The sequence below is a fragment of the Dactylosporangium siamense genome (assembly GCF_016862795.1).
GTDB lineage: Bacteria > Actinomycetota > Actinomycetes > Mycobacteriales > Micromonosporaceae > Dactylosporangium > Dactylosporangium siamense.
The window spans coordinates 54630-165124 of sequence record NZ_BONQ01000083.1; the positions used below are offsets into that span (position 1 = coordinate 54630).

General features: G+C 70.6%; 110 protein-coding genes, 2 tRNA genes, 1 other RNA gene and 1 pseudogene (1 of these 114 only partly in view). 49 read left to right on the top strand and 65 right to left on the bottom strand.

Annotated elements, in window-relative coordinates:
* Window positions 1-15 precede the first annotated feature (15 nt).
* The 5 genes from Dsi01nite_RS27115 to urtA all read right to left on the bottom strand — a co-directional run bounded on the left by Dsi01nite_RS27115 (window position 16) and on the right by urtA (window position 4905).
* Window positions 16-699 carry an ATP-binding cassette domain-containing protein gene (locus Dsi01nite_RS27115; protein WP_203849097.1) on the bottom strand — a complete coding sequence of 228 codons (684 nt, stop codon included), beginning with the start codon at window positions 697-699 and terminating at the stop codon, window positions 16-18.
* Window positions 692-1525, bottom strand: coding sequence for an urea ABC transporter ATP-binding protein UrtD (gene urtD, locus Dsi01nite_RS27120; RefSeq protein ID WP_203849098.1), 834 nt, complete (start codon window positions 1523-1525; stop codon window positions 692-694). The genes Dsi01nite_RS27115 and urtD overlap by 8 nt, the downstream gene beginning before the upstream one ends.
* Window positions 1522-2616: an urea ABC transporter permease subunit UrtC gene (gene urtC / locus Dsi01nite_RS27125; RefSeq protein ID WP_203849099.1), complete on the bottom strand. Its 1095-nt coding sequence runs from the start codon at window positions 2614-2616 to the stop codon at window positions 1522-1524. The genes urtD and urtC overlap by 4 nt, the downstream gene beginning before the upstream one ends.
* Window positions 2613-3497: an urea ABC transporter permease subunit UrtB gene (gene urtB, locus Dsi01nite_RS27130; protein ID WP_203849100.1), complete on the bottom strand. Its 885-nt coding sequence runs from the start codon at window positions 3495-3497 to the stop codon at window positions 2613-2615. The genes urtC and urtB overlap by 4 nt, the downstream gene beginning before the upstream one ends.
* Window positions 3498-3609: 112 nt before the next feature.
* Window positions 3610-4905, bottom strand: coding sequence for an urea ABC transporter substrate-binding protein (gene urtA, locus Dsi01nite_RS27135; RefSeq protein WP_203849101.1), 1296 nt, complete (start codon window positions 4903-4905; stop codon window positions 3610-3612).
* Window positions 4906-5750: 845 nt separating this feature from the next.
* Between urtA and Dsi01nite_RS27140 the strand changes: the two genes are divergently transcribed.
* Window positions 5751-6020 carry a hypothetical protein gene (locus Dsi01nite_RS27140; protein WP_203849102.1) on the top strand — a complete coding sequence of 90 codons (270 nt, stop codon included), beginning with the start codon at window positions 5751-5753 and terminating at the stop codon, window positions 6018-6020.
* Between the two features lie 89 nt (window positions 6021-6109).
* Here Dsi01nite_RS27140 and Dsi01nite_RS27145 read toward each other — a convergent pair whose 3' ends face one another.
* The 3 genes from Dsi01nite_RS27145 to Dsi01nite_RS27155 form a co-directional block, all read right to left on the bottom strand.
* Complete coding sequence (locus tag Dsi01nite_RS27145) at window positions 6110-7246, bottom strand: hypothetical protein (RefSeq protein WP_203849103.1); 1137 nt, start codon at window positions 7244-7246, stop codon at window positions 6110-6112.
* Window positions 7230-8099, bottom strand: a complete 870-nt coding sequence (locus Dsi01nite_RS27150) for a C39 family peptidase (RefSeq protein WP_203849104.1) — start codon at window positions 8097-8099, stop codon at window positions 7230-7232. The genes Dsi01nite_RS27145 and Dsi01nite_RS27150 overlap by 17 nt, the downstream gene beginning before the upstream one ends.
* Before the next feature lie 644 nt (window positions 8100-8743).
* On the bottom strand, window positions 8744-9067 hold the full coding sequence (locus Dsi01nite_RS27155; RefSeq protein ID WP_203849311.1) for a LuxR C-terminal-related transcriptional regulator: 324 nt from the start codon (window positions 9065-9067) through the stop codon (window positions 8744-8746).
* 253 nt (window positions 9068-9320) lie between these two features.
* Here Dsi01nite_RS27155 and Dsi01nite_RS27160 point away from each other — a divergent pair, with 253 nt between their 5' ends.
* Both Dsi01nite_RS27160 and Dsi01nite_RS27165 read left to right on the top strand, forming a co-directional pair.
* Window positions 9321-9956: a response regulator gene (locus Dsi01nite_RS27160; protein WP_203849105.1), complete on the top strand. Its 636-nt coding sequence runs from the start codon at window positions 9321-9323 to the stop codon at window positions 9954-9956.
* On the top strand, window positions 9953-10996 hold the full coding sequence (locus tag Dsi01nite_RS27165; RefSeq protein WP_239136201.1) for a sensor histidine kinase: 1044 nt from the start codon (window positions 9953-9955) through the stop codon (window positions 10994-10996). Before Dsi01nite_RS27160 ends, Dsi01nite_RS27165 begins: the two co-directional genes overlap by 4 nt.
* 4 nt (window positions 10997-11000) lie before the next feature.
* Here Dsi01nite_RS27165 and Dsi01nite_RS27170 read toward each other — a convergent pair whose 3' ends face one another.
* A complete protein-coding gene (locus Dsi01nite_RS27170) occupies window positions 11001-11435 on the bottom strand; it encodes a hypothetical protein (RefSeq protein WP_203849107.1) in 435 nt (144 codons plus the stop codon).
* A gap of 113 nt (window positions 11436-11548) precedes the next feature.
* Between Dsi01nite_RS27170 and Dsi01nite_RS27175 the strand changes: the two genes are divergently transcribed.
* The gene (locus tag Dsi01nite_RS27175) at window positions 11549-12424 is read left to right on the top strand and encodes an ATP-binding cassette domain-containing protein (protein ID WP_203849108.1); all 876 of its coding nucleotides are present in this window, start codon (window positions 11549-11551) and stop codon (window positions 12422-12424) included.
* Window positions 12425-12432: 8 nt separating this feature from the next.
* Complete coding sequence (locus Dsi01nite_RS27180) at window positions 12433-13905, top strand: ABC transporter permease (RefSeq protein ID WP_239136202.1); 1473 nt, start codon at window positions 12433-12435, stop codon at window positions 13903-13905.
* 29 nt (window positions 13906-13934) lie between these two features.
* Here the strand turns inward: Dsi01nite_RS27180 and Dsi01nite_RS27185 are convergent, their stop codons facing one another.
* A complete protein-coding gene (locus Dsi01nite_RS27185) occupies window positions 13935-14732 on the bottom strand; it encodes a DeoR/GlpR family DNA-binding transcription regulator (RefSeq protein ID WP_239136203.1) in 798 nt (265 codons plus the stop codon).
* Window positions 14733-14821: 89 nt separating this feature from the next.
* On the opposite strand from Dsi01nite_RS27185, the gene Dsi01nite_RS27190 reads away from it, so the two are divergent.
* From Dsi01nite_RS27190 to Dsi01nite_RS27210, 5 genes are all read left to right on the top strand, one after another.
* Window positions 14822-15697, top strand: a complete 876-nt coding sequence (locus tag Dsi01nite_RS27190; RefSeq protein ID WP_203849110.1) for an SIS domain-containing protein — start codon at window positions 14822-14824, stop codon at window positions 15695-15697.
* Between the two features lie 8 nt (window positions 15698-15705).
* On the top strand, window positions 15706-16557 hold the full coding sequence (locus Dsi01nite_RS27195; protein ID WP_239136204.1) for a 1-phosphofructokinase family hexose kinase: 852 nt from the start codon (window positions 15706-15708) through the stop codon (window positions 16555-16557).
* Window positions 16538-17371, top strand: coding sequence for a class II fructose-bisphosphate aldolase (locus Dsi01nite_RS27200; protein WP_203849112.1), 834 nt, complete (start codon window positions 16538-16540; stop codon window positions 17369-17371). The genes Dsi01nite_RS27195 and Dsi01nite_RS27200 overlap by 20 nt, the downstream gene beginning before the upstream one ends.
* A gap of 101 nt (window positions 17372-17472) precedes the next feature.
* Complete coding sequence (locus Dsi01nite_RS27205) at window positions 17473-18939, top strand: DUF1996 domain-containing protein (RefSeq protein WP_203849113.1); 1467 nt, start codon at window positions 17473-17475, stop codon at window positions 18937-18939.
* A 216-nt stretch (window positions 18940-19155) separates the two neighbouring features.
* Window positions 19156-19839 (top strand): hypothetical protein, encoded by a 684-nt coding sequence (locus Dsi01nite_RS27210; RefSeq protein ID WP_203849114.1) that lies wholly within the window; start codon window positions 19156-19158, stop codon window positions 19837-19839.
* Between the two features lie 27 nt (window positions 19840-19866).
* Here the strand turns inward: Dsi01nite_RS27210 and Dsi01nite_RS27215 are convergent, their stop codons facing one another.
* Together Dsi01nite_RS27215 and Dsi01nite_RS27220 are read right to left on the bottom strand one after the other, a co-directional pair.
* On the bottom strand, window positions 19867-20106 hold the full coding sequence (locus Dsi01nite_RS27215) for a hypothetical protein (RefSeq protein ID WP_203849115.1): 240 nt from the start codon (window positions 20104-20106) through the stop codon (window positions 19867-19869).
* Window positions 20107-20243: 137 nt separating this feature from the next.
* Window positions 20244-22178: a CHASE3 domain-containing protein gene (locus Dsi01nite_RS27220; RefSeq protein WP_203849116.1), complete on the bottom strand. Its 1935-nt coding sequence runs from the start codon at window positions 22176-22178 to the stop codon at window positions 20244-20246.
* A gap of 41 nt (window positions 22179-22219) precedes the next feature.
* Between Dsi01nite_RS27220 and Dsi01nite_RS27225 the strand changes: the two genes are divergently transcribed.
* Window positions 22220-22879, top strand: a complete 660-nt coding sequence (locus Dsi01nite_RS27225) for a response regulator transcription factor (protein ID WP_203849117.1) — start codon at window positions 22220-22222, stop codon at window positions 22877-22879.
* Here Dsi01nite_RS27225 and Dsi01nite_RS27230 read toward each other — a convergent pair.
* The 7 genes from Dsi01nite_RS27230 to Dsi01nite_RS27260 form a co-directional block, all read right to left on the bottom strand.
* Entirely contained in the window at window positions 22865-23230 is a 366-nt protein-coding gene (locus tag Dsi01nite_RS27230) for a response regulator (RefSeq protein ID WP_203849118.1), read from the bottom strand. The two genes, Dsi01nite_RS27225 and Dsi01nite_RS27230, sit on opposite strands and share 15 nt — an antisense overlap.
* Window positions 23231-23347: 117 nt before the next feature.
* A complete protein-coding gene (locus Dsi01nite_RS27235; RefSeq protein WP_203849119.1) occupies window positions 23348-24361 on the bottom strand; it encodes a hypothetical protein in 1014 nt (337 codons plus the stop codon).
* Window positions 24362-24426: 65 nt separating this feature from the next.
* Window positions 24427-26460 carry a sensor histidine kinase gene (locus Dsi01nite_RS27240; RefSeq protein WP_203849120.1) on the bottom strand — a complete coding sequence of 678 codons (2034 nt, stop codon included), beginning with the start codon at window positions 26458-26460 and terminating at the stop codon, window positions 24427-24429.
* Window positions 26457-26819: a response regulator transcription factor gene (locus tag Dsi01nite_RS27245; protein WP_203849121.1), complete on the bottom strand. Its 363-nt coding sequence runs from the start codon at window positions 26817-26819 to the stop codon at window positions 26457-26459. Before Dsi01nite_RS27245 ends, Dsi01nite_RS27240 begins: the two co-directional genes overlap by 4 nt.
* Window positions 26820-26874: 55 nt before the next feature.
* Window positions 26875-28224: a hypothetical protein gene (locus Dsi01nite_RS27250; protein ID WP_203849122.1), complete on the bottom strand. Its 1350-nt coding sequence runs from the start codon at window positions 28222-28224 to the stop codon at window positions 26875-26877.
* Window positions 28221-28442, bottom strand: a complete 222-nt coding sequence (locus Dsi01nite_RS27255) for a hypothetical protein (RefSeq protein ID WP_203849123.1) — start codon at window positions 28440-28442, stop codon at window positions 28221-28223. The genes Dsi01nite_RS27250 and Dsi01nite_RS27255 overlap by 4 nt, the downstream gene beginning before the upstream one ends.
* A 59-nt stretch (window positions 28443-28501) precedes the next feature.
* Window positions 28502-29662 carry an MFS transporter gene (locus Dsi01nite_RS27260; protein WP_203849124.1) on the bottom strand — a complete coding sequence of 387 codons (1161 nt, stop codon included), beginning with the start codon at window positions 29660-29662 and terminating at the stop codon, window positions 28502-28504.
* A gap of 75 nt (window positions 29663-29737) precedes the next feature.
* On the opposite strand from Dsi01nite_RS27260, the gene Dsi01nite_RS27265 reads away from it, so the two are divergent.
* Both Dsi01nite_RS27265 and Dsi01nite_RS27270 read left to right on the top strand, forming a co-directional pair.
* On the top strand, window positions 29738-30334 hold the full coding sequence (locus Dsi01nite_RS27265; RefSeq protein WP_203849125.1) for a DedA family protein: 597 nt from the start codon (window positions 29738-29740) through the stop codon (window positions 30332-30334).
* A 78-nt stretch (window positions 30335-30412) separates the two neighbouring features.
* The gene (locus Dsi01nite_RS27270; protein WP_373318843.1) at window positions 30413-31420 is read left to right on the top strand and encodes a coiled-coil domain-containing protein; all 1008 of its coding nucleotides are present in this window, start codon (window positions 30413-30415) and stop codon (window positions 31418-31420) included.
* On the opposite strand, the gene Dsi01nite_RS27275 is transcribed toward Dsi01nite_RS27270, so the two are convergent.
* Window positions 31417-32490, bottom strand: coding sequence for a branched-chain amino acid aminotransferase (locus tag Dsi01nite_RS27275; protein ID WP_203849126.1), 1074 nt, complete (start codon window positions 32488-32490; stop codon window positions 31417-31419). The two genes, Dsi01nite_RS27270 and Dsi01nite_RS27275, sit on opposite strands and share 4 nt — an antisense overlap.
* Window positions 32491-32553: 63 nt before the next feature.
* A complete protein-coding gene (locus Dsi01nite_RS27280) occupies window positions 32554-33399 on the bottom strand; it encodes a spermidine synthase (protein ID WP_203849127.1) in 846 nt (281 codons plus the stop codon).
* Between the two features lie 119 nt (window positions 33400-33518).
* On the opposite strand from Dsi01nite_RS27280, the gene Dsi01nite_RS27285 reads away from it, so the two are divergent.
* The 7 genes from Dsi01nite_RS27285 to Dsi01nite_RS27315 are packed head-to-tail and all read left to right on the top strand — an operon-like array spanning window position 33519 to window position 40908.
* A complete protein-coding gene (locus tag Dsi01nite_RS27285; RefSeq protein ID WP_203849128.1) occupies window positions 33519-34397 on the top strand; it encodes an FAD binding domain-containing protein in 879 nt (292 codons plus the stop codon).
* Window positions 34398-34399: 2 nt separating this feature from the next.
* On the top strand, window positions 34400-34885 hold the full coding sequence (locus Dsi01nite_RS27290; RefSeq protein WP_203849129.1) for a (2Fe-2S)-binding protein: 486 nt from the start codon (window positions 34400-34402) through the stop codon (window positions 34883-34885).
* Complete coding sequence (locus tag Dsi01nite_RS27295; protein WP_203849130.1) at window positions 34882-37257, top strand: aerobic carbon-monoxide dehydrogenase large subunit; 2376 nt, start codon at window positions 34882-34884, stop codon at window positions 37255-37257. Before Dsi01nite_RS27290 ends, Dsi01nite_RS27295 begins: the two co-directional genes overlap by 4 nt.
* Window positions 37257-38165 (top strand): XdhC family protein, encoded by a 909-nt coding sequence (locus Dsi01nite_RS27300; protein ID WP_203849131.1) that lies wholly within the window; start codon window positions 37257-37259, stop codon window positions 38163-38165. The genes Dsi01nite_RS27295 and Dsi01nite_RS27300 overlap by 1 nt, the downstream gene beginning before the upstream one ends.
* Window positions 38162-39028, top strand: a complete 867-nt coding sequence (locus Dsi01nite_RS27305; protein WP_203849132.1) for an AAA family ATPase — start codon at window positions 38162-38164, stop codon at window positions 39026-39028. The genes Dsi01nite_RS27300 and Dsi01nite_RS27305 overlap by 4 nt, the downstream gene beginning before the upstream one ends.
* Window positions 39015-40172 (top strand): vWA domain-containing protein, encoded by a 1158-nt coding sequence (locus Dsi01nite_RS27310; protein ID WP_203849133.1) that lies wholly within the window; start codon window positions 39015-39017, stop codon window positions 40170-40172. Before Dsi01nite_RS27305 ends, Dsi01nite_RS27310 begins: the two co-directional genes overlap by 14 nt.
* Window positions 40156-40908, top strand: coding sequence for an SRPBCC family protein (locus Dsi01nite_RS27315; RefSeq protein WP_203849134.1), 753 nt, complete (start codon window positions 40156-40158; stop codon window positions 40906-40908). Before Dsi01nite_RS27310 ends, Dsi01nite_RS27315 begins: the two co-directional genes overlap by 17 nt.
* A gap of 81 nt (window positions 40909-40989) precedes the next feature.
* Here Dsi01nite_RS27315 and Dsi01nite_RS27320 read toward each other — a convergent pair whose 3' ends face one another.
* Both Dsi01nite_RS27320 and Dsi01nite_RS27325 read right to left on the bottom strand, forming a co-directional pair.
* Complete coding sequence (locus Dsi01nite_RS27320) at window positions 40990-43497, bottom strand: glycoside hydrolase family 9 protein (RefSeq protein ID WP_203849314.1); 2508 nt, start codon at window positions 43495-43497, stop codon at window positions 40990-40992.
* A 137-nt stretch (window positions 43498-43634) separates the two neighbouring features.
* Window positions 43635-44084 carry a DUF6328 family protein gene (locus tag Dsi01nite_RS27325; RefSeq protein WP_203849135.1) on the bottom strand — a complete coding sequence of 150 codons (450 nt, stop codon included), beginning with the start codon at window positions 44082-44084 and terminating at the stop codon, window positions 43635-43637.
* A 105-nt stretch (window positions 44085-44189) separates the two neighbouring features.
* On the opposite strand from Dsi01nite_RS27325, the gene Dsi01nite_RS27330 reads away from it, so the two are divergent.
* A complete protein-coding gene (locus tag Dsi01nite_RS27330; protein WP_239136206.1) occupies window positions 44190-44513 on the top strand; it encodes a DUF6401 family natural product biosynthesis protein in 324 nt (107 codons plus the stop codon).
* Between the two features lie 4 nt (window positions 44514-44517).
* Here the strand turns inward: Dsi01nite_RS27330 and Dsi01nite_RS27335 are convergent, their stop codons facing one another.
* The 3 genes from Dsi01nite_RS27335 to Dsi01nite_RS57540 are packed head-to-tail and all read right to left on the bottom strand — an operon-like array spanning window position 44518 to window position 46939.
* A complete protein-coding gene (locus tag Dsi01nite_RS27335) occupies window positions 44518-45696 on the bottom strand; it encodes an esterase-like activity of phytase family protein (protein ID WP_203849137.1) in 1179 nt (392 codons plus the stop codon).
* 33 nt (window positions 45697-45729) lie between these two features.
* Window positions 45730-46248 carry a DUF3558 domain-containing protein gene (locus Dsi01nite_RS27340; protein WP_203849138.1) on the bottom strand — a complete coding sequence of 173 codons (519 nt, stop codon included), beginning with the start codon at window positions 46246-46248 and terminating at the stop codon, window positions 45730-45732.
* Window positions 46249-46267: 19 nt separating this feature from the next.
* Window positions 46268-46939 (bottom strand): CAP domain-containing protein, encoded by a 672-nt coding sequence (locus tag Dsi01nite_RS57540; RefSeq protein WP_239136207.1) that lies wholly within the window; start codon window positions 46937-46939, stop codon window positions 46268-46270.
* Window positions 46940-47172: 233 nt separating this feature from the next.
* Between Dsi01nite_RS57540 and Dsi01nite_RS27350 the strand changes: the two genes are divergently transcribed.
* Together Dsi01nite_RS27350 and Dsi01nite_RS27355 are read left to right on the top strand one after the other, a co-directional pair.
* Entirely contained in the window at window positions 47173-47373 is a 201-nt protein-coding gene (locus Dsi01nite_RS27350; protein ID WP_203849139.1) for a PspC domain-containing protein, read from the top strand.
* Window positions 47374-47438: 65 nt separating this feature from the next.
* A complete protein-coding gene (locus Dsi01nite_RS27355) occupies window positions 47439-47786 on the top strand; it encodes a DUF6401 family natural product biosynthesis protein (protein WP_203849140.1) in 348 nt (115 codons plus the stop codon).
* Between the two features lie 253 nt (window positions 47787-48039).
* On the opposite strand, the gene Dsi01nite_RS27360 is transcribed toward Dsi01nite_RS27355, so the two are convergent.
* From Dsi01nite_RS27360 to pdxH, 13 genes are all read right to left on the bottom strand, one after another.
* Complete coding sequence (locus Dsi01nite_RS27360) at window positions 48040-49617, bottom strand: MFS transporter (protein ID WP_203849141.1); 1578 nt, start codon at window positions 49615-49617, stop codon at window positions 48040-48042.
* A gap of 4 nt (window positions 49618-49621) precedes the next feature.
* Window positions 49622-50353: an LppX_LprAFG lipoprotein gene (locus Dsi01nite_RS27365; protein ID WP_203849142.1), complete on the bottom strand. Its 732-nt coding sequence runs from the start codon at window positions 50351-50353 to the stop codon at window positions 49622-49624.
* Window positions 50354-50416: 63 nt separating this feature from the next.
* Window positions 50417-51901, bottom strand: a complete 1485-nt coding sequence (locus tag Dsi01nite_RS27370) for a glycoside hydrolase family 3 protein (protein ID WP_203849143.1) — start codon at window positions 51899-51901, stop codon at window positions 50417-50419.
* 86 nt (window positions 51902-51987) lie between these two features.
* A complete protein-coding gene (locus Dsi01nite_RS27375) occupies window positions 51988-52452 on the bottom strand; it encodes a DUF4442 domain-containing protein (RefSeq protein WP_203849144.1) in 465 nt (154 codons plus the stop codon).
* Between the two features lie 30 nt (window positions 52453-52482).
* On the bottom strand, window positions 52483-53523 hold the full coding sequence (locus Dsi01nite_RS27380) for a hypothetical protein (protein ID WP_203849145.1): 1041 nt from the start codon (window positions 53521-53523) through the stop codon (window positions 52483-52485).
* Between the two features lie 57 nt (window positions 53524-53580).
* Complete coding sequence (locus Dsi01nite_RS27385) at window positions 53581-54900, bottom strand: ABC transporter ATP-binding protein (RefSeq protein WP_203849146.1); 1320 nt, start codon at window positions 54898-54900, stop codon at window positions 53581-53583.
* Between the two features lie 162 nt (window positions 54901-55062).
* On the bottom strand, window positions 55063-55938 hold the full coding sequence (locus Dsi01nite_RS27390; protein WP_203849147.1) for a DUF4230 domain-containing protein: 876 nt from the start codon (window positions 55936-55938) through the stop codon (window positions 55063-55065).
* Window positions 55939-56006: 68 nt separating this feature from the next.
* The gene (locus Dsi01nite_RS27395; RefSeq protein WP_203849148.1) at window positions 56007-57176 is read right to left on the bottom strand and encodes an acyl-CoA dehydrogenase family protein; all 1170 of its coding nucleotides are present in this window, start codon (window positions 57174-57176) and stop codon (window positions 56007-56009) included.
* 50 nt (window positions 57177-57226) lie between these two features.
* A complete protein-coding gene (locus Dsi01nite_RS27400; RefSeq protein ID WP_203849149.1) occupies window positions 57227-57517 on the bottom strand; it encodes a type II toxin-antitoxin system VapB family antitoxin in 291 nt (96 codons plus the stop codon).
* Between the two features lie 67 nt (window positions 57518-57584).
* A complete protein-coding gene (locus Dsi01nite_RS27405; RefSeq protein ID WP_203849150.1) occupies window positions 57585-58202 on the bottom strand; it encodes a nitroreductase family protein in 618 nt (205 codons plus the stop codon).
* A complete protein-coding gene (locus Dsi01nite_RS27410; RefSeq protein ID WP_203849151.1) occupies window positions 58189-59127 on the bottom strand; it encodes an aldose 1-epimerase family protein in 939 nt (312 codons plus the stop codon). The genes Dsi01nite_RS27405 and Dsi01nite_RS27410 overlap by 14 nt, the downstream gene beginning before the upstream one ends.
* Before the next feature lie 16 nt (window positions 59128-59143).
* Window positions 59144-60391, bottom strand: coding sequence for an MFS transporter (locus Dsi01nite_RS27415; protein ID WP_203849152.1), 1248 nt, complete (start codon window positions 60389-60391; stop codon window positions 59144-59146).
* A complete protein-coding gene (gene pdxH, locus Dsi01nite_RS27420) occupies window positions 60388-60984 on the bottom strand; it encodes a pyridoxamine 5'-phosphate oxidase (RefSeq protein WP_203849153.1) in 597 nt (198 codons plus the stop codon). Before pdxH ends, Dsi01nite_RS27415 begins: the two co-directional genes overlap by 4 nt.
* A 204-nt stretch (window positions 60985-61188) precedes the next feature.
* On the opposite strand from pdxH, the gene Dsi01nite_RS27425 reads away from it, so the two are divergent.
* From Dsi01nite_RS27425 to Dsi01nite_RS27440, 4 genes are all read left to right on the top strand, one after another.
* A complete protein-coding gene (locus Dsi01nite_RS27425; protein WP_203849154.1) occupies window positions 61189-62286 on the top strand; it encodes a citrate synthase 2 in 1098 nt (365 codons plus the stop codon).
* Between the two features lie 129 nt (window positions 62287-62415).
* Window positions 62416-63522, top strand: coding sequence for a phosphoserine transaminase (gene serC / locus Dsi01nite_RS27430; RefSeq protein WP_203849316.1), 1107 nt, complete (start codon window positions 62416-62418; stop codon window positions 63520-63522).
* Between the two features lie 169 nt (window positions 63523-63691).
* Complete coding sequence (gene sepH, locus Dsi01nite_RS27435) at window positions 63692-64798, top strand: septation protein SepH (RefSeq protein ID WP_203849155.1); 1107 nt, start codon at window positions 63692-63694, stop codon at window positions 64796-64798.
* 33 nt (window positions 64799-64831) lie between these two features.
* Window positions 64832-65818, top strand: coding sequence for an aldo/keto reductase (locus tag Dsi01nite_RS27440; protein WP_203849156.1), 987 nt, complete (start codon window positions 64832-64834; stop codon window positions 65816-65818).
* A 128-nt stretch (window positions 65819-65946) separates the two neighbouring features.
* On the opposite strand, the gene thpR is transcribed toward Dsi01nite_RS27440, so the two are convergent.
* The 5 genes from thpR to Dsi01nite_RS27465 form a co-directional block, all read right to left on the bottom strand.
* Window positions 65947-66501 (bottom strand): RNA 2',3'-cyclic phosphodiesterase, encoded by a 555-nt coding sequence (gene thpR / locus Dsi01nite_RS27445; RefSeq protein ID WP_203849157.1) that lies wholly within the window; start codon window positions 66499-66501, stop codon window positions 65947-65949.
* Complete coding sequence (locus Dsi01nite_RS27450; protein WP_203849158.1) at window positions 66498-67025, bottom strand: hypothetical protein; 528 nt, start codon at window positions 67023-67025, stop codon at window positions 66498-66500. The genes thpR and Dsi01nite_RS27450 overlap by 4 nt, the downstream gene beginning before the upstream one ends.
* 1333 nt (window positions 67026-68358) lie before the next feature.
* Window positions 68359-69135 (bottom strand): maleylpyruvate isomerase family mycothiol-dependent enzyme, encoded by a 777-nt coding sequence (locus Dsi01nite_RS27455; RefSeq protein ID WP_203849159.1) that lies wholly within the window; start codon window positions 69133-69135, stop codon window positions 68359-68361.
* Between the two features lie 34 nt (window positions 69136-69169).
* Entirely contained in the window at window positions 69170-70495 is a 1326-nt protein-coding gene (locus tag Dsi01nite_RS27460) for an MFS transporter (protein ID WP_203849160.1), read from the bottom strand.
* Window positions 70492-70935, bottom strand: a complete 444-nt coding sequence (locus Dsi01nite_RS27465; RefSeq protein ID WP_203849317.1) for a MarR family winged helix-turn-helix transcriptional regulator — start codon at window positions 70933-70935, stop codon at window positions 70492-70494. Before Dsi01nite_RS27465 ends, Dsi01nite_RS27460 begins: the two co-directional genes overlap by 4 nt.
* Window positions 70936-71041: 106 nt before the next feature.
* Between Dsi01nite_RS27465 and Dsi01nite_RS27470 the strand changes: the two genes are divergently transcribed.
* Together Dsi01nite_RS27470 and Dsi01nite_RS27475 are read left to right on the top strand one after the other, a co-directional pair.
* The gene (locus Dsi01nite_RS27470) at window positions 71042-71275 is read left to right on the top strand and encodes a DUF2530 domain-containing protein (RefSeq protein WP_203849318.1); all 234 of its coding nucleotides are present in this window, start codon (window positions 71042-71044) and stop codon (window positions 71273-71275) included.
* A gap of 10 nt (window positions 71276-71285) precedes the next feature.
* Window positions 71286-71678 (top strand): VOC family protein, encoded by a 393-nt coding sequence (locus Dsi01nite_RS27475; protein ID WP_203849161.1) that lies wholly within the window; start codon window positions 71286-71288, stop codon window positions 71676-71678.
* Here Dsi01nite_RS27475 and Dsi01nite_RS27480 read toward each other — a convergent pair.
* Window positions 71668-72360 (bottom strand): helix-turn-helix domain-containing protein, encoded by a 693-nt coding sequence (locus tag Dsi01nite_RS27480; protein ID WP_203849162.1) that lies wholly within the window; start codon window positions 72358-72360, stop codon window positions 71668-71670. The genes Dsi01nite_RS27475 and Dsi01nite_RS27480 overlap by 11 nt on opposite strands.
* On the bottom strand, window positions 72347-73180 hold the full coding sequence (locus Dsi01nite_RS27485; RefSeq protein ID WP_239136209.1) for a DUF3027 domain-containing protein: 834 nt from the start codon (window positions 73178-73180) through the stop codon (window positions 72347-72349). The genes Dsi01nite_RS27480 and Dsi01nite_RS27485 overlap by 14 nt, the downstream gene beginning before the upstream one ends.
* 82 nt (window positions 73181-73262) lie before the next feature.
* Here Dsi01nite_RS27485 and Dsi01nite_RS27490 point away from each other — a divergent pair.
* The 3 genes and pseudogenes from Dsi01nite_RS27490 to Dsi01nite_RS27500 form a co-directional block, all read left to right on the top strand.
* Window positions 73263-74846 (top strand): annotated as a pseudogene (locus Dsi01nite_RS27490) (MFS transporter); the annotation flags it as partial.
* 311 nt (window positions 74847-75157) lie between these two features.
* On the top strand, window positions 75158-75850 hold the full coding sequence (locus Dsi01nite_RS27495) for a futalosine hydrolase (RefSeq protein WP_203849165.1): 693 nt from the start codon (window positions 75158-75160) through the stop codon (window positions 75848-75850).
* A 458-nt stretch (window positions 75851-76308) separates the two neighbouring features.
* On the top strand, window positions 76309-77127 hold the full coding sequence (locus tag Dsi01nite_RS27500; RefSeq protein ID WP_203849166.1) for a 1,4-dihydroxy-6-naphtoate synthase: 819 nt from the start codon (window positions 76309-76311) through the stop codon (window positions 77125-77127).
* A 24-nt stretch (window positions 77128-77151) separates the two neighbouring features.
* Here the strand turns inward: Dsi01nite_RS27500 and Dsi01nite_RS58430 are convergent, their stop codons facing one another.
* Together Dsi01nite_RS58430 and Dsi01nite_RS27510 are read right to left on the bottom strand one after the other, a co-directional pair.
* Window positions 77152-77550, bottom strand: coding sequence for a cold-shock protein (locus Dsi01nite_RS58430; protein WP_203849167.1), 399 nt, complete (start codon window positions 77548-77550; stop codon window positions 77152-77154).
* Between the two features lie 51 nt (window positions 77551-77601).
* The gene (locus Dsi01nite_RS27510; RefSeq protein ID WP_203849168.1) at window positions 77602-78294 is read right to left on the bottom strand and encodes an HAD family hydrolase; all 693 of its coding nucleotides are present in this window, start codon (window positions 78292-78294) and stop codon (window positions 77602-77604) included.
* Between the two features lie 81 nt (window positions 78295-78375).
* On the opposite strand from Dsi01nite_RS27510, the gene Dsi01nite_RS27515 reads away from it, so the two are divergent.
* Together Dsi01nite_RS27515 and Dsi01nite_RS27520 are read left to right on the top strand one after the other, a co-directional pair.
* Complete coding sequence (locus Dsi01nite_RS27515; RefSeq protein WP_203849169.1) at window positions 78376-80016, top strand: glycosyl hydrolase family 18 protein; 1641 nt, start codon at window positions 78376-78378, stop codon at window positions 80014-80016.
* Between the two features lie 76 nt (window positions 80017-80092).
* A complete protein-coding gene (locus tag Dsi01nite_RS27520) occupies window positions 80093-82462 on the top strand; it encodes a helicase-associated domain-containing protein (protein ID WP_203849170.1) in 2370 nt (789 codons plus the stop codon).
* Between the two features lie 50 nt (window positions 82463-82512).
* Here the strand turns inward: Dsi01nite_RS27520 and Dsi01nite_RS27525 are convergent, their stop codons facing one another.
* The 3 genes from Dsi01nite_RS27525 to Dsi01nite_RS27535 form a co-directional block, all read right to left on the bottom strand.
* Window positions 82513-82677, bottom strand: a complete 165-nt coding sequence (locus tag Dsi01nite_RS27525) for a hypothetical protein (protein WP_203849171.1) — start codon at window positions 82675-82677, stop codon at window positions 82513-82515.
* Between the two features lie 668 nt (window positions 82678-83345).
* Window positions 83346-83582 carry a hypothetical protein gene (locus Dsi01nite_RS27530; RefSeq protein ID WP_203849172.1) on the bottom strand — a complete coding sequence of 79 codons (237 nt, stop codon included), beginning with the start codon at window positions 83580-83582 and terminating at the stop codon, window positions 83346-83348.
* 43 nt (window positions 83583-83625) lie between these two features.
* Window positions 83626-83820, bottom strand: a complete 195-nt coding sequence (locus tag Dsi01nite_RS27535; protein WP_203849173.1) for a hypothetical protein — start codon at window positions 83818-83820, stop codon at window positions 83626-83628.
* A 296-nt stretch (window positions 83821-84116) separates the two neighbouring features.
* On the opposite strand from Dsi01nite_RS27535, the gene Dsi01nite_RS27540 reads away from it, so the two are divergent.
* Window positions 84117-85760: a DNA repair helicase XPB gene (locus Dsi01nite_RS27540; protein WP_203849174.1), complete on the top strand. Its 1644-nt coding sequence runs from the start codon at window positions 84117-84119 to the stop codon at window positions 85758-85760.
* 749 nt (window positions 85761-86509) lie between these two features.
* Here Dsi01nite_RS27540 and Dsi01nite_RS27545 read toward each other — a convergent pair.
* A complete protein-coding gene (locus Dsi01nite_RS27545) occupies window positions 86510-87571 on the bottom strand; it encodes an aspartate-semialdehyde dehydrogenase (RefSeq protein WP_203849175.1) in 1062 nt (353 codons plus the stop codon).
* Between the two features lie 11 nt (window positions 87572-87582).
* Window positions 87583-88848: an aspartate kinase gene (locus tag Dsi01nite_RS27550; protein ID WP_203849176.1), complete on the bottom strand. Its 1266-nt coding sequence runs from the start codon at window positions 88846-88848 to the stop codon at window positions 87583-87585.
* 156 nt (window positions 88849-89004) lie between these two features.
* On the opposite strand from Dsi01nite_RS27550, the gene Dsi01nite_RS27555 reads away from it, so the two are divergent.
* The 4 genes from Dsi01nite_RS27555 to Dsi01nite_RS27570 all read left to right on the top strand — a co-directional run bounded on the left by Dsi01nite_RS27555 (window position 89005) and on the right by Dsi01nite_RS27570 (window position 93147).
* Window positions 89005-89772, top strand: coding sequence for a hypothetical protein (locus tag Dsi01nite_RS27555; protein WP_203849177.1), 768 nt, complete (start codon window positions 89005-89007; stop codon window positions 89770-89772).
* Window positions 89773-89930: 158 nt separating this feature from the next.
* Window positions 89931-91637 carry a 2-isopropylmalate synthase gene (gene leuA / locus Dsi01nite_RS27560; protein ID WP_203849178.1) on the top strand — a complete coding sequence of 569 codons (1707 nt, stop codon included), beginning with the start codon at window positions 89931-89933 and terminating at the stop codon, window positions 91635-91637.
* A 278-nt stretch (window positions 91638-91915) separates the two neighbouring features.
* Complete coding sequence (locus Dsi01nite_RS27565) at window positions 91916-92569, top strand: HNH endonuclease family protein (protein WP_373318850.1); 654 nt, start codon at window positions 91916-91918, stop codon at window positions 92567-92569.
* Window positions 92570-92607: 38 nt separating this feature from the next.
* Window positions 92608-93147: a hypothetical protein gene (locus Dsi01nite_RS27570; protein ID WP_373318845.1), complete on the top strand. Its 540-nt coding sequence runs from the start codon at window positions 92608-92610 to the stop codon at window positions 93145-93147.
* Window positions 93148-93179: 32 nt separating this feature from the next.
* Here Dsi01nite_RS27570 and recR read toward each other — a convergent pair whose 3' ends face one another.
* From recR to ffs, 4 genes are all read right to left on the bottom strand, one after another.
* The gene (recR, locus tag Dsi01nite_RS27575) at window positions 93180-93773 is read right to left on the bottom strand and encodes a recombination mediator RecR (RefSeq protein WP_203849181.1); all 594 of its coding nucleotides are present in this window, start codon (window positions 93771-93773) and stop codon (window positions 93180-93182) included.
* A gap of 9 nt (window positions 93774-93782) precedes the next feature.
* Window positions 93783-94103, bottom strand: a complete 321-nt coding sequence (locus Dsi01nite_RS27580; RefSeq protein ID WP_239136235.1) for a YbaB/EbfC family nucleoid-associated protein — start codon at window positions 94101-94103, stop codon at window positions 93783-93785.
* A gap of 762 nt (window positions 94104-94865) precedes the next feature.
* Window positions 94866-97883, bottom strand: coding sequence for a DNA polymerase III subunit gamma and tau (locus Dsi01nite_RS27585; RefSeq protein ID WP_203849183.1), 3018 nt, complete (start codon window positions 97881-97883; stop codon window positions 94866-94868).
* A gap of 107 nt (window positions 97884-97990) precedes the next feature.
* An RNA gene (ffs, locus tag Dsi01nite_RS27590) (signal recognition particle sRNA small type) lies at window positions 97991-98084 on the bottom strand.
* 54 nt (window positions 98085-98138) lie between these two features.
* On the opposite strand from ffs, the gene Dsi01nite_RS27595 reads away from it, so the two are divergent.
* A tRNA-Ser gene (locus Dsi01nite_RS27595) sits at window positions 98139-98226 on the top strand.
* Between the two features lie 57 nt (window positions 98227-98283).
* Here Dsi01nite_RS27595 and Dsi01nite_RS27600 read toward each other — a convergent pair.
* Window positions 98284-98778, bottom strand: a complete 495-nt coding sequence (locus Dsi01nite_RS27600; protein ID WP_203849184.1) for a hypothetical protein — start codon at window positions 98776-98778, stop codon at window positions 98284-98286.
* Between the two features lie 845 nt (window positions 98779-99623).
* Here Dsi01nite_RS27600 and Dsi01nite_RS27605 point away from each other — a divergent pair.
* On the top strand, window positions 99624-100580 hold the full coding sequence (locus tag Dsi01nite_RS27605) for a helix-turn-helix domain-containing protein (RefSeq protein ID WP_203849185.1): 957 nt from the start codon (window positions 99624-99626) through the stop codon (window positions 100578-100580).
* A gap of 19 nt (window positions 100581-100599) precedes the next feature.
* Window positions 100600-100800: a DUF397 domain-containing protein gene (locus Dsi01nite_RS27610; protein ID WP_203849186.1), complete on the top strand. Its 201-nt coding sequence runs from the start codon at window positions 100600-100602 to the stop codon at window positions 100798-100800.
* A gap of 52 nt (window positions 100801-100852) precedes the next feature.
* Here the strand turns inward: Dsi01nite_RS27610 and Dsi01nite_RS27615 are convergent, their stop codons facing one another.
* Window positions 100853-101056 (bottom strand): DUF397 domain-containing protein, encoded by a 204-nt coding sequence (locus Dsi01nite_RS27615; protein ID WP_239136211.1) that lies wholly within the window; start codon window positions 101054-101056, stop codon window positions 100853-100855.
* Between the two features lie 187 nt (window positions 101057-101243).
* The gene (locus tag Dsi01nite_RS27620) at window positions 101244-101723 is read right to left on the bottom strand and encodes a DUF6232 family protein (RefSeq protein WP_203849187.1); all 480 of its coding nucleotides are present in this window, start codon (window positions 101721-101723) and stop codon (window positions 101244-101246) included.
* Window positions 101724-102197: 474 nt separating this feature from the next.
* Here Dsi01nite_RS27620 and Dsi01nite_RS27625 point away from each other — a divergent pair, with 474 nt between their 5' ends.
* Entirely contained in the window at window positions 102198-103082 is an 885-nt protein-coding gene (locus tag Dsi01nite_RS27625; RefSeq protein WP_203849188.1) for a M23 family metallopeptidase, read from the top strand.
* Between the two features lie 173 nt (window positions 103083-103255).
* Here the strand turns inward: Dsi01nite_RS27625 and Dsi01nite_RS27630 are convergent, their stop codons facing one another.
* The gene (locus Dsi01nite_RS27630; protein WP_203849189.1) at window positions 103256-103951 is read right to left on the bottom strand and encodes a hypothetical protein; all 696 of its coding nucleotides are present in this window, start codon (window positions 103949-103951) and stop codon (window positions 103256-103258) included.
* Window positions 103952-104117: 166 nt separating this feature from the next.
* Window positions 104118-105086: an NAD(P)-dependent alcohol dehydrogenase gene (locus tag Dsi01nite_RS27635; protein ID WP_203849190.1), complete on the bottom strand. Its 969-nt coding sequence runs from the start codon at window positions 105084-105086 to the stop codon at window positions 104118-104120.
* Window positions 105087-105332: 246 nt separating this feature from the next.
* Here Dsi01nite_RS27635 and Dsi01nite_RS27640 point away from each other — a divergent pair, with 246 nt between their 5' ends.
* Window positions 105333-105950 (top strand): TetR/AcrR family transcriptional regulator, encoded by a 618-nt coding sequence (locus tag Dsi01nite_RS27640; protein ID WP_239136212.1) that lies wholly within the window; start codon window positions 105333-105335, stop codon window positions 105948-105950.
* 386 nt (window positions 105951-106336) lie between these two features.
* On the opposite strand, the gene Dsi01nite_RS59205 is transcribed toward Dsi01nite_RS27640, so the two are convergent.
* Window positions 106337-106702 carry a hypothetical protein gene (locus Dsi01nite_RS59205; protein ID WP_239136213.1) on the bottom strand — a complete coding sequence of 122 codons (366 nt, stop codon included), beginning with the start codon at window positions 106700-106702 and terminating at the stop codon, window positions 106337-106339.
* Window positions 106703-106774: 72 nt separating this feature from the next.
* Between Dsi01nite_RS59205 and Dsi01nite_RS27650 the strand changes: the two genes are divergently transcribed.
* The 4 genes from Dsi01nite_RS27650 to Dsi01nite_RS27665 all read left to right on the top strand — a co-directional run bounded on the left by Dsi01nite_RS27650 (window position 106775) and on the right by Dsi01nite_RS27665 (window position 108406).
* Window positions 106775-106972, top strand: a complete 198-nt coding sequence (locus Dsi01nite_RS27650) for a hypothetical protein (protein WP_203849192.1) — start codon at window positions 106775-106777, stop codon at window positions 106970-106972.
* Entirely contained in the window at window positions 106969-107283 is a 315-nt protein-coding gene (locus tag Dsi01nite_RS27655) for a hypothetical protein (protein ID WP_203849193.1), read from the top strand. Before Dsi01nite_RS27650 ends, Dsi01nite_RS27655 begins: the two co-directional genes overlap by 4 nt.
* Before the next feature lie 536 nt (window positions 107284-107819).
* On the top strand, window positions 107820-108110 hold the full coding sequence (locus tag Dsi01nite_RS27660; RefSeq protein WP_203849194.1) for a hypothetical protein: 291 nt from the start codon (window positions 107820-107822) through the stop codon (window positions 108108-108110).
* Window positions 108107-108406: a ribbon-helix-helix domain-containing protein gene (locus Dsi01nite_RS27665; RefSeq protein WP_203849195.1), complete on the top strand. Its 300-nt coding sequence runs from the start codon at window positions 108107-108109 to the stop codon at window positions 108404-108406. Before Dsi01nite_RS27660 ends, Dsi01nite_RS27665 begins: the two co-directional genes overlap by 4 nt.
* A gap of 110 nt (window positions 108407-108516) precedes the next feature.
* Here Dsi01nite_RS27665 and Dsi01nite_RS27670 read toward each other — a convergent pair.
* Window positions 108517-108603: transfer RNA gene (locus Dsi01nite_RS27670), tRNA-Ser, on the bottom strand.
* Window positions 108604-108670: 67 nt separating this feature from the next.
* Between Dsi01nite_RS27670 and deoD the strand changes: the two genes are divergently transcribed.
* Window positions 108671-109378 (top strand): purine-nucleoside phosphorylase, encoded by a 708-nt coding sequence (gene deoD / locus Dsi01nite_RS27675; protein WP_203849196.1) that lies wholly within the window; start codon window positions 108671-108673, stop codon window positions 109376-109378.
* A gap of 13 nt (window positions 109379-109391) precedes the next feature.
* On the opposite strand, the gene Dsi01nite_RS27680 is transcribed toward deoD, so the two are convergent.
* Window positions 109392-110495, bottom strand: the 3' portion of a protein-coding gene (locus tag Dsi01nite_RS27680) for an ABC transporter permease (RefSeq protein ID WP_203849197.1). Its footprint extends 60 nt past the window's final position; 1104 of the gene's 1164 nt are visible here — the last part of the coding sequence; the start codon falls outside the window, past its right edge; its stop codon occupies window positions 109392-109394.

A 110495-nucleotide genomic window follows, 5' to 3' on the forward strand; every position in this document is an offset into this window, starting at 1 on the left:
AACGGCAATGTCGGCTCAGATCGCCATGGCGGCTCGCACGGTGGAGACGGCTGCCGAGCCCCCCTCATCGGTCTGGGTGACGAAGCCCGAGGCGAGCACGACGTAACGCTCGGCGGCCTCGAGGGCGAAGCCGATGTGCTGCTCGACGAGCAGCACGTTGATGCCCTCACTGGCCAGCTGCACGATGGTGTGCTCGATCTCGGCGACGATCGTGGGCTGGATGCCCTCGGTCGGCTCGTCGAGGATGAGCAGCTTCGGCTCGGTGATCAGGGCGCGGGCGATCGCGAGCTGCTGGCGCTGCCCGCCCGAGAGCAGGCCGGCCTTGCGGGCTGCGAACTGCTCCAGTGCGGGGAAGCGGGCCAGCTGCGCGTCGATGAGGGCCTTGCCGCCCCGGCGCCCGTCGGCGACGAGCTGCAGATTCTCGAGCGTGGTGAGCTGGCCGAACGCCTGCTGGCCCTGCGGCACGTACGCCATGCCGCGAGCGACGCGTTTGTTGGGGGCCAGCGACGCGATGTCTTCGCCGTCGAAGAACACGCGGCCCTTCGTCGGCTTGATGAGCCCGATCGCGACCCGCAGCAGCGTCGTCTTGCCGGCGCCGTTGTGGCCGAGCACGGCCACGACCTTCCCGGCCGGCACCGTCACCCCGTGCAGCACCTGCGTGCGACCGTAGCCGGCCTCGATGTCGGTGAGCTCAAGCATGTGAGTCCTCCTCCTGCAAGTTTGCGAGCTCGGCGGCCGCCTCCTCGGGCACGGCCGCCATGGCGGCCGTGGTCGCGGCTCCCGCGGTGCCGAGGTAGACCTCCTGCACCTTCGGGTCGGCCTGGACCTCGGCCACCGTGCCCTGCGAGAGCACCTTGCCCTGGTGCAGCACCGTCACGCGGGTGGCATAGCGGCGCATGAAGTCCATGTCGTGCTCGACCACCAGCACGATGCGCTTCGCCGCGATGCGCTGCAGGAGCTCGCCGGTCGCGGTGCGCTCGTCGTGGCTCATCCCGGCGACGGGTTCGTCGAGCAGCAGCACCTGCGCGTCCTGCACGAGCAGCATCGCGATCTCCAGCCACTGCTTCTGGCCGTGCGACAGGATGCCGGCGGGCGTGGCGAGCTCGTCGACGAGTCCCGTCTCCTCGAGCGCCTGCATGATCGACGGGTCGACGCCGCGACGGGTCCGCAGCAGCGAGGTCCAGCGGCGGTGGCGTCCGGCGGCGATGTCGAGATTCTGCAGCACCGACAGCTCGTTGAAGACGCTCGCGGTCTGGAACGTACGGCCGACCCCGAGCCGGACGATCTTGTGTACCGGCCGGCCGAGCAGCTCCTGCTCGCCGAGTTTCGCCGACCCGGTGGCCGCCGACAGCCCCGTGATGGCGTCGATGCAGGTCGTCTTGCCGGCACCGTTCGGGCCGATGAGGAACCGGACCTCGCCGGGGTGCGCGTCGAAGGAGACCCCGCCGACCGCGACGAAGCCCGAGAACTCGACGTGGAGGTCGGTGACGACGAGCGAGTCGCCTGAGGAAGAGGGCGTGGTCACGACGTCACCCCCTCGAGCTGCCTGGTGGCGGCCGGCGCGGCGAGCGGTTCGCCCGGGCCCCGTCGCGCTGCCCTGAACCTGGCCGGCAACGACGACAGTCCCTTCGGCAGGAAGAGGATGACGACGATGAACAGCAGGCCGATGATGTACGTCCAGCCTTCGGGCCAGGTTGAGCCGAGGCTCGACTGCCCCCAGCCGACCGCGATCGCGCCGAGCGCGGGGCCGAAGAGCGAGGCGCGGCCGCCGAAGGCAACGCCGGCGATCATGAGGATCGAGGCGGCGGCACCGATCTCGGCCGGCGTGATGATGCCGACGATGGGCACGAACATCGCTCCGCCGATGCTTGCCATCAGCGCTGCGCCGACGAAGGCGACGAGCTTGACGTTGGCCGGGTCGTAGCCGAGGAAGCGCACGCGCTCCTCGGCGTCGCGGGTGGCGACGAGGAGCTCGCCGAAGCGGCTGCGGTAGAGCTGCCACACCACGAGCAGGCACGCGACGAGCAGCCCGGCGGTGATGAGGTACACCATGGTCCTGTTCGCCGGGTCGTTCAGCACGTAACCGAAGAAGTACTTGAAGTCGCTGAGCCCGGTGTCGCCGCCGGTCTCGCGGATCGTGGAGCTGACCAGGGTGGCGAGCGCGACGGCGAGCGCCTGCGTCAGGATCGCGAAGTACGCACCCTTCACCCGGCGCTTGAACAGCGCGTAGCCGAGGATGCCGGCCGCGACCACCGGGAGCACCACGATCGCCAGCAGGGTGAACGCCGTGCTGCGGAACGGCTCCCAGAACGCCGGGAGCGGCGCGAGCGGGTCATAGAGCACCATGAACCCCGGTACACCGTCACCGGCGGTCTCCAGCGTGAGGTGCATGGCCATCGAGTAGGCGCCGAGGGCGAAGAACACCCCCTGGCCCATGACGAGCATCCCGCCCCGGCCCCACGCCAGACCGATGCCGACGGCGGCGATCGCCCAGCAGCAGTACTTGCCGAGATTGCTGAGCCAGTGATCGGTGAGCACGGAGGGAGCGACCGCGAGGAGCAGGACGGCGAACACCCCGATGCCGCCGAGGGAGAGGTGTGGCTTCAGTTTGGTCATACCAGACTCCTGGTTCGCACCGTGAACAGGCCCTGCGGGCGGACCTGCAGGAAGACGATCACGAGGATGAAGGCAAGCACCTGCGCGAGGCTGCCGGTCGTCCAGTAGGCGAAGCACGAGAGGCCGACGCCCACCCCCAACGCGGCGATGATGGTGCCCTTGAGCTGGCCGATGCCGCCGGCGGCGACGACGAGGAAGGCCGGGATGATGTACTGCGCGCCCATCGTGGAGTTCGTGCCGCCGATGAGCGACGCGGCCACTCCGGCGACCCCGGCCAGCCCCGACCCGACGAAGAAGGTCAGGCGGTCGACGGTGCGGGTGGAGATCCCCGCGGTCTCGGCGAGGTCCCGGTTGTGCACGGTCGCCCGGATGCGGCGGCCGAACGAGGTGTACTTGAGCCAGGCCGCCAGCGCGGCGACGCAGACGGTCGCGAGCAGGATGGTGAACACCTGCCGCAGCGGCCAGTCGTAGCCGAGGACGGTCAACTGCCCGTCGAGCCAGCCCGGCTTCTCCACCGGCACGCCCTGGGACGGGAAGATCTGCAGCGCCGCCTGTTGCAGGATCAGGCTGACACCGACCGTGACGAGCAGGGTGTCGAGGGGCCTGCGGTACATCCACTGGATGATGCTGACCTCCAGCAGGAGGCCGAACAGTCCGGCGACGACGAACGCGACCGGCAGCGCGACCGGGATCGACAGGTCGCTGGAGTCGATGACCTGCTGGACGAGGTAGGCGGTGAAGGCGCCGATCATGAGGAACTCGCCGTGGGCCATGTTGATCACGCCCATCTGACCGAACGTGAGCGAGAGGCCGAGCGCGGCGAGCAGGAGCAGCGCACCCTGTGCGCTGCCGTTCAGCAGCGGTGGGATCAATGCGTCCACGTGCTCTCGCTCTCTGTGCGGGGGTGGGTGTGAGGGGGATTCGGATCCGGGTGCGCGGGGTTGCCTGCCGCAGGCGACACGCAACCCCGCGTCCGGGTGGGGGGTGGGACGATCAGCCCGCGGCCTTCACGAGCTGGTCGCGGACGTTCGCCGGGAACCAGTCGTAGCCCTTGAGGAACGGGTCGGGCTTGATGAACGCGTCGGAGGACCAGACGATGTCGAACTGCTTGCTGGCGTTGATCTGGCCGATGTGGCCCGGCTTGGAGATGTGGTGGTTCTCGCCGTCGAGCGTGACGGTGCCCTCCGGCGCGGCGAACGTGATGGCGTTCTTCTTCGCCGCGGCGTTCACCGCGGTGACGTCGAACGAGCCGGCCGCCTCGACGAGGGCCTTGTACAGGTACAGCGAGATGTAGGCGGCCTCCATCGGGTCGGAGGTGACGCCGCTGCTGTTGGGGTAGGCCTTCCAGCTGTCGATGAACTTCTGGTTGGTGTCGGTCTTGAGCGACTGGAAGTAGTTCCAGGACGCGTAGTGGCCGGTGACCTCGTGGCCCATGGCCGGCGCCTCCTCCTCGGCGATCGACACCGAGATGATCGGCGTCGTCGCCGCGGTGAGGCCGGCGTCGTAGTAGGCCTTGATGAAGCCGACGTTCGACGAGCCGTTGATGGTGTTGAAGATGAAGTCGGGCTTGGCGGCCTTGATCTTCGCTACCTGGGTGGTCCAGTCGTCCTTGTCGAGGGGTACGTACTCCTCACCGACGATCTTGATGCCGAGCTTGGCGGCGTAGAGCTTGATGATCGCGTTCGCGGTGCGCGGGAAGACGTAGTCGCTGCCGGCGAGGAACAGATTCTTCACCCCCTTGGAGGCGAGGAAGTCCATCGCCGGGATGATCTGCTGGTTGGTGGTCGCACCGGTGTAATAGATGTTCGGCGACGCCTCAAGGCCCTCGTACTGCACCGGGTAGAAGAAGAGGCCGTTGTTCTTCTCGACGACCGGCTTGACGGCCTTGCGGGAGGACGAGGTCCAGCCGCCGAAGATCGCGCCGACGCAGTCCTGGGTGAGCAGCTTCTCGGTCTTCTCCGCGAAGGTGGGCCAGTCGGTGGCGCCGTCCTCCTGGACGTACTTGATCTTCTTCTTGAGGATGCCGCCGCTGGCGTTGATCTCGTCGGCGGCCATGTGCAGCACGTTGGAGACGGTCTTCTCGGAGATCGCCATGCCACCGGTCAGGGAGTTGAGGAAGCCGAGCTTGATGGTGTCGCCGGAGGTGTCGACGCAGCTGCTCGCCGCAGCGGACCCGCCGGGCGTCTCGTCGCCGGCTTTGGCGCCACAGCCGGCGAGCACGAGGGCGACGGTCGTCCCGATGGCACCCGCGGCCACAAGCGTGCGCAGCCGCTTGCTGGTGGTGGACATATGTGAGAACTCCGTTCCTGGTAAAGGGGGCGTGACGCCTAGGTCGCGGCACGGCGGATCGTGCGGATACGCATGTCCAGGGCGAACCGCCGGCGTCCCGAGCGCCCCACCCCGTGTCGCCGGCCAGGTGCAGCCGACTGTGCAGGTGAGAGCAGGTTGACCGCGAGTCATTACTCTGACATTTCTTGACCGTTCCAACCCTGTAACCACGGACTCAACTGACGTCCAAAAGCCCTGCAAATACGCGGAAACTCGTGGAATGACGATGTCAAAGCACTGCCATGGCCGGCGATGGCATGGTCGCGATGGCACAGTTCTGACATCTCAGCGAGCAGCGTCGCGGTCGCGTCATCGGCGCTGGGCGCCGGCGTGGCAGGCCCTTGGGCAGCGCAGGCCGAGGCCGACGGCATCCGGTTGCGCCGCGACGGTCGCACTACTCGCCACTACCGCGCTGTGACAGTGAGTGGATATAGAACGGAGAGCGTCGATTTCTACGCTGGCTCCCTGCCGGAATCGCATCTGATCAATGTCAGGAGCCAGCATTGTCAAAGCGAGCCAGTACGTCGGGGCTGCCTCGAAGGAACCCTCTCCGGGCGCCGGGCGCGGTCGCATTCACCGCCGGCGCGGTGACTCCTGGTATGGGGAGCCCGGCCCGGGCATCCCAGAGTGGCTGGCGTTGGTGTGCGAAGTGCGAAGGCCTGTGGTTCAACGGGGATACGTCCATCAGCGACTGCCCAACCGGAGGCCAGCACGTCCACTCCGCCAGCGGGCACTACACGTTGAGGTTCTCTTACGAGGGCGGCGGCGGACAGGACAACTGGTGGTATTGCTGGATGTGCCTGGGGATGTGGTTCCACACGCCCGGCAGCACCCGCTTCGGGCGCTGCCCGGGCAACAACCACGGTGAGGGTTCCCACGACAAGGACTGGCGGAATTCCTACCGGCTTGAGACGACCACCAGCAACAACGGCCCGGGTGGCCAGAAGAACTGGCGTTGGTGCTCCCATTGCGAGAGCCTGTGGTTCAACGGACACGCGACCTGGGGCAAGTGCCCCGGCTCCGCAGCCGGGCACACCGCCGTGAACAGTGCCGACTACATCCTTCGCGTCAGCTGAAGCCCGCCCTGATGGACCGCGGTCGATCCGGGGAGCGGGGCAAGCGGGAGTGCTGAGCCGGACGCCACGTCACGCCCGGCTCCGCAATGTCAACACGCAGGCAGCTGCGGCAGTGCCGAGGTCTTCACCACCGTCCACTCCCGGACCGGGTGCCGGTCCTTCCCGGTCGGCGCGTAGCCGACGATCACCACGCCGTTGCGTGCGACGAGGGAACCGGCGGTCGGGGTGACCTGGGTGTAGGAGCGGGTGCGCAGGTCGCCGAGGAGCATGGCGTCGCCGTTGTCCCAGCCGACGTGGTCGCCGGTGATGCTCGGCCACTCGACCCGGGTCCCGGCCGGCGGGTGGGCGATGACGGTCACCGGCTCGGGTGCGCCCTTGCGCCAGACCCGCAGGCGGTTCTGGTTCGCGGCCCACACGACGGTCTGCTGGTCGCCGTTGAAGGTAGCGGGCCGCGCGACCGGGGTCCTCAGCTCCGCCGGCAGTGCCACGACCGCCCCGGTGGCCGGTGTGGCCGCGACGAGCGTCATCGCGTCGTAGCGCGGGTCCATCTCGTTCCAGGCGACCAGGTCACCGAAGCGGAACGGGGTGTTGGGGATGCCCTCCCTGATCACCTTGTCGGCGCCGGAGGCCAGGTCCGTCATGTGGAGCTGGGACGCGGACTCGCTGATCGAGATCGTCCAGAACGCGCGGCCGTCGAGCAGGACCGGGTTGGGCCAGGGGCCACCCTTGGTGGTGGACTGACCGATCCGGTGGGCCGGCGTCGCGCCGGAGGAGTCCCAGGCGTAGTAGCCGAAGGTGCTGTCGAGGGTGGGCTCGTCCTGCACGGAGAAGACCAGCCATCGCCCGTCGAAGGTGGCGTCGAAGACCTGGGCGTCCTCGTCGGCGAGCCGCATGACCGTGGTCCGCTCGCCGCCGCGGATGCGCTGCACCGACCGGGTGCCGGCGGCGAACGCGTCGACGAACAGCGTGCCGTCCTCCGCCGCCGTCACGATCTGCAGGGCCTCGCCCTTCTGGTGGGCGACCTTCCCGTCGGTCAGCGCCTGCTTCCAGGTGGCCGGCAGCTCGACCTTGCAGAAGTCGCCGTCCGTCGCGCCGACCGCGGTGGGGGTGTCCGACCGTCCGGATGCCGCAGGAGCGGCGGGCCGCCCCGGCGTGCACCCGGAGGCGCACGCCAGGACGACCGCACACAGCATCACCCGGAGCGGCCGGCTACCAGATGTAGCCACGTCCGCTCATGATGGACACGAGGTTGTCGGAGTTGAAGTCGTAGTTGTAGGCCTTGACGCTGGCGTACCACGACACCGACGTCGCACCGCTCACCGAGTCGATGTAGTTGGTGGTGGCGCCGTAGTTGGCATAACCGAAGACCGCGAACCAGTGGAAGATGTTGCTGTTCGGGTGCCCGGCCAGGTGCTTGCCGCCGACGACCTCGTAGGCGTCACCCGCGATCGGGTAGCCGTTGTCGATGTCGTGGGCGACGTTGCTCCGCCAGTTCGTCTTCTCGGTGGAGGTGGCCGAACCGTAGCCGTGAGGCACGTAGAACGACGTGTTCAGCTTGTAGTTGAGCGTGTCCCGCACCGGGTAGCCCGTCGGGGACGGCACGTTGGCGTTGATGCCCGACCACGCCGTCCCGTCCGCCTGGGTCGTCTTCATCATGCTCGCCGCCTGCGACTGCGAGAAGGAGACACCCTTCGCGTTGAGCATGGCGGACACCATCGCCGGACCGCACCAGTAGTTGGTCTGCTGCGGCTGCTGCACGATGCTCAGGTTGTTGGCGCCGATGGAGTTCATCGGGGACACGCTGCTGGCCTTCTGCGCGCCGGCGGCGGCGAGCTTGTCCTTCTGGTGCTTGGCCGCGGCAGCCTCCTTGATCTTCGCGGCCTTCTTGTCCGCCGCCGACAGTGGCGTGTGCGGGTCCGTGTCGTGTGCCGCCTTGTACGCCTCCTCCTGCGCGTCGGACATGGTCGTCGCGCCGTCCTGGGCGGCCGCCGGGCTGGCCAGGCCGGCCACGGCGAGGGTGATCGCGACGCCTACCGCCGCGATTCGTGAGCCACGGATTCGACCGAGGGCACGGTGCATCTCTTGCCTCCTACCCCGTCAGGGGATCGGGACCTTTTTCGGCGCCGGGCGCGATTCATCGCCGCCTGAACACGACGATGATGCCGCCCGGTTCCGGACCGGAATTCCCCCACCGACATCGCCACGACAATGACCGTGGCGCGTGTCGAACCAGGTGACTGTCGACGTTGCCGAAAGCCGCCTCACGGCCTGAGATACGATGTGCGCACCTCACGCCGATTCCGTGCATGGGAGTGGTCGAGGGAGTCGGTCAGCGGCGCTTCCGACGCCGCTGACCGCAGACATTAGCAAGCTGCGCGGCCCGGACAAGGCCCTCGAAATCCCGCCGCGGCCGGTGGCTGTGTGCATTCCGTGACGGCCGGGACAGCGCTCTCTCAACCCGATCGGGTCCGGCTCACCAGTCGTCCCAGGTCATCCGGTTCGCCGCCCGGCCGGCCCGTCCCGCCGTGCGGTTACCCAGCGGAGGATCGAGCCCGATGAACCTGGCGGGATCCCGCCAGGTTCCGGACCGTCGATGGCGATCGGCACAATGTCCCTGTTCACAGGCGTTTGCCGGCCTGATGCCGGGCGGCTTCGTGAGCCGGCGCGCGGCACCGCCACGAGCCGCGGCCGCGGCTTGCGGCGGTGCCGCGCCGGCGCCGAGGCTAGGGCAGTCGCACGGTCTGCGGATGCCCGTCGGCGACGATCTGATGGTGCACGGACACCAGCCCGGCGCTGACGCTGAGACACCCGAGCTGGAAGCGGCTGGTCGCGCCGAGCTCCTCCGAGTAGGCGCTGATCCGACGCTGCACCGTGCGGACCCCGAGGTGCAGTTGCCGGGCAACCGCCTCATCCGTGAGTCCGGCCGCCAAAAGGGACAACACTGACTGTGTGGTGCTGTCGAATCGTATTTCGGGCATACCGAAATCACCTGTACCCAATGCATTCCCCCGTGTGCTGTGACCTGATGCGCATGGCGGCGGCGCCATGGCCAAGGCAGTGATGGAGTCCAATCACCGCTCGGCACGAGGATTATTGCGGAAGAGATTCGCGGCAGCAAGAAGCGCCGTCCTCCGGCCGCCGACTGCTGACCAGCCGATACACCGGGTCGCCCGGCCGGTCAACAGCCGACCTCGTTTGGCCCCAGACGAACCGGGCGAGCAGATCGGGACGGCGCCACAGCGGCACCGCCTGTTACCGAGCCGGTGGCCCGGAAGCCCGGCTGGCCTAGGCTTCCACCTTGTGATCCGCGTGCTCATCGCCGACGACCAGCCGATGGTCCGGGCGGGGCTGCGGCAGATCCTCGGCGCCGAGCCCGATGTCGAGGTGGTCGCCGAGGCCGCCGACGGGGTCGAGGCGCTGCGGCTCGCCCGGGAGCTCGCCCCGGACGTCGCCCTGCTCGACATCCGCATGCCGCGCATGGACGGCCTCACCGTGACCCGGCACCTCGCCGGCGGGCCGACCAGGGTCGTCGTGGTCACCACGTTCGACCTGGACGAATACGTCTACCCGGCGCTGCGCGACGGCGCCTCCGGCTTCCTGCTCAAGCGGTCCGGGCCGGCACTGCTGGCCGAGGCGGTCCGGGCCGCGTACGCCGGCGACAGCCTGATCAGCCCGTCGATCACGGTGCGGCTGCTGAAGCACGTCACCGGTCCCCGCCCGGTCCGGCCCGCACCGGTCGAGGCGCTCACGGAACGGGAGCTGGAGGTGGCCGCGCACGTCGGCGCCGGGCGTACCAACGCGGAGATCGGCGCCGAACTGTTCATCTCGGCGGGCACGGTCAAGACGCACGTCGCCGCGATCCAGCGCAAGCTCGGCGTGCGCAACCGCGTCGGGATCGCCGTGTGGGCGTGGGACACGGGCACCGTGGCACCGTGAACCTCAAGCTGCTCCTGGTGGTGCTGCCGGTCGGGCTGCTGGGGCTGTGCGCGCTGCCGCTGACCGGGCCCGCCGGCATCATCCCCGGCGCGGCCGCGGTCGCCGCGGTGGCAGTCGCCGCACTGCAACGCGCGCCGTGGCCGGCGGCGCTGGTGGCCGGCGGTTCGTTGCTGGCCGACGCGCTCTACACCGGGCCGCCGCAGCCGCCGGCGCTGTGGGCGCCGGTCGAGTTCACCGCGCTGACCGTCCTGCTGGTGTCGCTCGCCCGCCGGGGACCGGCCCGCGCCACCGTCGCCGTCGGCCTCGCCGTCACCGCGCTGCCGCTGCGGATGTCCCTGCACGTGCCCGGCGACCGGGTCGAGGCGTCGGTGCTGCTCGCCGCGGCCGCGTTCACGGCGGCGGTCGGCGCGGCCGGCTCCGGGCTGTACCTGCGGCTCGGCGACCACCGGCGCCGGCTGGCCGAGGAGCAGGCCCGCCGGGCGCACCGCCTGGACCTGGCCCGCGACCTGCACGACCTGGTCGCCCACGAGGTCACCGGCATCGTGATCGCGGCGCAGGCGGCGGCGCTGCCCGACATCGAGGCGGCGGGCCTGCGGGCGCTGGACGCCATGGACCGGATGGTCAGCACCCTGCGCGGGCCGGTCTCGCAGCGCGTCCACGGCGTCGTGGACCTGCCGGACGTCGTGCGCCGCTTCTCAGCGACCGGCCCCGCCGCGGCGACACTCACGATGTCAGAGCTGCCCGGGTTGTCGGACGAGGCGTCGAAGGCCGCCTACCACGTGGTGATCGAGGCGCTGACCAACGTCCGCCGGCACGCCCCGGCCGCGACCACCGTGACGGTGACCGTGACATCGACAGGCCCGGGGGTCGAGCTGCGGATCGTGAACGACCGGAGCGCGGAACCGCGGCCGGAAAGGGACGGCGGCGGCACCGGCCTCGCCGGCCTCGACGAGCGGGTGAGGTCCCTCGGCGGTGACCTGACCGCCGGTCCGCTCGGCGACGGCTGGCAGGTGATCTGCCACCTGCCAGCCGCCGGCTGAGGTATCAGCCGAGGTTGACGATGATCACCAACGCGATGATCAGGAGAAACGGGACGCACAGCCCGATGATGGTGATCGGGCGGGCCAGCAGCCGGGGGCCCGGGTCCATCGGCTGGCGGGCGCCGCCGAACGGCGAGGGCTGCGGCGGGGCGAGCCTGGCGACCTTGCCCCGGTTGATGATGTTCCACAGCACGATGAACGGCGTGATCAGGAACGAGATGTAGCCGTACCAACCCTGGATGAGGGTCTTCGAGGTCATCTCGCGGAACGTGGCCATGCCGCAGTCCCGGCAGAACGGGCCGTCGACGTGGCGGAACTGCATCACGATGATCATGCCCCGGTGACCGCGGAACTTGGTCTTGGCGGTGGGGACGTTGTTGCAGAAGCGGCAGGGGGTGAGCTGGGCAGCCTGCTGTTGCTGCTGAGCCGATGTTGACATGGTGGTTCCTCCCGTGAAGGGCAACAGGCTACGACATCTCCGGCGGCCGCGGGAGCCCCGAAATCTGCCGTTCGGCAGATGTGCGCCGCGGCGGCAGTCGGGACGCTCGAACGATGCTGGAACTGATCGACATCACGAAGGTCTACAAGGGCCACAAGCGCGCCGTCGACGGGCTGACGCTGCGGCTCGGGCCGGGTCTCGTGGGACTGCTCGGGCCCAACGGGGCCGGGAAGTCCTCGCTGCTGCGCATCGCGGCGACGGTCACCCGGCCGACCGGTGGGCAGGTGCGCTTCGCCGGCGGCGACGCGGTGGCCAAACCGGGCCCGCTGCGCCGGGCGCTCGGGTACCTTCCGCAGGACTTCGGCGTGTACCCGCACCTCACCGGGCACGAGTTCCTCAGCTACCTGGCCGCCGTCCGCGGGCTGGCGGGACGCTCCGCCCGGGCGCGCGTCGGCGAGCTGCTCGAACTGGTCAACCTCACGCATGCCGCGAAGCGGCCGCTCGGCGGGTACTCCGGCGGCATGCTGCGGCGGGTCGGGATCGCGCAGGCGCTCCTCGCGGACCCGCGGATCATCGTCGTGGACGAGCCGACCGCGGGTCTCGACCCGGAGGAGCGGGTGCGGTTCCGCAACCTGCTGAGCGACCTGTCCGCGGACCGGTCGGTGCTGCTGTCGACGCACATCGTCTCCGACGTCGAGTCGGTCGCGACCCGCATCGTGGTCGTCACCGGCGGCCGGATCCGCTTCGACGGCGAACCCGTCGAGCTCCAGCGCGGCGTCGCCGGGCACGTCTGGGAGCTGACCGTGCCGCCGGCCGAGCTGACCGCCCTCCAGCGGCGCCTGCCGGTGACCCGCCTCGTCCGCACCGCCGAGCAGGTCCGGGTGCGGGTCCTGGCGGCGCACCGGCCGGCGCCGGACGCGACCCCGGTGCCGCCGGACCTGGAGGACGCGTACCTCGCCGTCGTGCACCGCACCCGGGTCACGACATGAAGGCCGGCGTGACGGCCTGGTGGGGGCTCGCCGTCGCGGACTTCCGTGAGCGGGTGCGCCGGCCCGCATACCTGGTGATGCTGATCTCGGCGGTCGGCCTGGGCTGGCTCGCGGTGCCGCCCACCGACGCACGCTGGGTGGTGCTCGACGCCGGCGGGCACCGTGGTCTCTACACCAGTGCGTACGTCGGCCTGGTGACCGCCCTGACCAGCGCGCTGTGGCTCACGTTCGTCGGGTTCTACCTGGTCCGGGACGCTGTCGCCCGCGACGTGCGCACCGGCGTCGGCCAGCTGCTCGCCGCCGGCCCGCTGCGCACGCCGGTGTATCTGGCCGGCAAGTTCACCAGCAACCTGCTGGTGCTCGGCTCGATGGCCGGGGTCCTCGCGGTGACCGCGCTGGTGCTGCAGCTGCTGCGGGGCGAGTCCCGCACCGTCGACCCCGTCGGGCTGCTGGCACCGTTCGTGTTCCTGGCGCTGCCGATGCTCGCGGTGACCGCCGCCGCGGCGCTGCTGTTCGAGACGACGCCGGTGCTGCGCTCCGGGTTCGGCAACATGCTGTGGTGCTTCGTGTGGATGGCCGGCGCGGTCGGCGGCCAGTCGGCGTCGGCACCGCTGGGCGGCATCGGCGTCGGTCAGCTGGCCGGGACGATGCCGGCGACGGCCGACACGTTCGGGTTGGGTCTCATGTACGTCGACCGTCCACTGCGGACCTTCGAGTGGTCCGGGCTGCCACTGGACGCCGGCTTCGTCGCGGGGCGGGCCGCGCTGACCCTCCTCGCGGTGGCCGTCGCGCTGCTGCCGGCGCTGTGGTTCCACCGCTTCGACGTCGCCACCCGCTCCACCGCCCGGTCGCTGCCGGAGCCGCACACCGTCTACCAGGGGCTGCCACCGACCGCGGCCGTCGCCGGGTCCGCGACCGGGCGGCTGCTGGCCGCCGAGGTGCTGATCCTGGTCCGGGGCGCGCCATGGTGGTGGTGGGCCGGCGCGGCGCTGCTCGCGGTCGCGGGTCTCGCCGCGCCGCCCGGCCCGGTGCTCGCCGTCGTGTGGATCTGGCCGGTGCTGCTCTGGTCCCGCCTCGGGACCCGCCAGGAGACGGCGGCGATCCTCGCGGCGTATCCCGCTCCACGACGGCGTCTCGTTGCCGAGTGGGCGGCCGGGGTACTCCTCGCCGCCGCCACCGGCGCCCTCCCCGCCGTCCGGATGCTGGCCGGCGCCGACCTGCCCGGCCTCGCCGCCTGGACCGCCGGCGCCCTGTTCATCCCGGCGCTGGCACTCGCGCTCGGCACGCTGACCGGCGCGCCACGCACCTTCCAGGCGCTCTACACCGTGCTCTGGTACATGGTGATCAACGATGTCGCGGCCCTGGACTTCATGGGAGCACTGCCCTCCGGCGGCCCGCCGCCCGCAGCGGTCGCGGGCGCGGCGGTGGCGCTGTTCGGGCTCGCCTTCGGAGTGACGCGGCTGCGCCACGCCCGCCGCTGAGGTCCCGTGATCCGGAAGACCTTGTGCACTCAGGGGTGCCCAGGATCTTCCGGATCATGAGAACTCACGACGGTGACGCCCGCGAGGCGGATCGCCTCAAGTTCCAAAGGGTCGGCGGTGGGGTCGGTGACGAGGACCGCGACCGACGTCAGCGGGGCGATCGTGGCCAGGCAGTTGCGGCCGATCTTCGAGCCGTCGGCGACGACGATGACGTGGGCGGCGCGGCGGAGCATGGTGGCGTTGGTGTTGGCCTCGATGTCGTCGTGGGTGGTGAGGCCGCCGGCGGCGGAGACGCCGTCGACGCCGATCACGGCGACCTGCAGGTGCAGCCCGTTGAGGGTGCGGTCGGCGATGGGGCCGACCAGCTCGTAGGACTGCGTGCGGGTCACGCCGCCGGTCATGATCAGTTTGAGGCGGGGAAGCAGGGCCAGTTCGGCGGCGATGTTGACCGCGTTGGTGACGACGGTGAGGTCGACGCGGGTGGCGAGCAGGCGGGCCAGCAGATGGGTCGTCGTGCCGCCGGTGAGGCCCAGGATCAGCGGGCCGTGCGGGAGCAGGTCGAAGGCGAGCCGCGCGATCGCCGCCTTGGCCTCGCGGTGCTGGCCGGTGCGGTAGCGGACCGGGAGCTCGAGCTGGGACGGCGAGGCCGCGACCGCGCCGCCGTGGGTGCGGGCGAGCAGCTTCTGGTCCTCCAGGGTCTGCAGGTCGCGGCGGATGGTCGCGGCGGAGACGCCGAACTCGGCGGCGAGGGAGCCGGCGTCGATCGAGCCGTCGCCCGAGACGCGGGACAGGATCGCGGAGACACGGTCGGCGCGGCGGCGGCTCACGCGCGGATACCGACAAACGCGCAGTTCAGATTGTCCACTTGAGCAAGATAGCTTGTGAGACGCGCAGGAATCGCGCAACCCTGGTGGGCATGACGGACACCGCGAACGAGATCGCCAGCCAGCCCGAGACGTGGGCGCGGGCCGCAAGCGTTGACGGCGCCGCGCTCGTCGCGCCCGGGAAGCGGGTGCTGGTGCTGGGCTGCGGCACGTCGTGGTTCATGGCGCAGAGCCTGGCCGAGCTGCGGGAGTCGGCCGGCTTCGGCGAGACCGACGCCGTGTGCGCGTCGGAGTTCGTGCCGCGCCGCCGCTATGACCGGGTCATCGCGATCACCAGGTCGGGCACGTCGACCGAGGTGCTCGACGCGCTGCGGCAGATCCCGGCGGGCACGCACCGGGTGGCGATCACCGCGGTGGACGGCGAGCCGGTCGACGGGCTCGTCGAGGAGCGGATCCTGCTGGACTTCGCCGACGAGCGCAGCGTCGTGCAGACGAGGTTTCCGACCACGCTGCTGGCGGTGGCGCGCCGGGCGTACGGGGAGGACCTGTCGCACCTGGTCGCCGACGGAGAGGCCGCGCTGGCCGCGCAGCTCCCCGGCGACATCAGCACGACAGAGCACCTGGTGTTCCTCGGCACCGGCTGGACCGTGGGGCTGGCGCACGAGGCGGCGCTGAAGGTCCGCGAGGCGGCCCAGGCCTGGTCGGAGTCGTATCCGGCGATGGACTACCGGCACGGACCGGTTGCCGTGGCCGGGGCGCGGAGCCTGGTCTGGGCGTTCGGCGCGGTGCCGGAGTCGCTGGACGAGCCGATCCGCGGCGCGGGGGCGACCCCGGTCCGCAACGGCCTCGACCCCCTCGCCCAGCTCGTCCTCGCGCAGCGGTTCGCCGTCGCGCTCGCGGAGCGCAAGGGGCTCGACCCGGACCGGCCCAGGCTGCTGACCCGTTCCGTGATCCTGACCCAGCCATGATCGTCACGGTGACGCTGAACCCCGCGCTGGACCTGACGTACACCGTGGACGCGCTGGTGCCGCACGCCACGCACCGCGTCCAGCGGGTGGCTGAGCGGGCCGGCGGCAAGGGGCTCAACGTCGCCGCGGTGCTGCACGCGCTCGGCGAGCCGGTCCTGGCGGCCGGGCTGCTCGGCGGGGCGACCGGCGCCGCCGTCCGGGCGAAGGTCGACACCCCGCACAGCTTCACGCCGATCGGCGCGGAGACCCGGCGGACCGTAACGGTCGTCGACGACATCGACGCGACCGGGCTGTGGGAGCCGGGCCCGGTGGTGACCGGCGAGGAGTGGGCCGCGTTCCAGGAGCACTACCTCGGGCTGGTCAAGGACGCCGAGGTGATCGTGCTGTCAGGGTCACTGCCGCAGGGGCTGCCGGACGACGCCTATGCGGTGCTGATCCGGCTGGCTCGGCGGCACCACTGCCGCAGCGTGCTCGACACGAGCGGTGCGGCACTCGGGCGAGGCGCGGCGGCCGGGCCGGATGTGGTCAAACCCAACGCCAAAGAGCTGGCGGCACTGCAAAGCCCGACGACGGCGGCGGTCGTCGAGTCGCACGGGCCGGACGGGCTGATCGCCCGGACACCGCAGGGGTCGTGGCGGGCGGCACCGCCGGAGGTGGTGACCGGCAACCCGACCGGCGCCGGCGACGCGTGCGCGGCGGCGCTCGCCCGTGGCCTGCGCGACGGCACGCCGTGGCCGGAGCTGCTCGCGGACGCGGTGGCCCTGGCCGCGGCGGCCGTCAAGGCACCGGTCGCCGGTGAGATCGACATCAACCACTACCGAGCGACGAGGGAACGGGTCCATGTTCAGCCCCACAGGTGAGATCGTCGAGGCCGCGCGGGCGGCGGGGATCGGTGTCGGCGCGTTCAACGTCATCACCGTCGAGCACGCCGAGGCGATCGTCGCCGGGGCGGAGGCGGCGGGCCGGCCGGTGGTGCTGCAGATCAGCCAGAACGCGGTGAAGTTCCACGGCGGACGGCTCGGGCCGATCGCGGCGGCGGCGCGGCGGGTCGCGGAGCTGTCGGCGGTGGCCGTGGGGCTGCACCTCGACCACGTGGAGAGCGACGAGCTGTTCGACCTGGCGGCCGCGCACGGGTTCGGCTCGGCGATGTACGACGCGTCGCGGCTGCCGTTCGCTGACAACGTGGCGAAGACCGGGGACGCGGTCCGGCGGGGGCACGCGGCCGGGATCTGGGTGGAGAGCGAGCTCGGCGAGGTCGGCGGCAAGGACGGGGCGCACGCGCCGGGCGCGCGGACCGACCCGGCGGAGGCGGCGGCATACGTGGCGGCGACCGGCGTCGACGCCCTCGCGGTCGCGGTCGGGTCGAGCCACGCGATGACCACCCGGACGGCGGCCCTCGACCACGCGCTCATCGCGCGGCTCACCGCGGCGGTGCCGGTGCCGCTGGTGCTGCACGGTTCGTCGGGGCTGCCGGACGGCGAGCTCCGCGCGGCGGTCCGGGGCGGGCTCGTGAAGATCAATATCGGCACGGCGCTGAACGTCGCGTTCACCGACGCGATCCGGGCCACGCTCGATGACCCGGCGGTGGTCGACCCGCGGAAGTACCTGACGGCCGCCAGGGCCGCGATGGCGGACACGGTGACGCGTTCGCTGCGGGTGGTGACCGAGCTTTAGGCCACCTTTACGTTCGACTTAGATCTCCGGGGAACCCTTGAGAGAGCGCTCTCTCACTGTCTACGGTCGCGGTGCTTGCCCCAACTTTCCCCGGAGGGCTCATGCCGACCCAGCGGCAGACCAGACGACGTACCCTGCTCGCCCTGCTCGCCGTGCCGGTCGTCGGCGCGGTCGCGACGACCGTCATCGTCACCACCAGCGCGGGCGCCGAACAGTCCGACACCGCCGGCCTCATCCAGGCCGAGGCGTGGAGCGGCCAGTCCGGCGCGAAGACCGAGAACACCGGCGACACCGGCGGCGGCAAGAACGTCGGCTGGCTCGCCAACGGTGACTGGATGCGCTACGACGCCATCGACCTCGGCAGCAGCGGACCCCTGACCGCCAGCGTCCGCGTCGCCGCGGCCAGCCGCGCCGGCGGCACCGTCGAGCTGCACGCCGGCTCGCAGACCGGCGAGCTGCTCGCCAGCTACCCGGTGAACTACACCGGCGGCTGGCAGACGTGGACCACCAAGACCGCCGTCAGCCCGTCTGCGCTGACCGGCCCGCAGACCGTCTTCGTCGTGCTGAAGAGCAACCAGGCCGGCGACTTCATCAACATCAACTGGCTGCAGTTCAAGCGGACCCCGACCGCGACGATCCCCGGCTCCCCGACCGGCGGCGCCACCACCAAGGCGCCGACGGGGGCACCGACCAGCGCCCCGCCGGCCCCGCAGACCGGCTGGCCGACCGTCGACGCGGCGAAGCAGGCCGCCGACACCGCCGCGTTCTTCGCCCGCAAGCCCAAGCCGATCACCAACAACCCGGTGAAGGTCCCCGAGTTCAACGCGCAGTGCACGGTGAGCCACCACAACAACGACGACCCGATCGTCTTCCCGGGCCTGGCCGGCGCCGCGCACAACCACACGTTCTTCGGCAACAAGACCACCGACGCCGCCTCGACCGCCGAGAGCCTGTTCGCCGGGGCGACGACCTGCAACCCGGCCGGCGACCACTCGGCCTACTGGATCCCGACGCTGTACCAGAACGGCAAGGTCGTCGACCCCAAGGGCGCGGTGACCATCTACTACGGGTCGCGCCTGAAGGACCCGAGCAAGACCCAGCCGTTCCCGTTCGGCCTGCGCATGATCGCCGGTGACGCGAAGACCCAGACGGACACGCCCGACAAGCAGGGCAACCACTTCTGGTGCGCGGGCATCGGCGGCTCGACCGGGCGCACCCCGGACGGCGAATACCCGGTCTGCGCACCGACGGCCGAGCTGGTCCGCCAGATCACGTTCCCCGACTGCTGGGACGGCGTGCACCTGGACAGCCCCAACCACAAGGACCACATGGCCAACGGCGACTACACCGGCGCCTGCCCGAAGTCGCACCCGGTGCCGATCCCCTCGGTGTCCTTCGTGATCGCGTACCCGCTGAACACCAACACGACCGGGATCACGCTCTCCTCCGGCAACGGGTATTCGATGCACGCGGACTTCTTCAACGCATGGGAGCCCGAGGAGCTGGCCCGGCGAGTCCGGGACTGCCTCGACCAGGGCTACAAGTGCAACTCGGCGGGCAACTTCTAAGGCGTGTTTGGTAAGTGGGGTCCGCCGCAGCCCGGCATCCACTTACCAAAACACGCCTCAGGTCCCCGCCGCACGATCGGAAAGGCCACCCGCCGCCACGGGTGGCCTTTTCACAGCCGGCTGCCAAGTTCGGCGGACGTTCCTCGCAGGGACGGCCGTGACAGTTGCTTCCAGCGGCCCTCCCGGAGCGGGCCGACCGACCGCGGGAGCGACACCATGAGCAGCACCGAGCAGACCACGCCGGTCTGGGCCGAGCCGATCGCCGTCAACGGCACGGCGGTGCCCCACCTGACCGAACCGAGCCTGGCTGAAGCGCCGTCACTGCGGAACGAGACGCCGGGCAGGTCGTCGAGGTTGAAGACCGCCATCGTCGGTGCGGTCGCGGCGCTGGTCATCGGCGGTGGCGGGGTCGCGGTGATCAGGGCGTCCAGCGACAACGGCGCGTCCACCAGCCAGCAGACCGGGGCGCAGGGGGCCCAGGGCGCACAGGGGGCGCCGGGCGGTGGCCAGGGTGCTCCGGGTGGCATGGGTGGCGGGGGCATGGGCGGAGGCACGGGCCGTGGGGCCAACGGCCTCGCCGGGGTGCTCTACGGGGACTTCGTCGCGTCCGACGGGAACGGCGGCACCGTCACCAGGCGCATGCAGACCGGCACGGTCACCGCGGTCAGCGCCTCGTCGATCACCGCGAAGAGCGCCGACGGGCACGCCACGACGTTCGCGGTCACGTCTTCCACGACGGTCGGCGGCGGCACGATCGGCGACGTGAAGGTCGGCGACACCGTGACCGTGGTCGGCGCAATCAGCGGCGATGCCGCGATCGCCACCACGATCACCGACTCCACGCTCAACCAGACCAACGGCGGCGGCCAGCAGGGTGGCCAGCCACCGGCCACGAACTGACCGGCCGGGAGGGATGCAGATGCGGGGTCAGACCGAGGTGAGGGCCCGGCTGCACAGCGTGCGGGCCCACTGGATGCGGTCCAGCGCGACCTCGGGGCGGTCACCGAAGACCTCGGCGGCGCGGGCGTAGCACTCGTCCGGGCCGAGCCGGTCGAGCGTCCGGTCGACGGTGTCGCGAACGGTCGCGTCGTCGAGATCGGCGTGGTTGGGGGTGTCGGAGACGAACAGGGCCATGCACAGGACCGGGTCGACCAGGCAGGTCGTCATTGTGGCTCACCTCTCACAGAGGTCGTTGGTGTCCCGTCCACCGTCGCTCGGGTGAGGGTGCGGGGCATCTGCGCCAGCATGCGTCCGGCACTGCGGGTTTCCCGACCCGGACATACCGGCTGGCCACCACCGGCATCTCAACCGGCGTCACCCTTGTCGGGTGCGTCCACCAGCGGGATCCTGATCTCGAGCCGGGTGCCCCGGCCCGGCCGGCTGGCGATGTGCATCGTGCCGCCGAGCGCGGCGACCCGGTCGTCGAGGCCGATCAGGCCGGTGCCGGTCTGCGGATCGGCGCCGCCGACCCCGTCGTCCTCGATCGAGAACTCGAGCAGGCCCGCCGGGGGGTCACCGCCGGGGGCCTCCACGATCGACGCGCGGACGGAGATGAGCGTCGCGTGAGCGTGCCGGATGGCGTTGGTCAGCGCCTCGGCGACGACGTAGTAGACCCCGATCTCGATCTTCGTGTCGAGGCGGGAGGGCAGCGCGAGGCGCACCTCCACCGGCACCGGCGACCTGCGGCCGAGCGACTTGATCGCCGGGACCAGTCCGCCCTCCGACAGGATCGACGGATGGATGCCGCGGGCCAGCTCGCGCAGCTCGTCGATCGCCTCGGCCAGGTCGGTGCCGATCCCCCGCAGCCGGTCCTGCAACCCGTCCTCGACCTGGGTCTCGGTCGCCCGCAGCTGCAGCAGCAGGGCGATCAGCCGCTGCTGGGTGCCGTCGTGCAGGTCGCGTTCGATCCGGCGCCGGCTCTCGTCGGTCGCGGCGACGACCCTGGCCCGGGACGCGGTCAGGTCGGCGCGGGCCTGCGAGTTGGCGATCGCGCTGGCGATGAGGTCGGTGAACTCCGCCGCCCGGGCGGCGTCGTGCTGCAGCAGCGGCCGGGCGCGGGTCGACAGGGCCTTCAGCACGCCCCAGGTCCGCCCGGCGACGAGGACCGGCGCGCCGATCGCGGAGCGGATCGACAGGTCGCCGAACTCGCGGCCGAGGAAGTCCGCGCTCCTGGGTCCTTCGAGGCGGATCGGCTTGCCGGAGCGCAGGACCTGCCCGGCGATGCCCTGGTTCTCCAGCTTGACCTTGCCCAGCGAGATGCGGTGCGAGACGTCCCAGCACCAGCTGGCCACGACGGTGGCGCCGCCGTCGGGTTCGAAGCGGAGCAGGGCCGTGGCGTCCGCGCCGAAGAGCTTGCCGGCCTCCTCGGTCACCGTGCCGAACACGGCCTCCGCCGGCTTCCCCTTGGCCGCGACGGTCGCCACCCGGCGCAGTGCCGCCTGCTCGGCGGCGATCGAGCTGAGCGTGTCGCGGCTCTGCTCCAGCACGCCGACCATCGAGTTGAACGTGCGCTGCATACTGCCGATCTCCACCGGCCCGTCGGTGGCGACGCGGACGCTCAGGTCACCGTTGGCGACCTTGTCGGCGGCGGACACCAGCCGGTGCAGGGGGCGGGCCACCATCACGGCGAGCGACCTGGTCAGGATGGCGACGCCGATCAACGAGGTGGCGAAACCGGCGATCCCGGCGACGAAGGCCCGCTGGCCGGCGATCATCGCGTCCCGCCGGCTGCGTTCGACCGTGGTGCGCTGCGCGTTGGCGAAGTCGTCGAACTGCTGGCGCAGGTCGGAGATCTGCCGCTGGCCGGCGCGGATCGACTCGGCGTTGATGTTCTGCGGCACCGCGCCCTCCTCCATCGCGATGGAGGGGTCGGCGTAGTCGTCGAGGTAGTCGGTGATCTCCACGTTGATCTGGGCGATCCGCTGGGACTGTGCGGGATCGCCGGCAACGGCCGCCACGAGCTCCTCCTGCCGGGCCGGGATCTGATCCTGCGCCGCCTTCCACGGCACCAGCAGGGCCGGGTCACGGGTGAGGGCGAACCCCCGCCGGCCCGCCTCCACGTCCAGCAGGAGCCGCTCGAGGGTGGTCGCCGCGGAGACCGCCTGCTCGGCCTTCGACACCGCAAGCACGGACTCCCGCAGCTGGTAGACGGACAGCAGGATGGCTGCGAACGCGGTGCTGATCAGCAGTGTGAACAGCGCGCACGTCACCCCCAGGCGGAGCGTCAACCCCCCGTGCATGGGGGTGTCCTACCCGGTTGAGCGGGGATATGTTGGCTTTGATGACATCTGTGGTGGTTGCCGACGACGATGTACTGCTCCGGGAGGGACTCGCCAGCCTCCTGGACCGGCACGGGTATGCCGTGACCGGGATCGCCGACGACGGGGCGCACCTGCTGCGGCTGGTCGAGGAGGTCAGGCCGGACCTGGCGGTCGTGGACATCCGCATGCCGCCGACACACACCAACGAGGGCCTCGCCGCGGCCCGGGAGATCAGGGCCCGGTTCCCGTCGGTGGCGATCCTCGTGCTGTCGGCGTTCGTCGAGGTGGAGCACGCGATCGAACTGCTGGCCAGCGGCGAGCGCATCGGCTACCTGCTCAAGACCAGGATCACCGACGTCGAGGAGTTCCTGGAGACGCTGCACCGGGTCCAGGACGGCGGGACCGTGGTCGACCCGGCGGTCGTGCAGGAACTGGTCGCCGCGCACCGGCGGCGGGACCCCCTCGACGTGCTGAGCCCCCGCGAGCGGGAGGTCCTCGCGCTGATGGCGGAGGGGCGGTCCAACGCGGGCGTGGCCAGGGCGCTGTGGGTCACCGAGGGCACCGTCGAGAAGCACGTGCGGTCGATCCTGACGAAGCTCGACCTGCCCGAGACCGACGAGACGCACCGCCGGGTCCTGGCGGTCCTCACGTTCCTCGAAGCCGCGTCAGCAGGCACCTGATCGCGGCAGCCGGGTCAGCAGGCACCTGATCGCGGCGGCGGACAGGTGCTCCTTCGGCAGGAAGCCGATGGCCCTGCTCTCGGCGAGCAGGTCAGCGACCTCCTCGGCGGAGAACGCCGACACCATGATGACCGGGCTGGTGTCGATGAGGGCGGCGAGGTCGAACCCGCTCTCGTCGCCGAGGCCGACGTCCACCAGCACCACGTCCGGCGTCTGTTCCCGCACGGCGCGCAGCGCCTGTTGGCTGTTCGCCGCGTCCGCGACGACCGTGATGCCCTGTGCGGTCAGCAGGCGCCTGGCACCGACACGGAAGCGTTCCGAGTCGTCAACGATGACGCAGCGGATCGTCATACCGTGAACGGTGCCAGGTGTAGCCGCCGTCGACCTTGCGGCTAGCGGGAAAGAGCAGACCTCAGACCCGGACTCACCCCCGCGGGACCGCGGGGGTGAGTCCGGATGGAGCAGGCTTCAGACGGCCGCCGTCTCGGGCAGCCGCCCGGCGGAGGCCGGCTCAGCCGCGGCGGGGCGGCGCGAGGTGCGCACCGCCGCCAGGCCGGCGAGGGCCAGGCCGAAGACCGCCCAGCCGAGCAGCACCCAGACGTGCGACGCGGCCGCGTGACCGTCGAAGAACGCCGTGCTGCGCAGCAGCGAGCCCGCCGCGCCCGGGGGAAGGAACTGGCCGAACGTGCCCCAGCCCGACGGCAGCATCTGCGGGGCGCTGGTCAGCCCCGACAGCGGGTTTCCCAGCAGCATCATGGTCGCCGCCCCCAGGCCCAGACCGGCCGCGCCGAGCAGGGACTCCAGGCCGAGGATGGTCAGGGCGGTGGCGGCGATGCCGAGGGCGACGGCGCCGGCGTTGAGCCAGTAGGAGCCCTCGATCGAGCCGAGCCAGAACTGCAGGATCGCGGTGAGGGCGAGGGCGCCGGTGACGGAGAAGGCGAGCGCCCCGGCGAGGCGGCGGGCGAGCCCGACGACGAGGCTGGTGAGCAGGCCGGCGGCGGCGATCCCGCCGAGGACGAGCGGCAGCGCGCCGGCGGCCAGGCCGGAGCCGCGCGGGTCGTCGGCGGGCAGCGGGACCAGATCGCGGACCGGCACGGCGGGCTCGGCGCCACCCAGGGCCTGGGCCACCTGCTGGAGGGCCTGCGCGACGACGGGGCTGGCGGCGGAGGCGATGATCAGCTGCGGGTGACCGCTGGAGACGTCGATCGCGCCGTACACCTCGCGGTCGAGGATGAGCCGCTCCGCCGCGGCGGTGCCGTCCACGATGGTGACGTCGAACGTGCCGGGCCGTTTCGCCGACAGCTGCTGGGCGATCTGCGCGGTGGCGGCGGGCGGCCCGGCGACGGCGATCGGGATGTCGTGGACGCTCGACCGGGTCGCCGGCCAGGCGAACGCGATCATGATGAGGCTGAGCAGGGCGGTCAACAGGAGCACGATCGCGCCGACGCGGGACCAGGGCGACCGAGGTGCGGTGGGTGCCATCGGAAGTCTCCTAAAAGGAACGTTCATTCGCTTACCGTCGAGCATGCCCCCGGCCGGGCAACGAGTCAAGAACGAGCGTTCGCTTTGACGGCGTGGGCTACCTCACGGCGGGTCGCCTTCGGCAGCGTGAACACGAACCGGGAGCCGCCGTCCGGGTTGTCGGTCGCGGTGATCGAGCCGCCGTGCCGCTCCACGATCCGCTTGCAGATCGCCAGGCCGAGGCCAGTGCCGGCGTAGCCACCGGAGCGGTGCGCCCGGTGGAAGTTGTTGAAGATCGCCTCGTGCTGCCCGGCGGGAATGCCGATGCCGTTGTCGGTGATCTCGACCCGGACCAGGTCGCCCTCGACGCGCACCGAGCAGATCTCGATCCGCGGGACGACCCCGGGCGCGGTGTACTTCACCGCGTTGCCGATCAGGTTGTCGACCAGCTGCCGCAGCAGCACCGGGTCGGCGTGCACGTCGTGCAGCCGGCCGAGCGTGAACAGCGGCGCGGTCGCGGCACCCGCCAGGTCGGCGCGGGCCGTGGTCACGTCCACGACCAGGTCCCGCAACCGGACGTCGACCGGCGCGATGACAGCGTTGCGGGTGGTGGTGTACGCGAGCAGATCGTTGATCAGGTGCCGCATGCGGCCGGAGGCGCGCACGATCCGGCTGAGGCTGTCGGTGGCGTCGCGCTGCGCCGCGGTGTCGGGCATGCCGCGCAACGTGTCGTCGAGGTTCTCGGCCCAGCCGTCGATGGTGGTCAGCGGGTTGAGCAGGTCGTGCGCCACCACCCCGGCGAAGGCCGCGAGCTCGTCGCGCTGCCGCCGCTCGGCCGTGACGTCGTGGAACACGACCACGACACCGTCGTCGCCCAGCAGCCGCCGGGCGCTGACGCTCACGATCCGGCCGTCGGGCACGCCGCTGTTGCGCACCAGCAGCTCCATGTTGTGCACGTCCTCGCCCGCGAGGGCCCGGGTGTGCGCCATGTCCGCGTCCGGCAGCGGGGTGCCGTCCGGATGGAAGAGGCCGTAGTGGCCGGGGTCGGCGATGGTGCCGGTGCCGCTGGTCACGCCGCCGAGCAGCGCCACCGAGGCGGGGTTGCGCATCGCCCAGGTGCCGTCGGCCCGGATCACGGCCACGCCGTCGCTCATCGAGTCGACGATCGTGGTGAGCAGCTGGGCCTGCGCCGCGGCGGCCCGGCCGGTGTCGGTGAGCTGCCGCAGCAGCTCAGACCGCTCGTCCCGGCCGAGGGCGATCGACAGCCCGACGATGGCGACCATGCCGACGAACGCCTGCGCCACCAGCGCCCGCGCCTGGTGGGACTCGATCGTGGCGAACGGCCCGTCGCCGTGCAGCGTGAAGAGCACCGCGACGGCGCCCAGGCACAGATCGTGCAGGACCACGAAGGTGGTGTGCAACCGCAACCCCGCCCAGACCGTGACCGCGAGCAGCGGAAACGCCAGCGGCAGGCCGTGGTTCACGGCGAAGGCGATGACGTACGCGCTGAGCGAGCACACGATCAGCGCCCCGTACTCGGCGAGGCGCAGCGGCGAGATCCGCCGCACCTGCCAGCCACCGCGCCAGTGGTGCCCGACCCGCAGCCCGACCGCCGCGATCAGCAGGATGCTGACCGTGTTGCGGGTGAACCAGACGGCCGCGTCCACCCAGGAGACGTGACCGGACACCAGCCAGACCGCGGGCGGCCCGATCGCCGCGCCGGCGAGCGTGCCCGCCACCGTGGCGAACAGCAGCCGCCACAGGTCGGTCGCGCGGGACAGCGGCGCGTCGCCGCCGGCGCCCCAGAGCTGCGGGCTGAGCCGGGCGTGCACCCGCAGGAACACGGCCACCTGGGTCAGGTTGGCCGCGACGAACCACAGCGCCAGGACCAGCGGGGCGCCGGTCGCCATGTTCACCGCCAGGGTGATGGCCGCCAGCATCAGCGGATCGGCCCAGCGCAGCCTGGCCCGGCGCTGCATGGAGAACCACAGGACGGTGACCCCCGCCGCCGGCCAGACCAGGCTGAGGCTCGTGCCGTCCATGATGGTCAGCCGGCCCGCGAACGTGGCCAGCAGGCAGAGCACCGACCAGGCCAGCGTCCGCCCGAGGGAGCCGATCATCCGGGCACCAGCACCATGTCGAGCGCGGTCCGGAGGCTCTCCGTCGTGAAGGGTTTGCGCAGGTACAGCGCGCCGGTGTCGCGCACGCGCGCGACGACCGCCCCGTCCCACAGCACCGTCAGGAACATGGCCGGCAGGTCGGCCCGCTGCTCCCGCAACCGGAGCAGCAGGTCGATGCCGTCCATGCCGGGCAGGTCGACGTCGAGGATCGCGCCGTCCGGCAACCCGTGCCGCGCGACCTGCTCCAGTGCCGCATCGCCGCTGCCGGCGGCGAGGACCTCGTGCCCGTCGGCACGCAGGCGTTTCACGATCAGTTCAAGGACGTCCTGCTCGTCGTCAACGACCAGAATCCGCGCCATACCGGCCCCCTGCCTGTCACCGTGATGATCGACAGGCAGGGGAGAGTGTTGAGCATCAGCGCTTGGTCGGGATCACATCTTGCAGGTGGCGGCCGTTGACCGAGGCGCGGCGGCCGGCGTCGACCTCACGCTTCCATGTCCGCACGTAGTTGGAGGCGGTCAGCCGCTCCACGTCGTTGAGCTCGAGCAGGTCACCGACGAACGAGGTCAGTGCCATCGTGTCGCGAGGGTCGTTGTCCGGCACGTGCTCGTGCAGCGCGGCGTGCACCTGGCTGCGCAGCGAGCCCTCACGGATCGCCCGGCTCGGGGTCAGCGTCGGCTCGTCGCCGAGATCCGGTGTGACCACCTTCGACTGGCCCCGGGCCCGGCGCGGGGCCGGCGGCGGCAGGATCTCGGCGATCTCGCCCCGCCACTCGCCCAGCGGCGAGACGGCCGGCGGCTCGGGAGTGGCGGGAACGGCCACCTCAGCGGGCCCGGCGGCCACAGCAGGCGCTGGGGGCGCACCAGGCGCAACGGGAACGTCAGCCACCTCCGGCAGCGTCAGTTGCTCCTCAGCCGGCACCGATTCCGCATCGGTGATGGCCGGCCGGCGCGCCGGCTCGTCGACCACGGAGATGATCCGCGCGTCGGATGCCAGGCGGGCCGGGGACAGGTCCGCGGCGATGAGCGCGGTGAGGCCGTCGTAGTCGGCACCGTCGGCGAGCCGCACGGCGATCTCGTCCAGGTCGTAGACGGCGACCGCGATGTCGGCCGTCGTCGGGTCGACCGCGGCGCGGATCTTGCGGTGCAGCACCTTGGCGATCGCCTTGGTCCGCACCTCCTTGCGCTTCTCGGCGCGCGCCGCCGCGAGGGAGGTGTAGAGCCCGAGCCGGTCGTCGGCCTTCGCCAGGTTCTTGGCCCGCAGGGTCAGCCACGGGTGCCGGATCCAGTGCCCGACCATCTCGTAGGCGGGCGTGGTCGGCGGCAGGTCGCCGGTGGCCCGCAGCCGGTCGCGGCGCTGGTTCTCCGTGTGCATCAGCCACACCAGGTAACCCAGCAACGACATGCCGGCGAAGAAGCCGGCGAGCAGCTTGTTGTCGTGCGCCAGCCAGTTGAAGGCGACGGCGAAGCCGGCGATGGCCGCGGACAGCACCCGCGAGGCCGTCGCCCGCTCACCCAGCCGGCGCCGGACGTCGGCGTTGGCCAGGACCACGATGCCGCCCAGCTCCAGCGCGCCGACCGCGGGGATGGCCCACAGGAGCGGGATGCCGAGCGCCTCGACCGCGCCGGACACCTGCCCGGCGAGGGCGACCAGCAGCACCACGAAGTAGAAGAGCTGGCGCATGTATGAGGTGCGGCGGACCGTGCGTTGCAGGTCGGCGTCGAGTTCGACAATTCCAGGTCGCTTACTGCCCGGCGAAGTCACCGGCTTCTCCTGTCATCCGTTGCGGGCAGCGGGTAGCCCCGCGCCGCGAGGAACTCGGCCAGCGCGAGGTCCACGGAGCTCTGCACCGTGGTGTTGTGGTCTTCGACGAAGCGCTGGAGCATCTGCTCGATCTCCACCCGGACCCGCGTGTTGAGCTGCACACGCTCGAATCGCGGTCGCTGCGGCGGCATCGCCACCGCGTTCTCTGTCGTTTCCAACCCACACTCCTGCTAGCCGTTTGCTAGCGGGGACGCTAGCAAAGGAAGCGTCAATGTCCTCAATCGACGCGCCGGGCCAGCGCCACCGCGGTCACCAATGCGGCGAGCAGCCCGCCGGCGCCGGCCACGATCAGGGTCGTCGGCGCGTCGGTGGCGTCCAGCAGCAGGCCACCGAGCACGTAGGACAGCGCGGCGGACGCGCCCACCGCGCCGTACAGGTTGGCGAAGACCCGGCCCAGCAGTGCGTCCGGGACGAGCCGTTGCAGCAGCGTGTTGCTCGCCACATCGATCGCGGCGATGCCGAGCCCGCGCCCCGCCTGCATCGCGAACACCGCCGCCACGGCCCAGGTGACGTGCGCGAACGCCCCGGTGAGCAGGTTACCGGCCGAGCTGACCGCGAAGCCCGCGACCAGCAGCACGGTCATCCCAAGGTGGTTGCCGGCCTTCGACAGCAGCGCATAGCCGGCGGTGAGGCCGAAGCCGACCGCGCCGAGCAGCAGCGCCGCGACCGAGTCGTTGGTGTGCAGGCCCTCCTTGGCCAGCACGACGAGCGCGACGTCGTCGACGCCGGTGCACAGCACGACCGCGCAGAAGCCGAGCGCGATGATCCGCACCGTGCGGTGCCGCGCCAGGTATCCCAGTCCGGTGCGGGCGCCCTTCCACAGCGACTCGACCTCCGCCTTTTCCACCGGCGCCAGGTGCGGCAGCCCGGTCAGGAGCGCGGCGGACACGACGAACGACGCCGCGTCGACGGCGAGCACGCCCCGCGTCCCCAGGCCCGGCAGCAGGGCCGCGGCCAGCAATGGTCCCGCCAGCTCGGCGATGTTGGTGACCAGACCCAGCCGGGCGTTGCCGGCGACGAGACCCTCCGGCGGCACCAGCGACGGCACGGCGGCCCGCGACGCCGGCTGGAAGACCTGCCCCGCGACGGCCCGGGCGGCGACCAGCACCAGCAGCAGCCACACCGGGGGCAGGGACAGCGCGATGACCAGGACTGCGAGGGCCTGCACCAGCTCGCAGCCGATCATCAGCCGGCGCCGGTCGAACCGGTCGGCGAGGGCTCCCGCGAACGGCGCGACGAGCGACGGCACGAAGTCCCCGGCGAGCAGCAGCGCGGCGACCGCGAGGGCCTGGCCGGTCGACGTGGCGACGTGCAGCATCAGCGCGACCATGCTGAGGGTGTCGCCGGCGTACGAGATGGCGCGTGCCCCCAGAAGCATCCGGAAGCCCCTCGGGGTTGTCTCGGGGTCGCTCCCTGATGTGCCGCTTATCCGCTCAGCCATACCGTCATCCACATGACCGAGTGGCTCGAACCGCTGTACAGCCTTCCCGCCGCCCTGCTGGGGCTGGCGCTGGGGCTCGTCATGCTGCTCGACTCCATCCCGCTGCTCGGCATCCTCATCCCGGCCGATGTCGCCATCCTCACCACGGCCGGCGCCACCGATCCGTTCAGCAGCCTGGGCTGGATCATCGCAGGGTGCCTGGCCGGCTGGTCACTGAGTTTCTTCGTCGGCTGGACCTTCGGCCAGCGGCTGCGGCAGGGCCGGTTCGGCCGCTGGATCGGCGAGGACCGCTGGGCGAAGGCGGACCACGTGGTCCGCACCGGCGGCGCCCGGATCCTGGTCACGGCGCCGTTCCTGCCGTTCCTCAACACCCTGGTGCCGCTCGCCGCGGGCGGGCTGCGGATGCCCTACCTGCGGTTCCTGCGCTCCGCCGTGCTCGGCTCGGCCCTGTGGGGCGGGCTCTACGTGGGGCTGGGCGTCGCCGCCTCCCGCCTGTCGGGCCTGCTCCCGACCGGTAGCCTGACCACGGTCGCGACGGTCGGCCTGGGGTGTGCGTTCGGGTGGGTGGCGCTGTTCACGACCCGGCGCATGGCTACGGTCAGTAACTGACCGTACGCGTTCTCGGTCCTGTGCTTCCGGAGGGCAGTCGGTAATCTGACGGCTGACCAGCCCGCGGAAGGGACACCGTTGCGGAAGCGCATCATCGCCTCGCTCCTCGTGGCGCTCGTCATGATCGGTGCCTGGGGGGTGCCGGCCGGCGCGGCGCCGGGCGACCCGACCGCCGCACCCGATGAGGGCACCGCCAACATGACCCTCGGTGAGCTGCTGGACAAGGCCAACGGCGACTTCCTGGACGCCCAGGGCATCCTCGAGGTCTCCAAGAAACGCCAGGCGGAGCTCACCGCGCAGGTCGACTCGATGCAGCGCGAGCTCGACGTGATCCTCGGCGAGGTCAACGTCATCGCGGGCGCCGCCTACCGCACCGGCGGGGTGCGCACCGCCGCCGCGCTGCTGCAGAGCGACTCCACCGAGTCGTTCATGGAGCGCACGATGATGGTCAACACGATCGCCCGCTACAACGACCGCCAGATCGGGCGGCTCACGAAGCTGCAGAAGGATCTCGGCGAGGCGAAGAAGGCCGTCGACGCGGAGGTCGCGCAGCAGCAGGCGCAGACCGACGTCATGGCGAAGAAGAAGAAGGACGCCGAGACCGCCCTGGTGAAGATGGGCGGCCGGGCCAACGGCTACGTCAACGCCAACTCACCGCTGGCCACCCCGGCCCCACGCAACGCCAACGGCTCGTGGCCGAAAGAGAACTGCATCATCGACGACCCGACCACGACCGGCTGCATCACCCCGCGCACCCTGCACGCGGCGAAGGAGGCCCAGAAGGCCGGCTTCACCCGCTACTACTCGTGCTACCGGCCCTCCGGCCCGTATGAGCATCCGAAGGGCCGGGCGTGCGACTTCGCCGCCGCGGCCAACGGCTTCGGCGGCGTGGCGACCGGCGGGGACAAGACCTACGGCGGCAACCTGGCCGCGTTCTTCGTCCGCAACGCGAGCGCGCTCGGCGTGCTCTACGTCATCTGGTTCCGGCAGGTGTGGACCCCGGCGGCCGGCTGGCACTCCTACAGCGGCGGCAACGGCGACCCGTCCAGCGACCACACCAACCACGTCCATCTCTCCCTGTACTAGACCCGGTGGCGCCAGCCGAAGGGGTCCTCGGCGGTGCCGCGCTGGATGCCGAGGAGCGCGTCGCGGATCCGGGCGGTGACCGGGCCCTCGACCGCGCCGGCGATGGTGAACTCGTCGCCGGCGGTGCGCGCGGTGCCGATCGAGCTGATGACGACGCCGGTGCCGCTGGCGAAGGTCTCCTTGAGCGCGCCCGAGCGGGCGTCGTCGCGCCACTCCTGCAGCGTGTAGGGGCGCTCGGTCACCGTGAGCCCCTGGTGCCCGGCCAGGCGCAGCACCGAGTCACGCGTGACACCGGGCAGGATCGTGCCGCCCAGCGGCGGGGTGACGAGCTCGCCGTCGTAGACGAAGAAGAGGTTGTTGCTGCCGGACTCCTCGATGTAGCGGCGCTCCACGGAGTCCAGGAACACGACCTGGTCGCAGCCGGCCTCGTGGGCCTGCTCCTGGGCGCGGAGGCTGGCGGCGTAGTTGGCGGCGGTCTTGACCGCTCCGGTGCCGCCGGGCGCGGCCCGTGAATACTCCTGCGAGACCCACATCGTGACGGGCTTGGCACCGCCGGCGAAGTAGGAACCGGCCGGCGAGGCGATGACGGCGAACAGGTACTCCGAGGACGGCCGCACGCCGAGGAACGGGTCCGTGGCGATCATGAACGGGCGCAGGTAGAGGCTCTGCCCGTCGTGGGCGGGCACCCAGTCCCGGTCGGCGTCGACCAGCAGCTCGACGGCACGCAGGAACAGCTCCTCGGGCAGCCGCGGCATGGCGAGGCGCTCGGCGGTCACGTTGAGCCGGCGGGCGTTCGCCTCGGGGCGGAACAGCGCGACCCCGCCGTCGGGCTGCGCGTAGGCCTTGAGCCCTTCGAAGATCTCCTGCCCGTAGTGCAGGGCGGCGGTCGCCGGCGAGAGCGAGAGCGGGCCGAACGGCTCCAGCCGCGCGTCATACCAGCCTTTGCCGTCGGCATATCTGATGGTGACCATGTGGTCGGTGAAGACGCGACCGAAGCCGGGGTCGCTCAACAGGGCCGCGCGCTCGGCCGCGGGGCGGCGCGACGCGGAAACGGTTGCGAAATCAAGCATTCCGCGACTGTATGCGCTGACTGAACGATCCCTAAGGTCCTTCCCGAGAACTGGTCAGTAGCTTCAGAAGATGCCGGCCGGCGGCGCCGGGGACTCGGTGGCGATCGCGTCGGTGACGACCCGGGCGCCGGCGACCAGGCGGTCGAGGTCCGCGCCGTGCACGAGCCGGGCCGGGAACGGGTCCGCGGCGCCGGTCCGGGCGAACCCGGCGACCGGCAGCGGCGCCGCCGACGCGGCCAGGATGACGTTGCCGAACCGCCGGCCGCGCAGGACGGACGGCTCGGCGAGCAGGCACACGTCGGCGTAGAGCTGCCGCAGCGTCGCGACCTGACCGCGGGCGAAGGCCAGCCCGGTGCCGTCGGCGAGGTTGGCGGTGTAGACGCCGCCGGGGCGCAGCAGCGCCGCCGCCGCGGTCAGGAACTCCAGCGACGCCAGGTGCGCCGGGACGCGGGCGCCGCGGTACACATCGGCGATGACCAGGTCGAAACGGCCGCCGGACATCGATTCCACGGCGGCCCGGGCGTCCATCGCGCGGACCCGGATGTCGGCACCCCGCGGCAGCGGCAGCACCCGTCGCACGAGGGCGATCAGCGCGGCGTCCAGCTCGACCACCCGCTGCGACGAGCCGGGCCGGGTCGCGGCGACGTAGCGGGCCATCGTCAGCGCGCCGCCGCCGAGGTGCAGCACCGACAGCGGGGCGCCGGCCGGCGCGACCCCGTCGACGATCGAGGCCAGGCGGCGCATGTACTCGAAGTCGAGCCGCCGGGGATCGTCCAGGTCGACGGCGGATTGCGGGTAGCCGTCCACCAGCAGCGTCCACCGCCCGGGCCGGCCGTCGTCGGAGTGCAGCTCGGCGACCCCGCCGTCGATCTGCTCGACAATGCCGCCCGCCCGCTTCTGTCGACCCATGTGCCCACCGTAGTGACCCGGTGCGTGAAGAATTTTTGTCATCGGGTGTTGTTCAATGTCGCCTTTAGGACGAACATTTCCCCGTTGGTGCCCGAACGATCCCCTCACGCGGAGGCGCGATGCAAGTACCCGCCGCATTCGAATATGCAAAGGCCACGTCGGTGACCCAGACGCTGGACCTGCTGGCCCAGTGGGGCGAGGACGCCCGCGTCATCGCCGGCGGTCACAGCCTGATCCCGATGATGAAGCTGCGGCTGGCCCGGCCCACGGCGCTGATCGACATCAACGACGTCGACGAGCTGTCCTACATCAAGGTCGAGGGTGGTGAGCTGCGGATCGGGGCGCTGACCCGGCACGCCGAGCTGCTCGAGTCGGCCCTCGTCGAGGAGCACTACCGCATCTTCCGGGACGCGGAGCGGGTGATCGCCGACCCGATCGTGCGCAACCGGGGCACCGTCGGCGGCTCGCTGTGCCAGGCGGACCCGGCCGAGGACCTCTCCGCCGCGTTCGCCGCGGTCGGCGCCTCGGTGGTCATCCAGGGTGCGCGGGGGTCGCGCACCGTGCCACTGACCGAGTTCCACGTCGGCCCCTACGAGACGGTCGTCGAGGCCGGCGAGCTGCTGACCGAGGTGCGCGTGCCGATCCGCCCGGGTGGCGGGTCCGCATACGTGAAGGTGGAGCGGCGCGTCGGTGACTGGGCGGTCGCCGCGGCCGGCGCCGCGCTGTGGACCTCCTCCGAGGGCACCGTGAGCAACGTCGGCATCGGCCTGGCCGCCGTGGGCGCCGAGCACTTCCGCGCCGCCGAGGCCGAGGTGTACCTGGTCGGGAAGCCGGCCACGGAGGAGAGCTTCGCCGAGGCGGGACGCATCGCCGCGCAGCACAGCAACCCGGTCGCCGACCAGCGCGGACCGGTCGACTACAAGCGGCACCTCGCCGGTGAGCTGACCGTGCGCGCACTGCGCGCCGCGGCCGCCCGCGCGCGGGGTCAGGAGGCCTGACGATGCAGATCACCGTGACGGTGAACGGCGAGAGCCACACCCGCGACGTGGAGCCCCGGCTGCTGCTGGTCCACTTCCTTCGCAACGACCTCGGCCTCACCGGGACGCACTGGGGCTGCGACACGTCCAACTGCGGCGTGTGCACCGTGACCCTGGACGGCGTGCCGGTCAAGTCCTGCACCGTCCTGGCCGTGATGGCCGACGGCAAGCAGGTCGGCACCGTCGAGGGCATGGAGCGCGCCGACGGGCTCGATCCGGTGCAGCAGGGCTTCGTGCAGTGCCATGGGCTGCAGTGCGGCTTCTGCACCCCGGGCATGATGCTCACCGCCCGCTGCCTGCTCGACAAGAACCCCGACCCGTCGGAGCAGGAGATCCGCGAGGCGATCTCCGGCCAGATCTGCCGGTGCACGGGTTACGAGAACATCGTGCGCTCGGTCCGCTGGGCCGCCGAGCACGAGGCCGCAGCGAAAGCCGAGGTGACGTCATGACGGTGACCGAGAACCCCACCCCGATGGGCTTCGGCCGCATGCACCGCAAGGAAGACGCGCGGTTCGTGCGGGGCAAGGGCAACTACGTCGACGACGTCAACCTGCCGGGCATGCTGCACGGGTCGTTCCTGCGCAGCCCGTATGCCCACGCGAAGATCGTCTCGATCGACACCAGCGCGGCGGAGGCGCTGCCGGGCGTCAAGGCCGTCATCACCGGCGCCGTCCTGGAGACGCTGAGCCTGGCCTGGATGCCGACCCTGTCCTACGACACCCAGGCGGTGCTCGCGACCGACAAGGTCCGCTTCCAGAACCAGGAGGTCGCGTTCGTCGTCGCGGACAACCACTACATCGCGCGCGACGCCCTGGAGCTCATCGAGGTCGAGTACGAGCCGCTGCCGGTCGTCGCCGACGCCAAGCAGGCCCTCGCTCCCGGCGCCCCGGTCATCCGGGACGACAAGGAGGGCAAGACCGACAACCACATCTTCGACTGGTCCGCCGGTGACAAGGAGAAGACCGACGCGGTCTTCGCGTCGTCGGACGTGGTCGTCGCGGAGGACATCCTGTACCCCCGGGTGCACCCGTCCCCGTTGGAGACGTGCGGCGCGGTCGCCGACTTCGACAAGGTCACCGGCAAGCTGACGATCTACTCGACCACCCAGGCGCCGCACGCGCACCGGACGGTCTACGCCCTCGTCGCGGGCCTGCCGGAGCACAAGATCCGGGTCATCTCCCCCGACATCGGCGGCGGTTTCGGCGGCAAGGTCGGCATCTACCCCGGCTACGTCCTGGCGATCGTCGGCTCCATCGTCACCGGCAAGCCGGTGAAGTGGATGGAGGACCGCAACGAGCACCTGACGGCCACCGCGTTCGCCCGCGACTACCACATGCGCGGCGAGATCGCGGCGACCAAGGACGGCAAGATCCGGGCGCTGCGGGTCGACGTGCTCGCCGACCACGGCGCGTTCAACGGCACCGCCCAGCCGACGAAGTTCCCGGCCGGCTTCTTCCACATCTTCACCGGGTCCTACGACCTGGAGGCGGCGTCCTGCAACGTCAAGGGCGTCTACACCAACAAGGCACCCGGCGGCGTCGCGTACGCCTGCTCGTTCCGGATCACCGAGGCCGCGTACCTGGTCGAGCGCATGATCGACGTGCTCGCCTTCGAGCTGAAGATGGACCCGGCCGAGCTGCGGATGAAGAACCTGCTCCAGCCGGCGCAGTTCCCGTACACCACGCCGACCGGCTGGGAGTACGACTCGGGCGACTACCCGAAGGCGCTGCGCCTGGCCATGGACATGGTCGGATACGAGAAGCTGCGGGTCGAGCAGGCCGAGAAGCTCCAGCGCGGCGAGTACATGGGCATCGGCATCAGCTTCTTCACCGAGGGTGTCGGCGCCGGCCCGCGCAAGCACATGGACATCCTCGGCCTGGGCATGGCCGACGGCGCCGAGCTGCGGGTCCACCCGACCGGCAAGGCGGTGCTGCGGCTGTCGGTGCAGACCCAGGGTCAGGGCCACGAGACGACCTTCGCGCAGATCGTCGCGGAGGAGCTCGGCATCTCCCCCGACGACATCGACGTCGTGCACGGCGACACGGACCAGACCCCGTTCGGCCTCGGCACCTACGGCTCCCGGTCCACCCCGGTGTCGGGTGCCGCGACCGCGATCGTGGCCCGCAAGGTCCGCGACCGGGCGCGGATCGTGGCATCGGCGATGCTCGAGGTGTCCCCGGACGACCTGGAGTGGGAGAAGGGGAAGTTCTTCGTCAAGGGCGACCCCGACCAGGCCAAGACGATCCAGGAGATCGCCATGGCCGCGCACTCCAGCCTCGAACTGCCCGAGGGCGTCGAGGGCCACCTGGACGCGACGACGGTCTACAACCCGCCGAACCTGACCTACCCGTTCGGCGCGTACATCTGCGTCGTCGACGTCGACCCGGCCACCGGGCAGGTCAAGGTCCGCCGGTTCATCGCGGTCGACGACTGCGGCGTGCGGATCAACCCGATGATCGTCGAGGGCCAGGTGCACGGCGGTCTCGCCGACGGCATCGGCATGGCGCTCATGCAGCTCATGGCGTTCGACGAGGACGGCAACCACCTCGGTGCGTCGCTCATGGACTACCTGCTGCCCACCTCCCTCGAGTGCCCCTCGTGGGAGCTCGGCGAGACGGTGACGCCGTCGCCGCACCACCCGATCGGCGCCAAGGGCGTCGGCGAGTCCGCGACCGTCGGTTCGCCGGCCGCCGTGGTCAACGCGGTCCTCGACGCGCTGAAGCCCTTCGGGGTCCGGCACGCCGACATGCCGCTCACCCCGTCCAACGTGTGGCGCGCCGCTCAGGGCCGCCCGATCCGCACAGATTTGGCCATTCAGTAATGGATCTCCTCCATCGCGCCGACCGGTTGCGCGCGGACCGCACCCCGTTCGTCCTGGCCACCGTGGTCCGCGCCGAGCGCCCGACCAGCGCCAAGACCGGCGACCGCGCCCTCGTGCTGCCGGACGGCACGATGGAGGGGTTCGTCGGCGGCACCTGCGCCGAGTCCACCGTCCGTCTCCAGGGGCTCCGGCTGCTGGAGACGGGCGAGTCGACGCTGCTGCGGATCACGCCCAGCGACTCCCCATCCGGCGCTGACGGCGAGCGGGAGGGCCTGCTGACGGTCACGAATCCGTGTCTGTCGGGGGGCACCCTGGAAATCTTCCTGGAGACGATGATCCCGGCGCCGCTGGTGTACGTGCATGGTGAAGCTCCCGTTGCCCGCGCGATGGTCGACGTGGCGCGCTCGATCGGCTGGGAAGGGGTCCGCGGGCCCGCTTCCGCGCTTCCGCTGGATGCCTCGGCGGTCGTCGTCGCCTCGCACGGGCGGGATGAGGTCGAGGTGCTGACCGCCGCCGTTCGCGCTGATGTGCCGTACATCGCGCTCGTCGCCAGCCGGAAGCGCGCTGCCGCGGTCCTGGACGAGCTGCAGCTGACCGCTCTGGAGAAGGCGCGCATCCACGCGCCCGCCGGCCTGGACATCGGCGCCCGGACGGCACCGGAGATCGCGCTGTCGATCCTGGCCGAGGTCATCTCCAGCCGGCCGCGGCAGACCGCACCTCCCCCTGGCCGCATCGAGCTCCCGCTGCTCGTTGTGTCCCAGGTGGCAATCGCCAAGGACCTGGTGTGCGCCATGGACGTGGCGATCTCCCCGGACGCGCTGCAGTACGAGCACGAGGGCACCATGTACTACTTCTGCGGCTCCGGCTGCCGGCGGGCGTTCATCGACAACCCGGCCCGGTACCTGTGACGGCGTCGGTCGAGGAGCTGGTCGACGGGCTGGCCGCGCAGGGGTACCTCGCCGACCAGAGCCTCGCCACGGCACTGTTCCTGTCGGTGCGGCTCGGCCAGCCGACCCTGCTCGAAGGGGAGCCCGGGGTCGGCAAGACCGCCGCCGCGGGTGCCCTCGCCGCGTTCCTGGACACGCCGCTGATCCGGTTGCAGTGCTACGAGGGGCTCAGCGCCGCCGAGGCCCTCTACGAGTGGAACTACCCCCGCCAGCTGCTCGGGATCCGGCTCGCCGAGGCCCGTGGCGAGGTGCCCCGCGAGGCGGACCTGTTCGCCCCCGAGTACCTGCTGCGCCGGCCGCTGCTCGCCGCGATCGAACATCCCGGGCCGCGCCCGGCGGTGCTGCTCATCGACGAGGTCGACCGGGCCGACGACGAGTTCGAGGCGTTCCTGTTCGAGCTCCTGGCGGAAGGGTCGGTGACCATCCCCGAACTGGGGACGCGGACCGCCGTCGTGCCGCCCGTCGTCGTGCTCACCAGCAACCGGACCCGGGACCTGCACGACGCGCTGCTGCGGCGCTGCCTGTACCACTGGATCGGCTATCCCGACGCGCACCGGGTCGCGGCGATCATCAGGCAGCGGGTGCCGGGCGCCGACGAGCTCCTCGCCGCCCAGGTCGCCGGCGCGGTCTCGCGGCTGCGCGGCCTCGACCTGACCAAGCCGCCCGGTGTCGCCGAGGCGATCAGCTGGGCCAACGCGCTGCGCCTGCTGGGCCTGCCCCTCGACGAGAAGTCCGCCGGCGCGACCCTCGGCGCGGTCCTGAAGTATCGCGAGGACGAGGAGCTGGCCCGCAGGACGGGACTGGCGGACCTTGTCGAGAGGTGACCTGGCCGGGCTCGTCGCCGCGTTCGGGGCGGCGCTGCACGACGCGGGGCTGCCCGTCGGGCCGGACCGCAGCGAACGCTTCGCCCGGGCCGTCACGCTGCTGGCCCCGACCACGACCGCTGAGCTGCACCGCTGCGCGCGGGCGACCCTGACCTGCCATCCGGAGCAGTTCGAGATCCTCGACCGGGTCTTCGACGCGGTCTTCCGCGGCTACGCCGACGACCCGGCCGACTTCCGCGGCGACCCCAACGCCGTCGGCACGTCCACGACCAGTGCTTCCTCCGGGAGCACCCCGTCGGCCGGGCCGCCGCCGGCCGGCACGGCATCCACCGGCCGGGAGATCGAGATCCCGGTCGCGACCGTCGGCAGCGCGACCGAACGCCTCGCGTCGCGGGACTTCGCCACGCTGACCCCGTCGGAGCTCTCCGAGCTGGCGGACCTGATGCGCCGGCTCGCCGTGGCGACCCCGCCACGCCGGACCCGCCGCATGGCCGCCCGGGCGCACGGCAATGCCGTCGACCTGCGGGCCACGCTCCGGCGGGCCCGGCGCACCGGCGGGCATCCGGTGCGGCTGATGCGCCGCGAACCGCGCGTGCGCCCCCGGCGGCTCGTCGCGCTCTGCGACATCTCCGGCTCGATGGAGCCCTACGCCAGGGCGATGCTGCAGCTGCTGTACTGCGCGGCCGGCACCTCGCGCGCCGAGGTGTTCACCTTCGCCACCCGGCTGACCCGCCTGACGAAGATCCTCGCCCGCACCCGACCGGCCGTCGCCCTCCACCGCGCCGGGCAGGCCGCCCCCGACTGGTCCGGCGGCACCCGCATCGGCGCCGCGCTGAAGGCCTTCAACGACACCTTCGGCCGGCGCGGGATGGCCCGCGGCGCGGTCGTGCTCATCGTCTCCGACGGCTGGGAGACCGGCGACCCGGCGCAGGTCGGCGTCGAGATGGCCCGGCTGTCCCGGCTCGCCCACCGCATCGTCTGGGTCAACCCCAGAACCCAGAGCCCCCGCTACCGGCCGCTCGTCGGTGGCATGGCCGCCGCGTGGCCCTACTGCGACGCGGTGGTCAGCGCACACTCCCTCAACGCTCTCGACCCCCTCCTGGCCGCATTAGAAGGACGTGCCCGTCATGCTGCTCACCAATGAGTTCGTCGTCCACCGCCCCCTCGAAGAGACCTGGACCGTCCTGACCGACCTGGAGCGGATCGCGCCGTGCATGCCCGGCGCCCAGCTCACCTCGGTGCAGGGCGACGAATACCACGGCAAGGTCAAGGTCAAGGTCGGCCCGATGACCGCCCAGTTCTCCGGTGTGGCCACGTTCAAGGAGCGCGACGAGGCGGCTCACCGCGCCGTCATCGACGCCCGCGGCCGCGACGCGACCGGCAAGGGACGCGCGTCGGCCCTCGTCACGGCGGTGCTGGTGGCCGAGGGCGATGCGACGAAGGTGACCGTCGAGACGGACCTGACGATCGCGGGCCCGCTCGCGCAGATGGGCCGCAGCACGATCGGCGACATCAGCACCCGGCTGCTCGGCCAGTTCGTCACCAACCTGGAGGCGCAACTGGCCGCGGCGCCCCCCTCGGTCGAGTCGCCCCCTTCGGCCGAGCCGGCCCCTTCGGTCGAGCCGGCCCCCTCGGTCGAGCCGGCCTCCTCGGTCGAGAAGGTCGAAGAGGTCGAGGCGATCCTGCCGACGGCTTCCGTTCCCGACGCGAACGGGGTGACGACCGCGCCCGCCCAGCACGCCGTCCGGGTCATCGAGGGGCCGGAGGCCGAGCCCGTCAACCTGCTCGAGACCGCCGGTACCACCAACATCATCAAGATCGCGGTCCCGATCGTCGTCCTCGTCGCGGCGATCGTCGCCGTGGTCATCTGGCTGACCTGAACCCAGACAAGGCGAAGGGCACCGGCCGGGTCGCGGTCGGTGCCCTTCTGTTTCCTCACCCCATCCGTGCGGCCCCGAAGATCAGCCGCAAGTGAAGACTGCCGGGGCCGCGTTCGGCCCCCATGCCACCTTGCCGATCAGCAGGATCGTCGTCGACTCGCCCGGCTTCAGCCTGGTCTGCCACGGCTTGACCTGCACCGAGGCGCCGGTCTGCGTGGCGGTGCCGTTGACCGCCAGCTCGACCTTCTGCGTGCCGGTGTAGGCGAAGCGCAGCGACCAGTTGTCCAGCGCCTGCTTCGAGGTGTTGCGGACCGTCGCCGAGGCGATGTAGACACCGCCCAGGTCCAGGACCTTGGTGTAGGACACGGTGCACGGCGACTTCGGCACCGCGCCGCCCTCGCCCTGGTCCGCGAGGAACGACGACACCCACGACAGCGCCGAGTTCCAGTTGATGGTGATCTCGTTCGTCGACCACGACTCGATCTCGTCCAGGTAGCAGAACTGCGGCTTGCAGCCCGGCAGGATCTTCGAAGCGACCGGGTCCTGGATCGAGGAGTTCGGGCCGCCCGACAGCGAGCCGGCCGGCGGGTTGGGCAGCGCCGGGTTGAGCTGGTGGGCGTACATCCGCGAGTGCTGGTTGTGCGACGCCCGCTCGCCGTAGCCGGTCACGTAGGACTGGTTGAGTGCGTTGCGGCCCAGGATGTAGTCGATGCCCGTGACGACGCCGTCGCGGAACGCGGTGTCGCCGCTGATGTCGTACGCGGTGGCGATCACCGCCAGGTTGTTGACGACGAGGCCGTTGGAGCCCCAGTCGAACTTCCCGTTGGTCGGGTTGTAGGCGATGTTGTAGGCGTTGCCGCGCAGCGTCGACAGGTAGCCGCGGGCACCGTCCACAACGGACTGCCGCACCCGGTTGCGGTCGGGCAGCGCATTGGGGACGGTCGCCAGGTCGAGCCGGCCGGCCGTCGCGGTGAACTTCCAGTCGAAGCCCTCCGGGCGGAACACGTCGGCGGTGTGCCACGGCGACGCGACGACCGCGTCCTGGTAGGCCTTCTCACCGGTGCTGATGAACAGCTCCGCCGCGGCCCAGTAGAACTCGTCGGTCACGTTGTCGTCGTCGTACGCGCCGCCGCCGGTGCCGTCCGTGACCAGCGCGTAGCGGGCCGGGTTGGCCAGCGCCGCAGCGTAGGCCGTCTTCGCGGCGGCGAGCAGCTTCGCCGCGAACGCCTTGTCGTAGGGCTGGAAGAGCCGGGCGCCCTGCGCGGCGGTGGCGGCGAGGTTCAGCGTCGCGGCCGTCGACGGTGCGTGCAGCTCGCGCGGCTGCGGGTCGGCGGCCGGGTCGAGCGGCAGGCCGGTCCAGGCCGCGTCGTGGACCTTGTGGTGGACCATGCCCGCGAGGGGCTTGCCGGCCGGCACCTGCATGCGCAGCATGAACTCCAGCTCCCAGCGGGCCTCGTCGAGGACGTCGGGCACCTGGTTGCCGTGCTCCGGAATCCGCAGCGAGCCGTCGCCGAGCTTGTCCGCGCGGGCCCCGGCGGCGACCTTGGTCCGCTCGAACGTGCTCAGCAGCTGATACACGGAGATGCCGCCGTTGACGACGTACTTGCCGTGGTCGCCGGCGTCGTACCAGCCGCCGCGCACGTCCAGGCGGTAGTCGCACACGCCGGGCTGGCACGGCACGTCGGTGTCGCCCTGGTTGGGCGCGACGCCGAGGTGACCGGCGGCGCGGGCGTAGCCGGGGGCGATGCTGTCGAGGATCTCGATGCCGCTGCGCTGGGTGTAGTACCACGACAGCGAGTCGGTGCGGAGCTTCTCGTAGGCGGCGTTGACGCCGATGTCGAACGGCACGCTGGTCTCACCGTCGGCGGTCAGCGTGTAGCCGGTCCCTTTGACGAGGTACGAGCTGAAGTCCGCCGTCTGCACGTGCTGACCGGAGGTCGGGTCGACGCCGGATGGGCCCGGGGATGGAGCAGTCGTGCCGGTGGCGACGACCGTGCCGGCGGCGTTGCGCAGCTGCCACGGCAGGGCCGTGGTCGCCTCGGTCACGACGGTGGCGGCCTTCGGGCCGTTGGCGAGGTAGCCGACCTGGTTGACCCGCACCCGCGGGCCGGTGTCCGGGACGTACACGGGCGGCGGTGCACCTCCCTGCAGCGAGATGTCGTCGAGGCACAGCGTCCAGGCCGCGGCGCTCCCGCCGACCTGGAACGCGACCTGACCCGCGTCGGTGTCGGCGGCCGCGGTGAAGGTGTAGCTGTAGGTCTGCGGCGTCGCGGTGAGGGCCGGCGCCGCGGAGAGCTCCTGGGTATAGGGCGGCGCCGCGAGCTGGACGTTGGCGCGGACCGTCACCGGGGTGCTGGCGCTGGCCTTGAACGCCAGCCGGTAGGACTCGCCGGCCTGCAGTTTGACCGCGTTCTGGCCGATGATCGCGTCCCACGGGTTGGCGGTCCCGGCGGGGATGGTCGCGCACAGCTGCCCGTCCACGACGGCGGCCGGCGCGTTGCCGGTCCACCACCACGGGTCGGTGCCGCTGTCGAAGGTGCCGTTGACGAGCTGTTCAGCCGGGTCGGCGAAGGCGGCGGAGGCGGTCATCGGCACGACCAGCACCGCCGCCGTTAAGGCAAGCGAGAGTTTGCGCTTCACACAGACACCCCTTGTGGCGGAAGGGAAATGGGAGCGCTCCCACTGTGGCCCACAGCACAGAGAGTGTCAATACTCTTTCTGCCCGGCTATCGCTTCAGCGTCGGGAACACGTACCAGACGGCGATGAACGCGGCTCCGAGCGCCGCGGCGACGGCGACGGCCCACGAGGTGGCGACCACGACCTCGAAGACCAGGAACACCGCGCCGACCACCGACAGCCACAGGAACACCAGACCGGCGCCGGCCAGGGTGCTGCTCGCGTCGACGAGCTCCTCCTTGCGGCCGCGGCGGAACAGGATCCGGTGGTGGCTCACCGGGGCGATCAGGCAGAGCGTCGCGAGCGCGGTGAGCAGCAGCGTCACGATGTAGGTCGTCCGCTGCAGGTCGGTGATCTGCTCGAACCGCTGGTTGAACGGAAGCGTCAGCAGGAACGCGAACAGGATCTGCACGCCGGTCTGCGCGACCCGCAGCTCCTGCAGCAATTCATTCCAGTTCCGGTCGAAACGCTCATCGGGAGTCTCGTCGCGATCGGCCATGCGGGTTCATTTACCCAACGGGTCGGCGAAGCGAACTTGGCGATCGGCCCAAACCCGGCGCGTCGGGGCTGCGACCGGTTGCATGCTGGGCTTATGGTCGCGAACGTGAGCGCACCCTTCGATGAGTTGACGTCCGGTCGACGCGCGTGGATCGCCCGGGCCGGCCTGGCCGAGCTCGCGTCCGCCATCGGACGGCCCGGCCGCGTGGCCGTGTCCACCCGGCCCGACCTGCTGGCGCGGGTCGACCAGCACGCCGCCGCGATCCGGGAGTCGCTCGGCGGCACGCTGCTCGACCCGGTGGCCCTCGCCGGCTACGCGGCGGCGATCCGCGACGCCGCCCGGGATGCGGGCGAGACCCTGGATGACTGGTCCCGCCCGACCTGGGCGATGCTCCGCCTGTTGGCGATCTGCTCGCTGATCCCTTCCTGAGGGGTTACTTCAGGAAGCGCTTGTCGGCGTGCAGCGGGTCCGTCAGCCGGATGGTGATGAACTCGTTGTTGTCCGGCTGGCCCGGGGTACGGCCGTTGGAGAACGGGAAGTTGTTGTCGTTGACCACGCCGAGCGTGCGGTCGTCGAGGATGACGACGTCCTCGATGGTCTGGAACGGGAACGTGAAGGTGCCCGAGGTGCCGCCCAGGTGGCGCGGGTCGGCGATGTCCATGAGGTCCGCGACCAGGGTCTTCTCGAGCGTGCCGTTGGTCTTCTTCTTGGCGAGGTAGATCCGCTTGAACTTCGCGGTCGCGCCCTGCCCGTTGTCCCGCTCGATGATCAGGAAGCGGTCGTCGTCGACGGCGATCGCGTCGCCGATGGCGTTGGCTGGGTCCTCGAGCTGGTAGATCCAGCGCTTGCCCGTGTAGGTCCTCGACGCGATGTCGAACTCGTTGAGCCGCAGGCCACCCGCCGCGTCGCCGGCGACGACGCCCTCCAGCAGCGCGTACAGCTTCCGGCCGTCGGGCGACTGCGCGAGACCCTCGAAGCCCTTGCTGCTGTTCAGGTTCGGGTTGCCGGCCGGGTTCTCCGGCGCACGGACCCCGTCGAGCGGGATCGGCGCCTGCAGCAGCCGGCCGGCGCGGTCGAAGTGCAGCAGGTACGGGCCGAACTCGTCGCCGATCCAGTACGTGCCGTCCTTGGCCCGCTGGATCGACTCCACGTCGAAGTCGGCGCCGGTCAGCACCCGGTCGGGCCGGGTCAGCGCGAACGGCACGAGGCTGTTCGGGTCGGTGAGGTTGATGCCGCCGACCACGTCCACGGCGTGGTTGCCGTAGTCCGGCGCGACCCGCTGGATGCGCAGCACGAAGTCGGCACTGTTGGCCTTGTTGCCGTAGCCGTTGTCGGAGAGCACCTCGAAGGTGCCGTCCCCGTTGCGGACGATGCCGCTGAAGCCCTGGATCGGCTGGTCGGCGAACGGCGGGGTGATCCCGTTGGACGGTGTGCCGCCCAGCAGCGAACCCGACGGGTCACTCGCGGAGACGAACGTGGCGGCCGGCAGCGACGCGAAACCGGTCAGGGTGGCACGGCCGAAGCTGCCGTGAGCCGAGGCACTGGGGGCGGCGAGGGCGAGCGTGAGCACGCCGAGACCGACGCCGATGCCGGCGCGTCTGAGATTTCTCATGACCCGCGACGCTAGGAGGCCAGGATGAACCGCCTACGTTTTCTTGGTGATGGCCCCGAGAAGGGTGTGCAGCCTGCCGACGACGGCCGGGGCGTCGGTGATGCTGCCGCCGTCCTGGTAGTACACGAACGACACCCGCACGACCAGCTCGCCGCTGGCGGTCTCCACGTGCGCCTCGCCGGTGTCCGCGGACGAGTACGTCGTCGCGTCGATCGACTTCGGGTCCTTCGCCGTGCCCTTGTCGTAGGCGACCTGCTGCGCGGCGCCCATCGACGGCCGGACCAGCACCAGGAACAGGTAGAAGTTGCCCGAGACGCCGTCCACGGAGCACGCCTTGAGCGAGTCGGTGTCGCGCCGTTCCTTGGTGCCCGGCGCCTCCCCGAGCGCGGCCTTGAGCTGGTCGTCGGTGGCGAGGCCGCACACGTCGACGGCGTCGTAGAGCCCGCCGTTGCGTTTCGGATCCGACGGCTGGGCCGGACCGGACGTGTCATCGCCGCAGCCGGCGAGCGCCAGCACGACGCCCGCCGACAGCACGGCTTTCCGTAGGGTCACCCAGTGTTTGTACAGGGTTTCAGACGCGGCCGAAATCCTGGGTCCAGTACGGGGTCCCGTCGGCCTTGTACGCGAGGCCGACACCGACCGCGACGCTGCCGCAGTTGAGGATGTTGGCCTTGTGCCCGGGGCTGTTGATCCAGCCGTCGACGACCTCCTTCGGCGTCCGGTAGCCCCAGGCGATGTTCTCCGCCGACGCCCCGGTGGTGTAGCCGGCGGCCACCTCCCGCTGCACGAACGTGCTGCCGTTGGATCCGGTGTGGCTGAAGAAGTTGTTCGTCACCATGTCCGTGCTGTGCGCCCGGCCGGCGGCCACGAGCCGGGTGTCGATGCGCAGCGCGCCGCAGCCGTTCGCGGTGCGGTAGCTGTTGGTCAGCGCCACGACCTCGGACTCCAGCGAGCTGCTCTCCACCGGCTTGGTGGTCGGAGTCGCCGGCTTGGTGGTCGGCGTGGCCGGCTTCGTCGGGGTGGTCGTCGGCTTCGTGGCCGGCTTCTTGGCGGTCTTCTTCTTCTTTTTCTTCTTCGACACCGCGGCGGCGACGTCCACACCCGCGACCACGTCACCGGCGGCGGTGACGACCTGGGCGGCGGCGGGGGCGGCCGCCGCAGCGGTGACGGTGAGCGTGAAGCCGAGCGGCGCCGCGAGCAGCACGGCGGCGAGGATGGTGGCACGGCGAGGGAACCGGGTCACGATGAGAGAACCTTCCGTCGGTGAGCTTTGACGCAGTTGGTATCGGGTCGCTCACAGCCCTCGTGAGCAGCTCAACTACCCCGCAACGGTCGGCAACCGGCCCGCTACCCGTGCGGGTGGGTCCCTAGTGGACCGGCCCGTGAAGTTCCGTCAAAGGTTGGAGGGCGACGGCTCCGGGCATTCATACCGTTGAGCTACACACCTCGCACGCAGGTCTTGTCGAAGGAGCAGCAATGTCCAGACTGGTCAGACCCAGGGACAACCGTTGGATCGCCGGCGTGTGCTCCGGCCTCGCCCGCCGGTTCGGCCTGTCGCCCAACACGATGCGGCTCATCTTCGTGCTCTCGTGCCTGCTGCCGGGGCCGCAGTTCGTGGCCTACATCGTGTTGTGGGTCCTGATGCCCGACGAGTCGAACTCCCACAGTTACAACTGAGGTCGACACGGGTGCGCTCCGGGTTCACCGGTCAATCGGGGGGCCGGCCGGTCGAACTCGGAGGCATGTTCAAAGACCTCACCGAAGCCACCCGCCACAGCGCCGCCCGCTCGACCCTGAACGGGTTGATGACCTGGCTCGGCGAGTCCGGCCTGGCGGCCGCCACCACGTCCGCCGGCCTCCAGGCCGCTGTCGACCAGCACGCCGCCTCGGTCCGCGACGCCCTCGGCGACCCGGAGCGCGGACCGAACGCCGTCGCCCTGGCCAGCTACGCCACCGGCGTCCGCGACGCGCTGATCGAGGCCCAGTGGCAGCTCCCGCCGACCTCGGAGCTCGACTGGTCGAAGGCGGAGTGGCCGACGGTCCGCCTGATCGCCATCTGCTCCCTCGCCCGCTCCGCCGGCCACCTCTAGGGGCTGTATCGAAGTGGGGGTCGGAGCGAGGCGAGGCTCAGGCGTCGGCTGGGGCCGCGCCGGGCGCGCCTGGATACCGGGGTTGTATCCAGGTGTGACCGGCGTGGTTCCAGGCGGCGTCTGAGTCCGCCGCAGCCCGGCCATCCACTTCGATACAGCCCCTAGCCCTGCCGCCGTGATCCGGAAGACACGCGAATCGCTTTCCGTGATCCGGAAGGCCTTGTGGTGTCAGAGGTGCACAAGGTCTTCCGGATCACGAGCGGAGGACGGCTCCGGACGGCTCGGGACGGCTCGGGGCGCCGAGGAAGATTGCGGACACCGCGCCCGCCAGGCACACCACCGCCGTGATCAGGAAGATTTCGCGATACTCGGTGCGCAGCGCTGACTGGAGTGCGTCCGCGTACGCCGACAGCAGGCGCTTCTGCTCCTCGGCGGGCTTGCCGAACACCAGCGGGAAGTCCAGCTCCGCGGTCAGCGTGTGGAACCGGTGCAGGCCCCACGCGGTCAGCGCGGCGACGCCGATCAGCATGCCCATCGTCCGCGCCACGACGACGGCGGAGGAGGCCACGCCGTGCTGCGGCGGCGGGGTCGCCCGCAGCGCCGCCGACGACAGCGGTGCGATGACCAGCCCGAGCCCGAGCCCGGCGAGCGCGAGGTCCGTGTCCATCCGGGGCAGGAAGCCGAGGTAGCGGGCGGCGGGCAGGTCCACGGGCCAGCCGGCGATGAGCACATACGCCAGCGCCGCGAGCAGCAGGCCGCCGGCGGTGACGACGCGCTCGCTGAGCCGGCCGGAGCGCAGCAGCAGCCCGCCGAGGACGGCGCCGACCGGCAGGGCGACCAGGAACCGGGTCAGCACCAGGGTGGCCTCGACGCCGGACCTGCCCAGCAGGGTCTGCGCGACCAGCTCGACGTCGACCAGCGTCACCATGAGGGCGGCGCCGGCGCACCAGCTCGCGGTGAGGGCGGCGAAGAACGGCCCCTTCGCGGCGCCGGTCAGGTCCAGCAGCCTGGTCTTCGGCCGGCGCTCCCACAGCACGAACAGCACCGTCACCACGGCGGCGCCGGCGAGCACGGGCCAGCCCCACGAGGGCAGGACGGACCGCTCGGGGTCGGGGTTGTAGAGCGCGACGACGACGCCGCCGAGGGCCACCGCGAGCAGCAGCCCGCCGACGAGGTCGGTCCGGCGCGGCGCGGTGGAGGTGGGCGGGCCACCCGGCACGGCCCACCAGACGAGCGCGACCGCGACCACCACGAGCGGCAGGTTGAGCCAGAAGATGCCACGCCAGCTGCCGAGGAGGGCGGCGACCGCCACGCCGTACAGCGGGCCGAGGACGCTGCCGAGCTCCTGCGCGGCGCCGATGTTGCCGAGGACGAGGTGGCGGTCGCGGTCCGGCCACAGGTCGCTGACGAGCGCGACGGTCACCGGGAGCAGCGCGCCACCGGCGATGCCCTGCAGGGTGCGACCCGCGGTGAGCAGGAGTATGTCGCCGGAGGCGGCGGTCAGCGCGGAGCCGGCGCCGAAGCCGAGCAGGCTCGCGACGAGCAGTGCCCGGCGGCCGAAGCGGTCCGAGAGCGAGCCGAGCAGCGGCATGCCGGCGACGTAGCCGAGCAGGAACCCGGTCACGACCGGGGTGACCCGCTCCAGCCGGGTGTCGGCGATGTGCAGCGAGTCCATGATGTCGGTGAGGACCCCGACGACGACGTAGGCGTCCAGCGCGGCGAGCAGCACCGCGACGCCGCCGACGCTGATGGCGAGCCGCCGTCGCGGGACGCCGGCCGGCGTCGGCGCGGCGGTGCTGCTCGCCGCGCTGGTGGGCTGCGTCGACGTCATCGAACTACTTCGGTGCGGTGATGCTGACCGGGGCGTTGAACTCCTTGAACGTCACGGTGACCGTGCCGCCCTTGGCCTCACCGACGGCGGGCAGGGTCCATGCGGCCTTCAGCAGCTTCTTGCCGTCCTTGGCGATCCAGAACTTCCCGGGCACCGAGCCGGTCACGCCGGGCACCACGTTGCTGAGCGTCTCCGCGGAGTTGTTGGTGGAGACCCGGTAGGTCTCCTGGCCGTCGACGGTCTCCGTGGCCTCGGTCTTGCCGCCGGTGGCGGTCCCGACGACCTTGGCGATGCCCCGGTCGGGGTTGAGGATCGCCGACGGGTCATACACGGAGGCGGCGAGGGCGAGCGGCAGCTGCTGGTAGTCGCCGGTGGGGCCCTTCAGCCACATCGTCTGGCCCACGATGCTGAACGCCAGCTCGACCGTCGCGCCCATCTGCTCGACCTGGGCGGTGCCCTGCGCGTTGCCCTCCTTGGTCAGCACGCCCTCGGCGCGCTTGAGCGCGACGCCGGCGATGGTGCCGTCCGCGGTGATGAGGAACTTCGCCGACGTGATCCCGCCCATCGCGGTGGCGGACTCCTTCAGCAGCCCCTCGGCCGCCGGCAGGTTGGGGTCCGCCTTCCCGGCCTCGTCCTCTTTGTTGGACTTGCTGGTGCAGCCGGTCAGGGCGACGAGGAGCAGCGCGGCGGCCATGAAGGGCACAGAGCCGGTCAGCAGAGCACGGGTGCGGGACATACCCCGCATGCTAGACCGACCGGGGTAACAACTCAGGTGCCGTGACCCTGCGCGGTCTCGATGTCACCGGCCGGCGAGCAGCTCGGCGACCGCCCGGCCCGAGGCGGCCGTCGCGCCGAAGGTGGCGATGTGCAGGTCGCCCTTCGGCGCGGCGGGGACACCCATCTCGACCACCACGGCGTCCGGCCGCACGGCGAGGGAGGCGCGCAGCGCGTCGGTGATCCAGGGGTACCGGTGCGGGTCCCTGACCACCAGCAGCAACGGCCGGCCGAGGGACGACTGCAGCGCGTCGGGCAGGCCTTCCTCCGACGACAGGCGCACACCGGACGTGCCGGGCACCAGCTCGGCGAGCGGCGCCAGGAGACCCCACGGCGTCTCGGGCGCGATCGCGAAGTTGAGCTCCGGCTGGAACTCGATCACGTAGGCCGGCCCGGCGAGCGGGAACGCGGCGTCGGGCGCGGTGATGCGCAGCGCCCGGCGGGCCGCCGACAACCCCAGCGCGGCGGCCTTCGGGTCCAGCGGTGCCGCCGCCCCGGCACGCTTGGCGGTGGACCAGGCGGCGAGCCGGGCGACCCGCGCGGCGGCGTCGGCGAGCCGCGACTCGGGCAGCTCACCGGAGCGCACGGCGGCCACGATGGCGTCGCGGAGCAGGTTGGCGGTGTCCTCGTCGGCGTGGTCGCCGCCGACGCAGATCGCGTCGGCGCCGGCGGCCAGGGCGAGGACCGTGGCGTGGGCCAAGCCGAAGCGGTCGGAGATGGCCCGCATCTCGATGCCGTCGGTGACGATCAGGCCCTGGAAGCCCAGCTCGTCGCGGAGCAGCCCGGTCATGATCCGCCCGCTGAGGGTGGCCGGCAGGTCCGGGTCGAGGGCGGGGACGCGCAGGTGGGCGCTCATCACGGCCTGCACCCCGGCGGCGATGGCGGCGCGGAACGGCACCAGCTCGGTGGCGTCGAGCTCGGCCCGCCCGGCCTTGATGATCGGGACGTCCAGGTGCGAGTCGACGCTGGTGTTGCCGTGTCCGGGGAAGTGCTTGGCGCAGGCGGCGACCCCGGCCTCCTGCAGGCCGGTGACCCACGCGGCGGTGTGCCGGGCGACCCGCTCGGGCTCGGCGCCGAACGCACGGGACCCGATGACCGGGTTGTTGGGGTCGGAGTTGACGTCGGCGTCGGGCGCGTAGTCGAACGTGATGCCGACCGAGGCCAGGTCGCGGCCGATGTGGCAGGCGACCTCGCGGGTCAGGGCGGTGTCGTCGACGGCGCCGAGGGCGAGGTTGCCGGGCCACGGGCTGCCGTTGTGCGCGTCGATGCGGGTGACGTCGCCGGCCTCCTCGTCGATCGCGACGATGACGTCGGGACGCTCGGCGCGCAGCGCCGCGGTCAGCTCGGCCACCTGGTCACGGTCGACGACGTTGCGTGCGAAGAGGACGACGCCGCCGAGCCCTTCGGCCAGGCGGCGGCGGACCCACGGTGGGGGCTCCTTGCCCACGAATCCCGGTTGCAGCACGGCGTTGGCCATGCCCACCAGGTCGTCCCCCGTGCTTGCGTCCATGCGTCAACCACCCTTCGCGCCTGGCGAGAATGGTCACATCACATCTCAGTAATAGTCAAGAAACCTTCCAGTAGTTAACGGCCCTGTCATCGATGTGGGCGGATGGTCCAGACGACCGTCATCTCGGTGGTCACCGCGCCGTCGGCCCGCGTGACCTCGATCGCGACGGGAAACTCGGGGCGCTCACCGGCGGCGAGCTCGGCGATGACATCGCGCACGGGACGGCCGAGTCTGGCGACGGCCTGGACGGGCCCGACGGCGAGTTTCCGGTACGCGATCTCCGACCGCACCGCGAGTGGGGTGCCGAGCGCGAGGTGCTCGCCGAACGCCGCCATCACCACGGCGCCGGAAGCGGTCTCGGCGAGCGTGAAGATCGCGCCCGCGTGCGGGCCGGCGACGTGATTGTGCAGCCGCTCCTCGTCCGGGAGCGTGGCGGTGGCACTGATGTCGTCACCGTCCACCCGCACGTCGGTGATCTCGATGCCGACGGTGCGGGCGAACGGGACTGCAGCGATGAGGCCGGCGGCAAGTGTTGGGGGGTCAACGGTCATGCCGCCGATGTTACCGGCTGGTAGCTAGCCCTAGAAGAGCTCGCCGATCGTGTGGATGATGTTGACGTAGAAGTTGCCCTCGATCTTCCGGAACACCTCGAACGGCTCGTGCGGCTCACCGACGAACGGCCGCAGCGTCCACGCGAGCTGGGTGCCGACGAACCCGAAGAGCAGGATCCACACGTGCAGCAGCGTCATGCTGGCCGGACGCTCGCCCGCCGGGAGCGCGACCGCCCCGGTGCGCATCGCGGGCAGCGGCGGCGCCACCGGATACGCGTAGCGGCCGTCGGGCAGCAGCAGTGGCTTCGGCGGATGGGCCGGCAGGGTCTGCACCGCGACCGTCCCGTTGGGCTGCGGTTGCACCGCAGGCCCGGCCGACACCGACGCGGCCGGGACAGCCGCCTTGCCTTCGTCCGTGCCCGCTCCGGCGTCCGCCGTGCCGGCCGGCGCCGGAGACACCGGCGCGTCGGCGGACGGGTTTGCCAGCTCGGCCACCGCGGCAGCCTCGGCGGCCTCGGCCCGCTCCTGCCGCTCCGCAGCGGCCTTGGCCGTGTGGGCGTTCAGCGCGTGCATGCCGCTGGTGAGGAACTTCAGCCCGACGAACGCGGTCATCGTCAGGATCGCCACGTTGAGAATCTTGTAGAACGAGTAGCTGAACGCCGTCAGCAGGAAGAACAGGCTGATCGGCGCGAACGCCAGCGACAGCACCGCGGTCACCGTGATGGTGACCATGACCAGCGCGAGCGCCTGCCGGACCTGCAACCTGGCGCCGAACACCAGGTTGAACAGGTATAGCGTGGGCAGGCAGATCGCGAGCGTCATCAGGAACAGCAGGGGCAGTTTCAGCGCCGACAGACCGGCCTGGGCCGGGCTGTGCGACGAGCCGAGGACCGCTCCGTAGCAGGCGAGCGCCAGCACTGAGCTGGCGAGCATCTGCAACGTGAGCTTGCCGAGATCGCGCTCCTCACCGATCTGTCGCCAGATCGAGTCCCGGTCACGCAAAATCCGCTCGATGATGAGCAGTCCACTGCCGGGTGGTTGAGCGGTGCTTGTTGTGCCTTGTGCAGCCATCAGAACATTCCCCTATGTCGGAGGGCCAGATCGCCGCAGGCTAGAGCAGCCGCTTACTCAGCGCCATCCCACATCGATGCGCTGTCCCCTTTCGTCGAAGAAGTGCAGTGCTTCCATGCGGACGGCAACGGTCAGTGGGTGACCATGCGTCACCGCGGGGTAGGGCGCGAGTCGCACCGCGAGCTCCGCCGGGCGGCGGTGGTGGCGGCCCGGGTCGCTCAGGACGCTGTCGCGCTGGGGCGCGCGACGGCCGCGGCCGTTGCCGGCACCGACCAGCTCCAGGTCCTCGACACCACCACCGCGGCCGGTGAGCTTGCTGACGAACCGCTTCAGCCCACCACCGTTGATCGGGATGTCGGTCGGCGGCGCGCCGATCTCGTCGACGATCACGGCGGTCGCGCCGATGTCGAGGAACGCGAGCGACTCGTGGCCGTGGTGCTCCAGGTAGCGGATCCTGCCGCGCAGGACGTCGCCGCCGGTGGTGTCGGGCACGGGCGTGAGCGCCTCGGCGCGCACGCCGATGACGATCCGCTCGCCGTGGAAGTGCGCGACCTGGCGGGAGCGCAGATCGTTCCACGGCAGGTGCAGCACCTGGTCGCCCATGTGCAGCGCGATGTGCCGGTCGAGGTGCACGTACACCTCGGCCTCGAGCAGGTTCATCCGTGGGCTGCCGAGGAACGCCGCGACGTAGAGGGTCGCGGGACGCCCGTAGACCTGGGTCGGGGTGCCGACGTCCTGCAGGACACCCTTGCGCAGGATCGCGACACGGTCCGCCATGGTCAGCGCCTCGGCCTGGTCGTGCGTGACGTAGATCGTGGTGACGCCGAGCTCGCGGACCAGGCCGGAGATCTCCGCGCGCAGCTCCGCCCGCAGGCCGCTGTCCAGGTTGGACAGGGGCTCGTCCATGAGGAAGAGCTTGGGCCGGCGCACGATGGCGCGGCCCATCGCGACCCGCTGGCGCTGGCCACCGGAGAGCTGCCCGGGCTTGCGGGCCAGCACGTCACCGATGCCCAGCGCGCTGGCGACCTCGGCGACCTGCTCGGCCCGCGGCTCCGGCTCGACCCCGGACAGCCGCAGCGGGAAGCCGATGTTCTCCCCGACGGTCATGTGCGGGTAGAGCGCGAAGTCCTGGAAGACCATCGCCACTCCCCGCTCGCGCGGCGGGAGGTCGTTGGCCAGGTCGCCGTCGAGCATGATCGCGCCCGAAGTGGGGTCCTCGAGACCCGCGACCATGCGCAGCAAGGTCGACTTCCCGCAGCCACTGGGCCCGAGAAGCACCATGAACTCGCCTTGCCCAACATCGAGGTTCACTCGGTCGACGGCCACCGTGCCGTCGGCGAAAACCTTCATCACATCTTTGAGTGCGACGGTAGCCACCGTCACCTCCGCCCCAGGTCAGCAAAGCAATTCGCGGATAACTCAGTTACCCCGAGTCAAGTACTGTGACGAGGGGCACGCTATTGGTCCATCGGGTAAATGACCAGTGTTCAGCGTGTTACCGCGCAACTACCGTTAGGAAAGCTTGCAGTTCGCCCCGCGCTACGACGCCGGGAAGTTTACGGTCACGGATGTGTATCCGAGTGCCCCGAGGAACTGCTGCAGCATCTTCCGGGTGTTCTCCTCGGCCCGCTTGCTCAGACCGGCCTCCTTGGCCGCCGTGCCGATCTTCTCCTCGGCGAGCTTGTAGACCTCCTGCAGCCGGTTCGGGTCCGACTTGAAGGCGTCCGCGAGCCGGTTGAAGAGCCCGCGATCCTCCTGGTACACGTAGCTGCGGTCGTTGTTGATCCGCACCGGGCGCAGCTGCGGCGCCGGCAGCGTGATCTCGACCGTCCGCCGGTCCTCGGACTCCTTCACCGCGCCCTGACCGATCCCGGCGAAGTCGACATAGACCTCCACCGACCCGGCGGCGACGAACAGGATCCGCTCGTTGAGCAGGAAGTCCGGGATGTACTTGCGGTCCTTCTGCACGTCGACGATGACCTCGAAGTTGCCCTCGGCCGCCACGTACTGGCTCAGGTCCTGCACCGACTTGAGCAGCGCGGGTCCGCTGCGGTCGGTCTGCTCCTTCGCGAAGGGGTTCTTCAGGTCGGGGAACAGCCCGATCGTCTTGGCGCCCAGCACCAGCGCGACGATCAGGCCGATCGTGGCGACCAGCCAGAACAGGCCACGCATCGCGCCGCCGCCGGCCTTGACCGGCACGATCACCGGCGCGTCCCGGCGGTCCTCCCGGTCGCGCGGGTCGATGGGGTCGCCGATCTTCGGCGACCAGCCCTTACCCTTGCCCGAGGTCGGCGGGGTGTCAGCGGACCCGGACGTGATCTCTGGGTATTCGGCGGTGTTCGGGTCCGGCTCGCGCCGCTGGGTCGGCTCGTCGTCCGAGTCGTCGGGGGTCACGGTTTCGTCGTTGCGGGCCATGCTGACTCCTCCGGGAGGATCTTCTTCCTCTCACGGTAGAGGGGTCGGTAAAGCGCCGCGAATCGATCTCAGCCGAACGCGGCGAGTCCGGTCAGCTTCTGCCCGATGACCAGCTGATGGATCTCCGAGGTGCCCTCGTATGTGAGCACCGTCTCCAGGTTGGCGGCGTGCCGCATGACCGGATACTCCGCACTGATGCCGTTGGCGCCGAGGATGGTGCGGCACTGCCGGGCGATGGCGAGGGCCTCCCGGACGTTGTTGAGCTTGCCGACGCTGACCTGCTCCGGCTTCAGGACCCCGGCGTCGGCGCGCCGGCCGAGGTGCAGCGCGAGCAGGTAGCCCTTCTGCAGCTCGACGGCGGCGTCGGCGAACTTCGCCTGGGTCAGCTGGAACCCGGCGATCGGCCGGCCGAACTGCTCGCGCGCGCCCGCGTAGTCCAGTGCGGTGTGCAGGCTGTCGCGGGCGGCGCCGAGCGCGCCCCACACGATGCCGTACCGCGCCTCGGTGAGACACGACAGCGGTGCCTTCAGCCCCTTCGCGTCCGGCAGCAGCGCGTCCGCCGGCAACCGGACGCCGTCCAGGACGATCTCGCCGGTGCAGGAGGCACGCAGCGACAGCTTGTGCTTGACCTCCCGGGCCGTCACGCCGGGCGTGCCCATCGGCACGACGAACCCGTTGACGCCCGCCTCGGTGCGGGCCCAGATCACGGCCACGTCGGCGAGCGGCGCGTTGGTGATCCACATCTTGGTGCCGTCGAGGACCCAGTCGTCGCCGTCGCGGCGGGCCCGGGTCTTCATCGAGCCGGGGTCCGAGCCGTGGTCGGGCTCGGTCAGGCCGAAGCAGCCGATGAGGTCGCCGGCGGCCATGCCGGGCAGCCAGCGGTCCTTGTGGTCGTCGGAGCCGTACTTCCAGATCGCGAACATCGCCAGGGAGCCCTGGACGCTGACCAGGCTGCGGACGCCGGAGTCGCCGGCCTCCAGCTCCAGGCAGGCGAGGCCGTAGGCGACCGCGCCGGCCCCGGCGCACCCGTATCCGGTCAGATGCATGCCGAGCAGCCCGACGGAGGCGAACTCCTTCGCCAGGTCGCGGACCGGCACCTGGCCCCGCTCATACCAGTCGGCGACGTTGGGCCGGACGTGGTCGTCGACGACGCGCCGGACCACGGCGCGGATCGCCAGCTCCTCCTCGGAGTGCAGCGCGTCGACATCGAGCAGGTCCAGGGGCCGGGTCGTCGTCACAACTAACACTGTAAGTCAAAACCACGAGGGGCTGTGCCGAGGCACAGCCCCTACGCCTGGTAGACCCTCGCGTGGATCGAGGTGCGTTGCTGCAGCGCCCAGCGCAGGGCGCGGTGCAGCCCGTCCTCCAGATACAACCGGTTCTCCCACTGCACCACGTGCGGGAACAGGTCGCCGTAGAACGTCGAGTCCTCGGCGAGCAGCTTGTCCAGCGCCAGCTCCCGCTTGGTGGTGATGAGCTGGTCGAGCCGCACCGGGCGCGGCGGGATCTCGGACCACTGTTTCAGCGTCAGCCCATGTTCCGGATAAGGCCGACCGTCGCGGACCGCCTTGAAGATCATGAACGTTTCACCCCCCTGACGCTGCCAGGGTACCGACCCGGTGCGACAGAACCGACGCCGAGCGTTGTCACAAATCGGCGGTTGTGCCCCAACGTCCACGGTGGGTGACGGTGAGTGACTCGCGGCGGCCACGTTTGAGTGATGGCGACTTGACGTCGGTGGCCCGGTAGCCGATCGTCATCGCGCCGATCGGCGTGTACGCCGCGGGCACCCCGAACGCCTCCCGGTAGGCCGCGTCGGACTCCGGCGGGATGCCGAAGAAGCAGGCGCCCAGCCCCTCGTCGACCGCGCCGAGCAGCACCAGCAGGCTCGCCATCCCGGTGTCGATGTGCCAGTAGGGCACCGGCCAGCGGGCCTCGTCGCGGTCGGACCAGCCCTTGTCCGGCTCGGCGTACCGGTCCAGGTACGCGTCGCGGTGACTGTGCGGCACGACGATCACCGGCGCCCGGCTCATGCCCTCCATCCACGAGGTCAGGCCGGAGTCGGGCGGCGTGGTCGCCGCCCAGAACCTGGCCCGCTCCTCGTCGGTGGTCAGGACCAGGAACTCCCAGCCCTGTGAGAAGCCGGCCGACGGTGCGTGCACCGCGTACCCCAGCAGCTTGTCGACCAACGCGGGGTCCACCGGACGCGACGGGTCGTAGTTGCGCACCATCCGCCGCCGGCGGATCGCCTCAGACAGTTCCACGGATCCCCCATACACCGTGCCAGGACGCTCCCGGCTCCAGCGTCACCACATCACGACCGGACCGGAACGCGTCAGGGGGGCAGGTCATCGGCTCGATGGCGAGGGCCTTCCGCAGCCGATCGGCAGGCAGCGTGTCGGAGGAGTACACCTGCCACCAGCCGAACGACGAGTCGGCCCAGACCGTGACGCCCCGGCCGTCGGGCGCGGTGATCGTCACCTGCGAGCCGCCGTCGGCGTCGGGCTCCACCTCGCCGAACGCCGTGTCGAGGACGGTGCTGCCGAGCCGCCGGCCCTCCACGAAGTCGTATTCGCTGCCCGCCACCCGGGCCGCGCCGATCGGCAGCAGGCGAGCGTCGACGAGCAGCCGGCTGCGGGCCGGGACCTTCAGCGTCAGATCGTCCACCGCGACGCCCGGGACCAGCACGTACGGGTGCGTGGCCAGGCCGAACGGGGCCGCCTCCGAGCCGATGTTGGTCGCCTCGTGCTCGACGCGCAGGCCGCCCTCGCCGACCGACCACGTGGTGCGCAGGCGCAGCGGCCACGAGTACCCCGGCTGCGGCACCAGGTCGTGCTCGACGGTCACGCTGTCCGGCGCGGCGTCGACCAGCCGCCAGCGGGTCCAGTTGACCAGGCCGTGGATGGCGTTGTGCCGCTCGGGCTCGGTGAGGGGCAGTTGCAGGTGATCGCCGCCGAACGCGTACTGCCCGTCGCGGATGCGGTTGGGCCACGGGGCGAGGACCTGCCCGGCGCAGCCGACGGCGTGCTCCTCCTCGGCGAAGCCGGCGATCACGTCGGCGCCGTTGACGGTGTAGCTGCGAACGCCACCGCCGACCTCGACGATGACGGCCTCATGGCCGCCCGAGGTGATCGTCCACTGTGTACCTGAAGGGGCGTGCGAGAGCTGCGCGGCGGCGGCGGTGTCCATGGCCGCGACAATATCCTCAGTGCGACCGGTCGGTGTACCGAAGCAGGACGGGAAATGTCAGGCCGAGCAGGACGGCCACCACGGCGCAGGCGATCCCGCCGCTGACCCAGGAGAAGGTGGCGCTGGTCGCGTCGGCCACCGAGCCGGCTCGAAGGTCACCCAGACGTGGACCTCCGGCCACCACGGCGAAGAACACACCCTGCAGCCGGCCGCGCATCGCGTCGGGCGCGCCGAGGAGCACCGTCTGCCGGTACACGCCACTGATCATGTCGGCGGCGCCGGCGACGGCCATGAAAGCTACACACGCCCACAGCCACGGCACCGCGCCGGCGGCCGCGACCGCGAGCCCCCAGCCGACGACCGCGCCGACGAGCGCGATCCCCTGCCGGCGGACCCGGCCGATCCAGCCGGACGTGAGCCCGGCCAGGGTCGACCCGATGGCGATCGAGGCATACAACCAGCCCAGCGACGCCGCGCCGTAGCGCTGGTCGGCCACGACCGGGAACAGCGCCTTCGGCATCGCGAGGACCATCGCGGCGATGTCGATCGCGAAGGTCAGCAGGATCACCTTCGAGCCGGCGAGGAACCGCAGGCCTTCGCGGATGTCGCGGAGCCCGCCGGTGGTCCTCACCTCAGCCCCGGTCAGCGAGGGCGGTGGCAGCGACGGCAGCCGCAGCGCCGCCCACAACACGATCGTGAACAGGACGGCGTCGACGGCGTACGCGACGGAGAAGTCGGCCGAGGCGATGACCAGACCGGCGCCGACCGGCCCGAAGATCGAGGAGACGCTGGAGGCGGTGAAGCTCAGCGTGTTGGCCGCCGCGACCTCGCCCTCCCCGATCAGCGCCGGGATGATCGCCTGCCGGACCGGGCTGTTCACACCGAACGCCGCCGACTGGGCCGCGATCAGTGCGAGCATCAGGTAGGGGTTGTCCACGTGCAGGACCGCCTGCGCGAGCAGGCCGAGGGTCGTCAGCCACATCAGCGTGGAGCTGGTCAGCAGCACCTTGCGCCGGTCGAACGCGTCCGCGATCGCGCCGCCCCAGATCGAGAACACGATCAGCGGGATGAGGCCGACGAAGCTGGCGATGCCGACCCACAGCGCCGATCTCGTGATGTCGTACACCTGCACCGGCACGGCGACGGCGGTGAACTGGACGCCGAAGAAGGACACCGCGTTGCCGACGAAGAGCCGCCGGTAGGCGACGTGGCGCAACGGCCGCACATCGATCACGTGCTTGCGCAGCCGCTCCTGCACGCTCAAGGCGCGAGTCTTTCCACGGTGTCGCCGGTGTACCGGAGGCGATCGTGCAGCCGGCTCTCCCGCCCCTGCCAGAACTCGACCTCGTCCGGGCTGACCCGGAACCCGCCCCAGAACGGCGGGGCGCCCGGCTCCCCGCGGGCCTCCGCCTCCTCAACCAGCACCCGCAGCTCGTCGCGCGACCGGATGACCCGCGACTGCGGGCTCGCCCACGCGCCGACCTGCGCGCCGTGCGGCCGGACGGCGAAATACTCCTCGGTCTCCTCGCGGGAGACTTTTTCCACAGTCCCGCAGACGATCACCTGGCGGTGCAGCGGGTACCACGGGAAGACCAGGCTCGCCCGAGGGTTCGCCGCGAGGTCCCGGCCCTTGCGGGACTCATAGTTCGTGAAGAACGTGAAGCCGCGCTGGTCGTAGCCCTTGAGCAGCACGGTGCGCGCACTCGGCCGTCCGCTGCCGTCGGCGGTCGCGAGCAGCATCGCGTTGGGCTCGGTCAGCCCCGCCTCGACCGCGTCCGCGAACCAGGTCGCGAACTGCTCCAGCCACGTGCCGGCAAGCCCCTGCTCGGTCAACTCCCCGGTGTACTCGTTCCGCATCCGCGACAAATCTTGCGGTGATGTGCTGGGTCTCACGCTCACATCCTTCCTCCGACGATCACAAATGCGTGAAGATGTGTCACGTAGGACACATCTGAGCCCCCGTTCAGTCGGCGCTGGCACCCCACCGGGGCGAAGATGTCAAAGGGACCACCGGCGGGTAACAAACCTAGTCAGACACCCCCGAAACAGCAGGAGTGCGAGATGTCCGATTTCAAGCCGGGACTCGAGGGCGTCATCGCCTTCGAATCCGAGATTGCGGAGCCCGACAAGGAAGGCGGCGCGCTGCGCTATCGCGGCGTCGACATCGAGGATCTCATCGGCCAGGTGTCCTTCGGCAACGTTTGGGCACTCCTGGTCGACGGCAAGTTCGGCCCCGGCCTGCCCCCGGCGGAGCCGTTCCCGGTGCCGGTGCACTCCGGCGACATCCGGGTCGACGTGCAGTCCGCGGTAGCCATGCTGGCCCCCTACTGGGGCCTCGGCCAGCTGCTGGACATCGAGACGCCCCAGGCCCGCGAGGACCTCGCCCGGGTCAGCGTCACCGCCCTGTCGTTCGTCGCGCAGGCCGCCCGCGGCCTGGGGCTGCCGGCCGTGCCGCAGAAGGAGATCGACAAGGCCGACACGATCGTCGAGCGGTTCATGCGCCGCTGGCGGGGCGACCCCGACCCGCGCCACGTCAAGGCCGTCGACGCCTACTTCATCTCCGCCGCCGAGCACGGCATGAACGCCTCCACGTTCACCACCCGGGTCGTCGCCTCCACCGGCGCCGACGCCGCGGCCTGCATCTCCTCCGGCATCGGCGCGCTGTCCGGCCCGCTGCACGGCGGCGCACCTTCCCGTGTCCTGGGCATGATCGAGGCCGTGGAGCGCAGCGGCGACGCGGAGGGCTACGTCAAGAGCGTCCTGGACCGCGGCGAGCGCCTCATGGGCTTCGGCCACCGCGTCTACCGCGCCGAGGACCCGCGCGCCCGCGTGCTGCGCCGCACCGCCAAGGAGCTCGGCGCGCCGCGCTTCGAGATCGCCGAGGCCCTGGAGAAGGCGGCCCTCGCCGAGCTGCACGCCCGCCGCCCCGACCGGGTCCTCGCCACCAACGTCGAGTTCTGGTCCGCGGTCGTGCTCGACTTCGCCGAGGTGCCGGCGCACATGTTCACGTCGATGTTCACCTGCGCCCGGGTCGCCGGCTGGAGCGCGCACATCCTCGAGCAGAAGGAGCTGGGCCGCCTGGTCCGGCCGTCCGCCACGTATGTGGGCCCCGGCCCGCGCAAGCCCTCCGACGTCGAGGGTTGGTCGCACGTCGCGTGACGGCGCGCTTCTGATGTGACGCGCGTCGCCCTCGACGCTGAATCGACCTGGATCGCGGCGGCGGAAGTGGCAGGATTCGCGGAGTACCCGCACCTGCCCGCCCGCCGCCGCAACCCGGAGTACTCACACATGGTCGACATCCGCATTCCCGATGAGCTGAAGCCCGCCGACGGCCGCTTCGGTTCAGGCCCGAGCAAGGTCCGGCCCGAGGCCGTGCAGGCCCTCGCCGGTGTCGCGACCTCCTACCTCGGCACCAGCCACCGGCAGAAGACCGTCCGCGACGAGGTCGCCCGGCTCCGCCGCGGCTTCGCCGAGCTGTTCAGCATCCCCGACGGCTACGAGGTCGTCCTGGGCAACGGCGGCAGCACCGCGTTCTGGGAGATCGCGGTCTTCGGCCTGATCCGTGACCGCGCGCAGTTCGCCAGCTTCGGCGAGTTCGGCGCGAAGTTCGGCAGCGCCGCGAAGAAGGCGCCGTTCATCGGCGACCCCACGATCATCAAGGCCGACCCGGGCACCGCCGCGTTCCTGCGGGCCGAGGAGGGCGTCGACACGTACTGCTCGCCGCAGAACGAGACCTCGACCGGTGTCTCCGTGCCGGTCCGGCGGGTCGGGTCCGGTCTCGTGCTGACCGACGCCACCTCGGGCGCCGGCGGCCTCGACGTCGACCTCACGCAGACCGACGTCTACTACTTCGCCCCGCAGAAGTGCTTCGGCTCCGACGGCGGCCTGTGGATCGCGATCATGTCGCCGGCCGCGATCGCCCGCGTCGCGGAGATCAAGGAGTCCGGCCGGTACATCCCCGACTTCTTCGACCTGCAGACGGCGATCGACAACTCGCGCCTCGAGCAGACCTACAACACTCCGGCATTGTCGACGATCTTCCTCACCGCCGAGCAGGTCGACTGGATGAACGCCAACGGCGGCCTGTCCTTCGCGACCAAGCGCAGCGCGGAGTCGGCGGCCATCCTGTACGGCTGGGCCGAGCGCTCGCCCGTCGCGACGCCGTTCGTCACCGACATCACCGTGCGGTCCAACGTCGTGGGCACCATCGACTTCGCCGACTCCGTGGACGCGACGGCCCTGGCCAAGGTGCTGCGCGCCAACGGGATCGTGGACACCGACCCGTATCGCAAGCTCGGCCGCAACCAGCTGCGGATCGCGATGTTCCCGACCGTGGACCCGGCCGACGTCGAGGCGCTGACGGCTTCCATCGATTACGTCATCGAGCGTCTTTAGTTTGTATGTACGAATGCCCGCCGCCGGTTTGCTTCGTTTGCTCTGGTGGCGGGCATTGCTCTTTGCTTTCTCCCGGCGCGGCACGCTTCGCTCCAGCTAGGGTTACGCGTACTGTGACCGAGTGGTGCCGGGAAAGTCGGTGCCGATGCGGGTGGGACGGAGGCACGCTATGCGGCCTGTGCGATTCGTCGCCCTCTCCGAGGACGGCCAAGCGTTCGTTCTCGCCGATGAGGTCGGCCGACTGCTCGCGCTCCCGATCGATGACCGGGTGCACAGCGCGCTGCGTCCTGACCAGAGCCACCCGACCACGACGATGGAGACCGCCGCGTCGCAGCTCGCGCCGCGCGACATCCAGGCGCGCATCCGCTCCGGCGAGTCCGCCGAAGAGGTCGCCCGCGTCGCCGGCGTCCCGGTCGACCGGGTCCTGCGCTACGCCGGGCCGGTCCTGCAGGAGCGGGCCATGCTCGCCCAGCACGCCCGCCGCACCCGGCTGAAGACCTCCGACAAGGGCTCGTCCCTCGCCGAGGTCGTCGACGCGCGCCTCGGCCAGCACGGCATCGACACGGAGAAGATCTCGTGGGATGCGTACCGGCGCGAGGACGGCACCTGGCGGATCACCGCGACCTGGCCGAGCGGCAAGGCGACGGCGCAGGCCGTGTGGGAGCTCGACAAGGCCCGCCAGCAGGTCGCCCCGCACGACGACATGGCGCAGTACCTGTGCACCGAGCGCGCACCGCATGTGCTGGGCCAGGAGCCGCCGGCGCCGGACCGCACGCTGCCCACCCGCGGCGAGACCAGCCGCGGCGACCTCGGCATGCGCCCCGACCCGCTGCGCCACGGCAGCGGCGGGCACGAGCTGATCCGCCCCTCGAACGTCCAGCCGTCGGCCCCTTCGACGCGGGGACGTGGGCTGGGCTCCATGAACCCCGACCCGATCCGGGCCGGGCGGGACGCGCTGCTCGCGTCGCTCGACCGGCCGCTGGGCTCGTCCCCCGCTGATGAGCCCGCGCCCGCTCCCGCCCCGATCGTCCAGGGTGAGAACCGGGCGCGTGGCGCGGCCGCGCTGATCGGCCGCTCGCCGTTCGACGACGACAGCGACCAGAGCAAGGAGATCCCGGCGGTGCCGTCGCTCGCCGTGCTCCGCCCCCGGCGCAACACCCCGTCCGCCGCGTCCGCCGACCAGCCGAGCACGCCCGACAAGCCGCGCAAGCGCCTGCCCAGCTGGGACGACGTGCTCTTCGGCGGGGCACCGTCCGCTGCCCGGGAAACCAGCTGATCCCTGCTTTTCCCAGGGGATAGGTTGGTGTGCATGGAGTACACCAACCTCGGGCGGACCGGCCTCTCGGTCAGCCGCCTGTGCCTCGGGACCATGAACTTCGGGCCCAAGACCACCGAGCCCGACAGCTTCGCGATCATGGACCGGGCACTGGACCACGGCATCAACTTCTTCGACACCGCCAACGTCTACGGCTGGAAGCTCGGCGAAGGCGTCACCGAGCAGATCATCGGCCGCTGGATCGCCCAGGGCGGTGGCCGGCGCGAGAAGGTCGTGCTCGCCACCAAGGTCTACGGCAAGATGCAGGAGTGGCCCAACGGCCAGGGCCTCTCCGCGCGCCACATCATCGCCGAGGCCGAGGCCTCGCTCCGCCGCCTGCAGACGGATTACATCGACCTGTACCAGATGCACCACATCTCCCGCAGCACGCCGTGGGAGGAGATCTGGCAGGCGATGGAGCTCCTCGTCGCGCAGGGCAAGGTCCTCTACGTCGGCTCGTCGAACTTCGCCGGCTGGCACATCGCGCAGGCCCAGGAGTCGGCGTCCCGGCGGCACTTCCTCGGCCTCGTCGCCGAGCAGTGCATCTACAACCTCATGGCGCGCACGGTCGAGCTGGAGGTGCTGCCCGCCGCCCGCCAGTACGGGCTGGGCGTCATCCCCTGGTCACCCCTGCACGGCGGCCTGCTCAGCGGCGCCATCGCGAAGGCCGCCGCGGGCTCCGCCGGCCGGTCCTCCGAGGGCCGCGCCGCGGAAGGCCTGCTCCAGCACCGGACCGCGATCGAGGCGTACGAGAAGCTGGCCGCGTCGCTTGACGCCGACCCGTCCAACCTGGCGCTCGCGTGGCTGCTCGCGCAGGACGGCGTCACCGCGCCGATCATCGGGCCCCGCACGATCGAGCAGCTCGACTCGACCCTCGGCACCTTCGACGTGCCCTTGGACGAGGCCACCCTGCAGCGGCTCGACGAGCTCTTCCCGCCGGTCGGCAACGGCGGCCCCGGCCCGGAGGCCTGGGCCTGGTAGGGCTTCTGCCTCAGCGCGGTTCTCGGGTGCTGCCTCAGCGTGGTCTCGGGTGCTGCCTCAGCGTGGTTCTCGGGTGCTGCCTCAGCGTGGTCTCGGGTGCTGCCTCAGCGTGGTTCTCGGGTGCTGCCTCAGCGTGGTTCTCGGGTCGTGGCCAGCATCTCGTAGGTTGGCCGCGGCCCGAGCTCGCTCTTCATCAGCCGCACGTCGTCCACCGGCCATTCCGGGCCCTCATACGCGCGGAGCACTTCCAGGTCGGCGGCCAGGTCGGCGCCCGGAAGCCGGTCCCCCGGCCGGGCGATCGTCACGTGCGGCTGCAGCGGCCTGTGGTCGAACGGCAGCTTGCGCTTCTTGAGCAGCTTCCGCACCGCGTCCCCGAGCGGCGCCACGTCCCCGTCGACCTTCGCGACCAGCGTGGTGAACTTCCCCCGCCCGAACCGGCCGCCACCCCTGATCCGCACCCGGGGCACGATCTGCGGCAACGCCTCCAGCACCTCGACCGCGTCGTCCCGCCGCTCGTCCTCCACGTCACCGATGAACGCCAGCGTCATGTGCCACTGCGCGGCCGGCACGAGCCGCAGCGACTGCCCCTCCGGCATCGGCCTGGCCACGGCGAGCGTGCCGACCATCGCCGCGAAGTGCCGCTCGGCCTCTTCCGGCAGGTACGCCGCGATGAACAGCCTCACCGCTGCTCGGTCTTGGTGTCGCGCAACGCCAGCCCGGCGCGCTGCAACTCGCCCTCGACCCTCAACCGCTCAACCTCCAGGTCGACCCCGCTCACCTCGTCAAGGTACTGGTCGATCCCCAACTGCACGCACGCGACCCGCAACGCTTCGTCGTACGCCCGCTGCACCGCGTTGAACCACACCGGCGACCTGGTGGCCACCCCCATCCGCAACCGGTTCAACCGGCGCAGGTCCCCCGCGAGCTGCTCGATCGGCGGCCCCGCCGGCACCGGCGCCGGCGGCGCGGCGACCGTGTGCAGCACCCGCCCGGCCCAGCTCAGGTGCCACCGCCGCCGCACCGGCCCGTCCCGCCACCCCGGCGCGCGCTCCTTGCGCCGGAACAGCTTCTTGAAGATCCGCCGGATCCCCCGCCCCACCCGCTCGAACATCTCATCGGCGGAAATGAGCAGCAGGCAGACCAGACACGGCGCCACGGCGATCAGCCCTATGGCACCGACGACCAGCAGGCCGTGCAACACGCCCACACCTTGAGGCTAAGCCCGCACGAACAACGATCGCCACCGATCAACCCAACTTCGGCACCGACTCGCAATCAAGCCGCCCTCCACGTCGCGGCTGCGTCCGCTTCACGCCACTTGCGCCTTTCAGCCGGCCCTCCACTGCCACCGCTCTCCGCCTCCAGCCCCGCATCTTTGATCACGCCGGGTTGATCAAAGCCGTCCCAGGGCCTCCCTGGGGCCTCCCCGGGGCTTCGATCATGCTGGCTGCCGGGTGCGCGATGTGCTGGCCGGCGTGGCGCGAGGACGCAACGTTTGCGTCGACGGGTCACTCCTGCCGCGTGCGCACTGGCACCGTGGGCAGCGCAGCGTTCAGTCCATCGCCGCCGAGCTCCCCCGGCGCATCCGCCCCGGCCGCACCACAACAGCCAAGCCACCGTCGCGCCCGTAACGGCGCAGAGGTCGCCGTCATACCTCACGGCCATCGGAACCGATCCGCGGCAACCCGGAGCTGACCGACGAGGTCCCGGCGTTGATCTGCGGCAACCCGGAGCTGACCGGTGCCGGCCGGGTCGAGCCGGTGGCACCCCTCGTCGCCACCGGATCGCCCACTACCGCATCGCCCGACTGCCAAATCGCCACAGCCAACTCGCCAACTGCTGCCCATCCCGTCCTCAGGGCACCGCTGTCGGCCCTGCCAGCCGGGTCTTGCCCGTCAGCCCGCTGCTACCCGTCCATCGTCAACCCTGAGCACCCACGGTCAGCCCTGCCCTTGACCCGTCTTCAGCCCTTGCTGAGCACCCGTGACTGGCTCTGACGGCCCGGACCGTCGGCAGCGAAGCACCCGAGCACCGCTGTCAGCCGGCCTACCACCGGCTGTCACCCGTCCCCGTCCCCGTCCCCGTCCTGTCTCCCGAGTCCGCCATACCTCCTGAGCACGTGTTTGTCAGCGTTGCCACCAGGCCTTGCCGTCAGCCCGACGCCGCCCAGATCCCGGCGTCAACCTTCGCCGAACACCAGCTGGCCAGGCCCGACGCTCAGGCCCGAACTTTCAGGCCCGAACTTTCAGGCCCGGTCGTCAAACCCATCGCCGCCCCATCGCCGCCCCATCGCCGCCCCATCGCCGTCGCTGGCGTTGCCGAGCAACCGTGGTCGACCCTGTCCACTCGAGTCGTGCCGCCGTCCACGCTGCCCGGACCCGCCCGTCAGCCATGCCCGCACAGAGCACCGTCGTCAGTCCCTGCCGTCCGTCGCCCACCCCGCTCTCGTCGTCGGTTTCCGAAAGACACCACGACTGGTTGCCCGGATCGGCCGCCCCCGTCGGTCAGCCGACCCAGCCCGCTGGTCGCGGTGCAGACAGCTACTGCGTCGAGGCCACCAGTAAGTTGCGCAGCTCGGTCAGGGTGGCTTCGTCGCCCTCGGCCTGGACGTCGGAGCGGCCGGGGGACTCCCGCGCCCACAGCCACCGCAACACGCCGGCCGCGTCGCCACTGACGGTGGCGTCCAAGGGGGTCGAGGCGGCGGTCGCCGGGTCGGCGTCGCTGACGTCGGCGCCGGTCTTCTCGGTGCGGATCAGCCAGCCAGGCCCGTCGTTGACCCCGACGATCACCGTGCGGCCGGTCGCGCCGGCAAGGACTGGCTGGAAGTCCTCCAGCCACGCGTGTGAGCCATATCCCACGAACAGCTTCAGCACCTCGTCGATCCCGTCGACGGCCAGGTCGTCGGGGATCGCGGCGACCGGCACATCGAGCGCCAGCTCGGCGTCGAGGCGGTGGATCACGGTCTCCTGTGCCATCCGCCGGATCCAGAAGCCGACCGTCTGGTCCGGCTCGTGCCAGGTGCGCGACGGGTCGGTGGCGTCGCGGGCGGCGAACTCGGCGGCGAGCTCGGCATAGGCGCGGTCGAGCAGCTCGATCGGGCCTTCGGACTGCAGGCCGGCCGGCGGCCAGGGATCAGGGAACGCGTTGAGCCGCATGCACGCGACCTTGTGCAGGTAGACCTCGGCAACGTGCCTGACCAGGTCCGCGACGGTCCATCCGGGGCAGCTCGGCACCGTGGCGGTCAGGTCCGACGCGGCGACCTCCCGCAGGCGCGCGTAGTCGTCGGCAAGGCATTCCAGCAATCGCGATCGCTCCATGCCCGCGACCTAATCACATGGGTACGACAAAAAATCAGCGAACGGCCGGCCGCACCCGCGGCACGCGCAGCTCGAACGCCGGCGTGTCCTTCCGGGCCGGCTCGAACACGTGGAGGTGGGGGCTGGGGCGCAGGTGCACGCTCACCTTCCCGCCGACCTTGCGCAGCTGCATGGCGGCCACCACGAACGTGGCCAGGACGGACACGAGGCCGCCGATCCAGATGCCGGACCGTGGCCCGTACCGCTCCGCGCACCAGCCGATGATCAGCGAGCCCAGGGGTGTGCTGCCGAGGAAGACCAGGACGTACAGCGCCATGACCCGCCCTCGAAACTCAGGATCGGTGCCGAGCTGGACGCGCTGGTTCGCCGCCTGCGCGAAGTAGATCATGAAGAACCCGGTGGGCAGGAGGAGCAGCACCGCCGTGAGGAACGTGGGTGCGAACCCGACGAGCGTCTCGAACCCACCGAACAGCACGGCGGCGGCGAGCACCGCGTAGGCCGTGGGCCGTGCCCGGCGGCGCGAGCTGGCCAGGGCGCCGGCCAGCGCACCGACCGCGAGCGCGGTGGTGAGCAGGCCGAAATACTGGGCGGAGGCGTTGAACTCGACCTTCGCCAGGACGGCGAGCGTGAGCTGGAAGTTGAAGCCGAACAGCCCGACCACCAGGACCAGCAGGATGGCGAGACTGAGATCGGAACGGCGTTTGACGTAGCGCAGTCCGTCGATGGTACGGGCATCGCTCGCCGAAACCGGCGGCCCCTCGACCCGGAACAGTTCCTCGGTGCGCATGCGGGTCAGCCCCACCAGCGGGGCGATGCACAAGGCCGCCGTGATCATGAAAATCGGGCCGGTTCGGTCGTGCAGCAGCGCGATGACCAGCCCGGCGATCGCGGGGCCGACCACCCGCGCGGTGTTGAACGTGGCGGAGGACAGCGACAGCGCATTGGGCAGCAGCTCCCTGCTGACCAGTTCGGAGACGAACGCCTGCCGCACCGGGGTCTCGATCGCGCTGATCACGCCGAAGAGGGCCGCGGTCACGAAGACCCACCAGAGGTTCACGACCCCGGTGAGGACCAGCGCGCCGAGCAGGGCCGCGACCAGTGCGGATGCGAAGTTTGCGATGAGGAGCAGGCGGCGTTTGTCGAACCGGTCGGCGAGCTGACCTCCGTACAATGTGAGCAGCAGGACAGGCGTGAACTGCAGGGCCGTCACGATGCCCAGCGCAGTCGGCGAGTTGTCGGACAGCTGCAGGACGAGCCAGTCCTGCGCGACGACCATCATCCACGTGCCGAGAAGCTTGACCAGTTGTCCGGTCGAGAACAGCCGGTAGTTACGGACCTTCAGCGAACCGAAGACGGTCATGCGTTGCGGCCTATCCGGCCGAGGATCTCGGCCGCCTTTCCGAGCGTCTCGCGCTCCTCCGGGGTGAGCGCGGCGAGCTGCTTGGCCAGCCACTCGTCGCGGGCGCGGCGGTGCTCGAGGATGACGGCGCGGCCCGACTCGGTGGCGGCGAGGATGACCTGCCGGCCGTCGGTCGGGTGCGGGGTGCGCTGGACCAGGCCGCGCTCCTCCAGCTTCGCCACGATCTTGGTGAGGGTCGGCGGCTGGACCCGCTCGGCGTCGGCCAGCTCGCGGGGGGTCAGCGCACCGTTGAGTTCGAGGCTTGTCAATGCCGACAGCTGGGTGATCGTCAGGTCGCCGATCGGTCTGGCCTGACGCAGGCGGCGGTTGAGTCGGGTGATGCTGTCCCGCAGCGCCGCCGCGAGCTGCGCTGCAGTGATCTTCGGGGCACGGACCATCATCACAGTCGTTAGCTTATCTAATAAGCTTGGCTAACGACCTGTGTCGGTGATCACGGGGAGTACCGTGTGCGGCGTGACCAGCCAGCCGAAGCCGCTCGACCCGCCGATGGTGCCGTTCGCCCTCGCCGGGCTCGGACTGTGGATCATCGCGGTGCTCGTGATGCTGCCGTTCCGCGACGAGTTGGCCGATGCCGGGCACGGCAACTGGTTCGGCATCGCCGTCGCCGGCGTGCTGTGGGGTATTCCAGGCGGTTTGACCATGGTCGTGCACGACCGCAACCGGAAGCGTCGGCGCGCGACGTCCGATTCGTTCAAGACCGGGGAGCGCGGCGGCGCCTAGCCTCGAGGGCATGGCTCCCAAACTCAACTACGTCGGCCTCGTGGTGGCCGACATGCCCAGAACCCTCGCGTTCTACCGGCTGCTCGGCCTGGACATCCCGGCCGATCAGGACGCCGCGCCGCACGCCGAGCACGCGCTGCCCGGCGGCATGAGAATCTGCTGGGACACCGAGGAGACGATCCGTTCGTTCGACCCGGAATGGTCACCCACGGCCGGCGACGGTCGGTCCGCCATCGGCTTCGAGTGCGACACGCCCGCCGAGGTCGACAAGGTCTACGACGCGATGGTTTCCGCAGGGTACGAAGGTCACCTGGCGCCCTGGGACGCATTCTGGGGCATGCGGTACGCCGTCCTGCACGACCCCGACGGCCACGGCGTCGACCTCTACTGCACTATCGGATGACCTCGCGCAGGGGTGCGCCGGCCAGCGCCTTCACCTCGCGGGAGAGGTGCGCCTGGTCGGCGTAGCCGCTGCTGACCGCCACCAGGCCGAACGGCATGCCGCCCCGGGCCAGGTCCAGCGCCGCGTTCACGCGCAGGATCCGGGAGAGCGTTTTCAGGCCGTACCCGAACAGGTGCAGACCGCGGCGGTGCAGTTGCCGCTCGCTCAGGCCGACGTCGGCCGCGATCTCCGACACCGGGCGCAGCGCCCTGAGCCGTTCAACCACCGCGCCCACCCAGGGCTCGTCCGGTTTGTCGTTCCTGGCGAATGCCGCCTCGAGCTGCCGGGCCGGATCAGCGGCCTCGTCGAGCAGCTCGGTGAGCCGCCTGACGCGCGCCGACGGCCACAGCGCCGACAGCGGCACCCGCTGGTCACGCAGCTCGTCGGCGGGGATGCCGAGCAATCCTGGCGCCGTACCCGGACCGAAACGGATCGCCGTATACGTGCGGGCGCCTTCACTGACACCCACCTTCGCGGTGGTGTCCGGACCGGCGACGAGCAGCTGACCGGCGTAGTGGATCACGTCCATGCAGCCATCCGGCAGGACGCGGACCAGCTCACTCCCGCCCGATCCGCGTTGCCAGACCGTCGCGCCGGGTATGCGCGACGGTCGCTCCCGATAGCCGAACTCAGCCGTGGCCATAGGGTTCGGCGGGCTCGGCCTCGTCGACCGAGCCGTGCGCCCGGCTGACGGACACCGACTCGACCTCGCTGTCGTCGAACACCGTCGGCAGCTCGTCGACCGCCTGGACCTGCTCGACCAGCACCTCGGAGTGCGCACCGCAGCCGTGGTCGACGCTGACGACCTGGGCGTCGTCGGGCGCATACTCGTTGCCGCACACCCCGAACGACTGCCGCATCGAACCGGCGAGCTGCAGGTAGAACCCGCACGAACCGCACCGGGCCGCCGACGGCGCCGCGACGGAGATCGGCGCGTTGGGACCACGGTCGCCGTCATACCACCGCTGGGCGGCGTCGAGCCGGCCCTCGCGGGACAGCACCCGGACCCGGCCGAGACCGAACTCCCAGTTGGTCTCCTCGACCGCCGGGTCATCGGACTGCACGTAACCCGGCGCGAGCCGCACATCGTCTGCCGGCGTCGGCAGCAGGTCGCCGACGCCCAGGTCACCGGGCTGCAACCGCTCCTGCCACGGCACCCACTCGGGCGCGCGCAGCGCCTCGGGCCCCGGCAGCAGCGTCGACTCACAGATCGTCACCTGCTTGCTGCGCGGGATCCTGGTGACGCTCACCGCCCAGCGCCAGCCCCGGTATCCAGGCAGGCCACAGGCGAAGAAATGGGTGACGAGCCGCTCACCTTCGGCAACCACGCCCAGATGCTCACCGATATGGTCCGGGTCGACGACGTCCAGCCCGAGGCGGGCGATCTCCACGGCGTCCGCGCAGACCTGGTCGGGCTTGCCCGCGCGGCCGCTGGAGCGGGTCGGAGCAGTCGAGGCTGTCACGCTCTCCATTGTTCCTCATCGCCACGCCCGATGAGCACGGCGGCCCCGGCGTGGCCGGAAACTGTCGCACCCATGGTTCAGGATGGGGGGCATGTCGGTGATTCGAGGCGTTGCGCAGTCTGTGGTGACCACTGTGCGGGCAGCACGGGTCGCCACCGTCGGCGGTGCCCGGGCCGGCCGCTTCGTGGGTCGCAACCTGCTGCGTGTCCGCGAGCGCGGCGCCGGCGGCGAGACCGGCATGCTCCGCCTGCTCGACCTGCACGCGGCGTCCTGCGCCGGCGACACCCTCGTCGCGCTCGGCCTCGCCGGCACCATCTTCTTCTCGGTGGAGGCGGGCGAGGCCCGCGACCGGGTGGCGCTGTATCTGATCGTGACGATGCTGCCGTTCGCGCTGCTGGCCCCGATCGTCGGGCCGGTCCTCGACCGCTTCCGGCACGGCCGGCGCTATGCGCTCGCCGTCACGATGCTCGGCCGGGCGTTCCTGGCGGTCCTGATCTCCGAGCACCTGACCGGGTGGGCGCTCTATCCGGCCGCGTTCGGCATGCTGGTGCTCTCCCGCGCCTATGGCGTGGCCCGCAGCGCCGCCCTGCCCCGCGTGCTGCCCAAGGGGCTCGGCCTGTCCGAGGCCGGGGCCCGCGCCTCCGTGTTCGGCACGTTCGCCGGCGCGATCGTGCTGCCGATCGGCCTGGTCGCGGCCCAGTTCGGCCCGCAGTGGCCGCTGCGATTGTCGATCATCGTCTTCTTCTGGGGCATGGTCACCTCGCTGCGGCTGCCGCCCCGCGCCGATTCAGACCCACCCGAGCAGGTCCCCCGCGTGCTGCAGCGCCCCAGCCACCGCGGCGCCAAGATCCTCTCCGGACGGCTCGTCGTCGGCGCCCTGATCGGCAGCGCGACCCTGCGCGCGCTGTATGGGTTCCTGACCCTGTTCCTCGCGTTCGCGATCAAGGAGAAGGTGCTCCCGGTCGGCCTCGGCCCGTGGCGGCTGTCGGAGCAGGTGGCGGTCGTGGTGGTGGCCGCCGCGCTCGGCATCGGCTCGTTCCTGGCCACCGCCATCGGCACCCGCCTGCGCATCCACCGGCCGGCCCTGCTGCAGGCGGTCGGCATCACCGTGGCCGCGTTCGTGGCCGTCATCGCCGCCGACCGGAACTCTCTGGGCACGGTGGCCCTGTTGTGCCTCGTCACCGCGATCGCCAGCGGCCTGGCCAAGCTGGCCGTCGACGCCTCGATCCAGGAGCGTGCCGACGAGCAGGTCCGGGCCAGCGCGTTCGCCCACTCCGAGACCCTGCTCATGGTCGCCTGGGTCCTCGGTGGCGCCGTCGGCCTCATCCCGTTCGGCAGCGACTGGGGCCTGATCGTGGCCGCCACGTTCATGGCGTTCGCGACGGTCCGCGCGATCTGGTCGGCGATCTCCCTGCGCAAGGAGCGCCTGCGTGGCGCCCCGCTCGACCATGACGAGCAGCCAACCGACCCGGTCGCGGCCACCCAGCCCGGCGGCTCGGCGGGCGGCCCGGACGGGCGACGTGGAGCTGACGCGACGACCGTGCCGCGACCGGCCAGCACGACCTCGGGCTCGACCGCGGGCCCAGCCGCCGGTGCAACCGCGGGCCCAGCCGCCGGCGCGGCTTCAGGGGCGGATGCCGGCGCGACCCGGCGGATGCCGTTCCAGGCCCGCTCCGGCGACGAGGCCCCGACCGCTGCCGCCGCCGGTCAGGGCGCCGAGGACGACCGCTCGCGGCGCCGCTTCGGTTGGCGCCGGCGCCCCTCCGCTGCCCCGGCGACCGCCCCGACCGGCTCCGGATCGTCGGCGGCCCGCAGCGGCGGCCAGGCCGGCGCTCGGCAGCAGCAGCCGGTCGACGCGACCCGGCAGATGCCGGCCGTCGACGTGGACACCGAGACGGCCCCGCTCGCACCGCCTGGATACACGCTGTACCGCCCCTCTGGCATGGACTCGACCCGACGCCTGGAGGATGACGACCGATGAGACCGTTCCTGGGATACGACCGCGCGCTGATCGTCACCGCGGTGGAGATCGAGCGGGCCACCGTGCTCGCCGGCCTCGGCATCGCCGACCCGCAACCCGACGACCTCGAGACCGGTGCGCCCGTCGTGGTCGTCGCCGCGGGCGTCGGCCCGGCCGCCGCGGCCGCCGTGACCGCGCAGTTCACCACGACGGCGGTCAACGACGGCCGCCCGTTCGGGGTGGTGCTGTCCGCCGGCATCGCGGGCGGCTTCGCCGGGCGGGTCGAGATCGGCGGCCTCGTCGTCGCCACCGAGAGCATCGCCGCAGACCTCGGCGCCGCCGGCCCGGACGGCTTCGAAAGCGTCGACGACCTGGGCTTCGGCACCGCCCGCCACGACGCCGACCCGGCACTGCTGCGCACCCTGCGCCTGGCCCTCCCCGAAGCCGTCGGCGGCCCCGTCCTCACCGTCTCCACGGTCACCGGCACCGCCGAGACCAAGGAAGCCGTCCAGAAGCGCCACCCGGACGCGGTCGCCGAGGGCATGGAGGGCTTCGGCGTCGCCACCGCCGCCCGGCTCTGGCCCGGCACCGCGTTCGGCGAGATCCGCACCGTCTCCAACGCCGTCGGGCCCCGGGACCGGGCCGCCTGGCGCATCCCGCAGGCCCTGGAAACCCTCCGCGAAGCCTTCGCCACCCTGGCCGGCCGCTGACCATCGACGAGACAGCCTGCGCCTCGCATCGTTGATCGAAATCGCGCACCGGCTGCGCGGACATCCCGCCGGTGACTTTGATCACCACGGACATCCACTCCCGGCGCGACACAGGCGAACAAAGAGGCTGATCCGGACACCAGCAGCGCCGGACCGGGCGGCGACCACGCGGCGTCGGTGCCGGAAATCCCACAACCCGAAGGATCCCCAGGGCACCTGACCCGGCGATCGCTCGACCCGTCGCGGGATCGGTTTCCCCGAACGCCACCCACCCGGTCGACAAGATCTTGCACAGATCGAAGTCGTGCGATGGCCAGAACCGATCACCAGGAAGATCCACCCCAGGTACGGAACCAGCAAGCCCCCACATCCATATGTGTCGAATGCGTTGTAAGGGTCACACCGGGCGTTTGGCGACTCGTCGTGCAGAGCCGCGCGACGGCGTTAGATTCGAGGTTGTGACGCTCTCCCTGGCCTTCTCGCCGTGCCCCAACGACACCTTCGTCTTCCACGCGCTGGCACACGGGCTGGTCCCCGGCACGCCGGCGTTCGACGTGACGTATGCCGATGTCGACGTCACCAACACCGCTGCCGAGCGGGGCGAGTTCGACCTGGTCAAGGTGAGCTACGCGGCGCTGCCGTGGCTGCTGGATCAGTACACGCTGCTGCCCTGCGGCGGGGCGCTCGGCCGGGGCTGCGGGCCGCTGGTCCTGGTGAAGGACCAGGCGATCACCAGCCTTGAGGGCAGGACGGTGGCGGTGCCGGGCGACCGCACCACGGCGTATCTGCTGATGCGCCTGTGGTCGGCAGGAGCGCCGCCGAAGCGGGTGGAGATCGTGCCGTTCGCCGAGATCATGCCGGCGGTGGCCAGGGGCCAGTTCGACGCCGGGCTGGTGATCCACGAGGCGCGGTTCACGTTCCAGCGGCACGGGTTGCACGCACTCGCGGACCTCGGGGAGTGGTGGGAGGGCGACACGGGCCTGCCGATCCCGCTCGGTGCGATCATCGCGCACCGCGACCGGGTCGACCCCGAGCAGGCGACCGCCTGGATCAAGGAGTCGGTGCGGCAGGCATGGGCCGACCCGGCCCGGAGCCGTGGCTACGTCCTGGCACACGCCCAGGAGATGGAGCAGTCGGTCGTCGACCAGCACATCGGGCTGTATGTCAACGAGTTCACGTCGTCACTCGGCCCGGACGGTCACGCCGCGGTCGATGCCCTGCTGACCAGGGCCGCCGCCGAGGGGCTGGTCCCAGCCACACCCCTCGTCGGCGCCTAGCGAAGCGGTCAGATAGCGAGGCGGTCAGACCTCCAGCTCGCGGGCCACCAGGTGGACCGCCTCGGCGACGGTCTTGGCGGTCTTGCGGTCGGGGAAGCGACCCCGCTGCAGGTCGGGTTGGATCTTCGCCTCGAGGACCCTGATCATGTCCTCGATCAGGCCGTGCAGCTCGTCCGGCTGGCGACGGCTGGCGACGGCGCGGGCCTCGGTCACCGAGGGCGGCGCGTCCAGGAGCTTGACGTGCATCGCCTGGCTGCCCTTACGGCTCTCGACCACCCCGAACTCGACCCGCTGGCCGGTCTTCAACTCACCCGCGCCGGCCGGCAGTGCCGCCTTGTGCACGAAGACGTCTCCACCGTCGTCGCTGGTGAGGAACCCGAAACCCTTCTCCGTGTCGTACCACTTCACTCGACCCGTCGGCACGCTGCCCTGCTCCCCAGTGTCTTGACCCGTCCCACCCACAACACCACAAGGCTAGTCACCGCTTCCCGCCCGGCCAACCGAGATCACGCCCCGGAGAAACGCCGGGAACGCGTGCAGATCGGGACTCACGAGGGAGGCTCCGGCGGCCTGCAGGTCAGCGGCGGAGCACGGTCCGGTCGTGACGCCGAGGACGGGTACGCCGGCCAGGACGCCGGCCTGCATATCGGCGACGTGATCGCCGACGTAGGCGGTGGCGCTGACGGAACGCAGTACCGACGCCTTCTCGGCGGCGAACACATCGCCATGGACCTCATCGACCGGAATGTCCAGATGCGCGAGATGCAGTGACGCGAGCCTGCCGAGCTTCGACGTGATCACCACGATCCGCCCGCCGGCCGCACGGACCGCCGCCAGCGCCGCCAGGGCTCCGGGGAGCGCCACCGCGGGTGTTATCGCGTGTTCCTCGTACAGGAGGCGATAGGTCAGCACCGCCTCCTCGACGGACTCGGGCGGGAACCACTCGGACAACTCCGTGCGCAGCGGCGGCCCGAGGCGGGACACGGCGAGGTCGGCGTCGACGTGCACGCCAGTACGCGCCGTGAGCGCCCGGTACGCGGCCGCGATCCCCGGCCTGGTGTCGAGGAGCGTCATGTCAAGGTCAAAGCCAATGACAACCGGTTGTTGAGACACCTTTAAGGATGCCCAGGTCACGATAGGTATGCCATCGAAATACACGCCGATCATGTATTGACGGGGTGAGACTCTGGCCACTAGCGTCACCAACACTTTTAGGAAAGTTTCCTAAAGGATCATCCAGGAGACGCGATGAAACGATCCGTCCGCAACGGCCTCATCGTCGCCGCCGCGCTGGCAGTGGCCGGGGCCGTAGTCCCCATCGTCACCACTACCGCCAACGCCGCCGGCAACCTCAGCGCAACGTTCACGGTCGACCAGGACTGGGGCAGCGGCTGGGGCGCCAACTACAAGATCACCAACGGCACCTCGAGCGCCATCAACGGGTGGACGCTTGAGTTCGACCTGCCCGCGGGCGGTCAGATCACGAGCTTCTGGGACGCCGACGTCGTGCGCACCGGTCAGCACTACGTGGCGAAGAACAAGTCGTGGGCCTCGACGCTCGCCGCCGGCGCCAGCTTCAGCTGGGGCATGAACGGCAGCGGCGCGAAGCCGCCGGTCAACTGCAAGATCAATGGCGTGACGTGCAGTGGTGGTACCCCCACCACCAACCCGCCCACGTCGAACCCCCCGACCTCCAACCCGCCCACGTCGCAGCCGCCGACCTCGCAGCCGCCGACGAGCCCGTCGCCGACGCAGAGCACGCCGCCGGCCACCGGCTCCAAGAAGGTCGTCGGTTACTTCGCCGAGTGGGGCGTCTACGGCCGCAACTACCACGTCAAGAACATCGAGACGAGTGGGTCGGCCGCGAAGCTGACGCACATCCTCTACGCGTTCGGCAACCCGGCCAACGGTCAGTGCGCGGTCGGTGACAGCTACGCCGACTACGAGAAGGCCTACACCGCCGCCGACTCGGTCGACGGCGTCGCCGACACCTGGGACCAGCCGCTGCGGGGCAGCTTCAACCAGCTGAAGAAGCTCAAGGCGATGCACCCGGGCCTCAAGGTCATCTGGTCGTTCGGTGGTTGGACCTGGTCGGCCGGCTTCACGCAGGCCGCCGCGAACCCGACCGCCTTCGCGAACTCCTGCTACAACCTGATCAACGACCCCCGCTGGGCCGGTGTCTTCGACGGCATCGACATCGACTGGGAGTACCCGAACGCCTGTGGCCTGCAGTGCGACACCAGCGGCCCGAACGCGTTCAAGAACCTGATCGGCGCCCTGCGCACCAAGTTCGGCTCGAGCAAGCTGGTCACGGCGGCCATCACGGCCGACGGCAGCAACGGTGGCAAGATCGACGCGACGGACTACGCCGGCGCCGTGGGCAACCTCGACTGGCTGATGCCGATGACGTACGACTACTTCGGTTCGTTCAACGCGGCCGGCCCGACCGCTCCGCACTCGCCGCTGAGCTGCTACGCGGGCATCCCGCAGGCCGGCTTCTGCTCCGAGGCCGCGATCAGCAAGCTCAAGGCCAAGGGCGTCCCGTCCAACAAGCTGCTGCTCGGCATCGGCTTCTACGGCCGCGGCTGGACCGGCGTCACCCAGGCCACCCCCGGCGGTAGCGCCACCGGTGCGGCGCCCGGCACGTACGAGGCGGGCAACGAGGACTACAAGGTCCTCAAGAACACCTGCCCGTCCACCGGCACCATCGGCGGCACCGCGTACGCCAAGTGCGGCAGCAACTGGTGGAGCTACGACACCCCGGCCACCATCACCGGCAAGATGAGCTACGCGAAGACGCAGAGCCTCGGCGGCGCGTTCTTCTGGGAGCTCTCCGGCGACACCACCAACGGTGAACTGATCACCGCGGTGAGCAACGGTCTGAAGTAACAACCCCTTCGAAAGAGGGCGGGGCCGTCGGCCCCGCCCTCTTTTGTCATACGGGCCGGTTAGCGTATGAGGTGAGATGACTACCTCGCTCGCAGACCATTTCCGCGCCCTGCCCGACGACGGGCTGATGGCGCTCATCCGGCTGCGCCCGGATCTGGTCATCCCGCCGCCCTCGGACTTCTCGGCCCTCGCTCATCGCGCGCAGTCCCGCGTGGCCGTGGCCCGAGCGTTAGACGGCCTCGACACGTTCACCCTCGAGGTCCTCGACGCGCTGCGCTACACGCGCATCGGCCACACCACGTCCACCGAGTCCGTGCTGACCCTCACCGCCGCCTCCGGGGTCGAGGCGGCCCGGGTCCGGGGCGCGATCGACCTGCTGGTGCAGCACGGCATCGCCTTCGGACACGACAGCGCCCTGCGCGTCGTCGGCGCCGTCGACGAGGTCTGCTCCCCCTATCCCGCCGGGCTCGGCCGGCCCGCCGCCGAGCTCGACCCGCTCGCCGGTGCCCTGGTCGCCGACGCCGCCAGGCTGCGCCGGACGCTGCTCGCCGCGCCGCCGGCGGCCCGTGCCGTGCTCGACCGGCTCGCGGCCGGCCCACCCGTGGGCACCGTCACCCCGGCCAGCCTGCGCTCCGACCCCGACTCCCCCGTCCGCTGGCTGGTCGAGCAGCACCTGCTGGTCGCCGTCAGCCGCGACGCGGTGGAGCTGCCCGTCGAGGTCTCCCTCGTCCTGCGCCGCGACGGCGGCCCCCTCGGCCAGTTGCACCCCGACCCGCCGCAGGTGCAGACCCCGACCCGCGACGCCGCGCAGCTCGACCGCGCCGGCGCCGGCCAGGTCCTGGAGCTGGTGCGCAACCTGGAGACCCTGATCGAGGCGATCAACGCCGACCCGCCGACCGTGCTGCGCTCCGGCGGCATGGGCGTGCGCGAGCTGCGCCGCTTCGCCAAACTCACCGGCGTCGACGAGCCGGCCGCCGCCCTCCTGGTCGAGATCGCCGCCGCCGCGGGCCTGCTCGGCGAGGAGATCATCGACAACAAGCGGGTCGAGAGCGTCTTCCTGCCGACGGTCGCCTATGACGTGTGGCGGGCCTTCGGCATCGCGGCCCGCTGGCACCGCGTCGCCGTGACCTGGCTGACGATGACCCGCGCCCCGTCGCTCATCGGCCAGCGCGACGACCGGGACCGCCCGATCAACGCGCTCGCCCCCGAGCTGTCCCGCCCCGGGGCTCCCGCGCAGCGCCGGGCCGCGTTGCAGGTCCTGTCCGAGCTGCCGCCCGGCGCCACCATCGCCCCGTCCGACGTCGTCGACCTGTTGTCATGGCGGACCCCACGCAGGGTCTCCCGCGGCGCCGCAGCGGTCGTCGAGGCCAATCTCGCCGAGGCCGCGCTGCTCGGCCTGACCGGCTTCGACGGGCTCACCGGCTTCGGCCGGCTGCTCCTGGACGAGGTCGTCTCCGGCAGCATCGACACCGACGACCCGCTCGGCCTCCACGCCCCCGACGGCGCCGCCCTCACCGGCTCCGCGGCCCTGCTCGACACGCTCCTGCCCGCCCCGGTCGACCACGTCCTGCTGCAGGCGGACCTGTCCGTCATCGTCCCCGGCCCGCCCGAGCCGACCCTCGCCGGCGAGCTCGAGCTCCTCGGCGTGCAGGAGTCCGCCAGCGTCCACCGCATCACCGCCGAGTCGGTCCGCCGCAGCCTCGACGCCGGCTACACCGCCGCCGACCTGCACGCCCTCCTGGCCCGCCGGTCCCGCACACCCGTGCCGCAGACCCTCACGTATCTCATCGACGACATCGCCCGCCGCCACGGCGGCATGCGCATCGGCTCGGCCAACTCCTACGTGCGCAGCGACGACGAGACCCTGATCGCCGAGGTCCTCGCCGACCGCCGCCTCCAGCCGCTGATGTTGCGCCGCCTCGCCCCGACCGTCCTCACCAGCCGCCACACCCCCGCGAGGCTCCTGGAGGCGCTCCGCGACGCCGGTTATCCACCCGTCCAGGAAGACGCGACCGGCGCCGCCGTCCTGACCCGCCCGAAGGCCCGCCGCGGCCCACCCCGCCCCAGCTGGGCACATCGCGGCATCGAGGACCCCGCCGCGGCGGCCCGGCTGTCCAGCCCACGGCTCGCCGGCGTCATCGAGCAGATCCGCCGGGGCGACGCCGCCGCCCGTGTCGCCCGCCGCGCCCCGGTCACCGTCCGCGCCAACGGCACGTCAACGGCCTCCCACACCGAGGCCCTGGAGGTGCTCCAGCAGGCGCTGCGGGACAAGACGCGCGTCTGGGTCGGCTACGTCGACTCCCACGGCGCGACCGCGTCCCGCCTGGTCAGGCCCGTGTCGATGGGCGGCGGCTACCTGCGCGCCGAGGACGAGCGGACCGAGATGCTGCACACGTTCGCACTGCACCGCATCACGGCCGCCGCCCCGGAGGACGCGTCCGGATAGGCGGCACTTTCATTGCTCCGGTCCGTCGTGGGCGCGATCCGCCGCTCCCGTCAGCCACCGGTCAGGCCGTGGACGGCCTTCCCTGCCAGGTCCGCGGACAGTTGCGCCGGCCGCGACCTGCCGGCCGCGACAAACCCCGCGGCCCGCCGGCCGGCCCGCATCCGCGGCCCGTCCGCCTCGGCCACGACGCGCCCGTCCCGGCCGCGACCGTTCACCGGCGCTCGTGATCACAATCCGGCCATCCTCACGACCACAGCACAACCTCAAAGTCGCAGCCTGGCCATCCACACGGGCTACAGCACGACATCGACCACGGAGGCTGGGCGCAGGCTCACCGCGGTCAGGCACGATCGTTGATCAAAGTCGCGGGCCGGCCATCCACACAACCACGGCACGACATCGATCACGACACCGGGACACCGACCACACCGGCCGCGGACCGGCCGCTGATCGAAGTCGCAACCTGGCCGTCCACACGGGCCACAGCACGACATCGACCACGGAGGCTGGGCACAGGCTCACCGCGGTCCGGCACAATCGTTGATCAAAGTCACGGGCTGGCCATCCACACAGCCATCCACACAACCACGGCACGACATCGACCACGGGGGCCGAGCACAGGCTCACCGCGGCTTGTCCGATCGTTTGATCGAGGTCGCAATCCGGCCATCCGCACGACCACGGCACGACATCGATCACGACACCGGGACACCGACCACACCGGCCGCGGACCGGCCGCTGATCGAAGTCGCAGCCTGGCCATCCACACGGGCCACAGCACGACATCGACCACGGAGGCTGGGCGCAGGCTCACCGCGGTCGGGCACAATCGTTGATCAAAGTCGCGGGCCGGCCGTGCGCGTGGTGCTTGGCAGCGGGCGGGTCAGTCGGCTGCGCGAGCGGCGCCGATGATCGAGACGATCAGCAGGATCGCGGCCAGGCTGCCCACCGTCTCGCCGATCGCGTCGGTGAGCGGGCTGCCGAGCACGAGCCACGACACCAGGAACCAGGCCAGACCGAGGGCGCTGACGGCACCGACGCCGACCATCGCCAGGGGCGAGAAGCCGGCCGCGGCCTCATCGTCCACGGTCGATGCCGAGGCACCTTCCAGGTCGGTCATCCTCCACAGCGTACCGACTCATCGCCCGCTGTCACGGTGTCGATCAGCCTCGACGGATGGATCCGATCACGGAAACGATCAGCATGAGCACGAGGATCGCGCCGAGCGACTCGCTCACGGCGGTCTGCACGTCGGTGTGTGCCACCTGGGAGGACAGCAGGAACCAGCCGACGGCCACCATCACCGCGGCGAACGCGCCGAACGTCAACGCCGCCCTGTCGCCCAACCGCCGACCCACGCAGACCAGTCTACGGAGGTGGAGCGGACGACGCGCCCGCCCCCGATACGCCGATCGGTCATGCGGTAGCCGGCCCCCGCGACCACACCGCCATCTTCCGATCCGAACGCGCGCGTCCGACCTCCACCACCGCCGTGCTGGCACAACAGCGACACGACAAGCGATGGAGGCGAATCGGATCGCGTCCATCGCAAGGCAGTCACTACGAGAGACGCAACGAGACCCCTCGCAGGTTGCACGGTTTCCGAACCTCCCACATTTCGGGAACTGTCACAGGTGCGTGCGACACTGGTCCGGTGCCCGAAGGTCCACTGATCGTCCAGTCCGACAAGACCCTGCTGCTTGAGGTCGACCATCCCGACGCACTGGCGTGCAGGATGGCGATCGCGCCGTTCGCCGAGCTCGAGCGCTCGCCGGAGCACGTGCACACCTACCGCTTGACGCCGCTCGGCCTGTGGAATGCGCGTGCCGCCGGGCACGACGCGGAGGGGGTCGTCGACGCGCTGCTGCGGTTCTCCCGCTATCCGGTGCCGCATGCGCTGCTCGTCGACATCGCCGAGACGATGGACCGCTATGGGCGGCTCCAGCTGCTCAATGACCCTGTGCACGGGCTGGTCCTGCGCGGACTGGACCGGGCGGTGCTGGTCGAGGTCGCGAAGAGCAAGAAGCTCGCCGGGATGCTCGGCGCCAACGTCGACGCCGACACGCTCGTCGTGCACGCGTCCGAGCGCGGGCGGCTCAAGCAGGCCCTGCTCAAGCTGGGCTGGCCGGCGGAGGACCTCGCGGGCTATGTCGACGGCGAGGCGCACCAGATCGACCTCGCCGAGGACGGCTGGGTCCTGCGCTCCTATCAGCGTGAGGCGGTCGACTCCTTCTGGGCCGGCGGCTCCGGCGTTGTCGTCCTGCCCTGCGGCGCCGGCAAGACGCTCGTCGGCGCGGCCGCGATGGCCGAGGCCAAGGCGACGACCCTGATTCTGGTCACCAACACGGTCGCCGGTCGGCAGTGGAAGCGCGAGCTGATCGCCCGGACCAGCCTGACCGAGGAGGAGATCGGCGAATACTCCGGCGAGCGCAAGGAGATCCGTCCGGTCACCATCGCCACGTATCAGGTGCTGACGACCCGGCGCGGCGGCGTGTTCCCGCACCTGGACCTGTTCGGCGCCCGCGACTGGGGTCTCATCGTCTATGACGAGGTCCACCTGCTGCCCGCCCCGATCTTCCGGTTCACCGCCGACCTGCAGGCCCGGCGCCGGCTCGGCCTGACCGCGACCCTCGTCCGTGAGGACGGCCGGGAGGGCGACGTGTTCTCCCTGATCGGCCCGAAGCGCTACGACGCGCCGTGGAAGGACATCGAGGCACAGGGCTGGATCGCACCCGCCGAGTGCGTGGAGGTCCGCGTCACGCTGACCGACGCGGAGCGCATGGCGTATGCGGTCGCCGAGCCCGAGGAGCGTTACCGGGTCGCCGCGACGGCCCGCACGAAGCTGCCCGTGGTGCGCGCCCTGGTCGAGCGGCACAAGGACGACCAGATCCTGGTCATCGGTGGCTACATCGACCAGCTGCATCAGTTGGGCGAGTTCCTGGACGCGCCGATCGTGCAGGGAGCGACCACCAACAAGGAGCGCGAGCGCCTGTTCGACGCGTTCCGCACCGGCGAGCTCAAGACCCTCGTGATCTCCCGCGTCGGCAACTTCTCGATCGACCTGCCCGAGGCCGCGGTGGCGATTCAGGTGTCGGGCAGCTTCGGCTCCCGCCAGGAGGAGGCCCAGCGCCTCGGCCGCGTCCTGCGCCCGAAGGCCGACAAGCGCCAGGCCCACTTCTACACGGTCGTCGCCCGCGACACGATCGACACCGAGTATGCCGCCCATCGGCAACGGTTCCTGGCCGAGCAGGGCTACGCGTACACGATCACGGACGCCGACGACGTGCTGGCCCCGTAGCACCGAGACCCAACCACTCCGCGGCCCCGATCCAACCCGGCCACGCGGAACAGCGGGCGGGCGCCCCGCAGACGCGGAGCTGGGCGCCGCCCGCGTAGCCGGCCAGGACCCAGCCGCCGCTGGCCCGGGCTGCTCCCGGAACAGACCGGGACCTGGCCGAACCCGCGACGGCACGGGTCCGACCCTGGCCGCACCGGCCAGGAACGTGACCAGGCCTGCCACGACACGGATCGGCCAGGAGCTGGCGACGTCGCGGCCCGCTCCTGACCGCACAGACCAGGAACCGGCCAAACCCACAACGGCACGGGCCCGGCCCTGGCCGGGAGCCGGTCAGACCCAACGACAGCACGGGCCCAAGTCCTGACCGCACAGACCGGGAGCTGGTCAAACCCGGCGACGCCACGGGCCCGGCCCTGGCCGGGAGCCGGTCAGGGCCAACGACAGCACGGGCCCAAGTCCTGACCGCACAGGCCGGGAGCTGGTCAAACCCGGCGACGGCGCGGGCCCGGTCCTGGCCGCACGAACCGGGAGCCGGTCAGACCCGACGACGGCACGGTTCCAGTCCTGACCGCACCGGCCAGGAGCTGGTCCAAACCCACAACGGCACGGAACCAGCCCAGGTCACACAGGCCGGAGTCGGTCAAAACCCGGCGACGGCACGGATCCGATCCTGGCCGCGTCACGATCGATGCCAACCGCGGGTCGCCGCGGTGACCATGGCAAAGGCCCCCGAGGTCAATGCGGGAACGTCAGGACGCCTGGAGTTCCTTGGAGAGCAGCTCGGCGATCTGCGCGGTGTTGAGGGCCGCGCCCTTGCGCAGGTTGTCGCCCGTGACGAACAGGTCCAGGGCGCGCGGGTCGTCGATGGAGCGCCGGATCCGGCCGACCCACGCCGGGTCGGTGCCCACCGCGTCGATCGGCATCGGGAACTCGCCGGCGGCGGGGTCGTCGACCAGGATCACGCCCGGCGCGTGGCGCAGCACCTCGCGGGCGCCTTCGGCGTCGACCTCGACCCCGAAGACGGCGTGCACGGCGACCGAGTGGCCGGTGACGACCGGGACCCGCACACAGGTCGCGGAGACCTTCAGGTCGGGCAGGCCGAGGATCTTGCGCGACTCGTTGCGCATCTTGAGCTCCTCCGACGACCAGCCCCCGTCGCGCAGGGAGCCCGCCCACGGGACCACGTTGAGGGCGAGAGGCGCGGGGAACGGGCCGAGGTCGTCGCCGACGGCCTGGCGCACGTTGCCGGAGCGGGAGCCGAGGCTCCGGTCGCCGCTGACCCGTTCGAGCTGGTCGAGCAGCGTGTCGACGCCGTCCTTGCCCGCACCGGAGACGGCCTGGTAGGAGGCGAGGACCAGCTCCTTGAGCCCGTACTCGCGGTGCAGCGGGGCGAGCGCCACGATCATCGTCAGCGTGGTGCAGTTGGCGTTGGCGATGATGCCCTTGGGCCGGTTGCGCGACTGTTCCGGGTTGATCTCCGGTACGACCAGCGGCACATCGGGGTCCATCCGGAAGGCGCCGGAGTTGTCGACGGCGATCGCGCCGCGGGACACCGCGATCGGGGCCCACTCCGCGGACACCTCGTCCGGAACGTCGAACATCGCCACGTCGACGCCGTCGAAGACGTCGGCGGCAAGCTCCTGCACGACGACCTCGTCGCCCCGCACGACCAGAGTCCGGCCGGCGGAGCGTTTCGAGGCGACGAGGCGGATCTCCCCCCACATGTTCTTGCGGGAGGAGAGCAGCTCACACATGACTGTGCCGACGGCGCCGGTCGCACCGACGACGGCCAGCGTTGGTAACGCGCCCATAACGAGCGAACCTACCGTCCGGTCCCCGCATAAACCACGGCTTCCTCGGTGCCGCCGAGTTCGAACGCGTCGTGAATGGCGCGAACGGCCACGTCAAGGTCGGTGTCGCGGCACACGACGGACACCCGGATCTCCGAGGTGGAGATCATCTCGATGTTGACCCCGGCCTCCGCGAGGGCGGCGAAGAGCTTGGCCGCGACGCCCGGGTTGGAGCGCATGCCGGCGCCGATGAGCGAGACCTTGCCGACGTGGTCGTCGAAGAGGATCTCGCGGAAGTCGACGGTGGCCTTGACGCGCTCGAGGGCCGCCTTGGCGGTGGCGCCGTCGGTCTTCGGCAGCGTGAACGAGATGTCCGTGCGGCCGGTGCCCTCCGTCGACACGTTCTGCACGATCATGTCGATGTTGGTCTCCGCGGCGGCGACCGTCTGGAAGATCCGCGCGGCGACACCGGGCTGGTCGGGCACGCCGACGATGGTGATCTTCGCTTCGCTGCGATCGTGTGCGACGCCGGTGATAAGCGCTTGCTCCACAGAAAGGTCCTCAATCGATCCGGTGACCATGGTGCCGTTGGCGGTTGAGTACGACGAGCGGACGTGAATCGGCAGGTTGAACCGCCGCGCATACTCGACGCTGCGCAGGTGCAGCACCTTCGCGCCGCAGGCGGCCAGCTCGAGCATCTCCTCGTACGTGATCTGCTTGATGTGCCGGGCGTTCTTCGCGACCCGCGGGTCGGCGGTGAAGATCCCGTCGACGTCGGTGTAGATCTCGCACACGTCGGAGTGCAGCGCGGCCGCCAGGGCGACCGCCGTGGTGTCCGAGCCGCCCCGGCCGAGGGTGGTGATGTCCTTGGTGTCCTGCGACACACCCTGGAAGCCGGCGACGATCGCGATCGCACCCTCGTCCAGCGCGCCGCGCAGACGTCCGGGCGTCACGTCGATGATCCGGGCCCGGCCGTGCGTCGAGGTGGTGATGACGCCTGCCTGGCTGCCGGTGTACGACCTTGCCTCGTACCCGAGATTGTTGATGGCCATCGCGAGCAGCGCCATGGAGATGCGCTCGCCGGCGGTCAGCAACATGTCCAGTTCGCGGCCGGCCGGGACCGGGCTGACCTGCGACGCGAGGTCGAGGAGCTCATCGGTCGTGTCACCCATGGCCGAGACGACCACGACGACCTCGTTGCCGGCCTTCCGCGTGTCGACGATGCGCTCGGCGACGCGCTTGATGCGCTCGGCGTTGGCGACGGAAGACCCGCCGTACTTCTGCACGATCAGCGCCACGCCGTCGAGCTCCTTTCCACCCGTACGGGCGATGTTGACGCAGCCGAGCGTACCGGCGGCAGGTATCCCTCGGGAGTGGCGTTCCCACGATCCGGCCGTCCGACGGGCGAGAATACGCATGTGCGCTCACGTCGGGTCGGGGTAACCGCGGTCACTGTGACCACCGGCACGGCGCTCGCCGTGATCACCGGGCTGCTGCTGGCCGCCTGCGGCGGGGGCGCGCCGGTGGACCCGCCGTCGGTCCCGGCGACCGGCGTTCCCGCCCAGCCCGACCCGCGCGGCATGCTGGCCGCCCGGGTCGCGGTGGCCAAGGACCAGCGGTACATCGCCGCGTACACCCTCGTCGTGCAGGGCAAGGCGCCCCGCTCGGTGCTGGTCACCGTCGCCATCGACCGCACCTGGCGGGTCGACATCCAGGGTGGCGCGCTGGGCGGCACGGCCGACGTCGCGATCGCCAACCGGCCCGAGGGCGTCTACCAGTGCCCGATCAACCCCTCCAACGGCTGCGTCAAGGTCGCCGCCAGCAACAAGAAGCTGCCGGTCTCGATCGACCCGCGGCTGCAGTACGTCTTCATCGCCTGGCTCGACGTGCTCCTGGACCGCCAGGTGCCGCTGGCGGTGGCACCCGCGGACCCCCTGGCGGGCACCTCGGCGCCGTGCTTCGCGGTCGAGCCGGGCGTCACCGCGGTCCAGCCGCCGATCGACGCCGGCGTGTTCTGCTACAACGACCGCGGCATCCTCGCCGCCGCGAAGATCCCGATGGGCCAGCTGACGCTGACCGGGGACCCCGCGCCGGCGCCCGAGACGATCTCGCTGCCCGGGCCGGTGATCACGGCGGCCCCGCTGGGAACGTCCGCGCCGCCACCACCGAAGCCGTCGTCTTCGTCACCATCGGTTGCTCCGTCGATCTCGCGCTCCCGGTGAGTGGTAGGCTCGCGCTCGACATGTGGCAGACGGTTCTCCTTCTTCGTCGCCGCGACGAGGCCCGACAGGCCGGCACCTCGTCGCGGGGTTGAGTCGCGTCTGCGCTCCTGCCGGTCGACCCTTCCTGGTCCAGACCACCTTTTCAGGAGCATTGAGCCATGTCCGAAATCGCCAATCAGGCTGCCAGCCGGATGCCCGTCGAGCGCTACCGGCCCTTCAGTGAGCAGTTCCCGGTCCCGCTGACCGACCGCCAGTGGCCCTCCCGGGAGATCACCGTTGCGCCCCGCTGGTGCGCCGTCGACCTGCGCGACGGCAACCAGGCACTGATCGACCCGATGTCCGTGGAGCGCAAGCGCCGCATGTTCGGGCTACTGGTCCGCATGGGCTACAAGGAGATCGAGGTAGGTTTCCCGTCCGCGTCGCAGACCGACTTCGACTTCGTGCGGACCCTGATCGAGCAGGACCTGATCCCCGAAGACGTCACCATCCAGGTCCTGACCCAGTGCCGGGACACCCTGATCGAGCGCACGTTCGAGTCGCTGCGCGGCGCGAAGCGCGCCATCGTGCACTTCTACAACTCGACCTCCACGCTGCAGCGGCGGGTCGTGTTCGGCCTGGACCGGGCCGGGATCACCGACATCGCGACGAGCGCCGCGCGGCTGTGCCAGAAGTACGCCGAGGCGATCACCCCCGACACGGAGATCTACTACGAGTACTCGCCGGAGTCGTACACCGGAACCGAGCTGGACTACGCACTGGAGGTCTGCAGCGCGGTCATCGAGGTGCTGCAGCCGACGCCCGATCGCCCGCTGATCGTCAATCTGCCGGCCACGGTGGAGATGGCGACCCCCAACGTCTACGCCGACTCCATCGAGTGGATGTCGCGCAACCTGCCCCGGCGTGAGTCCGTCGTGCTGTCGCTGCACCCGCACAACGACCGTGGCACCGCCGTCGCCGCCGCCGAGCTGGGCCTGATGGCCGGCGCCGACCGGGTCGAGGGCTGCCTGTTCGGCAACGGTGAGCGCACCGGCAACGTCGACCTGGTCACGCTGGGCCTGAACCTGTTCTCCCAGGGCGTCGACCCGCAGGTCGACTTCTCCAACATCGACGAGATCAAGCGCACCGTCGAGTACTGCAACCAGCTGCCCGTGCACGAGCGGCACCCGTACGCCGGCGACCTGGTCTACACGGCGTTCTCCGGCTCGCACCAGGACGCGATCAAGAAGGGCTTCGACGCGTTGCAGCGTGACGCCGACGCCGCCGGCGTCGACATCGACCGCTACACGTGGGGCGTGCCCTACCTGCCGATCGACCCCAAGGACGTCGGCCGCTCCTACGAGGCCGTCATCCGGGTCAACTCGCAGTCGGGCAAGGGCGGCGTCGCCTACGTGATGAAGTCCGAGCACCACCTCGACCTGCCGCGCCGCCTGCAGATCGAGTTCTCCGGCGTCGTGCAGCGGCACACCGACGACGAGGGCGGCGAGGTCAGCCCGCAGGCGATGTGGGACTTCTTCTCCGCCGAGTACTTCTCGGACCGCCGGTTCGCGCTGCAGGGGTACGAGGCCTCGACCGTCGACGGCAAGGTCACGCTGACTGCCGACGTCTCGGTCGACGGCGTTGTCCGCTCGGTCTCCGCGACCGGTAACGGCCCGATCGACGCCTTCGTCCGCGCGCTGGGTGACTTCGGCGTCGACGTGCGGGTCCTGGACTACGCCGAGCACGCCCTCACCGCGGGCGAGAGTGCGCAGGCCGCAGCCTATGTCGAGTGCTCCGTCGACGGCCAGACCTTCTGGGGTGTCGGCATCGACGCCAACATTGTGACCGCATCGTTGCACGCGGTACTGAGCGCCGCCAACCGCGGCTGATCGTCGTTTCGCCGTTTTCGAATGGGCCGGCCCTTCTGGGCCGGCCCGCTCGCTTTTATGTGGGTCCTGCCCAGATTTTCGTTCGCATACGGCAGATCCTGCCGGTCCCGGCGTCCCGGCCGACAGGGACTGCGGTCCCGTCTTCCTGGGGTTCTCTCCCGGGTCGTGTCGGGAATCGCACCGTGGCGCTGCGCGCGCCGCGTGCGCCGATGCCGCACAGTGGTGGCGTGCGCCCCTCCAACGGCAAAGCCGTCATCCTCGCCCTCGCGCTCGCCACGGTGCTCACCGGCGCCGGCAGCTGCGAGGTCACCTCCACACCGGGCGCGGCCGCGCCCAGTTCGACGTCCACGGCTGGCAGCGGTGGTGGCACCACCGGCGCGACCAAGCCGCCGGCCGGGAACCCCGCCGCCGCCTCGGCAGCGCTCGAACAGCTCACCGTCGCTGCGAACGGCTCGATGGCCGGCTACACCCGCGAGAAGTTCACCCACTGGATCGGCCAGGGCGACGGCTGCGACACCCGCGACGTCGTGCTCAAGCGTGACGGCAAGGACGTCAAGGCCGACGCCGAGTGCAAGATCCTCTCCGGTGCCTGGTACAGCCCGTACGACGACAAGAACCTCACCGACCCCAAGGCCCTCGACATCGACCACATGGTCCCGCTCGCGGCCGGCTGGCGCTCGGGTGCCAGCAAGTGGACCGATGAACAGCGCAAACAGTTCGCCAACGACCTGACACGCCCACAGCTCTTCGCCGTCAGCCTCCAGTCGAACCGGTCCAAGGGTGACCAGGACCCGTCGACGTGGAAGCCGCCGAACAAGGCCTACTGGTGCACGTATGCGCAAAACTGGGTAACGGTGAAGAGTTTTTACAAGCTGACCGTCAGCACCGCCGAGAAGTCGGCCCTGACGGAGATGCTCGCGACCTGCAAGTAGCCAGGTTTTCTCTCGTTTTGTGATGAAGGGCGGCCGAGATGGCAGACGCAGCACCGGGGCCGGCCGCGGCACCGGCTACTACGGAGGCACCGGCCGCTCCTTCCGCTGTGGCGGGGTCCGTGGCCACGGGTGCCGTGGCGGCGGGTCCGGCTGCGGGGACGGGTCCGGCGGCAGCGACTGCCGCCGCCGCGGCCGCGGCACCAGCTGCGAATGCGGCACCAGCTCCGGATGCGACCCCGGCTTCGGCTGGGGCCGCTGCGGACGCTCCCGGTGCTTCCGTGCCGGCCGATGCTGCCGCGGCCCCACCAGCTGGCGGTCCGGCGGTGCCCGCGCCGTTGACGACCGACATCATGGCGGGGCCGGGCGGGGTGATGACCGACGAGGTCGGCGTGGTCACCGGCGAGCTCACCCTGCGCTCCGAGGTTGACGCCACGGGCGCCGCGCTCGTGCGGGTCCAGTACAAGGACGCCGAGGAGTGGTACGTGGTGACCGGCACCAAGACCCACCTCGGCGACCCAGCCGACATCGCCGCGGTGCACGCCGTGGCGGTCGGCATCCTGAACCGTCCCGAAGGCTAGCCCGCCCGGCGGCCCTAGCCGCCCGGCGTTCGCTAGACCGCCCGGCGCCCCTCGAAGGCGCGGCCGAGCGTGATCTCGTCCGCGTATTCGAGGTCACCGCCGACCGGCAGCCCGCTGGCGAGGCGGGTCACGTTGAGGCCCATCGGCTTGACCAGCAGCGCCAGGTACGTCGCGGTGGCCTCGCCCTCGGTGTTGGGGTCCGTCGCGAGGATCAGCTCCTTGCAGGTGCCGTCCGCGAGCCGCATCATCAGCTCGCGGACCTTCAGGTTGTCCGGCCCGACACCCTCGAGCGGGTTGATCGCCCCGCCGAGCACGTGGTACCTGCCCCGGAACTCACCGGTCCGCTCGATCGCGACGACGTCCTTCGGCTCCTCGACGACGCAGTACACCTCGTCGCTGCGGCGTGGATCGCGACAGATCCGGCACAGATCCGACTCCGCGACATTGAAGCAGCGCGTGCAGAACCGCACGAGCTCCTTCACCCGGGTCAACGCCTGGGCGAGCCGCTTCACGTCCGACGGGTCGGACGACAGCACATGGAACGCGATCCGCTGCGCGCTCTTCGGACCGACGCCGGGCAGCCTGCCCAACTCGTCGATCAGATCCTGGATGGCACCTTCGTACATCTGCGGCGGTTAGAATCCGGGCAGCCCGAGGCCGCCACCCAACCCGCCGAGCCCCGCCGTCAGCGGACCCATCTTCTCCTCCGTCAGGTCCTTCGCGGCCTTCGCGGCGTTGTGCAGCGCGGCGACCACGAGGTCCTCAAGGGTCTCCACGTCCTCCGGGTCGACCGCCTTCGGGTCGATCTTGATGCTGACCACCTCACCGGACCCGCGCACGACCGCCGTGACCAGGCCACCACCGGCAGTGCCGGTCAGCTCGGCCTCGGCCAACTCGGCCTGCGCGGCAACCATCTGCTGCTGCATCTTCTGCGCCTGCTTCATCATCTGCTGCAGGTTGGGCTGTCCACCGGGGCGCACGGTCTGCTCCTCTTCGATACTCGGCAATGCTCAGCTGGTCTTACCTGGCCCGTCCAACTGGTTACCCAGCCGGCGGTCTGTCCTGACGCTGCATCTTCCCGCATCCCGCCCAGGCCCGCCGCACGCCGTCCCGCCTGGTTCGTCGCGCGTCTCGTGAGCCGTTTCGGGTCATGCTCGGCGCGGCGTCCCTCTTTGCTCGTGCTCGGCCTGCTTTTGGTCGGACTCACAGCGTGCTTGGTCCTGCTCACAGCGTGTGCGTTGTTCGTGCTCAGCGCGCTTGGTCGTACTCAGCGTGCATTGTTCGTGCTCAGCGTGCGTTGGTCGTGCTCAGCGGGCCGGGCCATCCCCCTGCGTGCCGGTCCTGCTCGGCAGGCCTCGTCGTGCTCGGCGTCACTCGTGTGGTGCCCAGCGTGCCATCTCGCGTCACGGTCGGTGCGCCAGGTCGTGCTCGGCGTGCCGCCAGGCCCAATGGTGCGCTCGCCTTGCCGCTCCGACTGCCGTTCTGCCTGCTGCTCGCATTGCCGCACCGACTGCCGTTCTGCCTGCTGCTCTGCCTGCCGCTCTGCCCGGTGCTCGCCTTGCCACTCCGGCTGCCGCTCTGCCCGGTGCTCGCCTTGCTGCTCGGGCTTGGTGTTCGGTCTGCCGCTCTGCCTTGTGCTCGGCCTGCGGTTCGGCCCGGTGCTCGGCTCGCGTGGTCCGCCGGGTCCCGAGCTCGTGGTCATGGTTGGCGTGGTGGGCTCAGCTCGTCGTCTCGCCGATCTTCTCCGCACCGAGGGCCTCGCTGAGCAACCGCAGCGCGGCCTCCTCGCTCGACTCCCGCACGGAGTTGGCATCGTCGAGCAGTTCATCCCCCGGGTCCAACCCCGGAAACCGCGGATCGGCGACGGGTCGGTCATAGTCCGGGTCGAACGGTGGCTCGTCCGCCCCCGCGCCCTCCCACACCGACTCGACCACCGGCGCGGATGCCGCCCCGCCCCGCCGCGGTGCGTTGGCCGCCCGGCTGGCGGCCTCCCGGGCCTGCTCGATGGCACTGCGCGGCCGGGTGCCGTTCTGCGGTTTGGCGCCACCTTGCGTGCGGGCGCCGTTGGAGGACTGGCCGCCGTGCGTCCCGGTGGACGGACCCCCGCCGTTCGACGACGGGCCTACTTGCGTGCCCGCACCGTTGAACGACGACCCGGCACCCTGCGGCCTGGTCGTGACCTGCGCCGAACCACCCGGAGCCGAACCACTTGAACCCAAGCCACCCGAACCCGAACCACCCGACCCCAGGCCACCAGAACTCAGACCACCCGGAGCCGAACCACCCGGAGTGCTGGTGACGGGCCAGTCGCTTGCCTGCGCGCCACCCACGTGGGTCTGGTCGCCGCCGGTTGAGCCGCCCTGGCCGGCCAGCCCGCGCGGATCCGCCAGCGCCCCACCGGACGGTGTGCGGACCACCCCGCCGGGGACCGCCGTCGTCGGCCAGCCGTCTGCCTGCGTGGCCATCCCGCCCGGCACAGCAGGCGTCGGCCACCCGTCAGCCTGGCCACCGCCCGCGCGGCCGCCCGGCGCGGTCTGCGCCGCGGTGCCGCCCGGCACGGCCTGTGCCGCGGTGCCGCCCGGCACGGCGGTCGTGGGCCACCCGCCCGGAGTACCGGCGGCGGCGCCAGGCACTGCCGCCGGGGTGGGCCAGCCGTCCCCCGGACCCACCGACCCGGCTGTGGCGCCGGACCTGGCGGAGGCCATGCTGAGGTCCGCCGTCCGCGCGTCGGCCGGCACGGGGTCGCCCGCTGGACGTGCCGGCGTCGGCCAGGCCTCGGCGGCCTGCTGAGGCACCGCCACGCCGCCACGAGGACCGCTGTCAGCAGGTCCCGGCGGACTGCCCGGCCCGGAGGGTGACGTCGGTCGCGGCGGACTGGGCCGGCTACCGCCACCCCCACCGCCCGGCTGCCCGCCGACCTCGCACCTGATCTGCCACTTGCCGCCGAGCAACTCGCTCAGCGCGGCGATCAGCACGTCGGGTGAGGCATTGAGCATGTTGGCGTGCGCCGTGTGCTTGAACCCGAGCACCAGCGTGGTGCCCGCGACGTCCTGCACGGTCGCCTCGCGGACGATCGCCGCGGCCTTCTTCGACTTCCCGCTCACCAGGGACAGCACCTCCGCCCACACCCGCCGGACCGCGCCGGCGTCGAGCGCACCGACCGCCTGCCCACCCTGCACCGCCTGAGGGGCTGCGGGAGGGGCAGTCGGCTGGGAGGAGACAGGCTGAGGCGGGCCAGAAGGAGGTGAAGCGGGCTGCTCGTGCCCAACCGGCGCCGCGGCCACCTGCTCAGCCGGTGCCGGCCGCTCTGCCAAAGACGCAGCCGAAGACACGGACGAAGCCGAAGACGCGGGCGTAGGCACAGGTGACACGGCCGGCTGACTGGGCGCAGCCGGCTCGACAACAGGCGCGAAGGCCGCAGGCGCGGCGGACACTGGCGCAGAGGACACAGGCGCAGAGGCCACGGGCGCAGAGGCCACGGGCGCAGAGGCCACGGGCGCAGAGGCCACAGGCGCGGAGGCCACAGGCGCGGAGGCCACAGGCGCGCCACCGACCGGCGCCGCAACAGCGCCGCCCGCCAGCACCCGACGCTCCATCCGCTCCAGCCGCTGCAGCAGCGCATTGCTGGAGTCGTCCGCCCCGGGCAGCAGCATGCGGGCCGTGATCAGCTCCAGCAGCAGCCGCGGCGCGGTGGTCCCGCGCATCTCGGTCAGCCCGTTGTGGACGATGTCGGCGAACCGCGAGAGGGTCGCCTGCCCGAGCTGGGTCGCCTGGGCACCCATCCGCTCGAGCTGGTCGTGCGGCGCGTCCAGCAGGCCTTTCGCGACCGCGTCGGGGACCTGCTGGAGGACGATGAGGTCGCGGAGCCGCTCGAGCAGGTCGGAGGCGAACCGCCGCGGGTCGTGCCCCGCCTCGACGACCCTGTCGATGACGCCATAGGCGCCGCGCCCGTCGTCGGCGGCGAGCGAGTCGCACATCTCGTCGATGAGGGCAACGTCGGTGACGCCGAGCAGGGCCACGGCCCGCCGGTAGGTGACGCCGTCAGGGCCGGCGCCCGAGATCAGCTGGTCGAGGACCGAGAGCGAGTCCCGGGCACTGCCCGCGCCCGCCCTGACCACGAGCGGGAACACGGCCGGCTCGACGGTGACGCCCTCAGCGGCGGTCAGCTGCTCCAGGTAGGGACGGAGCACCCCCGGCGGGATCAGCCGGAACGGGTAGTGGTGGGTGCGGGACTTGATCGTCCCGAGCACCTTCTCGGGCTCAGTGGTCGCGAAGACGAACTTCACGTATTCCGGCGGCTCTTCGACGAGCTTGAGCAGCGCGTTGAACCCGGCCGACGAGACCATGTGCGCCTCGTCGATGACGTAGACCTTGAACCGGCTGGAGACCGGCGCGAAGAACGCCCGCTCCCGCAGGTCACGCGCGTCGTCGACGCCACCGTGGCTGGCGGCGTCGATCTCGATGACGTCGATCGAGCCGGAACCGTCGGGCGCGAGCGCGCGGCACGAGTCACAGTCGCCGCACGGGTCGGGCGTGGGGCCCTTCTCACAGTTCAGCGAGCGGGCGAGGATGCGCGCGCTACTGGTCTTGCCGCAGCCGCGCGGTCCGGAGAACAGGTAGGCATGGTTGAGCCGTCCCGAGCGCAACGCCTGCGACAGCGGCTCTGTGACGTGCTCCTGCCCGATCACCTCGGCGAACGTGCGAGGCCGGTACTTGCGGTACAGCGCGAGCGCCACCAGCGGACCTCCGTTCGCGTCATCGGCTCGGTGTGGCGGGCCGGGACCACGGTACCTCCAGGCACCGACAAAATCGCTCCGCCGCAACCCGCCCGTGGCCCGGACATGAAGAGGCCACCCGTGCACCCGTCAGAGCTCACTTATCCTTGCTGCCTTCCGGCCCTGGGGAGGTTCGTAAGATGACGCCGCACGAGTGGCTTAGGAACACAATACCCCGTAGCGCGCGGCGGTCGGGGCATGGGTATCCTGGCGCACGGAGGATTCGCCTAGAGGCCTAGGGCGCACGCTTGGAAAGCGTGTTGGGATAAAACCCTCACGAGTTCGAATCTCGTATCCTCCGCCAGCCTGACCAGGCAGAACGCCGGGAAGCCCGCCAGGGCCGCCCGGCGTTTCGGCTTCTCTAGCCACCCAGCCGTCCCAGGTCGGCGAGGGTGAACCGCAGGCCGGCCTCGTCGACCGGGGTCACCGTGCCGTCATTTTCCAGTCGGTACTGCCCCTGCGCGGGGTTGAGCAGTGAGGCCGGAGCGTCGGGGTACAGCTCGACGAACACCAGATAGTGACCGCTCGGTCGCAGACTGACACTGCCGGCCTCGATGAACTCCGTGCCCTTGTAGCGGCCACCGCCCTGCTTGATCTCCAGCACGGGCGGCGCCTCGCCTTTGAAGATCCGTCCGACGGTGGCGGCGAACACGGTGTGCACGTCGGGCACCGTCGTCGTCGCTCCGCGAACCTCGGCCTTCCCGGCGAGGGTCACCTCGGCGACGAGGTCGGCCTTGGCGAACAGCTCGGCCAGTGTCTGATATTGGGGGTAATCGACCTGATATTTGACCGTTTTAGCCGCCATGTCCGGCATTCGGTTGCAGCCCGCCAGCGCGAGCAGCAGGACGGCGAGCAAGGCGACCCTCATGCGGCTTGGACTCCCAACCGGCCGGTCCGGTTCCCCGCGCTCAATCTGCCATATAGCTGAATGTGAGCTAGCGGATAGTGACGGCACATGCGACGATGAGCGCATGGCCAAACCGGCTCTGGAGGCGTTGAAACACAACAGCACCCGGCGGCCACCGGGTGCTGTTTGTGATCGCTTCCACCTCTACGACTACGCGGAGGGTCAGCGGTGATACCCACAGCAATCCTTGCGCATCCAGAACCCCTCCGCAAGACCGAGAGGGGAAAGGAGATGCGCACCTTCTATCGGAGTCCGGACATCCTGGTCACCAGCGACCACGTTGCCGTCCTCCGGCCTAGTCCAGCCCGCTTCCGGATGACCGAACTGCGTGGCGCGTACATCGTCCGGCACGGATCTCCGTCGATCCGCCCACTGCTGGAGATCAGAGCGCGCTACGGCAGCAGCGACGTTCGACTCTTCTGCACCACGGACGCCCGCACCTTCGGTCAGGTCCGTCGTGCCTTGATCAGAGCCCTTGAGCAGTGCAAACCAGCACGTAGTTAGGTCCCGAAAGACCGCGCGCGAGCTAAGCCTCGCGCGCGGTCATCTTGAGTTCATTGAGATGATGCAAAAATGCAACTTGCAATATCGCACCCTGCGGGGTAGCCAGTCGTTACCATCCCGTGGGCAGCTACCCGCGCGCCCGTTCTGGTATGCGTCCTCCCATGAGGCTGACGCGCGGCACAGCACGCGCTTGCTACGGTTTTTGGCATTGAGTGCGTGCACTCACGATCATGCGCGTAGGGTCTGGAAGTGGCTAGCCGCCTGCAATATTTCAGGTAGACATGTGTCCCTTGGAGGGGCTGGACGTCATGGCATCGGGTGACACGCCTGCTGTGGCCCGTCGCTTGGTTCGCCTGGCGATCCGCGACGCACGGCTGGCCAAAGGACTGACACAGTCCAATGTCGCCGACGCCATGGAATGGTCACTCTCCAAGGTGATGCGTATTGAAAGCGGCGAAGTCACAATTTCACAAAACGACCTAAGGCCACTTCTCGGGCATTTGGGAATTCGTGAGAAGTCCAGGGTGGACGAGCTCATCCAGGCCGCGAAGGCGTCGAAACAGCGGCGCCAGTGGTGGGACCAGCCGAAGTTCGCCGGCCTGCTCACGACCGCAATGAAACAGTGGTTCAGCTTCGAGGTCGAGGCGAGCGCGATGCGGGTGTTCTGCACCACGTATTTCCCTGGGTTTCTCCAGACACCGCAGTTTGCACGCGCCCTTGTCGAGCGCTTCGACGACGTGCTGACCGCCGAAGAGATCACCGCCCGGATCGAGACTCGAACGCTGCGCCGCCAGGCGATCGAGCAACGCAGAAGCCGCCCCGATGCACGGGTTCTCCTGGACGAGTCGGTCCTTTTGCGTACGCTGGGACTGCCCGAGATTTTGGGGCAGCAACTCCTCGAAGTGCTCCACATGATCGACGACGGATGGCTCAAGGTTCGCATCGCCCCGTTCACCCTGGCAAATCCTGGCATCGGAAACTGGGAGATCTTCTTCCTGGGCGAGGAAGTGCCCGAACACGCGATTCTTTACCGAGAGAACGGCACCACCGACGAAATCGTTGATGATGCCCGAGGATTGCAACGGCATTTGAGCCAGTGGGACAAGAACTGGCAGGAATCACATGATGAAGAATACTCAAGGGAAATGATCGAGGCTCGTGCGAGCGAGTTGCTCGGCATTGATAAACCCGCGGATCCGCGAATCCGTAGGGGGCTACTGCCCCCAACTCCGGGGGTCAGGCCTTAAGCGGGAAAGAAGAAATATAGTGCAGGTAATCGAGGCGCCATTGGCATGGCGCAGGAGCCAGGCATGCGCAAGCACTGCTTGCGTGGAAATCGCCGAGCAGTTGTCCGCGTTCTTTGTTCGCGATTCAAAGGACACGGACGGCTCAGTCCTGAAGTTCCAGCGAGCGGACTGGGGCTCCTTCATTGCCGGCATCAGGGCGAATGCCCTTGAGGCCCATTGAAACAACGAGTGGTACGGCTGAGCGCTTAGGCGGCATCGCTGCGTCCTGGCGCTCAGCCCTCGGCAAGTCCGCCGTCCGTCTGAATCACGGCGACGAACGATGCCCACGCTGCCACATCGAACTTCAGCAGCGGGCCTTCCGCATCCGTCGAATCGCGCACCAGAAATGCGCTCTCGCCTCGAGCGACCTCGATGCACGCCTGGCTTGCGCAGGCCGCGCTCTTCCGCCAGATCAACCCGTCTCGACCGTCAGCCACAGGGTCCTCCTCACCTTGGACCTGGCATCCAGGATACGGACCGCTCCGGATCGCGCCACCGCGATTTATCGATTCATGGGACTTTGGCATGTGTGAATGCCTCATTCACGTGCAAACCAGGGCGAAAAGGCAATGATCGTGCCGCCTGCGTTATGCACATCGCAGGCGGCACGATCCCATCAGGCCGCTAGAGGGCCCGGTTGAGCAACTGATACGCCTCGTCATAGCCGGCCAGGTCGCGCCGGTCCATGCTGCGGGAACGGACCTCGAACGCCCTCATGAGCGCCCGTTTGACCTGACCGAACATGAGCATGTCCGAAGAACTGAACAAGACGACCTTCACGCCCAGGTGGTGACCCACCAGGTGCAGCGTCCGGGGCGTGAGGGCCCGTGATGTGGAACCCACCATCGGCGGGGCGGTGAGCGCGGCGAAAGCGAACAGGTACTCCCCCGCCGAATTGATCACCGGCCACGCGACGAGCACTCCGACGACGGCCAGAACCCCCATCACCATCAGAACGATCCGAGCCGGGTGAATCGAACCCCGGACGACGTGCACCCCCTGCACCTCGTCCAGCACGAAAACCCGGGGCTCCGGCGACCACAGGGCGAAGATCTCCTCTGTGATCATCAGGTCGGTACTTCGATAGAACACCGTCGTTGACATTGCTCCCCCTCCATGTCGGGCAAGTCATCGCGGTCGTCCGTGCTGCGAGGCGGTTCAGCGGGTCCCCATCCGCGAGCGAATCACCACGCAGTCAGAGTCGGTTGTCGATCCGGGTCCGGCCCCCACCGGACACTTGAGCGGTTGAGACTCTGGCCGTCCATCCGCCATCCCAGTATGGATGAGGTGCCTCACAGATCGCCAGACCACAACCTGCCATATCGCAGATTGACGTACAACGGATGGCCGCACCGCAGCCGAACTTCTCCTGCCGGTCACCTTGGGCGGCCGAACGAGCGACCCCGGGAGTGCGCCGAGGCGGCGAAACGCCCGACATTGTCCGAAAAAGGAGAGTGGGGTACAGCATCCGGCTGACCTTGCAATGAAATCTACGTATGTCTATTGATTCGGTCTGATCATCCGGATAGCTTCGACGGGCTCACGGCAACCGTTCCCATCCGGCGAGGAGTACCCCCGATGACGCGACCCGACGTTCCACCGTGTTGCAGCGCCGACGACCAGCCGGCCGGCGGCCTCAGCCGCCGCAGTGTGCTGCGTGGCGCGGCACTCACCGGCGGGCTGGCGGTGGGCGGCACGGTCTTCGGCCTGCCCGGCACCGCGTACGCCGCGCCGGTGATCTACAACCCGTTCTCCGGATACACCATCACCCAGACCTGGGCCCAGCACCGCGCCAACGGGTCGCTCGGCGGCATCGACTTCGCCATGCCGGTCGGCACCGGCCTGCCCGCCTGCGGCGCGGGAACGGTCACGAACATCCCCAACAACGGCACCGGCGGCAACACCGTCACGATCGCCCACGCCGACGGGTACAAGAGCCAATATCTGCACCTGTCCGCGTTCGTGCTCGCCAACGGCACGTCGGTGGCCCGCGGCGCCACCGTCGGCAGGTCCGGCGGCGCGGTCGGCGCTCCCGGCTCCGGCTCCTCCACCGGCCCGCACCTGCACTGGCACATGATCAACCCGAGCGGCACCAGGATCAATCCGCTGGAGTACGTCGCGGCCCACCCGCCCACCGGCGCCCTGCCCAAGACCACCACCGAGACAACCGGCGAGCCAGGCCCGGCGTGCTACGCCCGGATGCAGAACTGGCTCCGCCTGACCAACGGCTACACCGGCCCGATCGACGGCGTCCCCGGCACCAACACGTACGCCGCCCTGCAACGAGCGCTGCGCGGCTACGGGTACACCGGCCCGATCGACGGCGTCATGGGCACCAACTCCTGGCGCGCCGTGCAGAACCTCGCCTCCGGCTACGGCTACACCGGCCCCTTGGACGGCGTGATGGGCCCCAACTCATGGCGCGGCTTCGCCCGTTTCCTCAACCTCGACGCTTGGGACTAGCCGGCGGGGGACGCCATCACCCAACTGGAACGGCGACCGCCCAGACCGCGGGATGCTCCACATAACTGGGATACATATTGCGGCTATGCGTAGCGAAGCCTGTTGCCGCGACCACCGCAGGGTGCCCTGACCGTCAGCCGCGTGCGCGACCCTCGGCGCCGCGCTCATCTCGGTCACGACCGGACGAGGCGCACGCCGGTCACGAGCAGCCAGACGAGCCAGGCGGCGAACCCTAGGAGCCCGACGAAGATCAGCGCCGAGCCGTCGGCGATCGCGAGGTTGCCGACCCCCGCGGCGAGCAGCAGGCTCCCGCCCACCAGGCCCAGCAGGCGCTGCCAAGCCGGAGTCAGCCCGCTCGCGTGCGCGGCGAGGGCCGCGCCGATGAAGGTGGTGCCGAGCGTCGGCAGCGCCAGCGCGAACGCCGCCGCGTGAACCTGCCAGAACAGCTCGAACGCGGGCGTCGGCTCGGCGAGCCCGCCGGCGGAGAGCGCGAGCCCGATCTGCAGGACGTTGACAAGCACGAAGATGGCCGACAGCGTCGCGCCAGCGGCCACGGCGAGGCGCGACCAGTCGGCGCTCGCTTCGCCGCGCCGCTCCACGAGGCCGTGCAGGCCCGTCACGAACACGAGCAGCAGCGGCAGGTACAGGGCCACCAGACCGGACACGATCGCGACCGAGTTGCGGTTGGCCGCGTAGTAGGCCAGAACTTCCTCGATCGGAGCACCGTAGGTCGGCGCGCCCGTTCCCGCCAGCACCGCGTTCTCCATCGCCACCGACAGCGCGAACGCGATCGCCGCAGCGCCGACGAGCCGGCCTCGAACGAACCAACTGCGGGCTGGCGTGGTGGCGGTGTTCTGCGCTGATCTCATCGCTTACTCCTTCGTTTCAGTCGGATGGCGGGTTGTCGAGCAGGTTCGGGGTGTTCGTTCGGATGGTCATCGGTTCTTCCTTCGAGAGGAGCGGTCCGTCCGCCGGATTGGTGGCAGGTTTGGGCGTGCACACGCACGGGTTGGGTCGTTCTCGTCGGTCCGGTCGTCAGACGGTGACGACGACCTTCCCTCGGGTGTGGCCAGCCGCGACGTAGCGGAGGGCGTCGGCTGCTTCGTCGAGGGGGTAGGTGCGGTCGATGACGGGCGTGACCTGCCCGGTCGTGAGCAGGTCGGCCAGGGTGAGCAGGTCCTGGCGCTTCTCGACCGACAGGAAGGGCTTCAGCTGCTGACGGGTGAACCCGGACAGCACGCGCGCCTTGACGATCCGACCGAGGGGGCCGAGCCAGCGGCCGCCGCGTCCGCTGTTGGGGATGAGGGTGCCGGTGGGCGTCAGCGCTCGGCGGACAGCCGCCAGGGGCTGGGCTTCCACGTTGTCGAGGATGACGTCGTAGCGCTTCTCGGTGCGGGTGAAGTCGGTCCTCGTGTAGTCAACGACGTGGTCGGCACCGAGCGACCGGACCAGGTCGACGTTGCGGGTGCTGCACACACCCGTCACCTCGGAGCCAAACGCCTTGGCGATCTGCACGGCGAAGGAGCCCACGCCGCCCGACGCGCCCGTGACCAGCACCGTCTGGCCCGGTCGGACGTTCGCGATCTCGCGCAATGCCTGCAACGCCGCCATGGCCGACGTGGGCACCGCTGCCGCGTCCACGATCGACAGATTGGCAGGCACGGACACGAGGTTGTCCGCCGGGACGCAGGCGTACTCCGCGAGCGTTCCAGCGGTGCTCCAGCCGAACACCTCGTCGCCGGGGCGGAGAGCGGTGACATCCTTCCCGACGGCTGCCACCACGCCGGCGAGATCCCTGCCAGGGATGCCGTGGCGCGGCCGGCGGAGCCCGAACGCCAGACGCACCACGTACGGCTCACCGGTCATGACGAAGTAGTCGCCGGGATGCACCGAGGCCGCGCCCACCTGGACGAGCACATCGCCTCGACCGGGGCGCGGTAGCCCGACCTTGCACGACTCGAGCACTGAGGGCGGGCCGTAGCGGTGCTGGACGGCGGCCCGCATCGTCGCCGCTCCGACCGGACTGGCCCCTGGCACCAGGCGTGCTGAGGCGTTCGATCGCTGTTTGTTTCCCATAGGAGCCTCCTCACGTCCGAGCTGCGACCCTCGCTTGCTCGTACACCGTACTTCGTACGCCGTACTATGCCCGTACGGTGTACGATCGTCAAGCCGTTCGAGGGAGCGAGGAGACCCGTGTCTGCGAGGAAGCAACGCCAGGTCACGTCAGACGCGGGGCTTAGAAAGCAGCAGGTGGTGGTCGAGGCGGTCCGGCTCGCCGACCGCGAGGGGGTCAACGGGCTGAGCATGCGCCGGCTGGCTGACGCGCTCGGCGCGGGCGCGATGTCGCTCTACCACTACGTGGCGAGCAAGGAGGAGTTGCTGGACGCAATGATCGACGTCGTGTTCGAGGAGATCGAGTTCCCGCCCGAGGAGACCGACTGGCAGTCGGCGATGCGACGGCGGGCGGTATCCGCCCGGCAGGTTCTCGCACGCCACCCATGGGCGATCGGCCTGATGGAGTCGCGGACATCGCCGGGGCCCGCGCACCTCCGCCACCGCGAAGCGGTCACCGCCTGCCTTCGGAGGGCTGGCTTCCCGGTGCTGATGGCGACGCACGCCAACTGGTTGCTCGACAGCTACGTCTACGGTTTCGCCCTGCAGGAAGCCAGCCTGCCGTTCGGCACCGCCGATGAATTCGCCGACATGGCCGAGGATGTCTTCCTGCCTCAGCTTCCTCCTGACGAGTTCCCCTACCTCAATGAGTCCGCCGCGGCGCTCGTCGCTGCCAACTACGACCCGGCGGAGGAGTTCATCTTCGGCCTCGACCTCATCCTGGCCGCCCTCGAGCCCCTGAGAGCCTCCGCGTAGCGACGCTCACGGACCGTCGCGCGGCCCTGTGCACCCCAGCTCCGATCCAACACCACCGCACCACCGGGCGTACGGGCGTTCGTCTCGAGTTGCGGATGCCGTGGGCGGGGCGGGCGTCAGGTGCTGATGATCCTGGCGATGGCCTGGGTGGCTTTGGCTTCGGTGCCCCCTGGCGGAGCTCGTCGAGACTCCCATGAACGTCCACGGACAACAACGAACGCCACCCCGCACCGCTCGGGAAGCCTGCCCACTTCCGGTCGACGGCGTTCCCCGATGTCTGTGACCTGCTGTTCCAGTTCGTGTCGGATCGCGGTGGATGCTGGCGGACGGGTATGAACGAGACGACAACTGAGACGGGACCACGGGTGAGGCCGCCCGAATTGTGACTACGCATAAACGCAAGTTTTATTGCGTTTATACGTAGTCGAGCGCCGGACCTTCTGCCGCTCTTCAGGTCGCGCCATCAGGCTGATCTGCTGGCCTGGCTCTATCTTCACCCGGACCGTGAGTACACCCCGACCGAACTGGCGACGCGCTTCGGTCTTGCGCTCACAACTGTGCTCCGCGAGGCACACCGCCTGGTGGGGGCCGGCCTCCTCCATGAGCGGACCGTCGGTCGTTCGCGACTGCTGAGGGCGGCGGTCGACCATCGGGCCGCTCCCGCCCTGACGCAGCTCCTGGCGTAAACGTTCGGACCTCAGACCGTCCTTGAGGAGGTCTTTCTGGAGGTCGAGGGCGTCCGCAGCGTCCATATCTACGGTTCCTGGGCTGCCCGCTACACAGGTGTGCCGGGTCTTCCTCCGGGAGACGTCGACGTCCTCGTCGTGGGAACGCCGGCCCGTGCCGACGTGTATGCCGCATCGGACGTCGCTCAGGAGACGCTCGGCCTGCCTGTCAACCCGACCGTCCGCACCGTCGAGCAATGGACGCAGCCGACCGACAACCTGGTCAGGGAGATACGTTCGTCGCCGCTCGTCACCGTCCTCGATCTGGATACCGACCAGGGAAAGGAATCCTCGTGACCCGCTGGGCTCCGGGCGCAGACAAGATCCAGGAACTGCTCAACGTCGGCGACCTGCAGAAGGTCCAAGGAGGCGATGCGGACGGGCAACCGCTGCTGGACAAAGCGGCAAAGACCCTCGCTTCCTCGCTGGCGCTCCGGTCTGCCGACGCGGACAGCAGCTATACGCTGGCGTACGACGCGGCGCGCTTCGCCTGTACCGCGCTTCTGGCGCAGCAGGGCCTCAGGCCTACTACCAAGGGCGGGCATTACGCCGTCGAACAGGCCGTGCGCGCCCAGTTCCAGACGCATTTCCGCACCTTCGGACGTTAAGGCGTCGCCGCAATGAGCTGGAGTACCCAACCGCGAACAACATCGGCTGGAGACGGCAGAGGCCGCGGAGGCGCATGACAGTGCCGCCGCAATCATCGACGCCGCCTCGAAGCTGTTGCCGCATCTACAGTTCTTCTGAGTCGCGCCGTAGGGAGACGCAGAACGCCCGGTTCGTCTGTGGGACGAGCCGGGCGTTCGTGCTGGCCGAGGTGCGGTGGCGCGGGATTCAAATCCCAGGAAGGCTTGCACCTTCACACGCTTTCGAGGTTTGCCGTCCCTGTCCGCGCTTCACTGCCGGGGTTCATGAACAGGGCGGACCGTGCGCGGCGGACGGACGTGACCGACGGCGGACGTGAACGAACGAGACGACAACTGAGACGACGTAAGCACCCAGATGCGGCATCCGTAGGCTGTGCTGCCTGGGTACGTCTCGCAGATCCTCGGCAAGACCGAGTTCAGTCTTAACGACCGAGCAGTGTGCCAATCCTGCTGATTGCCGGACCAACCTGCGGTATTACCGGTATTACACTGATCTCATGAGTGGGTTGCTATGGCGGATGCCGCAGCCGGATGAGAGTCCGCAGGCGACCTTGCGCGATGGGCTGACCGTGGCGGACGTCGCCGAGGTCCTGGACCGTGACGAGCGGCTACAGCTTCGGGCCCACAACGACCTGCTGCTGCTCGTGGCTGCCGAGACGGACGCCCGAGTGCTGGTTCGGGTGCTGCTGGTGCGCAATGACGACTCGTTCGTCTGGCGGGTGCACAGCGCTCGCGCTGCCAGCGTGACCGATCGGGAGCATTGGATACACAGGAAGGATGAGCGATGACCGGGACAGCGCCGGACTTCGACCGGATGACCAAAGAAGAGATTGCAAACTGGCTGCTGGAGGCCGACGACATCACCGCCTGGCGTGAGTGGGCGAAGCCGTCGAGCCCGTCTGGAACCTTCGTCCAAGTTGATCCAACAGGCGAGGCGGTCGAACGCGTCGTAACGGTGAAGATGCCAGGCGACATGGTTGCGAGGCTGGACAGCGCAGCAGGCCGCGATCGGGCCGGCCGGTCTGGAATCATCCGGGCCGCAGTGGAGGAATATCTCGAGCGGCACCAGGGAGAAGCGGCGTAGGCCAAGTAAAGCCACCGCCCGGCCCAAGCGTCGCCCACAAATGAGACCAGAAAGCCGGACGCCCGGCCTCGTCATGATGGACGAGCCGGGCGTTCGTGCTGGCCGAGGTGCGGTGGCGCGGGGATTCGAACCCCGGGAAGGCTTGCACCTTCACACGCTTTCGAGGCGTGCTCCTTAGGCCACTCGGACACGCCACCGCCGAGAAGGCTACCGGATGCCTGGCCGCGTCCGCGCGGGGGATCGCCGTTTGGCAGGATCGGGGGCATGAGCACGCACATCGGCGCTGAGCCGGGCGACATCGCTGAACTTGTCCTCATGCCGGGAGACCCGCTGCGGGCCAAGTGGATCGCTGAGACGTTCCTGGAGGACGCCCGCTGTTACTCGACGGTGCGGAACATGTTCGGCTTCACGGGGACGTTCGAGGGCACCCGGGTCAGTGTCCAGGGGTCGGGGATGGGGATGCCGTCGGCCAGCATCTACGCGCATGAGCTGATCAACGACTACGGGGTGAGGTCGCTCATTCGGGTGGGGAGTTGCGGAGCGCTGGTCGAGTCGCTCAAGTTGCGGGACGTGGTGGCGGCGATCGGGTCCAGCACGGACTCGAACATGAACCGGGCCAGGTTTGACGGGCTGATCGACTACGCGCCGGTGGCGGACTTCGGGTTGTTGCGCACGGCGGTGGACGTGGCCGCGGCGCGGGGCATCGAGATGCGGGTCGGGCCGATCCTGGCCGCTGACGCGTTCTACACGGATCGGCCCGACCTGTACGACCGGCTGGCCGACTACGGCGTGCTGGCCGTGGAGATGGAGTCGGCGGCGTTGTACACGATCGCGGCCCGGTTCCAGGCGAAGGCGTTGACGCTGCTGACGGTCAGCGACCACATCAAGACCGGCGAACGGACGACGGCCCAGGAGCGCGAGCAGACGTTCAGCCAGATGGTGGAGATCGCCCTGAAGACGATCACGAGCTGAGCAGAAGAAGACATCAACTGCCCAGAGCAACGGTCGGCGAGAGCCGGGCGGCCCGCACCGCGGGATACAGCCCGGCCAGCCCGCCGATCAGCAGCGTCGCGAGCAGCCCGCCGCCGAGCACCCACAACGGCACCACCACGGGCCATGACTGCGACACCGCGTAAGCAAAAGTGATCAAGAAGCCCAGCACCAGGCCGCCGGCGCCGCCGAGCAGGGACAGCAGCAGCGACTCGGTCAGGAACTGCAGCCGGATCTGGGCCCGGCGGGCGCCCAGGGCCCGGCGCAGGCCGATCTCGGCGCGGCGCTCCAGCACGGAGATGACCATGGTGTTGGCCACGCCGACGCCGCCGACCAGGAGTGCCACCGCGCCGAGGCCGAGCAGCAGGCCGGTGAAGGCCGCGTCGAACGCGGCGCGGGCGGCCAGGGCGTCGGAGGGGCGGGAGACCTGCACCTCGTTGGGCGCCGACGGGTTGGCGGTGGCGGCGAGGACCCCCGCGACGGCGGTGACGGCGTCCGGGCGGGCCCGGGCGTAGATGGTGGTCGGGTAGCCGTCGAAGCCGAGCACCTCGGTCGCCGTGGACCAGCCGATCAGGGCCGCGGAGTCGAGCTCGGGCGCGAGCGGCACCGGTGCGAGGACCCCCACGACGGTGAACCAGTTCCCGCCCAGCCACACCGTCAGGCCCGGCGGCACCCCCAGCAACGCGGCGGCCCGCGACCCGAGCACCACCGTCGGGACCGTGCCGACGCCCAGAAACGCACCGGCCGACACGGTCGCGCCGACCGTGGACAGCAGCTGCGGCGACGCGGCGAGCACCGCGATGCCGCCCGTCTCTGTGGCGGGGATGCGGTCCGTCCGGTACACCCGGGCCGACGGGACGCGGCCGGTGGAGGACACCGAGGTCACCGGGCCGACCCTGGCAACCATCGCGGAAGCGTCAGCAGGCAGATGGGCCGCGTCGCCGAAGAACGTCTTGCCGGGGCCGACCGACAACAGGTTGGTGCCCAGCGCGGAGAGCTGCCGGTCGACCTGGGCCCGGCTGGACGTGGAGATGCCGACGACGGCGACCATGGCGGCGATCCCGATCGCGATGCCCAGGGCCGACAGGACGACCCGCAG

What these genes read in the sequence shown, in the direction of transcription:
- Dsi01nite_RS27635 (WP_203849190.1), bottom strand. Translation starts at nt 105,086, where the DNA reads ATGCGGGCCGCCGTCCAGCACCGCTACGGCCCGCCCTCAGTGCTCGAG.
- Dsi01nite_RS27205 (WP_203849113.1), top strand. Translation starts at nt 17,473, where the DNA reads ATGCCGACCCAGCGGCAGACCAGACGACGTACCCTGCTCGCCCTGCTC.
- Dsi01nite_RS27315 (WP_203849134.1), top strand. Translation starts at nt 40,156, where the DNA reads ATGCTGCTCACCAATGAGTTCGTCGTCCACCGCCCCCTCGAAGAGACC.
- urtA (WP_203849101.1), bottom strand. Translation starts at nt 4,905, where the DNA reads ATGTCCACCACCAGCAAGCGGCTGCGCACGCTTGTGGCCGCGGGTGCC.
- Dsi01nite_RS27225 (WP_203849117.1), top strand. Translation starts at nt 22,220, where the DNA reads ATGACATCTGTGGTGGTTGCCGACGACGATGTACTGCTCCGGGAGGGA.
- Dsi01nite_RS27380 (WP_203849145.1), bottom strand. Translation starts at nt 53,523, where the DNA reads ATGGCTGCACAAGGCACAACAAGCACCGCTCAACCACCCGGCAGTGGA.
- Dsi01nite_RS27510 (WP_203849168.1), bottom strand. Translation starts at nt 78,294, where the DNA reads ATGATCGGCGTGTATTTCGATGGCATACCTATCGTGACCTGGGCATCC.
- Dsi01nite_RS27370 (WP_203849143.1), bottom strand. Translation starts at nt 51,901, where the DNA reads ATGGACGCAAGCACGGGGGACGACCTGGTGGGCATGGCCAACGCCGTG.
- Dsi01nite_RS27630 (WP_203849189.1), bottom strand. Translation starts at nt 103,951, where the DNA reads ATGAGATCAGCGCAGAACACCGCCACCACGCCAGCCCGCAGTTGGTTC.
- Dsi01nite_RS27360 (WP_203849141.1), bottom strand. Translation starts at nt 49,617, where the DNA reads ATGACGTCGACGCAGCCCACCAGCGCGGCGAGCAGCACCGCCGCGCCG.
- Dsi01nite_RS27200 (WP_203849112.1), top strand. Translation starts at nt 16,538, where the DNA reads ATGTTCAGCCCCACAGGTGAGATCGTCGAGGCCGCGCGGGCGGCGGGG.
- Dsi01nite_RS27400 (WP_203849149.1), bottom strand. Translation starts at nt 57,517, where the DNA reads ATGATCTTCAAGGCGGTCCGCGACGGTCGGCCTTATCCGGAACATGGG.
- Dsi01nite_RS27275 (WP_203849126.1), bottom strand. Translation starts at nt 32,490, where the DNA reads ATGCTTGATTTCGCAACCGTTTCCGCGTCGCGCCGCCCCGCGGCCGAG.
- Dsi01nite_RS27530 (WP_203849172.1), bottom strand. Translation starts at nt 83,582, where the DNA reads ATGACCGACCTGGAAGGTGCCTCGGCATCGACCGTGGACGATGAGGCC.
- Dsi01nite_RS27190 (WP_203849110.1), top strand. Translation starts at nt 14,822, where the DNA reads ATGACGGACACCGCGAACGAGATCGCCAGCCAGCCCGAGACGTGGGCG.
- Dsi01nite_RS27150 (WP_203849104.1), bottom strand. Translation starts at nt 8,099, where the DNA reads ATGCACCGTGCCCTCGGTCGAATCCGTGGCTCACGAATCGCGGCGGTA.
- Dsi01nite_RS27290 (WP_203849129.1), top strand. Translation starts at nt 34,400, where the DNA reads ATGCAGATCACCGTGACGGTGAACGGCGAGAGCCACACCCGCGACGTG.
- Dsi01nite_RS59205 (WP_239136213.1), bottom strand. Translation starts at nt 106,702, where the DNA reads ATGGACGCTGCGGACGCCCTCGACCTCCAGAAAGACCTCCTCAAGGAC.
- Dsi01nite_RS27230 (WP_203849118.1), bottom strand. Translation starts at nt 23,230, where the DNA reads ATGACGATCCGCTGCGTCATCGTTGACGACTCGGAACGCTTCCGTGTC.
- Dsi01nite_RS27240 (WP_203849120.1), bottom strand. Translation starts at nt 26,460, where the DNA reads ATGATCGGCTCCCTCGGGCGGACGCTGGCCTGGTCGGTGCTCTGCCTG.
- Dsi01nite_RS27390 (WP_203849147.1), bottom strand. Translation starts at nt 55,938, where the DNA reads ATGGCCCGCAACGACGAAACCGTGACCCCCGACGACTCGGACGACGAG.
- Dsi01nite_RS27365 (WP_203849142.1), bottom strand. Translation starts at nt 50,353, where the DNA reads ATGTCCCGCACCCGTGCTCTGCTGACCGGCTCTGTGCCCTTCATGGCC.
- Dsi01nite_RS27115 (WP_203849097.1), bottom strand. Translation starts at nt 699, where the DNA reads ATGCTTGAGCTCACCGACATCGAGGCCGGCTACGGTCGCACGCAGGTG.
- Dsi01nite_RS27350 (WP_203849139.1), top strand. Translation starts at nt 47,173, where the DNA reads ATGTCCAGACTGGTCAGACCCAGGGACAACCGTTGGATCGCCGGCGTG.
- Dsi01nite_RS27375 (WP_203849144.1), bottom strand. Translation starts at nt 52,452, where the DNA reads ATGACCGTTGACCCCCCAACACTTGCCGCCGGCCTCATCGCTGCAGTC.
- Dsi01nite_RS27335 (WP_203849137.1), bottom strand. Translation starts at nt 45,696, where the DNA reads ATGAGAAATCTCAGACGCGCCGGCATCGGCGTCGGTCTCGGCGTGCTC.
- Dsi01nite_RS27455 (WP_203849159.1), bottom strand. Translation starts at nt 69,135, where the DNA reads ATGGAGCGATCGCGATTGCTGGAATGCCTTGCCGACGACTACGCGCGC.
- Dsi01nite_RS27295 (WP_203849130.1), top strand. Translation starts at nt 34,882, where the DNA reads ATGACGGTGACCGAGAACCCCACCCCGATGGGCTTCGGCCGCATGCAC.
- sepH (WP_203849155.1), top strand. Translation starts at nt 63,692, where the DNA reads ATGCGGCCTGTGCGATTCGTCGCCCTCTCCGAGGACGGCCAAGCGTTC.
- Dsi01nite_RS27665 (WP_203849195.1), top strand. Translation starts at nt 108,107, where the DNA reads ATGACCGGGACAGCGCCGGACTTCGACCGGATGACCAAAGAAGAGATT.
- Dsi01nite_RS27280 (WP_203849127.1), bottom strand. Translation starts at nt 33,399, where the DNA reads ATGGGTCGACAGAAGCGGGCGGGCGGCATTGTCGAGCAGATCGACGGC.
- Dsi01nite_RS27495 (WP_203849165.1), top strand. Translation starts at nt 75,158, where the DNA reads ATGAGACCGTTCCTGGGATACGACCGCGCGCTGATCGTCACCGCGGTG.
- Dsi01nite_RS27355 (WP_203849140.1), top strand. Translation starts at nt 47,439, where the DNA reads ATGTTCAAAGACCTCACCGAAGCCACCCGCCACAGCGCCGCCCGCTCG.
- Dsi01nite_RS27425 (WP_203849154.1), top strand. Translation starts at nt 61,189, where the DNA reads ATGTCCGATTTCAAGCCGGGACTCGAGGGCGTCATCGCCTTCGAATCC.
- Dsi01nite_RS27470 (WP_203849318.1), top strand. Translation starts at nt 71,042, where the DNA reads ATGGTGCCGTTCGCCCTCGCCGGGCTCGGACTGTGGATCATCGCGGTG.
- serC (WP_203849316.1), top strand. Translation starts at nt 62,416, where the DNA reads ATGGTCGACATCCGCATTCCCGATGAGCTGAAGCCCGCCGACGGCCGC.
- Dsi01nite_RS27625 (WP_203849188.1), top strand. Translation starts at nt 102,198, where the DNA reads ATGACGCGACCCGACGTTCCACCGTGTTGCAGCGCCGACGACCAGCCG.
- Dsi01nite_RS27515 (WP_203849169.1), top strand. Translation starts at nt 78,376, where the DNA reads ATGAAACGATCCGTCCGCAACGGCCTCATCGTCGCCGCCGCGCTGGCA.
- urtC (WP_203849099.1), bottom strand. Translation starts at nt 2,616, where the DNA reads ATGACCAAACTGAAGCCACACCTCTCCCTCGGCGGCATCGGGGTGTTC.
- Dsi01nite_RS27215 (WP_203849115.1), bottom strand. Translation starts at nt 20,106, where the DNA reads ATGACGACCTGCCTGGTCGACCCGGTCCTGTGCATGGCCCTGTTCGTC.
- Dsi01nite_RS27480 (WP_203849162.1), bottom strand. Translation starts at nt 72,360, where the DNA reads ATGGCCACGGCTGAGTTCGGCTATCGGGAGCGACCGTCGCGCATACCC.
- Dsi01nite_RS27265 (WP_203849125.1), top strand. Translation starts at nt 29,738, where the DNA reads ATGACCGAGTGGCTCGAACCGCTGTACAGCCTTCCCGCCGCCCTGCTG.
- pdxH (WP_203849153.1), bottom strand. Translation starts at nt 60,984, where the DNA reads ATGCGGAACGAGTACACCGGGGAGTTGACCGAGCAGGGGCTTGCCGGC.
- Dsi01nite_RS27170 (WP_203849107.1), bottom strand. Translation starts at nt 11,435, where the DNA reads ATGTCAACATCGGCTCAGCAGCAACAGCAGGCTGCCCAGCTCACCCCC.
- Dsi01nite_RS27660 (WP_203849194.1), top strand. Translation starts at nt 107,820, where the DNA reads ATGAGTGGGTTGCTATGGCGGATGCCGCAGCCGGATGAGAGTCCGCAG.
- Dsi01nite_RS27325 (WP_203849135.1), bottom strand. Translation starts at nt 44,084, where the DNA reads ATGGCCGATCGCGACGAGACTCCCGATGAGCGTTTCGACCGGAACTGG.
- recR (WP_203849181.1), bottom strand. Translation starts at nt 93,773, where the DNA reads ATGTACGAAGGTGCCATCCAGGATCTGATCGACGAGTTGGGCAGGCTG.
- Dsi01nite_RS27475 (WP_203849161.1), top strand. Translation starts at nt 71,286, where the DNA reads ATGGCTCCCAAACTCAACTACGTCGGCCTCGTGGTGGCCGACATGCCC.
- leuA (WP_203849178.1), top strand. Translation starts at nt 89,931, where the DNA reads ATGTCCGAAATCGCCAATCAGGCTGCCAGCCGGATGCCCGTCGAGCGC.
- Dsi01nite_RS27300 (WP_203849131.1), top strand. Translation starts at nt 37,257, where the DNA reads ATGGATCTCCTCCATCGCGCCGACCGGTTGCGCGCGGACCGCACCCCG.
- Dsi01nite_RS27220 (WP_203849116.1), bottom strand. Translation starts at nt 22,178, where the DNA reads ATGCACGGGGGGTTGACGCTCCGCCTGGGGGTGACGTGCGCGCTGTTC.
- Dsi01nite_RS27155 (WP_203849311.1), bottom strand. Translation starts at nt 9,067, where the DNA reads ATGGCGCCGCCGCCATGCGCATCAGGTCACAGCACACGGGGGAATGCA.
- Dsi01nite_RS27210 (WP_203849114.1), top strand. Translation starts at nt 19,156, where the DNA reads ATGAGCAGCACCGAGCAGACCACGCCGGTCTGGGCCGAGCCGATCGCC.
- Dsi01nite_RS27140 (WP_203849102.1), top strand. Translation starts at nt 5,751, where the DNA reads ATGTGGTTCCACACGCCCGGCAGCACCCGCTTCGGGCGCTGCCCGGGC.
- Dsi01nite_RS27260 (WP_203849124.1), bottom strand. Translation starts at nt 29,662, where the DNA reads ATGCTTCTGGGGGCACGCGCCATCTCGTACGCCGGCGACACCCTCAGC.
- Dsi01nite_RS27465 (WP_203849317.1), bottom strand. Translation starts at nt 70,935, where the DNA reads ATGATGGTCCGTGCCCCGAAGATCACTGCAGCGCAGCTCGCGGCGGCG.
- Dsi01nite_RS27245 (WP_203849121.1), bottom strand. Translation starts at nt 26,819, where the DNA reads ATGGCGCGGATTCTGGTCGTTGACGACGAGCAGGACGTCCTTGAACTG.
- Dsi01nite_RS27460 (WP_203849160.1), bottom strand. Translation starts at nt 70,495, where the DNA reads ATGACCGTCTTCGGTTCGCTGAAGGTCCGTAACTACCGGCTGTTCTCG.
- Dsi01nite_RS27285 (WP_203849128.1), top strand. Translation starts at nt 33,519, where the DNA reads ATGCAAGTACCCGCCGCATTCGAATATGCAAAGGCCACGTCGGTGACC.
- Dsi01nite_RS27410 (WP_203849151.1), bottom strand. Translation starts at nt 59,127, where the DNA reads ATGGACACCGCCGCCGCCGCGCAGCTCTCGCACGCCCCTTCAGGTACA.
- Dsi01nite_RS27320 (WP_203849314.1), bottom strand. Translation starts at nt 43,497, where the DNA reads ATGACCGCCTCCGCCGCCTTCGCCGACCCGGCTGAACAGCTCGTCAAC.
- Dsi01nite_RS27235 (WP_203849119.1), bottom strand. Translation starts at nt 24,361, where the DNA reads ATGGCACCCACCGCACCTCGGTCGCCCTGGTCCCGCGTCGGCGCGATC.
- Dsi01nite_RS27520 (WP_203849170.1), top strand. Translation starts at nt 80,093, where the DNA reads ATGACTACCTCGCTCGCAGACCATTTCCGCGCCCTGCCCGACGACGGG.
- Dsi01nite_RS27175 (WP_203849108.1), top strand. Translation starts at nt 11,549, where the DNA reads ATGCTGGAACTGATCGACATCACGAAGGTCTACAAGGGCCACAAGCGC.
- Dsi01nite_RS27440 (WP_203849156.1), top strand. Translation starts at nt 64,832, where the DNA reads ATGGAGTACACCAACCTCGGGCGGACCGGCCTCTCGGTCAGCCGCCTG.
- Dsi01nite_RS27545 (WP_203849175.1), bottom strand. Translation starts at nt 87,571, where the DNA reads ATGGGCGCGTTACCAACGCTGGCCGTCGTCGGTGCGACCGGCGCCGTC.
- Dsi01nite_RS27620 (WP_203849187.1), bottom strand. Translation starts at nt 101,723, where the DNA reads ATGTCAACGACGGTGTTCTATCGAAGTACCGACCTGATGATCACAGAG.
- deoD (WP_203849196.1), top strand. Translation starts at nt 108,671, where the DNA reads ATGAGCACGCACATCGGCGCTGAGCCGGGCGACATCGCTGAACTTGTC.
- Dsi01nite_RS27570 (WP_373318845.1), top strand. Translation starts at nt 92,608, where the DNA reads ATGGCAGACGCAGCACCGGGGCCGGCCGCGGCACCGGCTACTACGGAG.